110 protein-coding genes and 1 tRNA gene (2 of these 111 running past the window's edge) are annotated in these 112871 nt (G+C 74.9%); 54 read left to right on the top strand and 57 right to left on the bottom strand.

Annotated features, from left to right (window positions below; translation table 11 throughout):
- A protein-coding gene (locus tag BLU42_RS19015; RefSeq protein ID WP_091078193.1) for an ArsA family ATPase crosses the window boundary here: on the bottom strand, positions 1–129 show its start. It extends 834 nt beyond the left edge of the window; 129 of the gene's 963 nt are visible here — the first part of the coding sequence; the start codon lies at positions 127–129; its stop codon lies off the left edge, out of view.
- On the bottom strand, positions 126–782 hold the full coding sequence (npdG, locus tag BLU42_RS19020) for an NADPH-dependent F420 reductase (protein ID WP_231918308.1): 657 nt from the start codon (positions 780–782) through the stop codon (positions 126–128). Before npdG ends, BLU42_RS19015 begins: the two co-directional genes overlap by 4 nt.
- 129 nt (positions 783–911) lie before the next feature.
- On the opposite strand from npdG, the gene BLU42_RS19025 reads away from it, so the two are divergent.
- From BLU42_RS19025 to BLU42_RS19050, 6 genes are all read left to right on the top strand, one after another.
- Complete coding sequence (locus tag BLU42_RS19025) at positions 912–1070, top strand: DUF4177 domain-containing protein (protein ID WP_091078196.1); 159 nt, start codon at positions 912–914, stop codon at positions 1068–1070.
- 4 nt (positions 1071–1074) lie between these two features.
- Positions 1075–1587, top strand: a complete 513-nt coding sequence (locus BLU42_RS19030) for a RidA family protein (protein ID WP_091078200.1) — start codon at positions 1075–1077, stop codon at positions 1585–1587.
- Between the two features lie 11 nt (positions 1588–1598).
- Positions 1599–2306: an NUDIX hydrolase gene (locus tag BLU42_RS19035; protein ID WP_091078203.1), complete on the top strand. Its 708-nt coding sequence runs from the start codon at positions 1599–1601 to the stop codon at positions 2304–2306.
- 10 nt (positions 2307–2316) lie between these two features.
- Positions 2317–3144 carry an MBL fold metallo-hydrolase gene (locus BLU42_RS19040; protein ID WP_091078207.1) on the top strand — a complete coding sequence of 276 codons (828 nt, stop codon included), beginning with the start codon at positions 2317–2319 and terminating at the stop codon, positions 3142–3144.
- A 45-nt stretch (positions 3145–3189) separates the two neighbouring features.
- Positions 3190–4647, top strand: a complete 1458-nt coding sequence (locus tag BLU42_RS19045; RefSeq protein WP_091078210.1) for a S1C family serine protease — start codon at positions 3190–3192, stop codon at positions 4645–4647.
- Positions 4648–4828: 181 nt separating this feature from the next.
- On the top strand, positions 4829–5827 hold the full coding sequence (locus BLU42_RS19050; RefSeq protein WP_197680520.1) for an Rv2578c family radical SAM protein: 999 nt from the start codon (positions 4829–4831) through the stop codon (positions 5825–5827).
- A gap of 14 nt (positions 5828–5841) precedes the next feature.
- On the opposite strand, the gene BLU42_RS19055 is transcribed toward BLU42_RS19050, so the two are convergent.
- Positions 5842–6519 (bottom strand): Crp/Fnr family transcriptional regulator, encoded by a 678-nt coding sequence (locus tag BLU42_RS19055; protein WP_091078214.1) that lies wholly within the window; start codon positions 6517–6519, stop codon positions 5842–5844.
- 167 nt (positions 6520–6686) lie between these two features.
- Here BLU42_RS19055 and nth point away from each other — a divergent pair, with 167 nt between their 5' ends.
- From nth to BLU42_RS19080, 5 genes are all read left to right on the top strand, one after another.
- On the top strand, positions 6687–7388 hold the full coding sequence (gene nth / locus BLU42_RS19060; protein WP_091078217.1) for an endonuclease III: 702 nt from the start codon (positions 6687–6689) through the stop codon (positions 7386–7388).
- Positions 7385–8029: a TlpA family protein disulfide reductase gene (locus BLU42_RS19065; protein WP_091078221.1), complete on the top strand. Its 645-nt coding sequence runs from the start codon at positions 7385–7387 to the stop codon at positions 8027–8029. Before nth ends, BLU42_RS19065 begins: the two co-directional genes overlap by 4 nt.
- Positions 8026–8739, top strand: a complete 714-nt coding sequence (locus BLU42_RS19070; protein ID WP_231918312.1) for an NUDIX hydrolase — start codon at positions 8026–8028, stop codon at positions 8737–8739. Before BLU42_RS19065 ends, BLU42_RS19070 begins: the two co-directional genes overlap by 4 nt.
- Entirely contained in the window at positions 8729–9442 is a 714-nt protein-coding gene (locus tag BLU42_RS19075) for an HD domain-containing protein (RefSeq protein WP_091078225.1), read from the top strand. Before BLU42_RS19070 ends, BLU42_RS19075 begins: the two co-directional genes overlap by 11 nt.
- 67 nt (positions 9443–9509) lie before the next feature.
- Positions 9510–11258: an alpha-glucosidase gene (locus BLU42_RS19080; protein ID WP_091078228.1), complete on the top strand. Its 1749-nt coding sequence runs from the start codon at positions 9510–9512 to the stop codon at positions 11256–11258.
- An 85-nt stretch (positions 11259–11343) separates the two neighbouring features.
- Here the strand turns inward: BLU42_RS19080 and BLU42_RS19085 are convergent, their stop codons facing one another.
- The gene (locus BLU42_RS19085) at positions 11344–11781 is read right to left on the bottom strand and encodes a phage holin family protein (protein ID WP_091078231.1); all 438 of its coding nucleotides are present in this window, start codon (positions 11779–11781) and stop codon (positions 11344–11346) included.
- A gap of 88 nt (positions 11782–11869) precedes the next feature.
- Positions 11870–13249: an MFS transporter gene (locus BLU42_RS19090; protein WP_197680521.1), complete on the bottom strand. Its 1380-nt coding sequence runs from the start codon at positions 13247–13249 to the stop codon at positions 11870–11872.
- A gap of 71 nt (positions 13250–13320) precedes the next feature.
- Between BLU42_RS19090 and BLU42_RS21750 the strand changes: the two genes are divergently transcribed.
- Positions 13321–13557, top strand: coding sequence for a helix-turn-helix domain-containing protein (locus BLU42_RS21750; protein ID WP_407940229.1), 237 nt, complete (start codon positions 13321–13323; stop codon positions 13555–13557).
- Entirely contained in the window at positions 13554–13961 is a 408-nt protein-coding gene (locus BLU42_RS19100) for a VOC family protein (RefSeq protein ID WP_091078239.1), read from the top strand. Before BLU42_RS21750 ends, BLU42_RS19100 begins: the two co-directional genes overlap by 4 nt.
- Before the next feature lie 150 nt (positions 13962–14111).
- Here the strand turns inward: BLU42_RS19100 and acs are convergent, their stop codons facing one another.
- From acs to BLU42_RS19130, 6 genes are all read right to left on the bottom strand, one after another.
- The gene (gene acs, locus BLU42_RS19105) at positions 14112–16085 is read right to left on the bottom strand and encodes an acetate--CoA ligase (RefSeq protein ID WP_091078243.1); all 1974 of its coding nucleotides are present in this window, start codon (positions 16083–16085) and stop codon (positions 14112–14114) included.
- An 80-nt stretch (positions 16086–16165) separates the two neighbouring features.
- Complete coding sequence (locus tag BLU42_RS19110) at positions 16166–17173, bottom strand: LacI family DNA-binding transcriptional regulator (RefSeq protein WP_091078246.1); 1008 nt, start codon at positions 17171–17173, stop codon at positions 16166–16168.
- Between the two features lie 25 nt (positions 17174–17198).
- Positions 17199–18710: a GH1 family beta-glucosidase gene (locus BLU42_RS19115; RefSeq protein ID WP_091078250.1), complete on the bottom strand. Its 1512-nt coding sequence runs from the start codon at positions 18708–18710 to the stop codon at positions 17199–17201.
- Positions 18707–19600 (bottom strand): carbohydrate ABC transporter permease, encoded by an 894-nt coding sequence (locus BLU42_RS19120; RefSeq protein WP_091078253.1) that lies wholly within the window; start codon positions 19598–19600, stop codon positions 18707–18709. Before BLU42_RS19120 ends, BLU42_RS19115 begins: the two co-directional genes overlap by 4 nt.
- Positions 19597–20634, bottom strand: coding sequence for a carbohydrate ABC transporter permease (locus BLU42_RS19125; protein ID WP_091078255.1), 1038 nt, complete (start codon positions 20632–20634; stop codon positions 19597–19599). Before BLU42_RS19125 ends, BLU42_RS19120 begins: the two co-directional genes overlap by 4 nt.
- Before the next feature lie 108 nt (positions 20635–20742).
- The gene (locus BLU42_RS19130) at positions 20743–22083 is read right to left on the bottom strand and encodes an ABC transporter substrate-binding protein (RefSeq protein WP_197680522.1); all 1341 of its coding nucleotides are present in this window, start codon (positions 22081–22083) and stop codon (positions 20743–20745) included.
- Positions 22084–22221: 138 nt separating this feature from the next.
- Between BLU42_RS19130 and mgrA the strand changes: the two genes are divergently transcribed.
- Positions 22222–23292, top strand: coding sequence for an L-glyceraldehyde 3-phosphate reductase (gene mgrA, locus BLU42_RS19135; protein ID WP_269458001.1), 1071 nt, complete (start codon positions 22222–22224; stop codon positions 23290–23292).
- Positions 23293–23395: 103 nt separating this feature from the next.
- Entirely contained in the window at positions 23396–24406 is a 1011-nt protein-coding gene (locus tag BLU42_RS19140) for an NAD(P)-dependent oxidoreductase (protein ID WP_231918314.1), read from the top strand.
- Here the strand turns inward: BLU42_RS19140 and BLU42_RS19145 are convergent.
- Positions 24382–25482 (bottom strand): CDP-glycerol glycerophosphotransferase family protein, encoded by a 1101-nt coding sequence (locus BLU42_RS19145; RefSeq protein ID WP_091078261.1) that lies wholly within the window; start codon positions 25480–25482, stop codon positions 24382–24384. The genes BLU42_RS19140 and BLU42_RS19145 overlap by 25 nt on opposite strands.
- Positions 25483–25563: 81 nt before the next feature.
- A complete protein-coding gene (locus BLU42_RS19150; RefSeq protein ID WP_231918315.1) occupies positions 25564–26784 on the bottom strand; it encodes an MFS transporter in 1221 nt (406 codons plus the stop codon).
- A gap of 223 nt (positions 26785–27007) precedes the next feature.
- Between BLU42_RS19150 and BLU42_RS19155 the strand changes: the two genes are divergently transcribed.
- The 3 genes from BLU42_RS19155 (at position 27008) to BLU42_RS19165 (ending at position 29702) form a co-directional block, all read left to right on the top strand.
- The gene (locus tag BLU42_RS19155; protein WP_091078268.1) at positions 27008–27829 is read left to right on the top strand and encodes a sigma-70 family RNA polymerase sigma factor; all 822 of its coding nucleotides are present in this window, start codon (positions 27008–27010) and stop codon (positions 27827–27829) included.
- A gap of 64 nt (positions 27830–27893) precedes the next feature.
- Positions 27894–28847, top strand: a complete 954-nt coding sequence (locus BLU42_RS19160) for a glycosyltransferase (RefSeq protein ID WP_091078271.1) — start codon at positions 27894–27896, stop codon at positions 28845–28847.
- Between the two features lie 69 nt (positions 28848–28916).
- On the top strand, positions 28917–29702 hold the full coding sequence (locus BLU42_RS19165; RefSeq protein ID WP_091078275.1) for an MBL fold metallo-hydrolase: 786 nt from the start codon (positions 28917–28919) through the stop codon (positions 29700–29702).
- A 101-nt stretch (positions 29703–29803) separates the two neighbouring features.
- Here the strand turns inward: BLU42_RS19165 and BLU42_RS19170 are convergent, their stop codons facing one another.
- The 9 genes from BLU42_RS19170 to BLU42_RS19210 all read right to left on the bottom strand — a co-directional run bounded on the left by BLU42_RS19170 (position 29804) and on the right by BLU42_RS19210 (position 38604).
- Positions 29804–30568: an SDR family oxidoreductase gene (locus tag BLU42_RS19170; RefSeq protein WP_091078278.1), complete on the bottom strand. Its 765-nt coding sequence runs from the start codon at positions 30566–30568 to the stop codon at positions 29804–29806.
- A complete protein-coding gene (rfaE2, locus tag BLU42_RS19175) occupies positions 30565–32016 on the bottom strand; it encodes a D-glycero-beta-D-manno-heptose 1-phosphate adenylyltransferase (RefSeq protein WP_091078282.1) in 1452 nt (483 codons plus the stop codon). Before rfaE2 (BLU42_RS19175) ends, BLU42_RS19170 begins: the two co-directional genes overlap by 4 nt.
- Positions 32013–32669, bottom strand: a complete 657-nt coding sequence (locus BLU42_RS19180) for a D-sedoheptulose-7-phosphate isomerase (RefSeq protein WP_091078285.1) — start codon at positions 32667–32669, stop codon at positions 32013–32015. The genes rfaE2 (BLU42_RS19175) and BLU42_RS19180 overlap by 4 nt, the downstream gene beginning before the upstream one ends.
- Positions 32659–33741: a glycosyltransferase family 9 protein gene (locus tag BLU42_RS19185; RefSeq protein WP_091078287.1), complete on the bottom strand. Its 1083-nt coding sequence runs from the start codon at positions 33739–33741 to the stop codon at positions 32659–32661. The genes BLU42_RS19180 and BLU42_RS19185 overlap by 11 nt, the downstream gene beginning before the upstream one ends.
- Positions 33738–34301: an HAD-IIIA family hydrolase gene (locus BLU42_RS19190; protein ID WP_231918316.1), complete on the bottom strand. Its 564-nt coding sequence runs from the start codon at positions 34299–34301 to the stop codon at positions 33738–33740. The genes BLU42_RS19185 and BLU42_RS19190 overlap by 4 nt, the downstream gene beginning before the upstream one ends.
- Positions 34298–35530 carry a glycosyltransferase gene (locus tag BLU42_RS19195; protein ID WP_231918317.1) on the bottom strand — a complete coding sequence of 411 codons (1233 nt, stop codon included), beginning with the start codon at positions 35528–35530 and terminating at the stop codon, positions 34298–34300. Before BLU42_RS19195 ends, BLU42_RS19190 begins: the two co-directional genes overlap by 4 nt.
- A 226-nt stretch (positions 35531–35756) precedes the next feature.
- On the bottom strand, positions 35757–36500 hold the full coding sequence (locus tag BLU42_RS19200; protein WP_197680523.1) for a hypothetical protein: 744 nt from the start codon (positions 36498–36500) through the stop codon (positions 35757–35759).
- Positions 36501–36541: 41 nt separating this feature from the next.
- A complete protein-coding gene (locus BLU42_RS19205) occupies positions 36542–37510 on the bottom strand; it encodes a glycosyltransferase family 9 protein (protein ID WP_091078293.1) in 969 nt (322 codons plus the stop codon).
- Positions 37507–38604, bottom strand: a complete 1098-nt coding sequence (locus BLU42_RS19210) for a glycosyltransferase family 9 protein (RefSeq protein ID WP_197680524.1) — start codon at positions 38602–38604, stop codon at positions 37507–37509. Before BLU42_RS19210 ends, BLU42_RS19205 begins: the two co-directional genes overlap by 4 nt.
- 94 nt (positions 38605–38698) lie before the next feature.
- Here BLU42_RS19210 and BLU42_RS19215 point away from each other — a divergent pair, with 94 nt between their 5' ends.
- From BLU42_RS19215 to BLU42_RS19230, 4 genes are all read left to right on the top strand, one after another.
- A complete protein-coding gene (locus BLU42_RS19215; RefSeq protein ID WP_172825831.1) occupies positions 38699–39352 on the top strand; it encodes a DedA family protein in 654 nt (217 codons plus the stop codon).
- Between the two features lie 119 nt (positions 39353–39471).
- A complete protein-coding gene (locus tag BLU42_RS19220) occupies positions 39472–40308 on the top strand; it encodes an undecaprenyl-diphosphate phosphatase (RefSeq protein ID WP_091078301.1) in 837 nt (278 codons plus the stop codon).
- Positions 40309–40426: 118 nt separating this feature from the next.
- Positions 40427–41920, top strand: a complete 1494-nt coding sequence (gene rfaE2 / locus BLU42_RS19225; protein ID WP_091078304.1) for a D-glycero-beta-D-manno-heptose 1-phosphate adenylyltransferase — start codon at positions 40427–40429, stop codon at positions 41918–41920.
- A 34-nt stretch (positions 41921–41954) separates the two neighbouring features.
- Positions 41955–42149 carry a hypothetical protein gene (locus tag BLU42_RS19230; RefSeq protein WP_091078307.1) on the top strand — a complete coding sequence of 65 codons (195 nt, stop codon included), beginning with the start codon at positions 41955–41957 and terminating at the stop codon, positions 42147–42149.
- Positions 42150–42347: 198 nt separating this feature from the next.
- Here BLU42_RS19230 and BLU42_RS19235 read toward each other — a convergent pair whose 3' ends face one another.
- On the bottom strand, positions 42348–43463 hold the full coding sequence (locus BLU42_RS19235; RefSeq protein WP_091078310.1) for a baeRF2 domain-containing protein: 1116 nt from the start codon (positions 43461–43463) through the stop codon (positions 42348–42350).
- A 107-nt stretch (positions 43464–43570) separates the two neighbouring features.
- Here BLU42_RS19235 and BLU42_RS19240 point away from each other — a divergent pair, with 107 nt between their 5' ends.
- Positions 43571–45157, top strand: coding sequence for a RecQ family ATP-dependent DNA helicase (locus BLU42_RS19240; protein ID WP_197680525.1), 1587 nt, complete (start codon positions 43571–43573; stop codon positions 45155–45157).
- A gap of 191 nt (positions 45158–45348) precedes the next feature.
- Here BLU42_RS19240 and BLU42_RS19245 read toward each other — a convergent pair whose 3' ends face one another.
- Positions 45349–46782, bottom strand: coding sequence for an aldehyde dehydrogenase family protein (locus tag BLU42_RS19245; RefSeq protein WP_231918318.1), 1434 nt, complete (start codon positions 46780–46782; stop codon positions 45349–45351).
- A 292-nt stretch (positions 46783–47074) separates the two neighbouring features.
- On the bottom strand, positions 47075–47842 hold the full coding sequence (locus BLU42_RS19250) for a class I SAM-dependent methyltransferase (RefSeq protein WP_172825832.1): 768 nt from the start codon (positions 47840–47842) through the stop codon (positions 47075–47077).
- A gap of 491 nt (positions 47843–48333) precedes the next feature.
- Between BLU42_RS19250 and ssd the strand changes: the two genes are divergently transcribed.
- The 17 genes from ssd (at position 48334) to BLU42_RS19335 (ending at position 68306) form a co-directional block, all read left to right on the top strand.
- Entirely contained in the window at positions 48334–49365 is a 1032-nt protein-coding gene (ssd, locus tag BLU42_RS19255; RefSeq protein ID WP_157720094.1) for a septum site-determining protein Ssd, read from the top strand.
- Complete coding sequence (locus BLU42_RS19260; protein WP_197680526.1) at positions 49362–50513, top strand: TadA family conjugal transfer-associated ATPase; 1152 nt, start codon at positions 49362–49364, stop codon at positions 50511–50513. The genes ssd and BLU42_RS19260 overlap by 4 nt, the downstream gene beginning before the upstream one ends.
- Positions 50510–51352, top strand: a complete 843-nt coding sequence (locus BLU42_RS19265; protein ID WP_091078327.1) for a type II secretion system F family protein — start codon at positions 50510–50512, stop codon at positions 51350–51352. Before BLU42_RS19260 ends, BLU42_RS19265 begins: the two co-directional genes overlap by 4 nt.
- 1 nt (position 51353) lies before the next feature.
- On the top strand, positions 51354–52139 hold the full coding sequence (locus BLU42_RS19270; RefSeq protein WP_091078331.1) for a type II secretion system F family protein: 786 nt from the start codon (positions 51354–51356) through the stop codon (positions 52137–52139).
- A gap of 373 nt (positions 52140–52512) precedes the next feature.
- Positions 52513–52797 (top strand): DUF4244 domain-containing protein, encoded by a 285-nt coding sequence (locus BLU42_RS19275; protein ID WP_231918319.1) that lies wholly within the window; start codon positions 52513–52515, stop codon positions 52795–52797.
- A 71-nt stretch (positions 52798–52868) separates the two neighbouring features.
- Positions 52869–53195 carry a TadE family type IV pilus minor pilin gene (locus tag BLU42_RS19280; RefSeq protein ID WP_091078334.1) on the top strand — a complete coding sequence of 109 codons (327 nt, stop codon included), beginning with the start codon at positions 52869–52871 and terminating at the stop codon, positions 53193–53195.
- The gene (locus BLU42_RS19285; protein ID WP_197680527.1) at positions 53192–53602 is read left to right on the top strand and encodes an Rv3654c family TadE-like protein; all 411 of its coding nucleotides are present in this window, start codon (positions 53192–53194) and stop codon (positions 53600–53602) included. The genes BLU42_RS19280 and BLU42_RS19285 overlap by 4 nt, the downstream gene beginning before the upstream one ends.
- 187 nt (positions 53603–53789) lie before the next feature.
- Positions 53790–56141, top strand: coding sequence for a sodium-translocating pyrophosphatase (locus tag BLU42_RS19290; protein WP_091078338.1), 2352 nt, complete (start codon positions 53790–53792; stop codon positions 56139–56141).
- Positions 56142–56305: 164 nt separating this feature from the next.
- Positions 56306–57121 carry an AMP-binding protein gene (locus BLU42_RS19295; RefSeq protein WP_157720096.1) on the top strand — a complete coding sequence of 272 codons (816 nt, stop codon included), beginning with the start codon at positions 56306–56308 and terminating at the stop codon, positions 57119–57121.
- A complete protein-coding gene (locus tag BLU42_RS19300) occupies positions 57121–58713 on the top strand; it encodes a DUF7059 domain-containing protein (protein ID WP_091078345.1) in 1593 nt (530 codons plus the stop codon). Before BLU42_RS19295 ends, BLU42_RS19300 begins: the two co-directional genes overlap by 1 nt.
- Before the next feature lie 120 nt (positions 58714–58833).
- The gene (gene topA, locus BLU42_RS19305; RefSeq protein ID WP_231918323.1) at positions 58834–61689 is read left to right on the top strand and encodes a type I DNA topoisomerase; all 2856 of its coding nucleotides are present in this window, start codon (positions 58834–58836) and stop codon (positions 61687–61689) included.
- A gap of 89 nt (positions 61690–61778) precedes the next feature.
- Entirely contained in the window at positions 61779–63209 is a 1431-nt protein-coding gene (locus BLU42_RS19310; protein ID WP_157720097.1) for a CYTH domain-containing protein, read from the top strand.
- Positions 63206–63856 (top strand): dTMP kinase, encoded by a 651-nt coding sequence (gene tmk, locus BLU42_RS19315; protein WP_091078354.1) that lies wholly within the window; start codon positions 63206–63208, stop codon positions 63854–63856. The genes BLU42_RS19310 and tmk overlap by 4 nt, the downstream gene beginning before the upstream one ends.
- Complete coding sequence (locus tag BLU42_RS19320) at positions 63853–65025, top strand: DNA polymerase III subunit delta' (protein ID WP_091078358.1); 1173 nt, start codon at positions 63853–63855, stop codon at positions 65023–65025. The genes tmk and BLU42_RS19320 overlap by 4 nt, the downstream gene beginning before the upstream one ends.
- A gap of 57 nt (positions 65026–65082) precedes the next feature.
- On the top strand, positions 65083–65496 hold the full coding sequence (locus BLU42_RS19325; protein WP_157720098.1) for a BLUF domain-containing protein: 414 nt from the start codon (positions 65083–65085) through the stop codon (positions 65494–65496).
- 282 nt (positions 65497–65778) lie between these two features.
- Positions 65779–66666: a PSP1 domain-containing protein gene (locus tag BLU42_RS19330; RefSeq protein ID WP_091078365.1), complete on the top strand. Its 888-nt coding sequence runs from the start codon at positions 65779–65781 to the stop codon at positions 66664–66666.
- A gap of 227 nt (positions 66667–66893) precedes the next feature.
- Positions 66894–68306 (top strand): alpha/beta hydrolase, encoded by a 1413-nt coding sequence (locus BLU42_RS19335; protein WP_157720099.1) that lies wholly within the window; start codon positions 66894–66896, stop codon positions 68304–68306.
- Positions 68307–68325: 19 nt separating this feature from the next.
- On the opposite strand, the gene BLU42_RS19340 is transcribed toward BLU42_RS19335, so the two are convergent.
- Both BLU42_RS19340 and BLU42_RS19345 read right to left on the bottom strand, forming a co-directional pair.
- Positions 68326–68748, bottom strand: coding sequence for a DUF6992 family protein (locus BLU42_RS19340; RefSeq protein WP_157720100.1), 423 nt, complete (start codon positions 68746–68748; stop codon positions 68326–68328).
- Between the two features lie 58 nt (positions 68749–68806).
- A complete protein-coding gene (locus tag BLU42_RS19345) occupies positions 68807–69196 on the bottom strand; it encodes a hypothetical protein (protein WP_091078376.1) in 390 nt (129 codons plus the stop codon).
- A gap of 197 nt (positions 69197–69393) precedes the next feature.
- On the opposite strand from BLU42_RS19345, the gene BLU42_RS19350 reads away from it, so the two are divergent.
- Positions 69394–69466, top strand: a tRNA-Thr gene (locus BLU42_RS19350).
- 45 nt (positions 69467–69511) lie between these two features.
- Here BLU42_RS19350 and BLU42_RS19355 read toward each other — a convergent pair.
- Positions 69512–70066: a TetR/AcrR family transcriptional regulator gene (locus tag BLU42_RS19355; RefSeq protein WP_091078379.1), complete on the bottom strand. Its 555-nt coding sequence runs from the start codon at positions 70064–70066 to the stop codon at positions 69512–69514.
- 87 nt (positions 70067–70153) lie between these two features.
- Here BLU42_RS19355 and BLU42_RS19360 point away from each other — a divergent pair, with 87 nt between their 5' ends.
- On the top strand, positions 70154–71032 hold the full coding sequence (locus BLU42_RS19360) for an SDR family oxidoreductase (protein ID WP_091078382.1): 879 nt from the start codon (positions 70154–70156) through the stop codon (positions 71030–71032).
- A gap of 5 nt (positions 71033–71037) precedes the next feature.
- On the opposite strand, the gene BLU42_RS19365 is transcribed toward BLU42_RS19360, so the two are convergent.
- The gene (locus BLU42_RS19365) at positions 71038–71823 is read right to left on the bottom strand and encodes an SDR family oxidoreductase (protein ID WP_091078385.1); all 786 of its coding nucleotides are present in this window, start codon (positions 71821–71823) and stop codon (positions 71038–71040) included.
- A 53-nt stretch (positions 71824–71876) separates the two neighbouring features.
- Here BLU42_RS19365 and BLU42_RS19370 point away from each other — a divergent pair, with 53 nt between their 5' ends.
- Complete coding sequence (locus tag BLU42_RS19370) at positions 71877–72764, top strand: alpha/beta fold hydrolase (RefSeq protein WP_091078388.1); 888 nt, start codon at positions 71877–71879, stop codon at positions 72762–72764.
- Positions 72765–72779: 15 nt separating this feature from the next.
- Here the strand turns inward: BLU42_RS19370 and BLU42_RS19375 are convergent, their stop codons facing one another.
- Entirely contained in the window at positions 72780–73298 is a 519-nt protein-coding gene (locus tag BLU42_RS19375) for a DUF1990 family protein (protein ID WP_231918324.1), read from the bottom strand.
- On the bottom strand, positions 73295–73984 hold the full coding sequence (locus tag BLU42_RS19380) for a Mut7-C RNAse domain-containing protein (RefSeq protein ID WP_091078391.1): 690 nt from the start codon (positions 73982–73984) through the stop codon (positions 73295–73297). The genes BLU42_RS19375 and BLU42_RS19380 overlap by 4 nt, the downstream gene beginning before the upstream one ends.
- 312 nt (positions 73985–74296) lie before the next feature.
- Between BLU42_RS19380 and BLU42_RS19385 the strand changes: the two genes are divergently transcribed.
- Positions 74297–75343, top strand: a complete 1047-nt coding sequence (locus BLU42_RS19385; RefSeq protein WP_091078394.1) for a hypothetical protein — start codon at positions 74297–74299, stop codon at positions 75341–75343.
- Between the two features lie 1621 nt (positions 75344–76964).
- On the opposite strand, the gene BLU42_RS21755 is transcribed toward BLU42_RS19385, so the two are convergent.
- Positions 76965–77621: a TetR/AcrR family transcriptional regulator gene (locus tag BLU42_RS21755; RefSeq protein WP_197680528.1), complete on the bottom strand. Its 657-nt coding sequence runs from the start codon at positions 77619–77621 to the stop codon at positions 76965–76967.
- Positions 77622–77724: 103 nt separating this feature from the next.
- Between BLU42_RS21755 and BLU42_RS19400 the strand changes: the two genes are divergently transcribed.
- The 3 genes from BLU42_RS19400 to BLU42_RS19410 all read left to right on the top strand — a co-directional run bounded on the left by BLU42_RS19400 (position 77725) and on the right by BLU42_RS19410 (position 80628).
- A complete protein-coding gene (locus tag BLU42_RS19400; protein ID WP_091078400.1) occupies positions 77725–78882 on the top strand; it encodes a Gfo/Idh/MocA family protein in 1158 nt (385 codons plus the stop codon).
- 67 nt (positions 78883–78949) lie between these two features.
- Positions 78950–79750 carry a sugar phosphate isomerase/epimerase family protein gene (locus BLU42_RS19405; protein WP_091078404.1) on the top strand — a complete coding sequence of 267 codons (801 nt, stop codon included), beginning with the start codon at positions 78950–78952 and terminating at the stop codon, positions 79748–79750.
- A 317-nt stretch (positions 79751–80067) separates the two neighbouring features.
- Positions 80068–80628: a hypothetical protein gene (locus BLU42_RS19410; protein ID WP_157720101.1), complete on the top strand. Its 561-nt coding sequence runs from the start codon at positions 80068–80070 to the stop codon at positions 80626–80628.
- A gap of 144 nt (positions 80629–80772) precedes the next feature.
- Here BLU42_RS19410 and BLU42_RS19415 read toward each other — a convergent pair whose 3' ends face one another.
- The 9 genes from BLU42_RS19415 to BLU42_RS19455 form a co-directional block, all read right to left on the bottom strand.
- Entirely contained in the window at positions 80773–81885 is a 1113-nt protein-coding gene (locus tag BLU42_RS19415; protein ID WP_231918329.1) for an alcohol dehydrogenase catalytic domain-containing protein, read from the bottom strand.
- A gap of 134 nt (positions 81886–82019) precedes the next feature.
- A complete protein-coding gene (locus tag BLU42_RS19420; protein ID WP_091078410.1) occupies positions 82020–82496 on the bottom strand; it encodes a ribose-5-phosphate isomerase in 477 nt (158 codons plus the stop codon).
- Between the two features lie 57 nt (positions 82497–82553).
- Positions 82554–84284, bottom strand: coding sequence for a dihydroxyacetone kinase family protein (locus tag BLU42_RS19425; RefSeq protein WP_091078413.1), 1731 nt, complete (start codon positions 84282–84284; stop codon positions 82554–82556).
- Positions 84285–84403: 119 nt separating this feature from the next.
- Positions 84404–85405 (bottom strand): D-ribose ABC transporter substrate-binding protein, encoded by a 1002-nt coding sequence (locus BLU42_RS19430; protein WP_091078417.1) that lies wholly within the window; start codon positions 85403–85405, stop codon positions 84404–84406.
- Positions 85406–85502: 97 nt separating this feature from the next.
- Positions 85503–86624 carry an ABC transporter permease gene (locus BLU42_RS19435; protein WP_091078420.1) on the bottom strand — a complete coding sequence of 374 codons (1122 nt, stop codon included), beginning with the start codon at positions 86622–86624 and terminating at the stop codon, positions 85503–85505.
- Positions 86621–88267, bottom strand: coding sequence for a sugar ABC transporter ATP-binding protein (locus BLU42_RS19440; RefSeq protein WP_091078424.1), 1647 nt, complete (start codon positions 88265–88267; stop codon positions 86621–86623). The genes BLU42_RS19435 and BLU42_RS19440 overlap by 4 nt, the downstream gene beginning before the upstream one ends.
- Positions 88267–88947 (bottom strand): DUF2291 family protein, encoded by a 681-nt coding sequence (locus tag BLU42_RS19445; RefSeq protein WP_157720102.1) that lies wholly within the window; start codon positions 88945–88947, stop codon positions 88267–88269. The genes BLU42_RS19440 and BLU42_RS19445 overlap by 1 nt, the downstream gene beginning before the upstream one ends.
- Entirely contained in the window at positions 88947–89891 is a 945-nt protein-coding gene (locus tag BLU42_RS19450) for a triose-phosphate isomerase family protein (RefSeq protein ID WP_197680529.1), read from the bottom strand. The genes BLU42_RS19445 and BLU42_RS19450 overlap by 1 nt, the downstream gene beginning before the upstream one ends.
- Positions 89888–91012: an alcohol dehydrogenase catalytic domain-containing protein gene (locus tag BLU42_RS19455; RefSeq protein WP_231918340.1), complete on the bottom strand. Its 1125-nt coding sequence runs from the start codon at positions 91010–91012 to the stop codon at positions 89888–89890. Before BLU42_RS19455 ends, BLU42_RS19450 begins: the two co-directional genes overlap by 4 nt.
- A 172-nt stretch (positions 91013–91184) precedes the next feature.
- Here BLU42_RS19455 and BLU42_RS19460 point away from each other — a divergent pair, with 172 nt between their 5' ends.
- Entirely contained in the window at positions 91185–92183 is a 999-nt protein-coding gene (locus BLU42_RS19460) for a sugar-binding transcriptional regulator (protein WP_091078431.1), read from the top strand.
- Positions 92180–93715 (top strand): FGGY-family carbohydrate kinase, encoded by a 1536-nt coding sequence (locus tag BLU42_RS19465; RefSeq protein ID WP_197680530.1) that lies wholly within the window; start codon positions 92180–92182, stop codon positions 93713–93715. The genes BLU42_RS19460 and BLU42_RS19465 overlap by 4 nt, the downstream gene beginning before the upstream one ends.
- Positions 93716–93767: 52 nt before the next feature.
- Here the strand turns inward: BLU42_RS19465 and BLU42_RS19470 are convergent, their stop codons facing one another.
- The 8 genes from BLU42_RS19470 to BLU42_RS19505 all read right to left on the bottom strand — a co-directional run bounded on the left by BLU42_RS19470 (position 93768) and on the right by BLU42_RS19505 (position 100301).
- On the bottom strand, positions 93768–94445 hold the full coding sequence (locus tag BLU42_RS19470; protein WP_231918342.1) for a PadR family transcriptional regulator: 678 nt from the start codon (positions 94443–94445) through the stop codon (positions 93768–93770).
- Between the two features lie 121 nt (positions 94446–94566).
- Positions 94567–95997, bottom strand: a complete 1431-nt coding sequence (locus BLU42_RS19475; protein WP_197680531.1) for a glucose-6-phosphate dehydrogenase — start codon at positions 95995–95997, stop codon at positions 94567–94569.
- A 97-nt stretch (positions 95998–96094) separates the two neighbouring features.
- The gene (locus tag BLU42_RS20780; protein ID WP_157720103.1) at positions 96095–96589 is read right to left on the bottom strand and encodes a DUF1707 SHOCT-like domain-containing protein; all 495 of its coding nucleotides are present in this window, start codon (positions 96587–96589) and stop codon (positions 96095–96097) included.
- 121 nt (positions 96590–96710) lie between these two features.
- A complete protein-coding gene (locus BLU42_RS19485) occupies positions 96711–97193 on the bottom strand; it encodes a twin-arginine translocation pathway signal protein (RefSeq protein WP_091078438.1) in 483 nt (160 codons plus the stop codon).
- A gap of 20 nt (positions 97194–97213) precedes the next feature.
- Positions 97214–98269 (bottom strand): sulfate/molybdate ABC transporter ATP-binding protein, encoded by a 1056-nt coding sequence (locus BLU42_RS19490; protein ID WP_091078441.1) that lies wholly within the window; start codon positions 98267–98269, stop codon positions 97214–97216.
- 1 nt (position 98270) lies between these two features.
- Positions 98271–99053: an ABC transporter permease gene (locus BLU42_RS19495; protein ID WP_231918344.1), complete on the bottom strand. Its 783-nt coding sequence runs from the start codon at positions 99051–99053 to the stop codon at positions 98271–98273.
- A gap of 28 nt (positions 99054–99081) precedes the next feature.
- Positions 99082–99885, bottom strand: a complete 804-nt coding sequence (modA, locus tag BLU42_RS19500; protein WP_091078445.1) for a molybdate ABC transporter substrate-binding protein — start codon at positions 99883–99885, stop codon at positions 99082–99084.
- Positions 99885–100301: a TOBE domain-containing protein gene (locus BLU42_RS19505; protein ID WP_091078448.1), complete on the bottom strand. Its 417-nt coding sequence runs from the start codon at positions 100299–100301 to the stop codon at positions 99885–99887. Before BLU42_RS19505 ends, modA begins: the two co-directional genes overlap by 1 nt.
- A gap of 158 nt (positions 100302–100459) precedes the next feature.
- Between BLU42_RS19505 and BLU42_RS19510 the strand changes: the two genes are divergently transcribed.
- The gene (locus BLU42_RS19510; protein WP_091078452.1) at positions 100460–100840 is read left to right on the top strand and encodes a VOC family protein; all 381 of its coding nucleotides are present in this window, start codon (positions 100460–100462) and stop codon (positions 100838–100840) included.
- Here the strand turns inward: BLU42_RS19510 and BLU42_RS19515 are convergent.
- The gene (locus BLU42_RS19515) at positions 100782–101705 is read right to left on the bottom strand and encodes a DNA-formamidopyrimidine glycosylase family protein (RefSeq protein ID WP_091078455.1); all 924 of its coding nucleotides are present in this window, start codon (positions 101703–101705) and stop codon (positions 100782–100784) included. The two genes, BLU42_RS19510 and BLU42_RS19515, sit on opposite strands and share 59 nt — an antisense overlap.
- A gap of 36 nt (positions 101706–101741) precedes the next feature.
- On the opposite strand from BLU42_RS19515, the gene BLU42_RS19520 reads away from it, so the two are divergent.
- Positions 101742–103154 (top strand): glycoside hydrolase family 15 protein, encoded by a 1413-nt coding sequence (locus tag BLU42_RS19520; protein WP_091078458.1) that lies wholly within the window; start codon positions 101742–101744, stop codon positions 103152–103154.
- On the opposite strand, the gene BLU42_RS19525 is transcribed toward BLU42_RS19520, so the two are convergent.
- Entirely contained in the window at positions 103141–103455 is a 315-nt protein-coding gene (locus BLU42_RS19525; protein ID WP_091078461.1) for a hypothetical protein, read from the bottom strand. The two genes, BLU42_RS19520 and BLU42_RS19525, sit on opposite strands and share 14 nt — an antisense overlap.
- Before the next feature lie 45 nt (positions 103456–103500).
- On the opposite strand from BLU42_RS19525, the gene BLU42_RS19530 reads away from it, so the two are divergent.
- Both BLU42_RS19530 and BLU42_RS19535 read left to right on the top strand, forming a co-directional pair.
- Complete coding sequence (locus BLU42_RS19530) at positions 103501–103998, top strand: MarR family winged helix-turn-helix transcriptional regulator (RefSeq protein WP_091078465.1); 498 nt, start codon at positions 103501–103503, stop codon at positions 103996–103998.
- 107 nt (positions 103999–104105) lie between these two features.
- Positions 104106–104573 (top strand): SRPBCC family protein, encoded by a 468-nt coding sequence (locus BLU42_RS19535; protein ID WP_091078468.1) that lies wholly within the window; start codon positions 104106–104108, stop codon positions 104571–104573.
- Positions 104574–104665: 92 nt separating this feature from the next.
- On the opposite strand, the gene BLU42_RS19540 is transcribed toward BLU42_RS19535, so the two are convergent.
- Positions 104666–105253 (bottom strand): class I SAM-dependent methyltransferase, encoded by a 588-nt coding sequence (locus tag BLU42_RS19540; RefSeq protein ID WP_197680532.1) that lies wholly within the window; start codon positions 105251–105253, stop codon positions 104666–104668.
- Positions 105254–105305: 52 nt separating this feature from the next.
- Entirely contained in the window at positions 105306–106580 is a 1275-nt protein-coding gene (locus BLU42_RS19545) for an ROK family protein (RefSeq protein WP_091078475.1), read from the bottom strand.
- 436 nt (positions 106581–107016) lie between these two features.
- Here BLU42_RS19545 and BLU42_RS19550 point away from each other — a divergent pair, with 436 nt between their 5' ends.
- The gene (locus BLU42_RS19550; RefSeq protein WP_091078477.1) at positions 107017–107769 is read left to right on the top strand and encodes a class I SAM-dependent methyltransferase; all 753 of its coding nucleotides are present in this window, start codon (positions 107017–107019) and stop codon (positions 107767–107769) included.
- 254 nt (positions 107770–108023) lie between these two features.
- Here BLU42_RS19550 and phoA read toward each other — a convergent pair whose 3' ends face one another.
- From phoA to crtI, 4 genes are all read right to left on the bottom strand, one after another.
- A complete protein-coding gene (gene phoA, locus BLU42_RS19555; RefSeq protein WP_091078481.1) occupies positions 108024–109463 on the bottom strand; it encodes an alkaline phosphatase in 1440 nt (479 codons plus the stop codon).
- A 273-nt stretch (positions 109464–109736) separates the two neighbouring features.
- Positions 109737–110798 carry a DUF5914 domain-containing protein gene (locus BLU42_RS19560; protein WP_197680533.1) on the bottom strand — a complete coding sequence of 354 codons (1062 nt, stop codon included), beginning with the start codon at positions 110796–110798 and terminating at the stop codon, positions 109737–109739.
- The gene (locus tag BLU42_RS19565) at positions 110795–111757 is read right to left on the bottom strand and encodes a phytoene/squalene synthase family protein (RefSeq protein WP_231918346.1); all 963 of its coding nucleotides are present in this window, start codon (positions 111755–111757) and stop codon (positions 110795–110797) included. Before BLU42_RS19565 ends, BLU42_RS19560 begins: the two co-directional genes overlap by 4 nt.
- 59 nt (positions 111758–111816) lie before the next feature.
- A protein-coding gene (gene crtI, locus BLU42_RS19570) for a phytoene desaturase family protein (RefSeq protein ID WP_091078484.1) crosses the window boundary here: on the bottom strand, positions 111817–112871 show its 3' portion. 436 nt of this gene lie beyond the right edge of the window; only the last 1055 of its 1491 coding nucleotides appear in the window; its start codon lies off the right edge, out of view; its stop codon occupies positions 111817–111819.

The raw sequence follows: 112871 nt of genomic DNA on the forward strand, positions 1-112871 counted from the left end.
CTCGACCTCGCAGAGCAGCACCCGGCGCCCGCGGGTCGCGAGCGCGCAGGCCAGCCCTGCGGCGACCGTCGTCTTCCCCGTGCCGCCCTTGCCGCTGACGACGTGCAGCGTGTGGCGCGGCGCCGTCACGCCTCGTCCTGTGCGGGCAGGCCGGTGACCGCGATGCCCGCGTGGGTCTTGTAGCGCCGGTTGACCGCGATGAGGTTGGCGGTGAAGGCCTCGACCGTGCGCGCGAGGCGCAGCCGGCCGGCGTAGACGCCGCGGGCGCCGGGGATCGACTGCGCCAGCTCGATGACCCGGCCCACGACCTCGCGGTCCTCGCCGAGCACCAGGACGTCGCCCGGGATGTCGGTGACGTCCGGGTCGTCGAGCAGCACGGCGCTGACGTGGTGGAAGGCGGCGACGACGGTCGAGCCGGTCAGGATGCGCTGGGCCTCCTGGGCGGCGGACCCGTCGGCGACCTCGATCGGGAACGGTCCCTGCTTGTCGAAGCCGAGCGGGTTGACGCAGTCGACGACGACCTTGCCCTCCAGGGCGCCGGCCAGCGAGGTCAGCAGGTCGGCGTGGCCCTCGTGCGGCACGGCGACGACGACCACGTCGGCGTCGGTGGCGTCGGCGTTCGCGACGCCGGTGACCCGTCCCGCCCCGGCGAGGCCCGCGGCCGTCTCCTGGGCGCGGGCGGCGTCGCGGCTGCCGAGCAGGACCTCGTGGCCCGCCATGGCGAAGCGGCGGCCCAGACCGCGCCCCTGCGGGCCGGTCCCGCCGAGGATCCCGACCTTCACCGGCTCGTCCGGGCGTGCGAGCAGGCGCGGCGGGCGCGAGAGGTCATGGTCTTGATGGTAGCCAGCGGACGTATGCCGCCCGTCCGGGCGACGGGGCGGCCGGTCCACCCCGATCGCTAGGCTCCCGCCATGACCACGTGGGAGTACCTGACGGCGCCGTTGCTCGTGCACGCGACCCAGCAGATCCTGAACAACTTCGGGGCGGAGGGCTGGGAGCTCGTGCAGGTCGTCCCGGGCCCCAACCCCAACAGCCTGGTGGCGTACTTCAAGCGCCCCGTGACGGGCTGATCCCGTGACGAGTGACGCCGACCGGCCGGGCTCGCCGACCGCCAGGCTCGAGGCGCTCGGCCTGACCCTGCCGGCGGTCGCGCCGCCGGTGGCCGCGTACGTCCCGGCGGTCCGGATGGGCTCGACGGTCTGGACCAGCGGCCAGCTGCCCTTCGTCGAGGGCCGGCTGCCGGCGACCGGCGTGGTCGGTGACGGCCTGCGCTCCGCGGTCGACGCCGAGTCGGCGTACGGCTACGCCCGCACCGCGGCCCTCAACGCGCTGGCCGCGGTCGCCGAGCAGGCCGGCGGTCTCGACCAGGTCGTCCGGATCCTCAAGGTCGTCGTCTTCGTGGCGAGCGCCCCGGACTTCACCGGTCAGCCCGGCGTGGCCAACGGCGCGAGCGAGCTCTTCGGCGAGGTCTTCGGCAGCGCGCACGCGCGCAGCGCCGTCGGCGTCGTGGTGCTGCCGCTCGACTCGCCGGTCGAGGTCGAGGTCGTCGCCGAGGTCCGCACCAGCCCGGGCGTCGTCCCGGTCTGAGGACCCGCGCGGTGGGGTCGGTGCCGGCGAGGCGGTCGAGCGAGGTGCTCGACGGCTTCGCCCCGCCGGTGCCCGCGGCCGTCGCCGCGCGGGCCGAGGCGATGGCCGTCGGCAGGCGACCGGTGGAGCCGCGGCGCTCGGCCAGCGTCGTGCTGCTGCGCGACGGAGCTCGTCCGGGGATGGACCCGGCCCGCGGTGTCGAGGTCTACCTGATGCACCGGCACGAGCGGATGCCCTTCGCCCCCTCGGTCGCGGTCTTCCCCGGCGGGGGCGTCGACGCGGTCGACGTCTCGCCTTCTGCGGCGGCCGCGGACCCGGTGCTGGCCTGCGCGCTCCGCGAGACCGCGGAGGAGACGACCGTGCGGCTCGAGGCGGACGCCCTGGTGCCGTGGGCGCGCTGGGTCACGCCGGCGACCGAGCCCCGCCGCTACGACACGACCTTCTACCTCGCCGCGCTGCCCGGGGGCCAGGAGGCCCGCGACGTCTCGGGCGAGACGGTCCGCGCCGCCTGGACCCCGGTCCGGCAGGCCCTGGCCGACCGCGGGGCCGGCGACCTGGTGCTCATGCCGCCGACGTGGTCGATCCTGGCCGAGCTGACCGCCGCGCCGGACGTGGCGACGCTGCTGCGCGCGGGCGCGGGACGCCGGGTCGAGACGGTGCTGCCCCGGGTCGTGCCGCACGAGGGCGGGTGGCGGTTCGCGTACGAGGTGCTCGCATGACGGAGGTCCGATGAACACCCACCAGCGCGTCGAGCGGCTGGCGCCGGCGGTCGCCGGGGTGCTGGCGCCGAACCCGGGCCCGATGACCCTCGGCGGCACGAACACCTGGGTGCTCGGTCGCCCCGAGCCCGGCCCCGTCCTCGTCGTCGACCCCGGGCCCGACGACGAGGAGCACCTGCGCCGCGTGCTCGAGGTGGCCGGCGGGCGGGTGTCCGCGGTCCTCGTGACCCACCGGCACCTCGACCACGTGGCGGGCGCGGCGCGGTTCGCCGGGCTGGCGGGCTGCGGCGTCCGCGCCGTCGACCCGGCCTGGCGGGTCGGGGAGGACGGGCTGCCCGACGGCGCGGTGCTCGAGGTGTCGGGCGCCCGGGTCGAGGTGCTCGCCACGCCCGGTCACACCGACGACTCGGTGAGCCTGCTGCTCACCCACCAGGGGGAGGACGGCCCCGCCGGCCAGGGCGAGCAGGTCGACCTGCTGACCGGCGACACGGTGCTCGGCTTCGGCAGCACCGTCATCACGCACCCGGACGGCGACCTCGGTGCCTACCTGGCCTCGCTCGACCGCCTGCTCGACGTGGTCGCCACGCGGGCCGTCGCGCGCGTCCTGCCCGGGCACGGTCCGGTGGTCGCCGACCCTCGCGGGGTGCTGGAGGGCTACCGCCGGCACCGGCAGGAGCGCCTCGCCCAGGTCCGCGGGGCCGTGGCGGCCGGCGCGTCGAGCCCGGAGGACGTCGTGCGGGCGGTCTACCCCGAGGTGCTCGGGACGCCGCTCGAGCGCGCGGCGCTCCAGTCGGCCCGCGCCCAGCTCGACCACCTGGCCGCTCATCGCGAGCCCTAGGTCCACGCACAGCAAGCACACAGAAGCGGGGCGCACCGTAGTCGCATGACCTCGGAAGACCAGCGCGGCAGCGGCGACAGCAACCCCTCGGGCACCCCCTCCGGCTACGGCCGGTCCGAGGCGGACCAGCCCTGGTTCCCCTTCTCCTCGTCGGAGCAGGACAGCCAGGGCACGGGCGGCTACCCGCCGCCCGCGAATGGTGGCTGGGGCGGCTCGCACCCGTCGGGCTGGGACGCGCAGCAGCACGGCGCCCCGCAGGCCGCGGGTCAGCAGGGACCTCAGCAGGGCGGCCAGCGCTGGGGGAGCGCCGCGTACGGCGGCTACGGCACCACCCCGTCCTACGGGACCGGCGCGTACGGGGGCCAGCAGTACGGCGCCCAGGCCTACGCGCAGCCGGCCGCGACCACGGTGCTCGAGCGCCCGAAGCGCCGCCGCGGTGGCCTGATCGCCGCAGCCGCGCTGGCCGCGGTCGTCGGCGCCGGGGCGGGCATCGGCTCGTACGCGACGCTCGGCGGCTCGACCGGGGCGACCTCGCCGATCAGCGTGACCACGGTCCCGGCCGCCAACAGCCCGGTCCTCGACGGCACGGTGAGCGCCGCGGCGGCCAAGATCGACCCGTCGGTCGTGACCATCACGGTGCAGGCCGGCAGCAGCGGCGACATCGGCAGCGGCGTCGTGCTCGACACCGAGGGCCACATCCTCACCAACGACCACGTCGTCTCCGCGGCCGCCGGCTCGGGGCGCTCGAGCGTCACCGTCACCTTCCCCGACGGCCGTACGGCGCCCGCCACCGTGGTCGGCACCTCGGGGACGAACGACCTCGCGGTGATCAAGGTCGACGGCGTCTCGGACCTCAAGCCCGCGGTCTTCGCCAAGTCCGACTCGATCAAGGTCGGCCAGGCCGTGGTCGCCGCCGGCGCCCCCCTCGGGCTGGCGGAGTCCGTGACCAGCGGCATCGTCTCCAACACGGCGCGGCCGGTCCGTTCCGGCGACGACAACGACGCGGTCTACCTCGCCGTGCAGACCGACGCCGCGATCAACCCCGGCAACTCCGGCGGCCCGCTCGTCGACCTGAACGGCTCGGTGGTCGGCATCAACTCCTCCATCGCGAGCACGAGCTCCGGCTCGCAGGGCAGCCAGTCCGGCAACATCGGCATCGGCTTCGCCATCCCCTCCGACGTCGCCGTCCGCGTCGCCAGCGAGCTCATCGCCAACGGCAAGTCGGTGAACGCGGCCCTCGGGGTGACGGTCGGCGGTGCGGACAACGGCATCTCGACGGCCACCGGCGTCCCGCTGCAGAGCGTCACCGCGAACGGCGCGGCCGCGGCGGCCGGGCTGCGCGAGGGCGACACGGTCACCAAGGTCGACGACTTCCACACCACGACGCCGGACGGCCTCATCGCTGCGACCCGCTACTACGCGCCGGGCACGACGGTGACCGTCACCTACGTCCGCGACGGCGGCGCCCCGCAGACCGTGGACGTCAAGCTCGGCAGCGCCTAACTTCTGTCCTCGCTCCGCTCGGACGCGGCTCGCGCTCCGACCCGGCGCCTTCCTCCCTCCCTCGCAGGACGAGAAGCATGTCCTGCTCCTCCGGTCGTCCAGGCACCGGCGCGCGACCCGGCGGTGGTCATCGACCCCGTCGGGTCTGGCGTCCTATTCGAACGTGTGATCTGATAGTCGGGTGCGATGGGCTGGTCAGTCGGTGAGCGGGGTGGTCTCCGACCCCGACGCGCTGCCGGGCCTGGAGGAGATGCCCGGCCTGGTGCGCACCGTCCGGACGCCGGAGTTCGCCGGGGTCACGTTCCACGAGGTGATGGCCCGCTCGGCGCTCAACCACGTGCCGGCGAGCTCGGACAGCCCGTTCGACTGGACGGTCAACCCCTACAGGGGCTGTACGCACGCCTGCGTCTACTGCTTCGCCCGCAGGACGCACTCCTACCTCGACCTCGACACCGGCGTGGACTTCGACTCCGAGATCGTCGTCAAGGTCAACGTCGCCGAGGTCCTCGCCCGCGAGCTGGGGCGGCCCTCCTGGGGCCGCGAACCCGTCGCCCTCGGCACCAACACCGACCCCTACCAGCGGGCCGAGGGCCGCTACCGGCTGATGCCGGGGATCATCGAGGCGTTCGCGGGGTCGGGGACGCCGTTCTCGGTCCTGACCAAGGGCACCACGCTGCGCCGGGACCTGCCGCTGCTGGCCCGGGCGGGGGAGCGCGTGCCGGTGACGCTCGGCGTCTCCCTCGCCGTCCTCGACGAGGACCTCCACGCGACCCTCGAGCCGGGCACCCCGTCGCCGCGGGCGCGGCTCGAGCTGGTCCGCAGCATCCGCGCGGCCGGCCTGCCCTGCCAGGTGCTGGTCGCGCCCGTCCTGCCGCACCTGACGGACTCCGACGAGGACCTCGAGCGCGTGGTCGGCGCGGTCGCCGAGGCGGGCGCCACGTCGGCGTCGGTGATGGCGCTGCACCTGCGGCCCGGGGCCCGGGAGTGGTTCCTGCGCTGGCTCGGCCGCGAGCACCCCGAGCTGGCGGAGCCGTACGCGGAGCTCTACCGCGGCGGGTCCTACGTGCTCAAGTCGTACGCGTCCGACCTCGCCGAGCGCGTCCGGCCGGTGCTGCGGCGCCACGGCCTCGACCGGGCGACCGGCTGGCGCCGGCCCTCGCAGGTCCGCCGTACTGGTTGAACCTCCGCATGGGGCTAGCGCGCGCGGCGCTCCACGCGCTCGACGTCGAGCAGGGTGACCGAGCGCGGCTCGAGCCGGATCCAGCCGCGGGCGGCGAAGTCGGCCAGGGCTTTGTTCACCGTCTCCCGCGACGCCCCGACGAGCTGGGCCAGCTCCTCCTGGGTCAGGTCGTGGTGGACGTGCACGCCGTCGTCCTTGCGGTCGCCGAAACGGCGGGCGAGCTCGAGCAGCTGCTTGGCCACCCGCCCGGGCACGTCGGAGAAGACGAGGTCGGCGACGACGTCGTTCGCGCGGCGCAGCCGGGCGGCGAGCTGGCCGAGCAGGCTCCGTGCCACCTCGGGGTGGTCGCTGAGCCAGGCCATGAGCTCGTCGTGCTCGAGCACGCGGACCTCGGCGGCGGTCACGGCGGTCGCCGTGCTCGAGCGCGGGCCCGGGTCGAACACCGACAGCTCACCGAACATCTGGCCGGGGCCGAGCACGGCGAGCAGGTTCTCCCGGCCCGCCGAACCGCTGCGGCCGAGCTTGATCTTGCCGGCGACGACGACGTACAGCCGGTCCTCGGTCTCGCCCTCGCGGAAGAGGATCTGGCCCTTGGTCAGGCGCAGCGAGCCCATGGCCTGCTCGAGTGCCGCGGCGCTGGCCTCGTCGAGCTCCGCGAAGAGAGGAGCCTTGGTCAACACCTCGGGATCCACCGGCGCCCTCCTGTATCCCTCGTCACAGTGAACAACAACCTACCGTCGTCGCGCAGCATCGAGGAGGACGGGACCGCCCGAGGTCGGGCAGCCCCCTCACGTTAGCGGCGGATCCCCAGCCGAGGACGAGAGGTCGCAGGAACGGGACTCGGACGTAGGGTGGCGCGGTGAGCCCGAGCGACAGCCGGACCGCCCTGGTCCGCCGAGCCCGCGCCATCGACAGGACCCTCGCGGGCACCTATCCCGACGCGCACGTCGAGCTCGACTTCACCACGCCGCTCGAGCTGCTGGTGGCCACGATCCTGTCCGCGCAGAGCACGGACAAGCGGGTCAACACGATCACCCCGACGCTCTTCGCCCGCTATCCCGACGCGGCGGCGTACGCGGGCGCGGACCGCGCCGAGCTCGAGGTGCTGATCACCCCGACCGGGTTCTTCCGCGCCAAGACCGACACCCTGCTCAAGCTCGGCGCCCAGCTCGTGGAGCGCTTCGACGGCGAGGTGCCGACGACGCTGCGCGAGCTCGTGACCCTGCCGGGCGTCGGCCGCAAGACCGCGAACGTCGTGCTGGGCAACGCGTTCGGAGTCCCCGGCATCACCGTCGACACCCACTTCGGTCGGCTCTCGCGCCGCTTCGGCTGGACGAGCGACACCGACCCGGACCTCGTCGAGGCCCAGGTCGGCGCGCTCTTCCCCAAGAAGGACTGGGTCATGCTGTGCCACCACGTGATCTGGCACGGCCGCCGGCGCTGCCACGCCCGCAACCCCGCGTGCGGCGCGTGCCCGGTCGCGCGGCTCTGCCCCTCGTACGGGGAGGGCGAGACCGACCCGACCAAGGCCGCCAAGCTCGTCCGCGAGCCGCGCGGATGACGGCGCGGGCACGCGCGGCGGCGCTGGCGCTGCTCGCCGCGCTCGTGCTCGCCGGGTGCACCGAGACGCCGAGCGTGGTCCGCGGTCCCGCCGCGAGCGGCTCGGCCTCCGGCGGCGGGGCGGTGCAGGCCCCGGCCGACGCCGACCCGGCGCCGAACGTCGACCTGGCCACCGCCAAGCGCGCAGCCGGGATCCCGGACTGCCCGACGAGCGGGGCCGCGCCGGTCGAGGACGGGCTGCCCGAGGTCACCGTGGAGTGCCTGGGCGGCGGACGTCCCGTGACGCTCTCCGGGCTACGCGGCCCGATGCTGGTCAACGTCTGGGGGTCGTGGTGCGGCCCCTGCCGGGCGGAGGCCCCCTTCCTGGCGGAGGCCGGGCGCTCGAGCGCGGTCAGGGTCCTCGGCGTCGACTACCCCGACGTGCCCGAGGCCGCCGTGGAGTCCGCCGGTTCGGCCGGCTGGACCTATCCCCAGCTGTACGACGCCGACCTCGCCTTCCGCACCCGCCTCCAGGTGATGGCCCTGCCGCAGACCTTCTTCGTGCGCGAGGACGGCACGGTCGCCGGCCGGCACGCGGGCCCGTTCACCTCGTCGGCGCAGCTCGACGACCTGAGCCGTCAGTACCTGGGCGTCGCCCCGTGAGCGCCGCGTCGCAGACGGGCGCCGAGCCCGGGATGCCCGCCTGGGTCGCGCGCCTCCGCGACGAGCTGCACCGCGAGGACCGGACCTGGGTCGACGCCCTCCGGCCCGCGCAGGGTGCGCGCCAGTCCGCCGTCCTCGCGCTCTTCGGCGAGGGGCCGGCGGGGCCCGAGGTGCTGCTGGTCGAGCGCGCGCTGACCCTGCGCTCGCACCCCGGCCAGATCGCCTTCCCCGGCGGGGGTGCCGACCCCGAGGACGTCGACCTCACCGACACCGCGCTGCGGGAGGCGTACGAGGAGTGCGGCGTGCTGCGGGAGGGCGTCGAAGTGCTCGGCCTGCTGCCGCCCGCGCACGTGCGCGTGAGCGGCTTCGACGTGACGACGGTCGTGGCCTGGTGGCGCACGCCGCACGCGGCCGCCCCGGGCGACCCCGCCGAGGTCGCCTCCGTGCTGAGGGTGCCCGTCGCCGACCTCGTGGACCCGGCCCGCCGGGCCACCGCGGTGCACCCGCTGGGCTACCGCGGCCCGGCCTTCGCCGTGGCCGACCACCTCGTGTGGGGGCTGACCGCCCACCTGCTCGACGCCGTCCTCGACCTCGCCGGCTGGAGCCGGCCGTGGGACGCGGCGCGCGAGGTGGAGATCCCCGACCGCTACCTGAGCGACCGCCGGGCCACGAGCCTGGCCCGAGACGACGGAGGACCCGATGTCCACTGAATCCACCCCGACCCCGACGCGCGCCGACCGCACCCCGCGGCCGATCAGCGACGCCGACCGCGCGGAGCTGGAGGAGCGCTGGCACGCTGTGCTGCCGCACCAGGCCGAGCTCGGCCAGGCGCTCGTCGAGCGCTACCGCGAGCCGCACCGTCGCTACCACGACACCCGCCACCTGCTGGCGGTGCTGCGCCACGTCGACGCCTTCGCCGGCGACCAGGACCTCTTCCTCGTCCGGCTGGGCGCCTGGTTCCACGACGCCGTCTACGACGTCCCCGAGCGCGAGCTCACCAACGAGGAGTCTTCGGCGCGCCTCGCCCTGCGCGAGCTGAGCCGGGCCGGCTTCGAGCAGGAGGACCTGACGCAGGTCGCCCGGCTCGTACGCCTGACCGCCGACCACCTGCCCGGCACCCGCGACCCGGAGGGCGACCTGCTCTGCGACGCCGACCTGGCCGTGCTGGGCGGCACGCCGGAGGAGTACGCCGCGTACGTCGCCGACGTCCGTGAGGAGCACGCGGCCGTCGGCGACGAGGCGTTCTTCGCCGGCCGGCTCGCGGTGCTGACACCGCTGCTGGAGCGTGAGCTGTTCCGCACGGGCAAGGGCAAGCAGCTCGCCGGGCGGGCCCGGACGAACCTGCGCACCGAGGTCCTCGAGCTGTCCGAACGGCTCGGCGTGGAGCCGCCGAAGGCCGCGCGGGAGGCCTGAGCCGGGGGCTCCCCGGGGCCGGCGACGGGGTCGGCGGGCCGCCCGGGCGTCGTGGCAGGCTGGCCCCATGACGGCCTCGACGACACCGACGACCTCGACCGGGACCAGCGCAGGGACGGGGGTCGAGCGGGCCGAGGGCTGGTGGCGCGACGCCGTCGTCTACCAGATCTACCCCCGTAGCTTCGCCGACAGCAACGGCGACGGCACGGGCGACCTGCGCGGGATCATCGACCACCTCGACCACCTCTCCGAGCTCGGGGTCGACGTCGTGTGGCTCTCGCCGGTCTACGCCTCGCCGATGGACGACAACGGCTACGACATCTCCGACTACCAGCGGATCGACCCGCTGTTCGGCTCGCTCGAGGACATGGACGAGCTGCTGGAGCAGGCCCACGCCCGCGGCATCAAGATCGTCATGGACCTCGTGGTCAACCACACCAGCGACGAGCACGCCTGGTTCGAGGAGTCCCGCCGTCCCGGGTCGGCCAAGCGCGACTGGTACTGGTGGCGCCCTGCCCTCGAGGGCCACGAGCCCGGCACCCCCGGCGCGGAGCCGACGAACTGGTCGAGCTTCTTCTCACCCTCGGCCTGGCAGTACGACGAGGCCAGCGGCGAGTACTACCTGCACCTCTTCACCCGCAAGCAGCCCGACCTCAACTGGGAGAACCCGGAGGTCCGCCAGGCCGTCTACGCGATGATGCGCTGGTGGGTCGACCGCGGCGTCGACGGCTTCCGCATGGACGTCATCAACCTCATCTCCAAGCCGGTCGAGCTGCGCGACCTCGAGCCCGAGGCGGGGCACGCGTACGCCTTCCCCGGCGCGGAGGTGGCGCACGGGCCGCGGCTGCAGGAGTTCCTGCGCGAGATGAACGAGGCGGTCGGGCTGGACCGCCACCGCCTGCTCACCGTGGGGGAGATGCCCGGCTCGACGATCGAGGACGCCCGCGCCATCACCGACCCGGGCGCCGGGATGCTGAACATGGTCTTCACCTTCGAGCACATGAACGTCGACGTCGGCCCCAGCGGCAACAAGTTCGACCCGGTGCCGCTCGACCTCGTCGCGCTCAAGCGCAACCTCGAGAGCTGGCAGGTCGGCCTCGCCGACGTCGGCTGGAACTCGCTCTACTGGGACAACCACGACCAGCCGCGCGCGGTGTCGCGGTTCGGCGACGACTCGCCCGAGCACCGCGTGGCCTCGGCCAAGACGCTGGCCAGCGTCCTGCACGCGCACCGCGGGACGCCGTACGTCTACCAGGGCGACGAGCTGGGGATGACGAACACGCAGTTCGTCGACATCTCCTCCTACGCCGACGTGGAGTCGCTGAACTACCACGCGCAGGCGACCTCGCTGGGCGTCGCGGCGGAGGAGATCATGGCGGGCCTCGCCGTGCGCAGCCGCGACAACGCGCGCACGCCGATGCAGTGGGACGACACGCACCAGGCCGGCTTCACCCAGGGCGTGCCGTGGCTCTCGGTCAACCCGAACTACGTCGTGGTCAACGCTCGTGCGGAGCGGCAGGACCCGGCCTCGGTGTTCCACCACGTGCGGCGGCTGATCGAGCTGCGCCACGAGCAGCCGGTGCTGGCCGAGGGGCGTTTCGAGCTGCTGCTCGGCGACGACCCGCAGCTCTGGGTCGTGCGCCGGACGCTGGGCGAGCAGACGCTGCTGCTCGTCGCGAACTGCTCCTCGGCTCCGGCGACGGTGGCGGAGGGTTCGCTGCCGGCGCTCGACGCCGCTCAGCTGCTGCTGGCGACGCACGGCGACCGCCGTGGCGCCGAGCTCGCGCCGTGGGAGTCGCGGATGTTCCTGGTCTGAGCCAGGCGCCAGACGACGAAGGGGCCCCACGCGCAGCGGCGCGCGGGTCCCCTTCGTGCGTGCTGGACGCCCAGGGGCGATCGCCCTACTTGCGGGCGATCGCCTTGGTGCCGTCCTTGCTGCCCTTGATCGCGGCGAGGGTCTGCTGCGCCGACGTCTTGATCGCGTCGACGGTCTCCTTCGCCTGCTTGATCGAGCGCTGCGGCGGCTTGACCTTCTTGATCATCGTGTAGCCGACCGCGCCCAGCAGGCCCGCGAGGAGCAGGAGCGCGCCGCCGACGATGAGGAACGAGGCCCACTCGGGCAGCCCGAGGCGCACGAGGACGTAGACCACGCAGAAGTAGAGGATGAAGACGGCCGAGACCCCGAAGAAGGCCGCGCCCGCGAGCAGACCGGCCCCGATGCCCCCCGCCTTGGCCGCCGGTGCGAGCTCCGTCTTCGCCAGCTGGACCTCGTCGCGCACCAGCTCCTTGACGTCGCCACTGATGGCGCGGACGATGTCGCCCACTCCCTGATCAGCCATGCTGCTCCCTTCGTCGGTCGCGAGCCTAGTGGTTGGGCCGGGTCCCTCACGGACGCGCCCGCCCGAGTCGTGTCCCGGGCGCCCGCGGCTAAGGGTCGACGACGACGGCGGGTGCCGCCGGGCGGGTGCGGGCGAGGAGCAGCAGCCCGCCGACGACCACGGCGACGACGGCCGTGGCCCAGCCGAGGGCCCGCCAGCTCGCCTCCGTGGTGAAGCCCGCGGCCGCGAACGAGCCGCCGACCTGCGCGGCGATGCCGAGCACCTCGGCGACCGGCTGCACGCGGCCGCGCTCGGAGGGGCGGTAGGACGAGGCGATCATCGCGCTGCCGCCGGAGTAGGCGAGGTTCCAGCCCACGCCGACCGCGAACATCGCGGTGAGGTAGAGCGGGAGCGCCGCCCCGCCGGCCGCGGCGAGGCCCGCGAGCAGGATGACCGCGCAGCCCAGCGCGGCGACGCGGCGCTCGCCGAGCCGCCCGATGACGCGGGGCACGAGGAAGCCGGGCGCGAACATCCCGACCAGGTGCAGCTGGATGGCCAGCGCCGCCTGCCCGGGCGTGCGGCCCGCCGAGAGCCCGAGGATCGGGCCGGCGGTCATCAGCGCGAGCATCGTCAGCGCCGCGGCCACGGCGGACGCGACGCCGAGCAGCAGCACCGGCTGGCGCCAGAGCACGGCGTACGGGCGTGGGGGCTGGGTCGGCACGGCGGCCGGCCCGGTCGTGGCCGAGGACGCGGGGAGCCAGAGGCGGGTGTTCCAGAGCGCGGCGCCGAGGCCGAGGGCGGCGACCAGGAGGTAGGAGGCGACGTACGGCGTCGCGGTCACGTCGCGCACACCGGTCGCGGCGAAGGGGCCGACGAGCGCCGCGACGAGGCCGCCGGCGAGGACCGTGCTCACCGCGCGGGCCCGGGCGTCGGGGTTCGCGTCGGCGGCCAGGTAGCGGTAGTAGCCGGCGGTCGCGTTCGACGCCCCCACGACCGCGGTGCCGAGGCAGAAGAGCGCGAACGAGCCGTGGGCGATGGCCACCGCCGAGACGGTGCCGCCGAGCGCCGCCACCAGCCCCGAGGCGACGAACGTCGCCCGGTGGCCGAAGCGCCCGATGCAGCGCGACGCCACGAACGTGGTCAGGCCCGCGGCCATGAACAGCAGGCTGAAGGGGAGCGTGGCGAGGGCGGGCGTGGGGGCCGTCGTGGCGCCGACGATGCCGGTCAGCGTGAGGTCCACGCTGGAGGCCGCGACGAAGAAGGCCTGCGCGACCGCGAGGTGCCGGACGACGTGCGGTGCTCGGGTCACCGGTGCAGCCTGCCCTGCCGCGCGAGGCGCGGCCAGCGATAATCCTCCGGTGAGCCGGGCGGTCGAGGAGCGCAACCGGGCGATGCTGCGGGCGCGGGACGCGATGGACGCCGCGTACGGGCGCGAGCTCGACGTCGCCGAGCTGGCCCGGATCGCCTGCTGCTCGCCGAGCCACTTCATCCGGACCAACGCCCGCGACGTTCGGGGAGACGCCGCACCGCTACCTCCAGCGGCGCCGGGTCGAGCGCGCGATGCACCTGCTCCGGACCACGTCCATGCCGGTGACCGAGGTGTGCTGGGCGGTCGGCTTCTCGAGCCTGGGGACGTTCACGCGCACGTTCGTGCGGGTGGTCGGCGAGACCCCGACCGCGTGCCGCAGGCGGGGTCCGCTGCCGCCGGTGCCGTCGTGCTTCGCCATGGCCTGGCTCAGACCGAGCAGTTTCGCCAGATGCGGACCGCGCAGCGGCTGGATAGCGTCGCCGCCATGATCACCTCGCTGGCCATCACCTCCCTCTACGTCCTCGACCAGGACGAGGCCGTCGACTTCTACGTCGGCACGCTCGGCCTCGAGGTCGCGAACGACCTCGACCTCGGCTTCATGCGCTGGCTGACCGTGAAGGTCCCGGGCGAGTCGCGCGAGATCCTGCTCGAGCGCCCGGGTGCCCCGGCCATGGACGACACGACCGCCGGGCAGGTGCGCGAGCTCGTCGCCAAGGGCGCCAGCGCCGGCACGCTGTTCTTCCAGACCGACGACGTCCAGGGCCTGTGGGACTCCTTGAAGGCCAAGGGCGTCGACCTGCCGGAGGAACCGGTGGACCGCGGCTACGGCCGCGACTTCGGCTTCCGCGACCCCTTCGGCAACCACGTCCGCGTCTCCCAGCCGCCGCGCTGACGGGCTCCCGCCGGTTTTCTCACCGGCATCGCGGTCGAGGGCCTCCAGGAGGGCCTTCTCCGCGCACTGCGGTAAGAAAACCGGCGGGAGCGTCGACCTAGGCCGTGTCTCTCAGCCGCGCCAGCACCCGTCGGAATGGAGAGACACGACCTAGTCCTCCGAGGAGGTCGTGGCCAGGTTGCCCTTGATGAGGTCCATGACCGTCGAGTCGGTGAGCGTCGTGACGTCGCCGAGCTCGCGGTTCTCCGCCACGTCGCGGAGCAGGCGCCGCATGATCTTGCCCGAGCGGGTCTTGGGCAGCTCGTCGACGACCATGATCTGCCGCGGCCTGGCGATTGCGCCGATGTCCTTGGCCACGTGGCGGCGCAGCTCGTCGACCACGTCCGGCCCGCCGTCGCCGGCCTCGCTGCGCAGGATGACGAAGGCGACGATCGCCTGGCCCGTCGTCTCGTCGGACGCCCCGACGACCGCCGCCTCGGCGACCTTGGGGTGGCTGACCAGGGACGACTCGATCTCGGTGGTCGACATCCGGTGGCCGGAGACGTTCATGACGTCGTCCACGCGGCCGAGCAGCCAGATGTCGCCGTCGGCGTCGAGCTTGGCCCCGTCGCCGGCGAAGTAGACGCCGGGGAAACGGGACCAGTAGGTGTCGACGTAGCGCTGCTGGTCGCCCCAGATCCCGCGCAGCATCGCCGGCCACGGCCGGTCGATCACGAGGTACCCGGCCGCGTCGTCGCTGACCGGCTGGCCCTCGTCGTTGACGACCTTGACGCTCACGCCGGGGACCGCGCGCATGGCCGCGCCCGGCTTGCCCTCGGCGACGCCCGGCATCGGCGAGATCATGTGCATGCCCGTCTCGGTCTGCCACCACGTGTCGACGACCGGCGTGCGGTCGTGGCCGATGTGCTCGCGGTACCAGACGTACGCCTCGGGGTTGATCGGCTCGCCGACCGAGCCCAGCAGCCGCAGGCTCGACAGGTCGGCCTTGGCCGGGATCTCGGCGCCCCACTTCATGAACGTGCGGATGGCCGTCGGTGCGCAGTAGAGGATCGTCACGCCGTACTTGTCGACGACGTCCCACCAGCGCCCCTGGTGCGGGGTGTCGGGCGTCCCCTCGTACATGACGCTCGTCGTGCCGTTGGCCAGCGGGCCGTAGACGAGGTAGGAGTGCCCGGTCACCCAGCCGATGTCGGCCGCGGTCCAGAAGACGTCGGTCTCGGGCTTGAGGTCGAAGGTCGCCCAGTGCGTGTACGCGACGCCGGTGAGGTAGCCGCCGGTGGTGTGGAAGATGCCCTTGGGCTGACCGGTGCTGCCGCTCGTGTACATGATGTAGAGCGGGTGCTCGGCCTCGAACGCCTCGTACGCGTGCTCGGTCGGCTGGCGGTCCACGAGGTCGTGCCACCACACGTCGCGGCCCTCGGTCATGGCCGTCTCCTGCTCGGTGCGGCGCACCACCAGCACGCTGCGCACCTCGGGGCAGCGCTCCAGCGCCTCGTCGACGGCCGGCTTGAGCGCCGACGCCTTGCCCTTGCGGTAACCGCCGTCGGCGGTGATCACCACCTCGACGCCGCAGTCGAGGATGCGCGTCGCGAGCGCGTCGGAGGAGAAGCCGCCGAACACGACCGTGTGCGGTGCGCCGATCCGTGCGCAGGCGAGCATCGCCACCGCGGCCTCGGGGATCATCGGCATGTAGATGGCGACCCGGTCGCCGGCCTTCACGCCCAGCTCGACGAGGGCGTTCGCGGCCTGGCAGACCTGCGCGGTCAGCTCGGCGTAGGTGATGGTGCGGGTGTCACCCGGCTCGCCCTCGAAGTGGAACGCGACCCGCTCGCCCAGGCCGGCCTCGACGTGGCGGTCGAGGCAGTTGTACGCGGCGTTGAGCCGCCCGTCGGCGAACCAGCGCGCGAACGGGGCGTCGCTCCAGTCGAGCGTCTGCGTCGGCTCGGTCTCCCAGGACAGCCGCCGGGCCTGCTCGGCCCAGAAGGCGACGTCGTCGGCGGCGGCAGCCTCGAAGGTCGCCTCGGTGACGTTGGCGTGCTCCGCCAGCCCCGGGGGCGGCGGGAAGCGCCGCTCCTCGGCCGACAGGCTCTCCAGCCCCTGGCCCTGCCCTGCCGCGTCCGCCACTTCAGGCCTCCTCGCCTCGCTCGTCCGTCGCGGTCACCCTACGACCGGCGCCGCGGCGGGGTTCGCGGTGGCCGGGTGTCCTAGGCCGAGCCGCGGTCGACGACCACGGTGGGCATGATCGTCACCCGCTCGACCTCGCGCCCCTCGACCAGGTCGATGAGCACGTCGGCCATCCGGCGCCCGACCTCGAGGGTCGGCTGGCGGACCGTGGTGAGCGGCGGCGTCGCGTTCTGCGCGAAGTAGTCGTCGTCCACGGTGACCACGCCGAGGTCGCGGGGGACCTCGAGACCGTGCTCACGCAGCACGCCGAGCGCGCCGGACGCCAGCTGGGCGCTCGCCGCGAAGAGCCCGTCGAAGGGCTCGCCCCGCGCGAGCAGCCGGCGCGCGGCCTCCGCGCCGCTGGCGGGGGAGAAGTCGGCGCGCTCGACCAGGTCGTCGGCCAGCCCCGCCTCCGCGAGCGCCCGGCGCCACCCCTCGAGCCGGTCCACGCCGGCGGCCATGTCGGCCGGGCCCGCGACGGTGGCGATGCGGCGACGGCCGGCCTCGACGAGCCGCCGCGTGACCTGCGCGGCGGCGACGACGTTGTCCACGTCGACGTAGCAGGGCAGCTCGCCCTCCTGGCTCATCGGACGCCCGCCGAAGACCAGTGGCAGCCGCCCCGCGAGGTGGGAGTACGAGCGGTCGTCCTCGTGGTGGGACAGCACGAGGGCACCGTCGACGCTGCCCGCGCGGAGGTAGCGGCGGACCTTGTCCTCGCTCCCGGCCGCGATGAGCAGCGCGAGGGTGAAGTCGGTCTCCGAGACCCGTGTCGCCGCGCCCTGGATGACCGAGGCGAAGTAGGGGTCGGTGAAGAAGGTCGCCGTGTTCTCCGGGATGACCAGGGCGAGGGTCTGCGTACGCCGGCTGACCAGCGTGCGGGCTGCCCGGTTGGGCGTGTAGCCGAGCTGCTCGATGGCCGCGGACACCGCCGCGATCGCCTCGGGCGTCACGCTCGGCGAGTCGTTGATGACCCGCGAGACCGTCGACTTGGAGACCCCGGCCGCCGCGGCGACCATCTTGAGCGTGGGGGTGTCGGACGCGGCGATCATCTGCGCCCCGTGGCTCTCACACCCCTCATGCTAGGGCTACCCCGACCGACGGCCCCGCGTCCGCGTGACGGTGGTCGGCGCTCCGGGCCGCGGACACGAGGGCGGCGTAGCCCCGCCCGCTGTCCTTGACCGTGCGCACCTGGGTGGCGTGGTCGACGTGCACGATCCCGAACCGCTTGGCGTAGCCCCAGGCCCACTCGAAGTTGTCGAGCAGCGACCACGCGAAGAAGCCGCGCACGTCGGCGCCCTGGGCGACCGCGTCGGCGACGGCCGCCACGTGGGCCGCGACGAAGGCCGTGCGCTCCACGTCGTGCACCCGGCCGTCGGCGGTGACGACGTCGGCGTACGCGGCCCCGTTCTCGGTCACGTGCAGGGCCAGTCCGGGGTGCTCGGTGGCGAGCCGCACCAGCAGGCGCGTGAGCCCGGCCGGGTTGACCTCCCAGCCCATCTCGGTCAACGGCAGGTCGCGCGTCACCGAGCCGACGTGCTCGCTCCCGACGAACGGCGAGCGCGTCGGCTTCTCCGTCGGCCGCAGCCCGCCGGGCCCGCTCTGCGGGTGACCGGTGACGCAGTCGTCGTGGTAGTGGTTCACGCCGAGGAAGTCGAGCGGCTGCGCGATCGTCTCGAGGTCGCCGGGGAGGACCACCTCCTCCAGCCCGAGCCCGGCCACGTCGGCCAGGAAGTCCTCGGGGTAGCGCCCGTGCAGCACGGGGTCGAGGAACGCGCGGTTCCAGAGGGCGTCGACGCGGCGGGCCGCGTCGACGTCGACCGGGTCGTCCGGGTCGGCGGGGACCGCGGTCGTGAGGTTGAGGCTGATCCCGACCTGCAGGTCCGGCTGCCCGGCCCTGAGCTCGCGCAGCCGCAGCGACGCGAGCCCGTGGGCGAGGTGCTGGTGGTGCAGCGCGGCCAGCGCCGCCGCCGGGTCCTGGCGGCCCGGCGCGTGCTCGCCCGAGGCGTGGCCGATGAACGCCGAGCAGAAGGGTTCGTTGAACGTCGTCCAGCGGCGTACGCGGTCGCCGAGGACCGAGTGCACGTCCTCGACGTAGCGGACGAAGCGCTCGGCGGTCTCGCGGGCGGTCCAGCCGCCCCGCTCCTCGAGGGCCTGGGGCAGGTCCCAGTGGTAGAGCGTCAGGAACGGCACCACGTCGCGGGCCAGCAGCTCGTCGACGAGGCGGTCGTAGAAGGCGAGGCCGGCGTCGTTGCGGTACCGGTCGCCGGGGCGCACCCGCGCCCAGCTGACCGAGAACCGGTACGCGTTCAGCCCCAGCTCGCCGAGCAGCGCGATGTCGGCGGGCATCCGGGCGAGGTGCTCGACGCCGCGCTCCGGGGTGTCGCCGTCGGCGACGTTGCCCGGGACGCGGGCGAAGGCGTCCCACACCGAGTCCTCGCGGCCGTCGGTGTGCACGGCGCCCTCGATCTGGCCGGCCGAGGTCGCGGCTCCCCAGAGGAAGCCGGAGGGCCAGGCGGTGGCGGCGACCGTCCGGAGCGCCGGGGCCGGGACGACCGCCGCGTCGGTGGGCAGCAGGACGGCGCTCATCCCTTCACCGCCCCGGTCATGATCCCGCTGATGAGCTGCTTGCCGGCCACGACGAAGAGGACCAGCAGGGGGAGCGTGGCCAGCACGGCGCCGGTGAGCACCACCGGGTAGTCGACGTAGCGGGCCGACTGCAGCTGGCTCAGCGCCACCTGCAGGGTCGGGTTCTGCGGGACGACGAGCAGCGGCCACAGGTAGTCGGTCCACGCGGTCATGAAGGTGAACAGCCCGAGCACCGCGAGCGCCGGCCGCGCCGCGGGCAGGCCCACGTGCAGGAAGCAGCCGAACGTCGACGCCCCGTCCACGCGCGCCGCCTCGACGAGCTCGTCGGGGACGACGCTGACCAGGTACTGGCGCATGAAGAAGACGCCGAACGCGGTGACCAGCGTCGGCACGACGACCGCACCGAGGTGCCCGGTCCAGCCGAACGTCCGCATCAGCAGGAACAGCGGGATGATGCCGAGCTGCGTCGGCACCGCGAGGGTCGCCACGACGAAGACCATCAGCCCGCCCTGGCCGCGGAAGCGCAGCTTGGCGAAGGCGAAGCCCGCCAGCGAGGAGAAGGTCAGCACCGAGACGGTGATGATGCCGCTCACCAGCAGGCTGTTGGCCATCGCCCGCCAGAACTCGACGGTGTCGAAGACCTGGGCCGCGTTGGTCCAGAACTGGCCGCCGGGCAGCAGCGGGGGATAGGTCGAGCTGAGCGTCTCGGAGCCGTTTGACCCGACGACGAAGGACCACCACAGCGGGTACGCCGTGCCGAGGAACCAGGCCAGCAGCAGACCGTAGGTGAGGAAGCCCGGGCGGTAGCCGCCCAGCCGTCCGCGCCGACGGGTCTCCACCGCTTCGGCGGGCTGCACCGCGATCGCCGTGGGCGCGCTCGCGGCGCTCATCGGGCGACCTCCGAGCCCGTGACGCTCCCTGAGCCTGTCGAAGGGCGCTTCTTCCTGGGGGCGTCCCCCGAGGCGATCTTGCGCGAGATCGCGAAGTTCAGCAGGCCGATCGCGACGACCACGACGAACAGCAGCCAGGCCACCGCCGCGGCCTTGCCGAAGTCCCCGCGGTTGAAGGCGAGGTCCCACAGGTAGAGCACGGTGGTCTGGTACTGCCGGAAGGCGCCGCCCGGTGTGGCGCTGGTGGCGTCGAAGAGCTTGGGCTCGGTGAACACCTGCAGCCCGCCGATGGTCGCGGTGATCACCACGAAGATGATCGTCGGCCGGATGCTCGGGATGGTGATCGAGAAGAAGCGGCGGGTCGCGCCGGAGCCGTCCAGGGCGGCCGACTCGTACAGGTCCCGCGGCACGGCCTGCATCGCCGCGAGCAGGATCAGCGCGTTGTAGCCGGTCCAGCGCCAGTTGATCATGGTCGCGATCGCGAGGTGGCTGGCGAGGCGGCTCTGCTTCCACTGCACGGGGTCGATGCCGACCGCGCCGAGCAGGTTGTTGATCAGCCCGTACGTCTCGCCGAAGAGGCTGGAGAAGATCAGCGCGACGGCCACGGGCGTGACGACGTAGGGCAGCAGCACGCTCATCCGCCAGAAGGTGCTGCCGCGCAGCTGCTGGTCGAGCAGCGCCGCGAGGACGAGTGCGATCGCGACCTGCGGCACCGCGGAGAGCACGAAGATGCTCAAGGTGTTGCGCATCGAGTTCCAGAAGAGGGGGTCGACGAGCTCGGCGCGGAAGTTGGCCAGGCCGATCCAGTCGCCGGGCCCGCCGAGCAGGTCCCAGTCGTTGAGCGAGACGACGAACGTGTAGACGAGCGGGAAGAGCCCGACCAGCCCGAAGAGGACGAAGAAGGGCGCGACGTAGAGGTAGGGCGACCAGCGGACGTCGGCGCGGCTGAGGCGCTGGCGGGTCGTGAGCCGGGGGCGTACGGGCCGGCCCGGTCGGGACGCGCGGCCCGGTGGCAGCGCGGTGGTGGCGGTCATGGGTGCTCCTCGGCTCAGGGCGCGAGCGGGTTCGGGAAGGGAGGGGAGGGGGTGTCCCCGGGCCGCCGGCGAGAACCGGCGGCCGAGGACCCCCTCAGGGACGGCGGATCAGCTCTCGACGACCTGGCCGAGGGTCTTGATCGCGTTGTCCCAGGCCTGACCCGCGGGCACGCCCTTGTCGATCTCCTTGACCGCCGGTCCGAAGACCTGCGACTGGATCACCGAGTCCTGCGGGCCCTTGTGCTGCGCGGTGACGCCCTGGGCACGCTTGCCGAGGATGGTGCCGACGGGAGCGTCGTTGAAGAAGGTCGACAGCTCGTTGGTGCCGGTCACGCCGGGGTCGGTCTGCGCCTGGACGCCGCTCGGGAAGGTCCCCGCCGCCTGGAAGGCCGCGGCCTGCTGCGCGGGCTGGGTCAGCCAGTCGGCCAGCGCGGCCGCCTCGGCCGGGTGCTTGCTGGTCTTGGGCACGGTAAGGAACGAGCCGCCCCAGTTGGCCGCGCCGCCGGGGAACACGTCGGCGAAGTCCCAGCCGGTCTTGGCGTCGCCGCCGCCGGAGGTCACCTGGCCCTTGACCACGCCCAGCATCCAGCCGGGGCAGACGAAGGTCGCGAAGCTGCCGTCGGTGAAGGCCTTGCCCTTGCCCCAGTCCCACTGCGTCTGGTTGGCCGACAGGCCCTGCGACGCGGCCGTGCCGAGCTGGTCCCACAGGCCGCGGAGCGCGGCGTTGCCGTCGATGTTCAGCTTGTCGTCGGCGGTGTAGTAGCCGACCGGCTGCTGGTTGACCATGGCGTTCCAGACGAAGCCGCTCTGGTCGTAGAACGCCTTGCCGGTCTTGTCGTGGTACTGCTTGCCGACCTCGAAGAAGTTCGCCCAGCTGGCCTGGTCGCCGCCGAACAGCTCGGCCACGTCCTCCCGGTCCGACGGCAGGCCCGCCGCCTTGAACAGCGAGCGGTTGTAGCAGAGGCCCTCGGGGCCGATGTCGGTCCCGTAGCCGATCACCCGGCCCTCGGGGTCGGTGCCCTGCGCCAGCTTCCACGGGACCCAGCGGTCCTTGATGGCGTCGGCGCCCTGCTCGCGCAGGTCGGTGAACGAGCTCGACACCTTCATGACCTGGCCGAGCCAGCCCTCCTCGACGGCCTGCACGTCCGGGAGCCCGCTGCCGGCGGCCTGCTTGGTCTTCCAGTCGACGAGGGCGTTGTCGCCTGTGTCGATGTTCGTCGGCTTGATGGTGACGTCCGGGTGCGTGGCCTCGTACTGCGCGTAGAGCTTGTCGAAGCCCATGGTCCCGAAGGTGGTGACCGTGAGCTCGACCTTCTCGCCGCTCGCGGCCGAGCCGGACCCGCCCCCGGCCTCGGTGCCCGAGCCCCCGCAGCCCGTCAGGGCCAGGGCGAGCGTGGTGACTCCGGCGGCCAGCGCCGCCAGCCTGTGGTGCCTCGTCCTCATCGACATCTCTGCACTCCTTCATGGCTTCCCGGGCCGGCGCCCGATTCTGGGACCGTTCCCATGGGAACGTTCCCAGGACAGTAGGGGTCTTCCTGAGGAGGTGTCAAGAGAGCTCGGGGATCCGTCTTTGGTTGACTGGGGCGCGTGATTCCCGAGCCCTACCGCGCCGCCGCGGACCGCTACTCCGTCCAGCCCTACCGCCGTACGGGCGTGAGCGGGCTCCACCTGCCCGCCGTCTCCCTCGGCTTCTGGCACAACTTCGGCGACGACAAGCCGATCGAGACCCAGCGCGCGATCATGCGCCGCGCCTTCGACCTGGGCGTCAACCACTTCGACCTGGCGAACAACTACGGCCCGCCGTACGGCTCGGCCGAGACCAATGCCGGGCGCATCCTCACCGAGGACTTCAAGCCCTACCGCGACGAGCTCGTCATCTCGTCCAAGGCGGGCTGGGACATGTGGCCGGGCCCGTACGGCGACCTCGGCTCGCGCAAGTACCTCACCGCGAGCCTCGACCAGTCGCTGAAGCGGCTGAACCTCGACTACGTCGACGTCTTCTACCACCACCGTCCCGACCCCGGCACGCCGCTGGAGGAGACGATGGGCGCGCTCGACGCGGCCGTCCGTGCGGGCAAGGCGCTGTACGTCGGCGTCTCGTCCTACTCCCCGGAGCGCACCCTCGCCGCCGCCAAGATCCTGCGCGAGCTCGGCACCCCGATGCTCATCCACCAGCCGTCGTACTCGATGTTCAACCGCTGGATCGAGGGCGGCCTGCTCGACGCGCTCGACGAGGTCGGCGCCGGCTGCATCGCCTTCACCGCCCTGGCGCAGGGCCTGCTCACCAACCGCTACCTGAACGGCATCCCCGCCGACTCGCGGGCGGCACAGGGCAAGTCGCTCGAGGCCGAGACGATCACGCCGGAGGTCATCGAGCGCGTCAAGGGCCTGAACGACATCGCCGGCGAGCGCGGGCAGACGCTGGCGCAGATGGCGCTGGCGTGGGTGCTGCGCGACTCCCGCGTCACCAGCACGCTGATCGGCGCGAGCAGCGTCCAGCAGCTCGAGGACAACGTCGCGGCGACGAAGAACCTCGCGTTCAGCGACGAGGAGCTCAAGCGGATCGACGAGCTCGCCGTCGAGTCGGGCGTGGACCTGTGGGCCAACGCCCGCGACTCGGAGCAGTCGGAGTCGGCGGGCGACGCCTTCCACGCCTGATCCCTGACCGCCGAGAGGTAGGTTGCCGCCCCCTGCACGGGCAGATCGGCGCCGCAACCTACCGCTCGGCGGGAGGACGGTGAGGGTCCGGGAGGATGAGCCCGTGAAACCCGTCGTCGTCCTCGTCCCGCAGCCGCAGCCCGTCGAGCGGATCTTCCGTCCCGAGACCCTGGCCCGGCTCCGGGAGCGCTTCACCGTCGTCGAGCCCGAGGCTGGGGACGCCGCGGCGCTCGACGCCGCGCTGCCCGACGCCTGGGCGGTCGTCGGCCAGCCGGACCTGCCGACGGAGCGCCTGGACCGGGCGCCCGGCCTGCGGGCCGTGATCAACGTCGAGGGGAACTTCTACCCCAACGTCGACTACCCGACCGCCTTCACCCGCAGCATCCGCGTCCTGGGGTGCGGGCCCGCGTACGCCCAGGCCGTCGCCGAGCACGCGCTCGGCCTGGCGCTCGACCTGGCCCGGGGGATCAGCCGCGAGGACCGCGCCTTCCGCGAGGGGCGCGAGCGCTACCTGGGCGAGGGCAACGCCGACGCCGTGCTGCTGCGCCACGCCGACGTCGGGCTCGTCGGCTACGGCAACCTGGGCCGCGCGCTGCGGCCGCTGCTGGCCCCCTTCGCGCCGACGCTGCGCGTCTACGACCCGTGGCTGCCCGACGCCGTGCTGCGCGAGGCCGACGCGACGCCGGCCGGTCTGGACGAGGTCCTGAGCCGCAGCCGCTTCGTCTTCGTGCTGGCCACGGTCACCGGCGACAGCGAGCACCTGCTCGGCGCCCGCGAGCTCGACCTGCTGCCCGAGGGCGCCCGCCTGGTCCTGGTGAGCCGCGCCGCCGTCACCGACTACGACGCGCTGGCCGAGCGGCTGGCCGCGGGTCGCTTCCTCGCCGCGAGCGACGTCTGGCCGACCGAGCCCATGGCTGCCGACTCACCATTCCGTTCGCTGGAGGGCGTCGTGCTGTCGGCGCACCGGGCCGGCGGCATCCCGGCGGCCTTCCTCGAGATCGGCGACATGGTCGTCGACGACCTCGAGCTGATGGCCGGGGGCCTGGCCCCCGTACGGCTGCAGCAGGCCGCGCCCGAGCTGGTCGCGCGCTACCGGAACCGTCCGGCCGGCTGAGCGTCGGGCAGGATCCGCTCGAGGAGCTGGTCGAGGACGCGGTCGGTGGCGTGGCCGTCGTCCAGGCCGCACCAGCGGCGGCGGAACGCGGCGTAGCGGGCCGCGTCCTCCGCCGACGTCGCCGGCAGCGCGAGCAGCTTCTGCGCCAGCACCTCGGGGTCGAGGACGAGCTCGCCGGGACCCTCGGTGTCGAGGTCGAAGGTGAAGCCGCGCAACTGGTCGCGGTAGTGCTCGAGGTCGTACGGGTGCAGCATCAGCGGCTTGCCCGTGACCGCGAAGTCGAACATGGCCGAGGAGTAGTCGGTAACCATCGCGTCCGCGGCGAGGTACAGGTCGGCGATGTCGGGGTTGTCCGAGACGTCGACGAGGCCGGCGAGGCCGGTCCGGACCGGGCGGCGGTAGAGGTAGTAGTGCTGGCGCAGCAGGACCGTGTGCCCGGGACCCAGCCGGCGGACGAGCAGCTCCAGGTCCAGGCCGTCGGGGGCGTCGGCCTCGTCCACGGTGTCGTCGCGGTACGTCGGGGCGTAGAGCACCGCGGTGACGTCGTCGGCGATGCCCAGCTCCTTGCGCAGGGCCCCGCGGCGCCGCGCCGCGTCGGGCGCACGGAGCACGTCGTTGCGGGGGTAGCCGGACTCCATGACGGGACCGGTGTAGCCGAAGGCCTCGCGCAGCAGCACGGTGGCGGCCGGGCTCTGGCTGACCAGCGCGTCCCAGCGGTCGATGTCCTCGTCGAGCTCCCGCATCATCTCCTCGGGCGGGATGCTCGCGGCGGCGCGGTGGATCTGCTTCAGCGGTGTGCCGTGCCAGGTCTGGAGGTAGAACGCGCCCGCCGGCTTCTCCCAGCGGTCGAGCTGGATGTGGGTGTTGCTGATCAGCACGTCGGCGGTCTCGAGCGCGGCGACGGCTGCGGCGCTTCCGATGGGGACCGTGGTGACGTCGGCCGGGAAGCCGCCGACGAAGCGTTCGTCCTGCAGCCAGACGTGCTCGGCCTCGACCCCACGGGCGAGGAGACCCTGGTGGAGGGCGCGGGGGCTGTCCGCGTAGCGCCCGTTGAACGCGTTGTAGAGGATCCTCACCGATGAAGTGTGCAGGACCGCCCAAGGGGTGTGGTGCGCGCGACCGGACCCTCCACCGAGGCGGCGGCGCGGGCCCGCCGCTCAGCGCTCGTCGGAGCCCGGCAGCGGCCTGACCGTCCCGGCGATGGCGACCGCCATCGCCAGCAGCACGGCCACCGCGGTGAGGGCGCGGAGCACGCCCACGTGCTCCCCGAGGAACCCGATCAGCGGCGGTCCGCCGAGGAAGGCCAGGTAGCCCACCGAGGCGATGACGCTCACCCGGGACGCCGCGTACCGGGGGTCGTCGGCCCCGGCGCTCATCCCGACCGGGAAGCCGAGGGACAGGCCCGCGCCCCACAGCACGGCACCGGCGAAGGCGAGCGCCGGGTGACCGCCGAAGACGAACAGCAGCAGGCCGGCGACGCTCGCCGCCGCCATGACGCGGCACACGACCACGCGTCCGTACCGGTCGAGCAGGTCGGGACCGAACCAGCGCCCGGCGGTCATGGCGGCCAGGAAGGTCGCGAAGCCGAGGATCCCGACCACCCGTGAGGTGCCGTAGCCGTCGATCAGCGCCACGCTCGTCCAGTCGTTGCCGGTGCCCTCCGCGAAGGCGAAGGCGAGCACGAAGAGGCCGACCAGCAGCGTGCGCGGCTCCCGCCACGCGGCGAGGGCGCTGCGGCGCGCGGGCCCGGGCTCGTCGGGGTGCGCCTCCTCGCTGTCGGGGACGAAGCCGCGGACCAGGAACGGCACGGCGGCCGCGACGACCACACCGACGGCGACCAGGTGGGCGGTCACGCCCACGCCGAGCGCGACGAGCGCCGCACCGCTGAGCGCGCCGGCGACCGTGCCGACGCTGAAGCCGGCGTGGAACCGCGGCATGATCGCCCGGCCCACCCGGCGCTCGACGACGGCGCCCTGGACGTTCATGGCCACGTCCCACGCGCCCTGGCCGAAGCCGAAGAGGAACAGGCCGACGACGACCGGCGCCACCCCGCCGAGGTAGCCCAGCCCGATGACGACGAGGGCGACGGCGTCCACGAGGGCCATGACCTGGACGGTCCGTCGCGATCCGAACCGGGCCACGAACGGCCCGGCCAGGGGGAGCGAGATGACCGAGCCGGCCGCGATGGCCAGCAGCACCAGGCCGAGCTCGGCGGAGGAGAGCCCGAGACGGTCGCGCACCTGCGGGATCTCGGAGGCCCAGCTGGCGAAGGCGAAGCCGGTGGCGATGAAGGCCGCGTACGTGGCCCGCACCCCGACGCTCGTGGCGTCGGACCGGCTCGAGACGGGGGAGCCGGAGGGGACGGTGGGCGCGGGCACGGCAGCACTCTGCCCTGCGCCACCGACAGGAACGGGACCGTTCCGCCGCCGAGCCCGGTGCGTCCCGCCCCGAGATGCTGAGTCTGGCCATCATTCCTGAGGTTGTCCTGAGATAGGCCTCCCCACCCCTAGGGGTGGTGGACCCGGACCCGACGCCCGTGCTTGTCTGGGGACGTGGCCAGCAGCGCGCCACGTCCGTCTCGACACGAACGGAAGTGCGCTGATGCCTCTCGTCACTCTCACCCCCGCCGCCCCGGCCGACGCCGGGCTCGTGCTGCGGGCACCAGACTCCGACCGTCGCGCCGAGCTCGCTGCGCAGACCCTGGCGCTGTTCCGTCAGGCCCGGGTCGCCGACCCCGCGACGCGCCGCGTCCTCGTCGAGGAGATCGTGACGTCCCACCTCTGGCTCGCCGACGCGGTCGCCCGCCGCTTCCGCGACCGGGGCGAGGAGTCCGACGACCTCCGCCAGATCGCCCGGGCCGGGCTCGTCGAGGCCTGCGGCCGCTTCGACCCCGACCAGGGGCCGTTCACGGCCTTCGCCTTCCCCACGGTCACCGGGCTGGTCAAGCGCCACTTCCGGGACCACGGCTGGAGCATCCGGCCGCCGCGCCCGACCCAGGAGCTGTCGGCCGAGATGTGGCGCTGCTGGCCCGAGATCGCCCAGGACGTCGGGGGCGAGCCGTCGGAGCGGCAGCTGGCCGCGTCGCTCGGCGCCTCCCTCGACGAGGTGCGCCGGGCCCGCAGCGCGAGCCAGGCGTACACCTGCAGCTCCCTGGACGCCCTCGCCCAGGACCGCTCCTCCGACGACCCCGAGGGCGACCGCAGCGAGGCCCGCGTCCTGGTCGCCTCGGTCTGGTCCGAGCTCACCGAGGCCGAGCACGCGCTGCTGCGGATGCGCTTCTACGACGAGCGCTCGCAGAGCGACATCGCCGCCGAGCTCGGGACCAACCAGATGCAGGTGTCGCGGCTGCTGGCCCGCCTCATGACCAAGCTGCGCCGCCTCATCGGCTCCCTCGACGAGACCGGGGCCCGCGCCGCCGCGTGACTCTCGCGGCACCCCGACGGACGCCGCCGCAGGGGCCGGGCGAGGACCCGTACGCTCCCCGCTCGTGAGGATCCTGCTGTCGGACGTGCACGGGGGCTACACGGACGCGTTCGTCGCCGGTGCGCACGACTACGAGTTCCTGCCCGCGGTCGACGGGCGCGGAGGCCTGTCGCGGCTCGGGGACGCCGTCCCGCCGCGGGCGCGCGAGGTCGAGGCGGACGTGCTGCGCGACGACCCGCCGGACGTGGTGGTGCTGCAGCGGCCCGAGGACGCCGCGACCGTCGAGGAGCAGACCGGGCTGCGGCCCGGGCGGGACGTCCCGGCGCTGTTCCTGGAGCACAACACGCCCAAGGAGTCGGTGCCGAACACCCGCCACCCGGCCGCCGACGGCGACCTCCTCGTCGTCCACGTCACCCACCTCAACGCCCTGCTCTGGGACTGCGGCACGGCCCCGACGACGGTGGTCGAGCACGGCCTGGCCGACCCGGGGCTGCGCTACGACGGTTCGCTGCCGCACCTGGCCTTCGTGGTCAACGAGCCCGTACGCCGCTGGCGCGTCACCGGCACCGACCTCCTCACCCGCTTCGCCCCCGCGCCGGTCGACGCCTTCGGCATCGACGCCGACCTGCTGCCCGCGGCGCTGGACGACCAGCCCGGGGTGGCGTACGCCGGCAACGTCAAGCCGCCGCAGCTGCGGGACGCGCTCGTGCAGCGCCGGGCGTACCTGCACCTGAACCGCTGGACCTCGCTCGGGCTGTCGCTCATCGAGTCGATGCTGCTCGGGCTGCCCGTGGTCGTGCTCGAGACGACCGTGGCGGCGCGGACCGTGCCGCCGGCCGCCGGGGCGATCTCACCCGACCCGGCCGAGCTCGTCACCGCCGCCCGCCGGCTCCTGGCCGACCCCGACGCGGCGCGGGCCGCGGGCCTCGTCGCCCGCGAGGCCGCGCTGGAGCGGCACGGGCTGGACCGCTTCCTGGCCGACTGGGACCGGGTGCTGGCCGACGTCGCCTCGCGCTGAGCCCCAGCAGGTCAGGAGGTCGGGGAGGTCGAGGGGTTGAGCGGCGCGCACCCGGGGTAGGGGGCTGGCGTGCCGCGCACCGCGAACGACCCCGACGCCGCGACGAGGACCGTCCGGGACGTGGTTCCCGGCGTCCACCTCGTCACCCACGGCCACACGAACTGCTACGTCGTCGAGGACGCCGCCGGCAGCGGCGTCACGCTCGTCGACGCCGCCTTCCCCGCGACCTGGGCGCTGGTGCGCGAGTGCCTCGCCGACGTCGGCCGGAGCGCCTCCGACGTGAAGGCCCTGGTGATCACGCACGGCCACTTCGACCACGTCGGCTTCGCCAGCCGGCTGCAGCGCTCGTGCGGGGTGGAGGTCTGGGCGCACGCCGGGGACGCGCACATCCTGCGCCACCCCTACCGCTACCGGCCCGAGCGGCCGCGGGCGCTCTACCCGCTCACCCACCCGCGGGCGCTGCCCGTGCTGGGGTCCATGGTCGCGGCCGGCGCGCTGCGGGTGCCGGGGCTCGAGCCCGACCACCTGGTCGAGGGCCGGACGGTGCTCGACCTGCCGGGGCGGCCCGAGCTGGTGCCCACGCCGGGGCACACCGACGGCGAGGTCGTCGTGCACCTGCCCGACCACGGGGCCGTGCTGACCGGCGACGCGCTGGTCACGCTCGACATCTACACGGGCCGTCGCGGTCCCCGCGTCGTCGCCCGCGGGGCCACGAACGACGCGGCGACCGCCCTCGACTCCCTGGGCGCCGTCGCCGAGCTCGACGTCGGCGCCGTGCTCACCGGCCACGGCCAGCCCTGGCTGCAGGGCAGCGTCGTGGCCGTCGACCTCGCCCGGGCCGCGGGAGTGGCCTGAGGACTGCACTTCCTAGCGCCAGGCGGCAGTGGGCCCTCAGCCCCACGCTCAGTCAGGACCGGCAGGCCCGACTGGCGCTAGAAAGTGCAGCGGGTGGCCGATCAGGGCCAGGAGGTCTCGACCGAGCTGGCCACGACGAGCTCGCGCACCTCGCAGCCGGCCGGCTGCGACAGGGCGAAGACGACCGCCGCGGCGGTGTCCTCGGGGCGGTTCAGGACCGCGTCGGCGCCCGGCTTGTACTGCGCGTCGCGGTCGTCGAAGAAGTGCGTGTGCATGCCGCCGGGGATCAGCAGCGTGACGCCGATCTGGCCGGCGGTCTCTGCGGCCAGCGAGCGGGTGAAGCCGACCACGCCGAACTTCGACGCGCAGTACGCGGTCGCGTCGCCCACGGCCTTGATCCCCAGCGTCGAGGCGACGGTGACGATGCGGCCGTGGCTGGCCTTGAGGTAGGGCAGCGCGGCGCGGGCGACGGCCGCGGTGCCGAAGAGGTTCACCATGACGATCTTCTCCCAGGAGGGGCCGTCGATCCCGTCGAGCGGCGCCGGGAAGTCGATGCCCGCGGCGGTGAGGACGCCGTCGAGGCGGCCGCCGTTCGCCTCGACGACGTCGCGGACGGCCTGCTCGGCCGCGCGCGGGTCGGACAGGTCGACCTCGGCGTACGCCCCCTCGGGCAGGTCGGCCGACGGCCGGGCGAGGTCGAGGACGAGCGGGGTGCCGCCGGCCGCGAGCACGGCCTGGACCGTCGCGGCGCCGAGGCCCGAGGACCCGCCCGTGATCAGGACGGTGCCGAGGCCGGTGCGGCCGGTGGCCGAGGTGTCGGTGCTCGTCTCGGTGCTGGTCTGAGGGGGCGTCGTGGTCGACGTCATGGGGTCTCCTTCGTGGGGTGGTCGTGCGGGGTCGTCGCACGCGAGGCGTGGACGAGGCGGGTGGTCGAGTAGCCGTCGACGACGGGGAGCAGCACGACCCGTCCGCCCGCCGCCTCGACGACGGCGGCCTCGGGGATCGGCTGGTCGGTGTAGTCGCTGCCCTTGACCCAGACGTCGGGTCGCAGGCGGGCGAGCACCTCGGCCGGGGTGTCCTCGTCGAAGACGACGACCCCGTCGACGCTGGCCAGCGCGGACAGCACGCGGGCGCGGTCGTCCTGGGAGACCAGCGGGCGGTCCGGGCCCTTGGCCCGGGCGACGGAGGCGTCGGAGTTCAGGCAGACGACCAGCGCGTCGCCGAGGGCCCGGGCGGCCGTGAGCAGGCTGACGTGGCCGCGGTGCAGCAGGTCGAAGCAGCCGCCGGTCGCGACCACCGTGCCGCCGGCGGCCCGCACCTGCTCGACGGTGGCGAACGGGTCGGCCGGCTCCGGCCGGTCGCTCGAGGTGGCGTAAGGGACCTCGGTCGAGACGGCGGTCGCCGCCCCGGCGCGGACGAAGGCCGTGGCCCGCCCGACCGCGGTGCGGACGCTCTCGTACGGCGCCTGGCCCTCGAGCAGGGCGACGGCCGCGGCGGTGGCGAAGGCGTCGCCCGCTCCGCAGGTGTCCAGCCGGCCGGCGTGCGGGGTACGCCCGGCGGCGTCGCGCGGCTCGGCCTCGGAGCCGGGCTCGTCGAGCGGCACGTGGGTCTCGGTGTCGCCCTGCACCAGCAGCGCGCCCTGCGCGCCGAGGGTGACGGCGATCGCCCCGGCCTGCCAGAGCCGGCCGAGCACGCGCCCCTGGTCGGCGGTGCCGTCGACCCCGCCCAGGGCGCGGGCCTCGCTGAGGTTGGGCGTGACGAGCGCGCAGCCCGGGACCGGGGCGGAGCCGCGCGGGTGCGGGTCCCACACCACGGGGACGTCGCGGGCGCGGAGGGCCAGGTGCTCGCGCAGGTCGTCGAGCCCGGTCACCCCGCGGCCGTAGTCGGCCACGAGCACGGCGCCGGCCCGGTCGAGGGCGTCGAGCGCGGCCTGCGGCACCGGGGCGTCGAGCGCGCGGCCGCGGCCCACGTCGAGGCGGGTCACCGGCACACCGTTGGCCAGCACGCGGGTCTTGCGGCTCGTGCCCCCCGTCAGCGGCAGGGCGACGACCTCGACGAGCCCGGCCAGCATCGCCCGGAGGCGGTCGGCCGACTCGTCGACGCCGACGGCGGTGACGAGCACGACCTCGTGGCCCGAGCGGGCGGCCAGCAGCGCGGCGAGCCCGGCACCGCCGGGGCGCTGCCACTCGCGCGCGACGTCGACCACGGGCACCGGGGCGTCCGGCGCCAGCCGCTCGGAGCTGCCCTCCAGGTCGACGTCGAGGAGGGTGTCGCCGACCACCACCAGGGGGCGGCGCTCCTGCGGCGCGCTCACGCCGCGGTCGGGGGCTGGACGCCCAGGCCGTGGTCGAGCGCGACGCACAGCGCGTGCACCAGGCTCAGGTGGATCTCCTGCACGGTCGCGGTCGTGGGGGCGTCGACGGCCACCGCGTCGTCGGCGAGCGAGGCGAGCGGGTTCGGGCCGGGACCGGTCAGCGCCCAGACCGTGACGCCGGCCTCGAGCGCGGCCTTGGCCGCGGCGACGACGTTGGGGCTCGTGCCGCTGGTCGAGAAGGCCACGAGGACGTCGCCGGGGCGGCCCCAGGCGGTGACCTGGCGGGCGTACACCTCGTCGAAGCCGTAGTCGTTGGCGATCGCGGTGTGGGCGGCGGAGTCGGCGCAGAGCGCGACGGCCGGCAGCGGGCGCCGGTCGTGACGGAAGCGGCCGACGAGCTCGCCGGTCAGGTGCTGGGCCTCGGCGGCGCTGCCGCCGTTGCCGCAGGCGATCAGGTGCGCGCCGGCCTCGTAGCGCCGCGCCAGCTCGGCGCCCCAGGCGCTGACCGTCCCGGCGTAGGCGCCGGCACGACCGGCGGCCTCGGCCAGCGCGGCCAGGTGCTCGGCGACGAGCCCGACGCTGCCGGCGGGGGAGAGGTCGCCGACGACCTCCTCCGGGGCGGTGTCGAGCGGGGTGGTGGTGTCAAGAGACATGGTCGACCTCGCGGGGACGGGCCGGCGCGGGAGTGCCGGCGGGTGGGGTGCGGCGGAGCGACGCCACGGCGGCGACGACGGAGGCGGGCGAGACGGCGTCGAGGCAGGGGTGCCCGGCGACCGGGCAGTGGCGGGCACGGGTCAGGCGGCAGGGCGCCGACTGGTCGCCGAGCAGGACGACGGGCACGCCGTACGGCGCCCAGCGCTCGGGCGGCACGACGGGGGCGAAGAGCGACACGACGGGCGTGCCGACGGCGGCGGCGAGGTGCGCGGGACCGGTGTTCGGGGCGACCACGACCTCGGCGCCCCCGAGCACGGCCGCCAGCCCGGCGAGGTCCACGGCGCCGGTCAGGTCGAGGGCGAGCCCGCCCGCGACGAAGCCGGTCAGCGTCGACTCCGCCGGCGACCCGGTGACGACGACGCGGTGGCCGGCCTCGACCAGCGCGGCGACGGTCGCGCGGCTCTGCTCCGCGCCCGGGCGGCGCGCCGGGGCGTCGGCGCCCGGGTGGTAGACGAGGTAGTCACCCTCACCCACCAGCGATCCGACGTCGGGCAGCGGCCCGCGCACGGCGAGGGTGGCCGGCCCGTCCAGGGTGAAGCCGGCAGCGCGGGCCAGCGACAGCGCCCGCTCGCTCTCCGGCACGTCGGCGGGCTCGACGGGCATCTGGTGGCGCAGGTCGAGCAGCGAACCCGGGTAGTCCTCGCTGATGGCGCCCAGCCAGCCCACGCCGGCGAGACGGAGCAGCAGGGCCAGCGGCAGCGGCGACTGGTGGAAGGAGGTCAGGATCAGCCCGGCGTCGACGCCGGCCTCGCGGACCTCGCGGACGAGCGTGTCGACCGCCGCCGCGTCCAGGGCGCCGGGGTCGGGCACGACCCAGGGGGCGGCGTACTCGATGACGTCGTCGACCCCCGGCAGCAGCCGCGCGACCGCACCCCGGCCGCGACCCACGAGCATGGTGACGCGCTCGGCCGACGCGGCCACGGCGCGCACCGCCGGTCCGGCCAGGAGGATGTCGCCGACGCTGTCGAGGCGGGCGACGAGCACGTGGCCGTGCGGGGCTGGGGCTCTCACGCGTGGACCTCGGGGACCGCGAGGGCGAGGGCCACGGCGGCGCGCAGGTCGGGGGCGACCATCGCGTGCTCGCGGGCGTGCTCGACCTCCTCCGCCCGGGTGACGGGCGTGGGGACGAGGACCGCGCGGGCCCCGGCGGCGAGCGCGGCACCGACGTCGGCCCCGATGTCGCCGATCACGACGCAGCCGCGCGGGTCGACGCCGAGGGCCGCGGCGGCGGCGAGGACCATCCCGGGCGCCGGCTTGCGGCAGCCGCACCCGTCCTCGGGCCCGTGGGGGCAGACCTGCCAGGTGCCGAACGGCCCGAGCAGCTCCTCGACCCGGGCGTTCACGGCGTCGAGCTCGGCGGGGGTGATCAGGCCGCGGGCGAGACCGGACTGGTTGCTGACCACGCCGGTCGGGACATAGCGGGCCCGCAGCGCGTCGAGCACCTCGCGGGCGCCGTCGACGGGCGCGACCAGGGCCGGGTCGCGGTTGTAGGGCACGTCGTGCACGAGCGTGCCGTCACGGTCGAAGAGGACCGCCTGCGCACCTCGGAGCTGTCCGGCGAGCGGCCTCACGCCGGTCCCAGCACGGGCAGGCGCCCGGCTCCGAGCGTGGCCGCGGGTGCGGACCCCAGCGCCGCGACCGCCCGGTCGTAGACCTCGGCCGTCGCCGCGGCCACCACGTCCCACGAGTAGAGCGAGCGTGCCCTGACGACACCCGCCCGCCCGTACGCGGCCCGGCGCTGCGGGTCGGCCAGCAGGCCGCCCAGGGCCGCGGCCAGCGCCGCCGGGTCCTGCGGCGGGACCAGCAGGCCGGTCTCGCCGTCGGCCACGCTGTCGAGCATCCCGCCGACGGCCGAGGCGACGACGGGCACGCCGCAGGCCATGGCCTCCAGCGGCACCAGGCCGAAGGGCTCGTACCAGGGGGAGCAGACGACGACGTCGGCGGTGCAGAGCAGCGCGGGCATCAGGAAGTGCCCGACCTGCCCGGCGAACTGCACCCGGTCGGCCACCCCGAGCTCCGCGGCGAGCGCCTCGAGGCGGAGCCGCTCGACCTCGACGCCGTCGGTGGCGTGGCCGCCGGCGATGACGAGCTCGACGCCCGGCAGGTCGACCAGGGCCTCGACGATCGTGGCGTAGCCCTTGCGCGGGACGAGGCGCCCGACGCTGACGATGCGGTGCGGCTGGCGCCGCGGCGGGTGGTCCAGCGGGGCGGCGCCGGTGGTGAAGTGACGCACGTCCACGCCGCAGGGCACGACGTCGACGCGGTCCAGGTCGACCCCCATCGCCGCGAGCTCGGCGACCTCGTCGCGGCAGGTCGCGACGACGCCGGTCGCGCGGCGAGCCACCGTGAGCTCGACGTCCAGGCGGTCCGCGGGACTGGTGTCCGCCGCGCCCTGGTGGCGGCGCTTGACCGAGCCGAGGGCGTGGAAGGTGACGAAGGTGGCGATCCCGAGACCGCGGGCGGCGCGCGTGGCCGCCCAGCCCGACATCCAGAAGTGCGCGTGCACGACGTCGGGGCGGAGGACCTCGAGGTGGGTGCGCAGGGCGGTGGCGAAGGCCGGCATCAGCGGCCAGAGGTCGTCCTTGGGCAGCACCTGCGCCGGTCCGGCGTCGAGGTGGACGACGTCGTACGCGTCGTCGGTGCGGACGGTCGCGGGCAGCCCGGGGTCGTCGCGGCGGGTGTAGACGACCACCTCGTGGCCGAGCCGGGTCAGGCCGCTGGCGAGCTCGGCGACGTGGACGTTCTGCCCGCCCGCGTCGACCGCGCCGATCGCCGCCAACGGGGAGGCGTGCTCGGACACCAGAGCGATCCGCAACACCATCTCCCCTCGACCGACCTGTGGACCTTCCCTTCGTGCTACCCCTGCTCCTCGCTCCGAAACAGCAGGCCGTGTGACGGTCCTGTGACGTGCGCCGCCCCCACCGCCGACCAAGGGTGACTTCGGGAGGTCGTGGGCCCAGTTCATCAGAGAACGGCGCCAGCGGTCCTGACGCCGCCGTCCGGACGCTGCGCCGGGCGCCCGCGCCTCAGCCGCCGAACGAGCCGACCGCTCGGGCGATGACGAGCAGCGTGGTCAGCAGGGCGGCGGTGGCCTGCAGCCCCATCAGCGCCTTGGCGCGCGTGCTCAACGGCATCGTGTCGGTCGGGCTGAACGCGCTGGAGTTGGTCAGCGAGAGGTAGAGGTAGTCCACGAAGGTCGGCACCCAGCCGCTCTCGCCGCTGGCGCTGGCCCTGACCTCCTCGACGTCGTCGCCGATCTCGTCCTGGCTGAAGCGCCAGTCCGCGGGCGGCAGCTGGTCGCGCCGCAGCCGGCGCCGGGCGACCGGTCCGCCGCGGTCCAGCTCCCAGTAGAGGAGCGCGAAGCCGACCACGTTCGTCAGCCAGACCTGCATCGCCCCCAGCAGCAGCGAGCCCCCCGAGGTGTCGGGCCGGGTGAGGCTCGCGACGAGCATCCCGAGCGCGACCAGGTTGGTGGCGATCACGGTGCCGGCGAGCAGGACCGAGGCGGCCCGGGAGACCCGGGTCCGGCGGACGAGCCGGCGCGGGTTCGTGAGCACCAGCGCCACCAGCAGCACCAGCTCGACGACGGCGATGACGTAGCGGGGCGCGAACAGCAGGTCCTCGGGCAGCAGCGCGTACGCGACGACCGCGACCAGCACCGCGCCGGTGGGCACGAGCCGGTTCTCCCCCTGGCCGGCCCGCCGGTGACGCAGCTCGGCGTCCAGCGGGTCCTCCCGTGCGGAGCCCTGCTCCTCCGAACCCTGCGCCATGGCCCGAGTGTCGCAGCGGGCCGACCCCGGGGGCGGGACGGTCAGCCGCGGCGGTGCGCGTCCAGCAGCCGGCGCGCGGCCGCCAGCACGTCGTCGACCCCCACCGCGAGCAGCGCCGGGTCGGGGACGTCGGAGAAGGCGTCGCCGGTGCGGACGCGCGCGTCGGTCAGCACGACGTGCGGACCGCCCGGCGGGGGTCCCCACCGCTCGGGCGGCGCGGGGCCGAAGAGCACGACCGACGGCGTCGCGTACGCGGTGGCCAGGTGCGCGGCGCCGGTGTCGACGCTGACCAGCAGGGCGGCGTCCGCGACGAGCGCGGAGAGCGCGCCGAGGTCGGTGCGACCCGCGAGGTTCGCGGCCCCGGGCAGCCCCGCCCGCTCCGCGACCAGCGTGGCCCGGTCGCGCTCCGCGGTCGAGCCCGTGAGCACGACCGGGTGGTCGGCGGCGAGGGTGCGGACGACCGCGGCGAAGCGCTCCGCCGGCCACGACCGCGAGCCGTACGCGGCGCCGACGTGCACCACGACCGCCCCCGGGGCCGGGCTGGAGACCGAGGGGCGGGTGATCGCGACCTCGGCGGGGTCGCCGGCGATGCCGTGGTGGGCCAGCACCGCGACCCAGCGCTCCCGCTCGAGCACGAGGTCGGTCCAGTCCGGCCCGTCCCACCCGGGTGCGGCGTGCCCGATCCGCTCGTGCGGGCGGAGGTCGTCGAGCAGCGCGTGGCTCTGCGGACCCAGGCCGTGCAGGTTCACGGCGAGGTCGACGGGGCCGGCCCAGGGGAGCGGCGCGTCCAGTCCGGTGACCGGGAGCAGCGCGTCGACCGCGCCGGTGAGCTCCGCGACCGGGCGCAGCCACTCGGGCGCGGCCAGCACCACGCGGTGCCCCGGCCGGGCGCGGCGCAGGGCCCGGAGTGCGGGCACCGCCACGAGCAGGTCGCCGAGGCCGAGCGCCCGCAGCACCAGCGCGACCGGCCGGTCGTCCGCCGCGCCGACGGCGTCCGAGGCGGTGCTCACCCGGGGACCGGCGGGGTCTCGAGGACGTCGAGGACGTCGGCCAGCACCGGGGCGACCTGGACGTCGACGGTCCAGGACTCCTCCTCGTGGGCGCAGCGCAGCTCGTCGCCGGAGGCGAGCGGCGCCCCGCAGCGCGGGCAGTGCACCGTCCACGCGGGGTGGATCCGATGCCGGCGCCGCCCGACCGGTGCGGCGTTGATCGTGTTCGGGCCCCAGAAGACGCCGACGGTCGCGGTCCCGACGGCCATGGCCACGTGGCGCGGGCCGGAGTCGTTCGCGAGCACCACGTCGCTGTCCTCGAGCAGGTCGACCAGCGCGCCGAGCGGCATCCGGTCGGCCACCGAGGTGACGAGCGGGCTGGCGGCCGTCGCCACGATCTGCTCCGCCGCGGGCAGGTCGCTCGCGTCGCCCACCACGACGACCTCGACGCCCCGCTCCGCCAGGGCCTTCGCCACCGCCGCGAACCGGCTCGACGGCCACCGGCGCCGCGGGTCGGTGGCGCCGGGGTGCACGACCAGGCGCGGGCGCACGCCGGGACGGGGGCGGCGGTTGGCCCGGCCGCGCAGGCGCGCTTCCAGCTGCACGGCCGGCGCCCCGGCCAGCGCGGCGACCTCGAGCCAGCGCTGGGTCTCGTGCTGGTGGTAGCGGTAGGGCACCACGCGCTCGAGCGCCGGCGCACCCGGCGCGGCGGTGCCGATCGTGTGCCGGGCCCCGAGCCGCAGCAGGAACGGGTTGGAGTTGCCGCCGCCGCCGTGGGCCTGGACAGCCAGGTCGTACGCCTGCGCCCGCGCCCGGGCGCAGAAGGCCTCGGTCGCCGCGGCGTCGACCTCGAGGCCGGGGCCGGTCTCGCGGACGCCGGGGTGCACGGGCAGCACCTCGACCGCGGTGAAGGGCGCGGGCCGGTCGCCGAGCAGGGCGACGTGCGAGGGCATCCCGAGCAGGGTGACCTCGGCCCCGGGGTACGCGGCCAGCAGCGACTCGACCGCCGGCAGGACGAACATCAGGTCGCCGATCCCGCGCCCGCGGAGCACGGCGATGCGGCGGACGTCGTCGAAGCGCGGTCCGAGGTCGCCGACGAGCACGGGCGAGGGCACGGTCGGTCATGCTAGGCCTGCTGCGGCACCCGGACCGCGTCTGCGACGTTGTGCTCTGCGACGTCCGCCCGGGCGCGCGGACGTGAGGAGTGCGGTGACCCAGGTCGTCGACCTGCTCCTCCGGCTGCCGGTGTGGCTGGTCCTGCTGGCGGCGTTCGCGCTGCCCGCCGTCGAGGCCTCCGCCTTCGTCGGGCTCGTGGTGCCGGGGGAGACGGCGGTGTTCGTCGCCGGCGTCGTGGCCCACGGGGGCCGCCTCGACCTGGCCGCGGTGATCGCGGCGGCCGCGGCCGGGGCCGTCCTCGGCGACCAGGTCGGCTTCCGCCTCGGGCGTCGCTTCGGCCCGGGGCTGGTGGGCCGGCTCCCGGCGCGCCTGCAGGACCGGGCGGGGCGGGTGACGACGCTCGTCGCGCGGCGCGGGCCGTGGGCGGTCCTGCTCGGCCGCTGGACCGCGCTGCTCCGCGCGCTCGTGCCCGGCGTCGCCGGGGCGAGCGGCATGGGGACCCGACCCTTCACCGTGACCAACGTCGTCGGCGGCACCACCTGGGCCGCCGTGGTCGCGGCGCTCGGCTTCGGGGCCGGGGCGGCGTACGCGTCGGTGCTCCGGCGGGTCGACCACGCCAGCGAGGTCGCGCTGGGGGGCGTGGTCGTGCTCGTGGTCGTGGGCGTGCTCGTGCGGCGGGTCCTGCGGCGGCGCCGGCCGGGTGCGGGCGGCCCGGAGGAGCCGGCGGAGGCCGCGACCGAGGTGTGACCTAGGCCTCCCTCCCCGGTCTCCCACGGCGCGCGGGAGGCGGACCGTGGTCCGGAGTCCCGCGAGGCACGCCGTCAGGAGGCGGTCGGCCACGCCCGTGACCCCTAGGCTTTCGCCCCGTGAACTTCTGGGAAGCCCTGGTCCTCGGCGTGGTCGAGGGCATCACCGAGTTCCTGCCCGTGTCGAGCACCGGGCACCTGACGATCGTCGAGAAGCTCTTCGGGCTGAGCATCGACGACCGGGGCGTCACCGCCTTCACCGCCGTCATCCAGGTCGGCGCGATCATCGCCTCGATCGTCTACTTCCGTGCCGACATCGTCCGGCTCGCCGGGGCGTGGTTCCGGGGGCTCGCGAACGCCGAGGCCCGCGAGCACCGCGACTGGAAGATGGCCTGGCTCGTGATCGCCGGGTCGGTCCCGATCGGGATCGTCGGCCTGCTGTTCAGCGACCTCATCACCGGGCCGCTGCGGAGCCTGTGGTTCGTGGTCGGCGGCCTCGTGGTGTGGAGCGTCGTCATGGTCCTCGCCGAGCGGCTGAGCCGGCAGGACCGCAGCGAGAAGGACCTGACCCTCGTCGACGCCCTCGTCGTCGGCGTCGTCCAGTGCCTCGCCCTCGTGCCCGGCGTCTCGCGCTCCGGCTCGACGATCAGCGCCGGCCTGCTGCGCAACCTCGACCGCGTCTCCGCCACCCGGTTGGCCTTCTTCCTGGCCATCCCCGCCCTCACGGCGGCCGGGATCTACGAGGCCGTCGGCAGCGCGGACGACATCGCCACGTCGGTCGGCTGGGCCCCGACTCTCGTCGCCACCGTCGTCAGCTTCGTCGTCGGGTTCGCCTCCATCGCGTGGCTGCTGCGGATCGTGGCGAAGTTCCCGATCACCGTCTTCGTCGGCTACCGCCTCGTGCTCGCCGCGGTCATCGCCGTCCTCCTGCTGACGGGCGTCGTCTCCGCCCGCTGAGCCGGGCCGGCCTCGGCCACGGTCGAGCGCGGCGCACGGAGCCGTGCGCCGCCGGCAGTGAGCCGCCGCCGGGAACACAGAAGACATAGGTCGAGCCCGGACGGGGTAAGGAGGCGCCATGCGTACGACTGGGTGGGAGGACGGCGGCCCCGAGCGGCTGCTCGGGCCGGAGCTGCCGTTGGTGCTGCGGGACCAGGCACCGCGGGTGACGGTGGTCGGCGACCCGATCCTCGACGGGTGGTGGCGCGGCCGCACGGAGCGGATGTCGCGCGAGGCCCCCGCCCCGGTGGTCGAGGTCTTCGAGCGCAAGCACGTCCCCGGCGGCGCCGCGAACACGGCCGTGAACCTCGCCGCGCTCGGCGCCCGGGTCAGCATGGTCGGGGTCGCCGGCGACGACGAGGCCGGCCGGATGCTGCACAGCCTGCTCGAGGCGGCCGGGGTCGACGTGACCGGGCTGCTGCTCGACCCGGCGGTGCGCACGACGACCAAGGTGCGCATCGTCGGCGGCGAGCAGATCCTGCTGCGCGTCGACGAGGGCGTGGACGAGGCGCCGCCGGAGCACGTGCGCGACGCCGCGGCCCGGGCTGCCGAGGGGATCCTGCGCCGCAGCGACGCCGTCGTGGTGTGCGACTACGGCTCCGGCCCGTCACCCGCGCTGGTCGAGGTCCTGCAGGCCGAGCGCCCGCCGCTCCTCGTGGTCGACGCGCACGACCCGGCGCCCTGGGCGGTGGTGGCCCCGGACCTGGTGACGCCCAACGCGCGCGAGGCCTTCGGCCTGCTCGACCGCACGCCGCCGCTGGCCGCCCGGGTGGAGGCCGTGCACGCCGCCGCGCCCGCGCTCCTCGACCGCACCGGCGCCGCCCAGGTCGTCGTCACCCTCGACGCCGAGGGCGCGGTCCTGCTCGACCGGACCGGGGTGGTGCACCGCACGACGGCGCGTCCCGTCCTCGACAAGCAGGCCGCCGGCGCGGGGGACACGTTCGTCGCCGCGCTGACGCTGGCTCGGGCCGGCGGGGTGGAGCTGCCCGCCGCCCTTGAGCTCGCCCAGGCCGCGGCGGACGTCGTCGTGCACCGCTCGGGGACCTCGGTCTGCACCGCCGACGACCTCGCCGAGCATCTCGGGCGCACCTCCGAGCGGGTCCTGCCCGCCGCCGAGCTCGCGCTGCGCATCAAGGCCGAGCGCGACGCCGGCCGCCGGGTCGTGCTGACCAACGGCTGCTTCGACGTCCTGCATCGCGGCCACACGACCTCGCTCGCCCAGGCGGCGCGCCTCGGCGACCTGCTCGTCGTGGCCGTGAACAGCGACGACTCCGTACGCCGCCTCAAGGGCCCGCAGCGTCCGATCAACACCGAGGCCGACCGGGCCGGGGTGCTCGCGGCGCTCAGCTGTGTCGACTACGTGACGGTCTTCGAGACCGACACGCCGATCCCGCTGATCGAGCTGCTGCGCCCCGACGTCTACGCCAAGGGCGGCGACTACACGCCCGAGATGATGGCGGAGACGCCGGTGGTCCGCGCGTACGGCGGAGAGGTGCGCATCCTCGACTTCGTGCCCGCCCGCTCGACGACCGACGTGGTCACGCGGATCCAGAGCATGGTGCCGCCGGCCTGACGGGCCGGCGGGCCGGCGGGCGCACGATGGGGAGATGAGCTCCTCGCGCAGACCCGCCCTCGTCGTGCCCGCCCTCGTGGGCCACACCGTCGTTACCGCCCTGGTGTGGCGCGACCTCGCACACCGTCCGGACGCACGCGTGCGCGGCGGCAAGAACCTGTGGCGCACGCTGTCGGCGCTCAACACCGGCGGCGCGCTGGCCTACCTGCTCGTCGGCCGGCGCCGCTGACCCCGGGACCCGCGTGGAGCGGGCCCCGGGCGAGGGTGAGGTCGTGTCTCTCGGTTCCGGCGGGCGCTGGCGAGGCCCCGGCATCCCGACCGGCTGCGCCGTGCTCGCTCGGCGCAGCCCGCTGCGCTCTCGCTCGCCCGGCTTGCCGGGCCGGGCGCGGATGCCTCGCCAGCACCTGCCTGAGTCGAGAGACACGACCTAGCGCGAGGCCGAGGGGGCCTCGGGCTCCGAGGTGTTGTCCCAGCGCAGCACCGCGGCGACGGGCTGGCCGTCGAGCGTCCCGCGGTGGGCGACCCGCACGTCGGCGTCGGTGAGCGCGGCCAGCGCCACGAGCACCTGGTCGGCGGGCAGCGCGTCGAGGGTGGTGACGGCACCGATCGAGAGGCCGGGCTGGTCGGCGGGGGTCACGCTCGTGCCGGCAGCCTCGGCCGGGTCGATCAGCAGGGTGTCGACCTGGCCGCGGACCAGCGCCTCGAGCACCTCGTCGACCCCCGACGCGGCGCGCGAGCTCTTGCCCTGGGCCCGCTCGCCGAGACGCTGCTTGAGCTCCTCGAGCACGTGCAGCCCGGCGGTGACCGCCTGGCCGCGCAGGGCCTCGGTCACCTCCTCGGCGAAGGCCGCGTCGCCGCCGTCGGCGTTGCGGCGCCCGCCCTGGAGCTCGACGACCTCGGCGTCGAGGTGCGACAGCTTCTGACGCAGCTCGCTCACCGCGTCGGGCTCGCCGCCGACCAGGACGAGGGAGGGGCCGCTGCGCACCTGGCGCTCGACCTCGGCCGCCACGGCGTCCGCGCTGCGCTTCCACTCCTCCTCGACCGAGCCCTCGCGGTTGTCGTCACCGGTCTTGTGGAGGAAGTTCGGGTCGCCCCCGGTCTCCTCCGCGCTGCGCTCCGGGCGCGCGGCCGCGTCGGCGTAGGTCTCGACGCTGCCGCCCTCGTGGTCGACACGGGCCAGCACGAACGGCGTCACCAGTGTCGCGTCGGCCAGCCACGGACCGAGGTCGGGCAGCGAGCCCCACGACGTCGACGGCTGCGGGCGACGGCCGCGGACCAGGGCCTGGAAGCCGACGCCGCGCTCGCTCGCCACGACGACCCGGGCGACCTCGCCGCCCTCGGAGGTGCTGGCCCCGAGCGCGGCCTGCAGGGCCTCCGCGACGGCGGCCGGGGCACCGGCGGCCACGAGGTCGTCGTGGGCGGCGCGGGCGGTCAGCGCGACGGCGTCGTCGCCGGCCTCGGCGACCCGGCTGACGTCGGCGTACGCGGTGGCGAAGGGACCGGGGTCGTTCGTGAGCAGCTGGGAGACGTCGGAGAGCTTCATCCTCGCGACGCTACCCGCGGCAGCGGGGACCGGACGGGGACCTCGGGTGCGGGATGAGCCGGCCCGGGCCGGGGTAACGCCGCAGGGTGCCCAGTGGAGGAGGACAGGTGACCGACCGGATCTCGGAGGCGGCGCGCACGGTGTTCGGCCGCGAGCGGCTGCGTGCCGGCCAGCGCGAGGCCGTCGAGGCGCTGCTGGCCGGACGCGACGCGCTGCTCGTGCAACCGACCGGGGCCGGCAAGTCGCTGGCCTACCAGCTCGCGGCCGTGCTGATCGACGGCCCGACGCTCGTCGTCTCGCCGCTGCTCGCCCTGCAGCAGGACCAGACCGAGCACCTGGAGGCGTACGGGGGGCGGACGCGGGCGCGCCGGATCTCCTCGGCGGAGACGCCGAAGCAGCGCGAGGAGGCGCTCGAGGCGGCGGCGCGCGGCGAGGTGGAGTTCCTCTTCCTGGCCCCCGAGCAGCTGGCGAACGAGGCCGTGCACGCCGCGGTGTCGGCGCTGCGGCCGAGCCTGGTCGCCGTCGACGAGGCGCACTGCGTGTCGTCGTGGGGCCACGACTTCCGCCCCGACTACCTGCGCCTCGGCGAGCTGCTCGAGGGGATGGGTGCGCGCACGATCGCGATGACGGCGACGGCCTCGCTCCCGGTGCGCACCGACATCGTCGAGCGGCTGCACCTGCAGGACGTCTCCATCACCGTCGGTGGCGCGGCGCGCGAGAACATCGACCTGTCCGTCGAGCGCTGCCTCGACGAGCGCGACCAGGAGCAGCGCGTCGTCGCCGCGGTCGCGGGGCGCGAGGGGTCCGGGATCGTCTACGTGTCGACGCGCAAGGGGGCCGAGCGCTACGCCGCCCTCGTCGAGGAGGCCGGACGGAGCACCACCTGCTACCACGCGGGCCTGGCCAAGAAGGCGCGCGAGGAGGCGCAGGCGGCGTTCATGGCCTCCGAGGTCGACGTCGTCGTCGCGACCTCGGCCTTCGGCATGGGCATCGACAAGCCTGACGTGCGCTGGGTCGTCCACGCCAACATCCCCGAGTCGCCCGACGAGTACTACCAGCAGGTGGGCCGGGCGGGCCGCGACGGCGAGCCGTCGACCGGCACGCTGTTCTTCCGGCCCGAGGACCTCGCGCTGCGCCGCTTCCAGACCGTCGCGGTCCCCAAGCCGTCGGAGGTGAAGCGCGTCTTCGCCGCCCTGGCGACCCTGCCCGACGCGGGCCCGGCCGAGCAGGCCGAGGCCGCCGGGGTCAGCGCGCGCAAGCTCGCGAGGATCGCCAACCTGATCGTGGAGGCCGGCGCGGAGGGCGAGACCGTCGGGGTCGACGAGGTGCGGGCCCGGGCCGAGGGCTACCAGACGCTGCAGCGATCGCGCGTCGACATGATGCGCGGCTACGCCGAGACGCGGCGGTGCCGGCGCCAGTTCCTGCTGGCCTACCTCGGCGAGTCCGACACCCCGCGCTGCGAACGGTGCGACACGTGCCGCTCGGGAGCCGCGGCGGCCGAGGAGGAGCAGGCCGCGGCGGCGGCGCCGTCACCGTTCGAGCCGGAGCAGCGCGTCCGGCACGGGTCCTTCGGCGAGGGGATAGTCATCAGCATCGAGGGCGACGAGCTGACCGTGCTGTTCGACGAGGTCGGCTACAAGCTGATGTCGGTGCCGACCGTCGTCGAGCACGACCTGCTGGACGTGCTGGCCTGAGCCGGGGGTGCGTGCCGGGCCGCGGCTAGGGCCTGCCGGCTGCGTCTGGCTCGGGTCCGGCCCGGGCGACCACTGGTCACTTGTGGTCGCCCAGCAGGCTGCGAGCGGCCCCCTGCTGACCAGTGGTCGACCAGCGGGGAGAAGGGGAGGCACCCTTGCGCCGGCGTCGTCGGCGCGAGGGATGGTCCGGCTCAGCCCGCCGTACGGAGCACCGGACGGCCGATGTGGACGACCTTGCGGGTGGTCATCTCGTCGAGCAGCTCGGGCCCGTAGCCGAAGCCCTGCCCGCTCGCGCCACGCGGTTCGGCGGCACCGCCGGGCGCCCCTCCGAAGACGGCGTTGACCTTGACCGTCCCCACGGGAAGCCGGCGGATCGCCTCGGTCGTGTGCTCGAGCGAGCCGGTGAGGACCGTCGCGGCCAGGCCGTAGCGGGACGCGACCGCGCGGTCGAGGCCCTCGGTGAAGCTCGCCACGACCTGGACGGGCGCGACGGGCCCGAAGGTCTCCTCGCGCATCAGGTCGCTGTCGCCTCCGACGTCGACGACGACCGTGGCGGGGTAGTGCGCGCCGGCGCCCTCCGGGACCTCGCCGCCCGCGAGGACCCGCGCACCCTGCGCCTGCGCGGCGGCCACCTGGCGGTGGACCTCGGCCCGCATCCGGGTGTCGACCATCGGGGCCATGCCGTCGGCGTTGCGCGAGCCGGCCTCGAGGACCAGCGCAGCGACGAACTCCTCGGCGACGTCGGCGTGGACGTAGATGCGCTCGACCGACGTGCAGATCTGGCCGCTGTTCGCGTACGCGCCGAGGGCGGCCTGCGCGGCGGCCCAGGTCGGGTCGACGTCGGCATCGACGACGAGGGCGTCGTTGCCGCCGTTCTCGAGCACGAGGTGGGCGCCGGTTCGCAGCGCCTCCTCGGCGATCGCCCGCCCGGTCGCGGTCGAGCCGACGTGGGCCACCACGTCGACGCCGGCCGAGGCGACGAGCGCCGCACCCGTACGGCCGTCGCCGGTGAGCGTGGTCAGGACGCCCTCAGGCAGCGGTGCCGACCAGATCTCGCCGAGCAGCGCGCCGACGTGCGGGCAGCGCTCGCTGGGCTTGTGCACGACCGTGTTGCCGGTGACCAGGGCGGCCCCGACGAGGCCGGCGGAGACCGCGACCGGGTCGTTCCAGGGCGTGATCGCGGCGACGACGCCACGCGGCTCGGGGCGGGTGTAGTCGACGGCCACGTCGGCGCCGCGCAGGCTGTGGGTCCGGTGCAGCGGGCCGAGCTCGGCGTACTGGCGCAGCGTGCCGACCGCGGCGTCCACCCCGCCGCGGGCGTCGCCCGCGGGCTTGCCGGTCTCGCGGGTGTTGAGCTCGGCTACCTCGTCGGCCCGCGCGGCCAGCGCGTCGGCCAGCGCGTGCAGCAGCGCGCCGCGGGCGGCCGGCGCGGTCGCGGCCCAGCCCTCGGCCGCCTGCCGCGCGGCCTGCACGGCCGCGGCCACGTCGGCCTCGTCGGCGCTGTGCACGGTCCCGACGGGCGTGCCGTCCTGCGGGTCGACGATGGTGATCGCGCGCGAGCCGTCGGCGTCAGGGGTCTCCTGGCGCGGGGTGCCGGTCGCGGTGGGCTGGTCGATCAGGGTCACGGGCTGGTGCCTCCGTCGGTGAGCTGGGTGCGGCGTCGCGCACCGGGTGCGGACGCTCCCGCGCTGTTACCCGAGCGGGCGTCTCCGCACACCGGCGGGCGCGCCGCGGGCGATGTTTCGTGTGTGAACAGACTGCCGCAGGGTAAGGAGGAGGCATGCCAGGCCCGTCGGGACTGGCGCGGAGGGCGACGACGCCCAGCACCGGGGTGCCGACTCGGTCTCGGGCGCGTCGCCCTTCGCTGCACGGCTGCCGCACCTCGCAGGGCCCCGCGCGAGCTCCTGGAGGTCCTCGTCAGACCGCGATCGTGAGCCCTGGGTCGTCGTCGATCGCGAGCCCCGCGTGGTCCACGACCGCTCGCCAGCAGGTGGTGCGGAACGGCAGCAGCAACGGTTCGGGAGCACGGGCGGACGAGTCGTAGAGCCCGCCCACCTCGGCCAGGACCGCCTCGCGCTCGGCGGGGGGCAGCGCGGCGACCGCGCTGCGCCGCGCGGCCATGGACACCAGGCCCGCGCGGGTCGTCGGCACCCAGGTGCGGAAGTCGCGCCGCTCGAGGTCGGTGAAGTAGGGGCTCGCGGCCAGGTCGGCGACCGACGCGTCGCCGTACGCGCCCTGCATGGCCGAGGGGTCGACCCGCTGCAGGATGCCCATCAGCCGGCGCACCCAGGGGACCGTGTCGTCACGGGTCTGGTAGAGCACGGCCAGGTGGCCACCGGGGCGCAGCACCCGCGCGATCTCGGTCGCGGCGAGGCCGGGGGCGAAGCGGTGCAGCGTCTGGGACGCGGTGACCACGTCGAAGTGGCACGACAGGTAGGGCATCGACTCGACCTGGCCCGCGACGTGCAGCCGCGTGCCGAGCCGACCGGGCAGGGTGGCCACCCGCTCGGGGTCGTGGTCGAGGCAGAAGACCTCGTGGCCGGCCTCCACGAGCGCCGCCGCGAAGCCCCCGCGGCCCGAGCCCAGGTCCAGCACGCGCGCGGGGTGCTCACCGACCATCCAGTCGACGGTCGCGGGCTGCACGGCACCGGGCCGGCGTGCGCCGGGGACGGGGGCGGCGGGCATGGCGAACAACCTAGTCGCGCGCAGCGGCGGGAAGGGTCCACCGCGTCGGCGTGCCCGATGTCCTCGGCGCGGGTCGGCGGTGCCGGTCGTCCTGCCGGTCGTGCCCGCGCTCCCGGGAGGTGGGGTGGTCCGGCGCCGTGTGACCAAGGCGTGCGCGTCGTACGTCGGCCCCGGTCCAGCCGGGGACGCGACTCCCATCGCGATGGGTGATCGCCGCGTGGGTGCGCGACGCCGGACCCAGATCCTCGGGTCGTCTCCGGCCCGGATCTTCTACGTCCTGTGTACCTCCTCCAGCGCCTGCTGTGAAGTGGCTCACACGAATCTTCAGGTTCGGGTGTGCCACCCGTCCACAGGTCCCGCTCGACGAGGAGGCCGTCCTCCACAGCCGCGCCGCGCACCGGCACGCGGGTCGCCCGCGTACGGAGGCTCTCGACGTGCCCCGCCCCTCGACCCCTCCCTCCCGCCCAGCCGCACCGGACGGTTCCGTCCTGGTGCTGACCACCGACCCGCTGCTCGCCCGGCACGTGCTGTCGGTCGTCGCGGCCGTCGGGCGCGCCGCGCGGGAGCCGGCGTCGGACGACGAGCTGCGGCGGGCGTGGCGCTCGGCCGGCGCCGTGCTGGTGGGCGCCGACAGCGCCGCCCGGGTCGCCGACCTCGTGCTGCCGCCGCGCACGGAGGTGTGGGTCGTCGGGCGCGACGACGAGCAGGCGGCCACCGCCGCATGGTCGAGCCGCCTGCGGGCCGCCGTGACGACCCTGCCCGACGGGGCACCCGACCTCGCCGCCGCGCTGGCCGGCCCGGGCCCCGGATCCGGCCGGGCCGAGGTCGTGGCGCTCGTCGGGGGCTCGGGCGGCGTCGGGGCCTCGACCCTGGCGGCCGGCCTGGCCGTGACGGCCGCGAGGGACGGGCGCCGGGTGCTGCTCCTCGACACCGACGTCCTCGGCGGCGGCCTGGACGTGCTGCTGGGGGCCGAGCACCTCGCGGGGTGGCGCTGGAGCCGGTTCGCGGCCGCCCGCGGCCACCTGGGCGACCTCGGCGGCCAGCTGCCGCGCTGCGACGGCGTCGACGTGCTCGCGGTCGACCGCGCCGCCCACGACGGCGCGGTGCTGCAGGCCGACCAGCTCGCGGCGGTGCTGGGCTCGGCCCTGGCCAGCCACGACCTCGTCGTCGTCGACCTGCCGCGCACGACCGGCCCCGCCCACGACGAGGTGCTGCGGCGCGCCGGCACGGTGCTGCTGCTCGTGCGCGCCGACGTGCGGGGCGTGGCGGGGGCGGAGGCGTGCCGCCGGGAGCTGGCGCCGCGCTGCCGCGACCTGCGGGTCGTCGTGCGGACGGGGCGCGGCCTCCGGCTGGACCCCGGGCTCGTCGCCGACGCGCTCGACCTGACCCTCGCCGGCGTGCTGGAGGAGGAGGCGGGGCTCCCGGTCGCGGCGGAGCGCGGTGACCCGCCCGGCCACGCGCCACGCTCGGCCCTGGGCCGGCTCTGCGCCGGCTTGCTGCACGCCCGGGAGGCGGTCGCGTGAGCACCGTGGAGGACCTCGAGCCGATCCGCTCCCGGCTCGCCCGGCTGCGCCGCGCGCACACTCCGGCCGACGTCGCCGAGGCGATGCGGGCCGAGGGCCGGGTCGTGAGTGACGCCGCCCTCGTCGACACGCTCGAGCAGCTGCACCGGCACAGCGTCGGTGCCGGGCCGCTCGAGGTGCTCCTTGCCGAGCCCGGCGTCACCGACGTGGTCGTCAACGGCGCGGAGCAGGTGTTCGTCGACCGCGGCCACGGCCTGGAGCGCACCTCGGTGCGCTTCTCCTCCGAGGCCGAGGTGCGCCGCCTCGCGCAGCGCCTGGCCGCCTCCGTCGGCCGCCGGCTGGACGACGCGGTGCCCTTCGTCGACGCCCGGCTCGCCGACGGCAGCCGGGTCCACGCCGTGCTCGGCACGCTCGCCGACCCGGGCACCTGCATCAGCCTCCGCGTGCCGGCCCGCCGGTCCTTCTCCCTGGCCGACTGCGTGCGGTCGGGCTCGCTGACCCCGGGTGCGGCCGAGCTGCTCGCGCGCGTCGTGGAGTCGCGGCTCGCCTTCCTCGTGAGCGGAGGGACGGGCAGCGGCAAGACGACGCTGCTCGCCGCGCTGCTGGCGCTCGTGCCGCCGCACGAGCGGATCGTCGTCGTGGAGGACTCCCGCGAGCTCGCGCCGGCCCACCCGCACGTCGTCCGGATGGAGGGGCGCCCGGCCAACTCCGAGCTGGCCGGGGCGGTCACCCTCACCGACCTCGTCCGCCAGTCGCTGCGGATGCGGCCCGACCGCCTGGTGGTCGGCGAGGTGCGCGGTCCCGAGATCGCCGACCTCCTGACCGCGATGAACACCGGTCACGAGGGCGGCTGCGGGACGGTGCACGCGAACTCCTCCGCCGACGTGCCGGCCCGGCTCGAGGCGCTCGCCGCCCTCGGCGGCCTCCCGCGGCTCGCCGTCCACGCGCAGATCGCCTCGGCGCTGCACGCCTCCGTCCACATCACGCGGGACGGGCAGGGGCGCCGGCGGGTCAGCGAGATCTCGGTCTTCACCCGGGACCCGGCGACCGGCATCACGCGGACCGAGCAGGCGGTGGCCTTCGACGCCGACGGGACGACGCGCCTGGGACCGGGCGGGCCCCGCCTCGAGCGGATGCTCGAACGGTGAGCGGCAGCCTCGCGGCCGTCTTGCCGCTGCTCACCCTCGTCCTGGCCATGGTGACGGTGCTGCTCGCCGTGCCGCCGGCCCCGCAGGGCGTGGCCAGTGCCCGGTTGAGCTCGCGGGCGGTCGACCCGGTCGGGCCGGCCCCGCGCCGCCGGTCCGCCCCGGCGCTGGCCGTCGCGACGTCCGTCGTCGTGGTGGCGACCGGGACCTTCGCCGGCGGGGCGCGGGGCGCCGTCCTGGCCGCCGCCCTCGTGGTCGCGGCCGGGACGGTCACCCGGGTGGCTCTCGCGCACGCGGCCGACGGGCGTGCCCGGCGTGCGCAGGCCGACGTCGCCCGGGCCTGCGGGGTCCTGGCCTCCTACGTCCGCGTCGGCCAGGTGCCCGCCGACGCGCTCGTCCTGGTGGCCCGGGACACCCCGGTGCTGGCCGAGGCGGCGGCGGTGCAGCAGATCGGCGGCGACGTCCCCGACGCCCTGCACGCCCGCGCCGCCCGGCCCGGCCACGGCGGTCTGAGCGACCTCGCCCGCGCCTGGCGGGTCTCCTCCTCGACGGGCGCGCCGATGGCCCCCGCCCTCGAGGAGGTCGCGGCCGGGCTGGCGTCGGACGAGTCGCTGCGGTCGGTCGTGTCGGCCGAGCTCTCGGCACCGCGCTCGACCGGCAAGGTCATGGCCGTGCTGCCCCTGGTCGGCATCGGGCTCGGCTACCTGCTCGGTGGTCGTCCCCTGGACTGGCTGGTCGCCGGACCGCTCGGCTGGGCCTGCCTGCTGCTCGGGCTGCTCCTGGCCGCGGGGGGCGTGCTCTGGATCGAGCGGCTCGCCCGTGCGGCCGCGGCGGGGACCTGACGTGGTCCCCGACCTGGCGGCCGCGTCGCCGTGGGCGTACGCCGCCGCCGTGTCGACCGGGCTGTGCGTGCTCGCCCTCCTGCCGCCGCGGCGTCGCCTGCATGCCCCCGACGACGGTCTGATCGACCGGCGTCCGCGCCGGACCTGGTGGCAGGGACGGGCGGACGCGGTCCCCGTCCGGCGGCGCCTGGTGCCGGGCGCGGCGCTCGGCCTGGTGCTCGCCGTGCTCGCCGCCCGCCTCGGCGTGCCCGGCTGGCTGGCCCCGGTGCTCGCGACCCTCGTCGCCCTGGCGGCGGTCGTGCTGCTCGGGCGGGTGGAGCCGGCGGCCGCACGTCGCCGGCGCCAGGGCCTGGTGCTCCAGACGCCCCAGGCCCTCGAGCTGATGGCGTCCTGCCTCGCCGCCGGGCTGCCCGTGCGGGGTGCGTGCGCCGTCGTGGCCGACGCCTTCGACGGGCCGGTCGCGGAGGACCTCGGCCGCGTCCGCGCCGCCACCGACCTCGGCGTCGCCGACGCCGACGCGTGGCTGGCGCTCGCCGACCACGCCCAGCTCGGCCCGGCGGCGGCCGACCTGGCGCGCTCGGTCGAGTCCGGGACGCTGCTCGTGACCACGCTGCGTCACCACGCGGTCCAGGCCCGCGAGCGCCGGCAGGCCGCGCTCCAGGTCGTCGCCCGCAGCGTCGGCGTACGCAGCGTCATGCCGTTGATGACGTGCTTCATCCCCGCCTTCCTGCTCCTGGGCGTGGTGCCGACCGTGGCGTCGGCGCTGTCGCGCGCGCTGTCCCTCTGAGCCGGTCCGGGCGCCCCGAGGGCTCGCGCCAGGCGCGCCGGCCCGGCCTGCGCGCGCCGGCCGACGGCCTGCGCCTCTCCGTCGTCGTCACGCCGAGCCGGGTGCAGGGCTGCGCCCTGCAGCGCGAGCCGGAGGGGGCCGGCGTGTCTCGGCGTCTCCTCGCCGCCCTTCCTCCGCCGCGCCGCCGTCCACGGGAGCCCCGGGGCTCGTGCGGTCCCTGCCGGTTGTCCACACCGGCGCTCGCCGCCGGCCGCACCCGTGCACAGCCGGCCCAGGGACCGGCTCGTCCGCGACGTCGGTGAGAACACTCCCGGTGCGTCCGCGCGGGCGCGACACCCCCGGTGAGGGGGTGGGAGACCTGAGGAGGTCCGAGATGGAGCAGGTGCAGGACGCGGGCACGGCGGAGGGGACGTGCGCGGCGATGGTCGAGGAAGCCGGGGAGGTGCGCTGGGCGCCGAGCGTGCCGCTGCCGGGCCGGGCCGGGCGGCACGCCCGTGGTGAGCGCGGGATGGTGAGCGCGGAGTGGGCGGTCGGCATCGTCGCGGCCGTCGCGATCGCGGGGGTGCTGCTCGCGGTGGTGACGACCGGGGCGGTGAAGGCCGCGCTCCTGGGCATCGTGCTGAAGGTGCTGAGCACCTTCCTCAAGTTCGCCCACTGAGCGTGGGGCGTCGCGCGGGTGCCGGGCCGCAGCGGCCCGGCACGCCGGTGCGGCGCCGGGGGGAGCGGGGGATGGTGACGGCCGAGCTGGCCGTCGCCACCCTCGCGGCCCTGGTGCTGCTCGGGATGATGCTCTGGGGGATCTTCCTGGTCGTCGTCGAGCTGCGCTGCGTCGACACGGCCTCGGCCGTGGCGCGCCAGGAGGCCCGCGGGGACGCCCGGGGTGTGCGGATGGCGCGCGCCGCGGCCCCACCCGGCGCGAGCGTGACCACGAGCACCCGGGCCGGCGTCGTCACCGTCGTCGTGCGGGTCCGTGCCCGGCCGCTGGTCCAGGGCATGCCGTCGGTGCCGCTCTCGGCGCGGGCGCGGGTGGCCGAGGAGCCGGGAGGCGACTGGTGAGCGGGCCCCGTGGCGCCGTTCGCGACGTCGTCCGCGGGACGGTTCGTGGCGCTGCCGACGAGCGGGGGAGCGGCACGCTCCTGGTCGTGGGCCTCATGGCCGTCGTCGGGGTGGTGGCCGTGGTCGCCACCGTCGCGGCGGCCTACCTGGTCGCCGGGCACCAGGCCCGTGGCGCGGCCGACCTCGCGGCCCTGAGCGGGGCGGCCGCCTTCGCGGAAGGGCGGGCGCCCTGCCCGGCCGCGACCCGGCTGGCGCGGGCGAACGGGGCCCGGGTCACGAGCTGCGACCAGGTCGGCGACGACGTCGACTACGTGGTCAGCGTGGCGGTCGTCGTCGAGGTCGGCGTGCGGGTCCCGGGCCTGCCACGGACGCTGCCCGGACGGGCGCACGCCGGTCCCGTGCGCTGAGCCGGGGTGCGCCCGGACCGGGCGGCGGGAGCGGCGTGCGCCGCCCCGCCTGCTGCGGCACCGAACCAGTGCGTCCTGTGGTTACACTCCTCGCGTCTGAACCCGAGGACCTGTGCCACAGGCTGGCCATCGCCGCCACCGCGACGTGCGCCCGTGTCCCCCGTCAATGCTCGTAGGAGGACCCCCGATGCCCGTGACGACGCTGTCCGGCGGCAACCTGACGCTGGTCGCCATCGTCGGAGTGATCGCGATCGTGGCCCTGCTCATGGCGTACGTCTTCCGGCGCGAGGTCCTCGCCGCCGGTGACGGCACCGTGAACATGCAGAACATCGCCCAGGCCGTGCAGGAGGGCGCCAGCGCGTTCCTCAGCCGGCAGTTCCGCACCCTGGGGATCTTCGCCGTCGTCGCCTTCCTCCTGCTCCTGGCGCTGCCCGCCCACACCGACGAGGCCGGGGCCCACTGGGGCCTGCGCATCGCGCGGTCCATCGCCTTCCTGGCCGGTGCGGTCTTCTCCGGCCTGATCGGCTACCTCGGCATGTGGCTGGCCACCCGGGCCAACCTCCGGGTCGCCGCGGCCGCCCGCGTGGGCGCCGAGGGCCGCAGCCCGGCGATGAAGATCGCCTTCCGCACCGGCGCGCACGTGGGCATGGCCACCGTCGGCCTCGGCCTGCTCGGCGCCGCGCTCGTCGTCTTCCTCTTCCAGGGCGACGCCCCGGTGATCCTCGAGGGCTTCGGCTTCGGCGCGGCCATGCTCGCCATGTTCATGCGCGTGGGCGGCGGCATCTTCACCAAGGCCGCCGACGTGGGTGCGGACCTGGTCGGCAAGGTCGAGCAGGGCATCCCCGAGGACGACCCCCGCAACGCCGCGACCATCGCCGACAACGTCGGCGACAACGTGGGCGACTGCGCCGGCATGGCCGCTGACCTCTTCGAGTCCTACGCGGTGACCCTGGTCGCCTCGCTCATCCTCGGCAAGGCCGCCTTCGGCGAGGCCGGCCTGGTCTTCCCGCTGATCATCCCGGCCATCGGCGTCATCACCGCGATGATCGGCATCTTCCTCACCAAGCCCCGCGACGGCGAGAACGGCCTGACGACGATCAACCGGGCCTTCTACCTCTCGGCCGGCATCAGCGCCGTCCTGAGCGTGATCGCCAGCCTCGTCTACCTGCCGGCGACCTTCGCCGAGCTCGGCGTCGACAACAGCGCCCCGGTCGGCAGCCCGCGCCTCGTCGCGATCATCTCGGTGATCATCGGCATCGTCCTGGCGGCCGCCATCCTCAGGCTGACGGGCTACTACACCGGCACCGAGGACAAGCCGGTCAAGACCGTCGGCCGCACCGCGCTGACCGGCGCCGCGACCGTCGTGCTGTCGGGCATCTCGCTCGGCCTCGAGTCGGCGGTCTACACCGCGCTCGTCATCGGCGCCGCCGTCTACGGCGCGTTCCTCGTGGGCGGTTCCGGCGTGGTCGGGCTCTTCGCCATCGCGCTCGCCGGCTGCGGGCTGCTGACCACGGTCGGCGTCATCGTGGCCATGGACACCTTCGGCCCGGTCTCCGACAACGCGCAGGGCATCGCCGAGATGTCGGGCGACGTGCACGGCGAGGGCGCGCAGATCCTCACCGAGCTCGACGCGGTCGGCAACACCACCAAGGCCATCACCAAGGGCATCGCGATCGCCACGGCCGTCCTCGCGGCGACCGCGCTCTTCGGCTCCTACACCGACTCCATCCGCGGCGTGCTCCTCGAGCGCTACCAGAGCTTCGTCGACGAGTCCGTGGTCTTCTCCCCGCAGACCCTCGTGGGCCTGATCATCGGCGCGGCGGTCGTCTTCCTCTTCTCCGGCCTGGCCATCAACGCGGTCAGCCGCGCGGCCGGCGCCGTGGTCTACGAGGTGCGCCGCCAGTTCCGCGAGATCCCCGGGATCATGGAGGGCACCGGCAAGCCCGAGTACGGCCGCGTCGTCGACATCGTCACGCGCGACTCGCAGCGCGAGCTGGCCACGCCCGGCCTGCTGGCCATCTGCGCGCCGATCGCCGTCGGCTTCGGCCTCGGCGCCCCGGCGCTCGCCGGCTACCTCGCCGGCGCCATCGCCTGTGGCACCCTGATGGCCGTCTTCCTGGCCAACTCCGGTGGCGCCTGGGACAACGCGAAGAAGCTCGTCGAGGACGGCAACCACGGCGGCAAGGGCTCCGCGGCGCACGAGGCGACGATCATCGGCGACACCGTCGGCGACCCGTTCAAGGACACCGCCGGCCCGGCCATCAACCCGCTGATCAAGGTGATGAACCTCGTCGCCCTGCTCATCGCCCCGGCCGTCGTCGCGATGTCGCCGCTCAGCAGCTCCCCGAGCGCGGTCCGCTTCCTCATCGCCCTCGCGGCCGTCGCCGTCATCGTCGTCATGCTCGTCATCAGCGCCCGTCGCGGCGACTCGGGCATGCACGACGACGGCTCCTCCTCGGGTACGCCGGCGGTCGGCACCGGCACCCAGGAGCAGGCCCAGACCGGCGTCACCGCGCCGGTGCAGGACCACCAGCACTGAGCCCCACCCGCACCACCCCGAAGGGGCCGCTCCGTCGGAGCGGTCCCTTCGTGCTTCACCGGCCCGGCAGACTTCCCGTCGGCCGACCCACCGGCCGACCGACGACCGAGACCGTGACCGACCGCCCGGTCCAGCCGCACGCACCCGACCCGAGGAGCCCTCTCGTGACCCCGAGCGACCCGGCCGCCGACCGCGGCCCCGCGACCGACTGGTTCACCCGGCCCTCGGCGACGTCGACCGGCTCCCTGAACCTTGCGTACAACGCCCTCGACCGCCACGTCGTGCGCGGCCGGGCCGACGAGCCCGCGCTGCTGCACCCCTTCGCCGCGGCCGGCCGGCGCTCCTCCTACTCCTACGCCGAGCTGCTCGAGCGGGTCGCGCAGCTGGGCGGGGCGTTCCGCGAGCTCGGCGTGCGCCCCGGCCGGCAGGTCGTGCTCGCCCTGCCGCTGGTGCCCGAGCTGGTCATCGGCCTGCTCGCCTGCGCCCGGGTCGGCGCGGTCGCCGTCCCCGTCCTCGACGACGCACCCGGAGCCGTACGCCGGCTGGGGTCCGACCCGGCGCTCGACCGGCCGGCGGTCGTCCTCGTCGACGCGCCCCGCAGGGCGGCGGTCCAGAGCGTCCTCCTCGCCGCGGGCCGCACGCCCGACCACCAGGTCGTGCTGCGCCCCGAGCCCGGGACCATGGACGCCACGATCGGCGACTTCGACATGGCCGTCGTCATGAAGCCGGGGTCGTTCGAGCCGGCGTGGGCCGAGGACCTGCCGGCGGAGACGGGCCTGCTCGTGCGGCTTGGCGAGGGCGACGCCGACCCGGCCCGGACCTACGACCACCGCTGGACCGTCGACCTGACCGCCCGGGCGGCACGAGCCGGCTGGGCCCCCGGGAGCTTCGTCGCCCCCGCCGACGACCCGACCGACGCCTCGCCGTACGGCGCCCTGCTCGGGCCGCTGCTGGTCGGCGCGACCGTCGAGCTGCGCTGATGGCCTCCGACGCGAACGCCCCCGCCGGCCTGCGGCCCGGCGCGGACGACCGGCTGCTCACGCGCGAGCAGTGCGCCGAGCTGACCGAGACCTTCACCGCGCACCGCTACGAGGTCGACGCCGTCGTCGACGCCGTGGGGGAGCGGGCCCACGCCGCCCTCGGCCGCAACGCGACCGTCCCGTCGCGACTCGCCCTCGCCGGGCGCGACGACCCGCTCGCCACGCTGACCCGGCTCTGGCTGCTGCAGGACACGGTGCCGCGCCGCGACCTCGACCGCGCGCTGCCCGGTCTCGTCCCGGTGCTCGTGGGCGCTGGCGTCCTCGCCGCCGACGACACCTCCGCGCGGGCGCTCGTCGACCTGCGCCCCTACTCCTCCGACGACTCCGGCACGGGCCACGACGCCTGGATCGCCTCCGACCTCACGCCCGGCCTCGACACCCGGGTCACCCCGATGCGGCCCGACTTCGTCCTCGGGGTGTCGTCGGCCTCCTCGACGCTGGCGCAGCTGACCGTGCGCCGGCCGGTCGGGCGGGCGCTCGACCTCGGCACCGGCTGCGGCGTGCAGAGCCTGCACCTCGCCCACCACGCCCGCGAGGTCGTCGCCACCGACCTCAACCCGCGCGCGCTGACCCTCGCCCGGCTGACGGCCGACCTCAACGGCCTCGACGTCGACCTGCGCCACGGCGACCTGTACGCGCCCGTGGCCGGCGAGCGCTTCGACCTGGTCGTGACCAACCCGCCGTACGTGCTGTCGCCGCCGACCGGCGAGCGCCTCACCTACCGCGAGGGGACCCGCACGTCCGACGGGCTGGTCGAGGCCGTGGTCCGCCAGGGCGTCGACCACCTCGCCGACGGCGGCCTGCTCCAGGTGCTGGCCAACTGGGCGCACGTGCGTGGTCAGGACTGGCGCGACCGGGTCTCGGGCTGGGTGCCCGACGAGGTGGACCTGCACGTCGTCGAGCGGGAGGTCCTCGACCCGTACGCCTACGTCGAGCTCTGGCTGGCCGACGCGGGGCTCACCGGCGCGCCGGACTACGCCGAGCGCTACGCCGCCTGGTGCGCCTACTTCGACGACCTCGGGATCGAGGGCGTGGGGATGGGCTGGGTCGTCGCGCGTCGGCACGGCGGGTCGGAACCGCACCGGACGCTGGAGAGCTGGCCGTACGCGGTGGAGCAGCCGGTCGCCCCGGCGCTCGCCCGCGAGCTCGACGTCGTCGGACGCTGGCGCGGGCGCAGCGCCGACGAGGTCCTCGGCACCGCCTGGCGCCTCGCGCCCGACGTCGTCGAGGAGACGACGGGAGCGCCCGGGGCGGCCGACCCGTCCTCGATCGTGCTGCGCCAGCAGCGGGGGCTGCGCCGCGCCGTCGCGCTCGACACCGCGGAGGCCGGCGTGCTGGGGGCCTGCGACGGGGACCTGTCGCTGCGCACCCTGGTCGACACCGTCGCCGGGCTGCTCGACGTGGACGCGGGGGCGCTGGCCACCGAGCTCGTCGCCCGCGTCCGGGTCCTCGCGGTGGACGGAGTGCTCGAGGAGGCCGGCCCGCCGGCGGGAGCCCCGGCAGGAGGGGCGGCGCCGCTGTCGGCCCGGTGAGGCAGGATCGCGGCGAGGAATGGTCGTCGCGCGCGGATCGTTGCGGCCGGCAGGGGTAGACAGGGCCGTAGAGTGTGCCCGCCCACGCCCGAGGGGCGCGAGCACCAGATGGAGGAACAGGTGGCCAAGGCTGCAGCAGGTCGGCCGAAGACCGGCGGAGGCGGGCGGAGCCTCGTCATCGTCGAGTCGCCGACCAAGGTCGCGAGCATCGCGAGCTACCTCGGCGACGGCTACATCGTCGAGTCCAGCCGCGGTCACGTGCGCGACCTGCCCACCGGTGCCGCCGAGGTCCCCGCCAAGTACAAGGGTGAGAAGTGGGCCCGCACCGGCGTCGACGTCGAGCACGACTTCGAGCCGCTCTACGTGGTCAACCCCGACAAGAAGTCGACGATGCGCTCCCTCAAGGACGCGCTGGCCCAGGTCGACCAGCTCCTGCTGGCGACCGACGACGACCGCGAGGGCGAGGCCATCGCCTGGCACCTGCTGCAGGAGCTCAAGCCCAAGGTCCCGGCCCGGCGGATGGTGTTCCGCGAGATCACCCCCAAGGCCATCGCCGAGGCCGTCGCCAACCCGCGCGACCTCGACACCGACCTGGTGGACGCGCAGGAGACCCGTCGGATCCTCGACCGCCTCTACGGCTACGAGGTCTCCCCGGTGCTGTGGAAGAAGGTCATGCCCCGGCTCTCGGCCGGGCGCGTGCAGTCGGTCGCCACCCGCCTCGTGGTCGAGCGCGAGCGCGAGCGGATCGCCTTCCGCACCGCCTCCTACTGGGACCTCGACGCCGTGCTCGACGCCGGTGCCGAGGCCGAGCCCCCGCACTTCCCCGCCCGCCTGACGCGGGTCGGTGAGCGCCGCGTCGCGCAGGGCCGCGACTTCGACAGCCACGGCCAGCTCGTGAACCGGCCGAACGAGGTGCTGGTGCACCTCGACGAGGCCCAGACCCGGGCGCTCGCGGCCTCGCTGGAGACCGCGCCGTTCCGGGTGGCCGGGGTCGACTCCAAGCCCTACACGCGCAAGCCGTACGCGCCCTTCCGCACGACGACGCTGCAGCAGGAGGCCGGCCGCAAGCTCGGCTTCACCGCGCAGCGCACGATGTCGGTCGCGCAGGACCTCTACGAGGGCGGCTTCATCACCTACATGCGTACGGACTCCTCCGTGCTGTCCGACACGGCGATCAACGCGGCACGGGCGCAGGTGACGCAGCTGTTCGGCAGCGACTACCTGCCGAGCGCCCCGCGCGTCTACGCCTCCAAGGTCAAGAACGCCCAGGAGGCGCACGAGGCGGTCCGCCCGGCGGGCGACACCTTCCGCACCCCGGCGCAGACCGGCCTGCGCGGCGACCAGTTCCGTCTCTACGAGCTGATCTGGATGCGCACCATCGCCTCGCAGATGAAGGACGCCGAGGGCTTCTCCACCACCGTCCGCATCGAGGCGACCCCGGCCGACGGCGAGCGCTGCACCTTCGTGGCGTCGGGCCGCACGATCACCTTCCACGGCTTCCTCAAGGCCTACGTCGAGTCCACCGACGAGCCCGGCGGCAGCGGCGACGACGCGCAGGCGCGCCTGCCGCAGCTGCGCGAGGACCAGGAGCTGCGCGCGGAGTCGCTGACCCCTGCCGGCCACGAGACCCGGCCGCCGGCCCGCTACACCGAACCGTCGCTGGTCGCGAAGCTCGAGGAGCTCGAGATCGGGCGTCCCTCGACGTACGCCTCGATCATCCGCACGATCACCAGCCGCGACTACGTGTTCAAGAAGGGCTCGGCGCTCGTCCCGACGTGGCTGGCGTTCGCGGTCACGCGGCTGCTGGAGGAGCACTTCCCGGGGCTGGTGGACTACAAGTTCACCGCGCAGATGGAGGACACCCTCGACGAGATCGCGAGCGGCAACGCCGAGCGCGTCGCGGTGCTCACCGACTTCTACTTCGGCGCCGGCGGCAAGCCCGCGCCGGTCGACGCGAGCGGACCGGACGCACCAGCCGCGCCCGCCGCGCCGGTCGAGGTGCCCAGCGGCCACGAGGGCCTGCAGCGCCTCGTCTCCGAGCTGGGGGACATCGACGCCCGACGGCTGTCGACCTTCCCGATCGGCGACCTCGGCTCCGACGTCGTCGTCCGGGTCGGGCGCTACGGCACCTACGTCGAGGACTCCGAGGGCCGCCGCGCCAACGTCGACGACGAGCTGCCGCCCGACGAGCTCACCCTCGAGCTGGCGACCGAGCTGCTCAGCAAGCCGATGGGCGAGGAGCGCGAGCTCGGCACCGACCCCGAGACCCACCGCACGGTGGTGGCCAAGCAGGGCCGCTTCGGGCCGTACGTGACCGAGGTCCTCGAGGAGGGCGCGCCCAAGAACGCGAAGCCGCGCACCGGCTCGCTGTTCGCCTCGATGAGCGTCGACACCGTGACCCTCGAGGACGCGCTCAAGCTCATGAGCCTGCCGCGCGTGGTCGGCGTGGGTGCCGACGGCGAGGAGATCACCGCGCAGAACGGCCGCTACGGCCCGTACCTGAAGAAGGGCACGGACTCGCGCTCGCTGACCAGCGAGGACGAGATCTTCGACATCACCCTCGAGCAGGCCGAGGCGATCTACGCCCAGCCCAAGCAGCGCGGGCGGGCCGCGGCCAAGCCGCCGCTGGCCGAGCTGGGCCCCGACCCGGTGTCGGGCAGGCCGATGGTGGTCAAGGACGGGCGCTTCGGCGCGTACGTCACCGACGGCGAGGTCAACGCGACCCTGCGCCGCGACGACGAGGTGGCGACGCTGACCGCGGAGCGCGCGGCCGAGCTGCTCGCGGAGAAGCGGGCCAAGGGTCCGGCGCCGAAGAAGACCACGCGTCGGGCGCCGGCGAAGAAGACCGCGACCAAGTCGGCGGCCAAGACCACGACGGCCAAGAAGGCCGCCGCCAAGAAGGCGCCGGCCGCGAAGTCCGCTGCCGCCAAGACGGCGGCCAAGCCCCGCGCGGCGGCGTCCTCCTCGCCCTCCTGATGGCGAAGGGCTCCACGAGGAAGGGCGGTCCCGGCACGGCCGGGCCTCTCAAGGCGGGCAAGCTGGGTAAGGCGGGCAAGGCCGGCAAAGTGGGCAAGGCCCGCACGCCGGGCGGCCCGGAGGTACGTCTCCTCGTCGAGGACACGCCGGAACCGTCACGGCCCGGACGCCCTCCGGGCCAACGGCTCTACGACGTGCCCTTCAGCTCGCCGGAGCCGCGGCTGGTCAACCGCGAGGTCGGGCTGCACAACGTCGTCGCACGGGCGGGGCACAACGCCGCGTACACGATCGACGTCACCCTCCTCGACGCGCCCGACCACCGCCTCAGCCGCTCCGGCGTGCTGCTGGCGCACCGGGTGCTGGACGGGCGGGGGGAGTGGTTCCTCACCGCGCCCGACTGGCGGCCGCTGCTGCCGAAGGACCACGTCGAGCCGATGGGCGACGCCGACCTGCCCGAGGAGCTGACCTCGCTCATCCGGCCGCTGCGGCGCCGGGCGACGCTCGGCCCGGTCGCGGCGCTGAACTGCGACCGCCGCGAGTTCGCGCTGCGCGACGACGCCGGCTCGACCCTCGCCCTGCTCCGCGACGACAAGGTGACGGTGCGCCGCGGCGGCCTCACCACCGCCCGCTACCGCGAGGTCACCGTGACGCCGGTCGGGCCCGGGCTCACCGCCGACCAGCGCGCCTCGGTCGAGCGGGCCTTCCGCCTCGTCGGCGCCAACCGCGTCCCGCGCTTCCCGCGCCTCGTCACCCGGCTCGGCGCGCCGGCGACCGGACCGTCCGACATCCCCGACGAGCAGGCGCTCGACCCGGCGATGCCCTTCCGCGCCTTCGTCGCGGCCGCGGTGGGCAACCGGCTGCGCGAGATCGTGCGCTGCGACCTGGCCCTGCGCCACGGCGACGACGACGCCCTCGTCCGCCTGACGGCGGAGGCGGCGGCGCTGCGCCGAGAGCTCGCCGGTCTGGCGCCGGCCCTCGAGGGGCCCTGGGAGGAGGACCTGCGCGACGACCTCGACTGGCTCGTGGCGGCCGGGGTCAGCCCGGGCGTGCTGCGGTCCGAGCGCTACCTCTCCGTGCTCGAGCGGCTCGTCTCGGCCGCCCGCTCGCCCCAGCTGGTCGTCGACGGCGGCGAGCCGACGGCCGCGCTGCTGGCCGGGCTGCTGCAGGCGGAGACGAAGCGTCTGCGCGAGGTCGCCGACCCGCTGCGCACCGACTCCGGCGACGCCGCCTGGCGCCAGGTCGGCGGCGTGGTCGCCCGCCTGCGCGGGCTCGCCACCGCCTCGTCGGTCGTGCTGCCGGAGGAGTCGGCCGCCGCGCTCGCGCTGCTCCGCAAGCCCGCGCGGCTGCTCGAGGCCGTCCGCCTGGGCGACGTGCCCGCGCCGCCCGCCGTCGCCGGGCTCTCCCCGGCCGACGCCTTCGCCGCGGGCCGCGAGTACGAGCGCACCCGGCAGCGCGACCGCCGGGCGCGCCAGGACTTCGTCGAGCGCTGGGCGAAGACGGTCCGGAGGCGGAGCGCGTGAGCGGCGCGGGCACCCGGGGCGCGTTCGTCGTCTTCGAGGGCGGCGACGGGGTCGGCAAGTCGACCCAGGTCGAGCTGCTCGTGCGCCGCCTCGAGGGCGCGGGCCACGAGGTCGTCCGGACGCTGGAGCCGGGCGGGACGCGCCTCGGCGCGGTGCTGCGCGGACTGCTCCTGCACGGCGACGGGGGCGAGGTGGGTCCGCGGACCGAGGCCCTGCTGTACGCGGCCGACAAGGCCGAGCACCTCCACCAGGTCGTCTCGCCCGCGCTGGAGCGCGGCGCCGTCGTCGTCTGCGACCGCTACGTCGACTCGATGGTCGCCTACCAGGGCGCGGGGCGCGTCCTCGACGGCGACGAGGTCGAGCGGGTGGCGCGCTGGGCGACCGGTGACCTGCGTCCCGACCTCACCGTGCTGCTCGACCTCGACCCGGAGGCCGGCCTCGAGACGTTGACCGACCCCGACCGGCTGGAGTCGGCCGGGCTGGACTTCCACCGCCGCGCCCGCGCCTCCTTCCTGGCCCTCGCCGGGCGTGACCCGGGCCGCTACCTCGTGCTGCCCGCCCGCCGGTCCCGCGACGAGCTGGCCGAGGCCGTCGGCGTACGCGTGGAGCGGCTCCTGTCGGAGGGCCCTGCCAAGGTGTCCTCGTGAGCACCGCCGCCCCCGAGAAGACCGTGTGGGACGACCTCGTGGGGCAGGACGCCGCGGTCGAGGTGCTGCGCCGTGCGGCGCGCGGCGAGGACCACGCCATGACCCACGCCTGGCTCGTGGTCGGGCCGCCGGGGTCGGGCCGGTCGAACGCCGCGCGCGCCTTCGCCGCCGCGCTGCAGTGCGAGCGTCCCGGCGGCGTCGAGGCGGGCTGCGGGAGGTGCGGCGGGTGCCGTACGGCGCTGAGCGGCGCCCACCCTGACGTCACCCTCGTGCGCACCGAGCAGCTCTCCATCGGCGTCGACGAGGTCCGCGACCTCGTGCGCCGGGCCGCCATGAGCCCGACCCTGCGGCACCGGCAGGTGATCGTCGTCGAGGACGCGGACCGGGTCACCGAGCGCGGTGCCGACGCGCTGCTCAAGAGCGTGGAGGAGCCGGCCCCCGGGACGGTCTGGATCCTCTGCGCGCCGACGCCCGACGACGTCGTGATCACCATCCGCTCCCGCTGCCGGCTGCTCTCGCTGGCCACGCCGACCACCGACGCGGTCGCCCGCCTGCTGGTGAGCCGCGACGGGGTGGAGCCCGCGCTGGCCGCCGAGGCGGCGCGGGCCGCGCAGGGCCACGTGGGGCGGGCCCGGGTGCTCGCCCGCGACGAGGGCGCGCGCGAACGGCGCCGCGAGATCTTGATGATCCCCTTCGGCCTGACGAGCCTGTCGGCCTGCCTGACCGCCGCCGCCCGCCTGGTCGAGATGTGCTCCGCGGAGTCCACGGCGGCGACGGAGACGGTCGACGCCCGCGAGCGTGCGGCGCTGGAGGAGGCGCTGGGCTTCGGGACGCGGGGCGCCCGGCCCCGCCAGGCGGCGGCCGCGGTCAAGGAGCTCGACGAGCAGCAGCGGGCCAGGGCCAAGCGCTTCCAGCGTGACGCCATCGACCGGGCGCTGACCGAGCTCACCACCTTCTACCGCGACCTGCTCAGCCTGCAGACGCGCTCGGGGGCGGCCCTGGTCAACGAGGCGCTGGCCACCCGGCTCACCAAGCTGGCGCAGCGCTCCACCCCGGAGGCCACGCTGCGCCGCATCGACGCCCTGCTCGCGTGCCGCACCGCGCTCGAGGGCAACGTCGCGCCGCTCCTGGCGCTGGAGTCGACGATGATCGCGCTCGTCGAGCCCTGAGCACCGGGACGCTCCAGGGGCTCCCCGCGCAGGGTCGGAACGTCTACTGTGCTGCCCGTGCTCTTCTCGTTGGTGTACACGAGCCGGGCCGTCGCGCCGATGACGCGTGACGACCTCAGGGGACTGCTGCACCAGGCCCGGACCCACAACACGTCGGCACGCCTGACCGGCATCCTGCTGTACCGCAACCAGACCTTCGTGCAGCTGCTCGAGGGCCAGCGCAACCGCGTGGAGCCGCTGTACGAGGCGATCCGGCGCGACCCCCGCCACCACGAGGTGACCACGGTCTCCACCCACGAGCAGCTGGACCGGCAGTTCCCCGACTGGAGCATGGCCTTCGACAACCTCGACGAGGAACCGGTGGGCCTCCCGGGGTACAGCGACCTGCTCCAGGCGCCGCGGAGCAGCCCGTCGAGCGCCGAGGCCGGCCTCGTGCGTGAGCTCCTCGAGCTCTTCGACCGCGGACGCTGACCCTGGTCCCGCGAGGCGCTCGCGCAACTCCGAGGTTCGGCCGAGCCGGAGCCTCTCAGACCTGTGGTGTGACTGAGTTCACCGCCCCGAAACGCGACGGAGGCAGCGAACCGGCTCCCTGCTGCAAGCGCTTGCGGCACGATGGGCGCAGACGTTTCTGGCGCGGGTGGGCACCTGCCCCCCAGTTCGCCCACCCGAGGAAGCCCGGCAGACCCGCATCTGCCGGGCTTCCGTGCACGTGGGACGTGCCCGGCCTTCGCCCGCCCTCGTACGCTGGCGCCCATGTCCCGCGTGATGGCGGTGTCGTTCGAGCGCTACGGACGCCTGCACTACCTCGACCCCGGCGAGCAGAGCTATGCCGTCGGGGACCGCGTGCTGGTGCCCACCGAGTCCGGCCCCGAGGTCGCGGAGTGCGTGTGGGCGCCGGAGTGGGTCGACCCGGGCGACGCGCGCGGGTTCGTCGGCCTGCCGGTCTGCGCGGGCCTGGCCGCCGACGCCGACCTGGAGCGCGACGCGGAGCACCGCCGCCGCCGCGCCGAGGCCAAGCTGGTCGCCCGGCGGCTGATCAAGCGTCACGGGCTGGCGATGAAGATCGTCGGCATCGACTACCTCGACCCCGCGACGGCGCCCGAGCAGCTCGTGGTCGTCTACTTCACCGCACCGCACCGCGTCGACTTCCGCAACCTGGTCGGCGAGCTCGCGCGCAGCCTCGACTCCCGCGTCGACCTGCGCCAGGTCGGGTCGCGCGACGCCGCCCGGCTGACGGGCGGCATCGGCAGCTGCGGGCGGGACCTGTGCTGCGCGACGTTCCTCAAGGACTTCGAGCCGGTGACCCTGCGGATGGCCAAGGCGCAGGACCTGCCGCCGAACCCGCTCAAGATCTCCGGGGCCTGCGGTCGCCTGCTCTGCTGCCTCAAGTACGAGCACCCCCTCTACGCCGACTTCGCGCGCGACGTCCCGGGCGTGGGCTCCCGCGTCGAGGTCGACGGGGAGGAGGGCACCGTCGTCGCCCACCAGGTGCCCGCCGACGCGGTCCTCGTACGGATGAAGGACAGCGGGGCGGTGAGCAGGTGCAGCGCGGCGAGCGTCTGCGGCTCGCGCCAGGCGTACGAGGGCCGCGGCTCCGGCCGGTCGAAGGGCGCACGCCGCACGGGCGACCCGGGCGCGTGAGGTCGGAGCACACCGCCCGACGGGGCCGGCCGACCGCTTCGGCGGTCCTGGTCCTCGGCGTGCTGGTGGTCGTGGCCGTCCTGCTCGCGGGGTGCGGCGTGCTGCCGGTCCCGACACGGTCCCCGGCGTCCCCGGACACCGGGTCCTCGGCCCCCTCGGCACCCTCCGCCTCGACCGCGCCCTCGTCGGTCGCCCCGACCCCGGCGGACGGCCGTCCGCTCGAACCGGTGCCCGCGGTCGTCCCGCCCGGCGTCACCGACCCGCCCGCCGGCTCCGGCCCGGCCCGCTACACCGGGCAGCGGCTCGACTGGCAGCCCTGCTCGCAGCGCGCCGAGTGCGCCTCCGTCTCCGCCCCGCTCGACTGGTCGGCGCCCGACGGGCGCGCCCTGACCCTCGTCGTCGGCCGCATCCGGGCCACAGCGTCGCCCCGGCTCGGGACGCTGTTCATCAACCCCGGCGGGCCGGGCGGCTCGGGGCTCTCGCTGCTCGGCGGCTTCCCGACCCAGGGGCTCGAGCACTACGACGTGGCGAGCTGGGACCCGCGCGGCGTCGGCCGGTCCACCCCGGTCCGCTGCTCGGGCGGCGCCGACCTCGACCGGCTCTTCTCCCTCGACGTCTCGCCCGACGACGACGCGGAGGCCTCGGTCCTGAACACCGCCGCCCGCGACCTCGGCCGCTCCTGCCTGGCCGGCTCGGGGGCGCTGCTCGAGCACATCTCCACCGCCGACACCGTGCGCGACCTCGACCTGCTCCGGGGCCTGGTCGGCGACGAGCGGCTGCACTACCTCGGCTTCTCCTACGGCACGCAGATCGGGGCGCAGTACGCGGACACGTTCCCCGCGCGGACCGGTCCGATGGTGCTCGACGGGGCCGTGGACCTGGACGACGCGTCGAAGGTCAGCCAGATCCAGGGCTTCGAGCGGGCCCTCGGCCACTTCGCCACCTGGTGCGCGGACCAACGCTGCGGCCTGGGCGACGACCGCGCCGCCGTCCTCGACACCGTCAAGCGGCTCCTCACCCGTCTCGACGCGTCCCCGCTGCCCGGGAGCGGCGACCGGGTGCTCACCCAGCAGCTGGGGCTGTCCGGCGTGCTCACCCCGCTCTACGACGGCACGAGCGGCTGGCCGCGTCTCGCCGAGGCGCTCGGGCAGGCGGTCCGTGGCCAGGGCGCCGGCCTGCTCGCCCTCGCCGACCGCGGCAACGAGCGCGACCGAGACGGGAGCTACGGCTCCATCGCCACCGCGTTCCCCGCGATCCGCTGCCTCGACAGCCAGGCGACGAGCGTCGCCGACGCCGACCGCAAGGCCCGCGCGCTCGTGTCGGCGGCGCCGGTGCTCGGACCCTTCAGCGGGCCCGACGTCTTCTGCCCGCTCTGGCCCGTGGCCCCCGCGCCCGAGGCCCGGAACCTGCACCGCGTGGGCGACCGGCCCGTCCTCGTCGTGGGCACGACCGGCGACCCGGCGACGCCGTACGAGTACGCGGTCGCCATGGCCCGCCGGCTCGACTCGGCCGTGCTGCTGACCAACGAGGGGGAGGGCCACACCGGCTACGGCTCCAGCGCGTGCGTGCAGCGGGTCGTGCAGGCCTACCTGAACGAGGGGCGGGTGCCCGCTTCAGGCGCCCGGTGCACCGCAGGCTGATCCGCGCGGCCGACGGCGCTCAGCCGCGCAGCGCCTGCACCGTGTCGTGCACGCACAGGAAGGCGCCCTGCACCGCGATCCCCGCACCGGCCCCGGCCCGGGCGGGGGCGTCCGGGCTCGCGCGCCAGAGCCAGGCGCCGCCCGCGACGTACGCCGCGTCGGCCGCCGCGTTGACCAGCAGCACCCGACGCAGCGTCCGCCGCTCCCGCGCGAGCACCGCCGGGGCGTACGGGTTGCCGGAACGTCGCATCCGCCGCCGCCGCAGCGCCCCGGCCACCACGACCACGCCGACGTCGACCGCGGCCCAGCCGACCTGCTGGCGCCCGAAGGCGCGCCACCAGGGGTCCGTGCGCACCGCGAGCGGGAGGCCGACCGCGGTGCTGAGCGCGCTCCACGCCACGGTCGCCCGGGCCAGCGAGACCTGTCGTCGCCAGGGATCCATCACGGCATCACAGCACGACCGGGCGACGGGGTCCGGGCGGGCGGTGCGCGGAGCCCGGTCAGGTCGGCTCGGTCGTGCCGCCCCCGCTGCCCGCGGAACCGTCTGTCGAGGGCTGGGCGCCGGGCGCCTGGCCCTGGGGCGCCGTCGCGTCCGGCGGGGCGCCGAGCGCACCGCGCCCGCCCGGCGCACCGCTGCCGTCCGGACCGGTCTGGCCCGTCCGGTCGGCCTGGCTCGTCACGACCGACGTGGGGGCGGCGGTCGAGACGACGGCGTAGGTGACCCCGCTGCCCGCGAGCACGCCGGCGGCGGCGAGCGTCGCGCCGTACGCCCAGCGGCGCCCGCGCAGCGTGAAGCCCTGCCGTGCCGGGGCGGCAGCGGCGTCGCTGCTGGGGGAGGTCGGGTTCGCGGCCTGCTCGGCGGCGGTCGTCGGGGTGGTCCGGTCGTCCACGGGGTGCTCCTCGGTCGTCGTCGGTGGTCAGCCGGTGCGGCTGCTGGTCACGACGATCCGGGGCGGCCCTGTGCGGGCGCTGCGGCGGCGCTGTCGCGCGCCTGATGATCACGAGGGGGTGGGCGTCCCGCCCGCGGCTTCCGCTTCGACGCGACCGCGTCTGGACGCTATTGTTGGTCCCCGCGCCTCGCGCGCGTGCCGCCTTAGCTCAGTTGGTAGAGCGACGCTCTCGTAAAGCGTAGGTCGTCGGTTCGAATCCGACAGGTGGCTCCCCGGCCCCGGTCGTCGACCGCGCGTGCCAGACCCGACCTCGACTCAGACGCTCGCCGCACCCACGGCCGCGTACGTCTCGTCGAAGACCTCGCCCATCGGGCGGTCCTCCTCCAGCCAGCGGCCGAAGCCCACGCGGAACACCAGCACGCCGACCTCGGCGGCGAGGGTCGCGGCCGGTTCGGCGACGCCACGCCCGCGCAGGGCGCCGGCCAGGGCGTCGGTCAGCGTCGCCATCTTCATGAGCTCGCGCTCCAGGAGCACCGGGTTGCCCGCCACCACGGCCTGGCGCCGACCCGCGTGGGCCCGCCGGTCGTCGAAGAACGACGCGCTCGCGGCCAGGCCGGCCCGCACCGCCTCCGAGGGCGTCGCGTCGGCCGGGGCCTCGGCGACGGCCTGGCTCATCACCTCGGCCAGCACGGTCGAGCCGCTGAACAGCACCTCGCGCTTGTCGGCGAAGTGGCGGAAGAAGGTGCGCTCGGTCAGCCCGGCCACGGCGGCGATGTCGGCGACGGTCGTGGCCTCGTAGCCGCGCTCCTCGAACAGCTCGAGCCCGGCCCGCTCCAGGCGCGTCCGCGCGTCCGGCTGCCAGCGACCCATGCGCCGATCCTACTGACGGCAGTCACTGACATGGCGGTGCTACGGTGGCGGCACCACCACGTCAGTCACTGACATCAAGGAGAGACCATGCACGTCTTCGTCACCGGCGCGACCGGCTTCATCGGCTCGGCCGTCGTCCCCGAGCTGCTCGCCGCCGGCCACACGGTCACCGGCCTGGCGCGCTCGGACACCTCTGCCGCCCGGCTCGAGGAGGCCGGTGCGGCGGTGATCCGCGGCGACCTCGCCGACCTCGACGCCCTGCGCCGTGGCGCGACCGGTGCGGACGGGACCATCCACCTCGGCTTCGTCCACGACTTCGCGAACTTCGCCGCCGCCGGCGTCACCGACGCCACGGCCATCACCGCCATGGCCGATTCGCTGGAGGGCACCGGCAAGGCCCTCGTCACGGCGTCCGGCACGCTCGGGCTGCCGGCCGGCCGCGTCGTCACCGAGCGCGACGTGCCGGCGCAGCCCTACCGCGCGACCGCCCTGGCGCACGCGGACCGCGGCGTCCGGGCGGTCGAGCTCCGGCTGGCGCCGAGCGTGCACGGCCCGGGCGACGGCGGCTTCGTCCCTGCGTTGATCGGCATCGCGCGCGAGCGCGGCACGTCGGCGTACGTCGGGGACGGCTCGGGCACCTGGCCGGCGGTCCACCGCCTCGACGCCGCCCGGCTCTTCCGGCTTGCGGTCGAGTCGGCGCCGGCCGGGTCGGTGCTGCACGGCGCGGCCGAGGAGGGCATCGCGACGCGGGCGATCGCCGAGACCATCGCGCGGCATCTGGGCGTAGGTGTCACCGCGGTGGAGCCGGGGGAGGCGGCCCAGCAGCACTTCGGCTGGATGGGCCCGTTCTTCTCCATGGACGTCCGGGCCTCGCACGCCCTCACCACCGAGCTGCTCGGCTGGGAACCGACGCACCCGGGCCTGCTCGCCGACCTCGACGAGGGTTCGTACTTCGGTGGGCGCTGAGCCGCTCAGACGACGACGGTCATGCCGCCGTCGACGAAGATCGTCTGCCCCTGGACGAAGTCGGAGGCGGGGGAGGCGAGCCAGACGGTGGGGCCGACGAGGTCGGCGGTCGTGCCCCACCGGGCGGCCGGGGTGCGGCCGACGACCCAGGCCGTGAACTGTTCGTCGTCGACGAGGGCCTGCGTCATCTCCGTCGCGAGGTAGCCGGGGGCGAGCGCGTTCACCTGCAGCCCGGCGCCGGCCCACTCCGCGGCCATCGCCCGGGTGAGGTTGCGCAGGCCGCCCTTGGCCGCGGTGTAGGGCGCGATGCCGGGCCGGGCGAGGTCGGACTGGACTGACGCGATGTTGACGATCTTGCCCCGGCCGCGGCTGATCATGCCCCGGGCGACCGCGCGGCCGACGAGGAACGCCGCGGTGAGGTCGGTGTCGATCACCCGTCGCCAGTCGGCCACGTCGAGGTCGACGAGCGGGACGCGGTGCTGCACCCCGGCGTTGTTGACCAGCACGCCGATCGCGCCCACGCCCGTCTCCACCTCGGCGACGGCGGCGTCGACCGCGGCGGCGTCGGTGACGTCGAAGGCGTACGCGCGCACGCGGTCCTCTCCGAAGCGGTCCGCGAGCTCGGCGCGGGTCCGCTCCAGCCGCACGGTGTCGCGGCCGTTGAGGACGACGGTCGCGCCGGCCCCCGCGAGGCCCTCGGCCAGCGCCCGCCCGATGCCCCGGCTCGAGCCGGTCACCAGCGCGGTCGTGCCGGTGAGGTCGAACAGGGCGGCGACGCTGGGCTCGGGCACCCGCCCATCCCACCACCCGCCTCAGGTCGCGGTGCGGGCCGTACGCTCCGCCCGTGCCCACGCTGACCACCGAGGTCCTCGAGCTCGCCTACACCGAGGCCGGCCCGGCCGACGGGGCCCCGGTCCTGCTCCTGCACGGCTGGCCCGACGCCGCCCGGGGCTGGACCCCGGTCGCGGCACGCCTGGCCGACGCCGGCCACCGGGTGCTGCTGCCCGAGTGGCGGGGCACCGGCGGCACGCGGTTCCGCTCGGCCGGGACCGTCCGCGACGCGACCGCGTACGCCCTGGCCGCCGACGTGCTCGACCTGGCCGACGGGCTGGGGCTCGAGCGGTTCGCGGTGGTCGGCCACGACTGGGGCGCCCGGGTCGCCTACGTGCTCGCCGCGCTGGTGCCGGAGCGGCTGAGCAGCATCGCCGGGCTGGCGCTGGCCTACCAGCCGCGCGGGGAGTTCCGCTTTCCCTCGTGGGCGCAGGCGCAGAACTTCTGGTACCAGTGGCTGATGTACGTCGACGCGGGCGCGCAGGCCGTGCGCGCGGACCCGGTCGGCTTCGCTCGGCGGCAGTGGGAGACGTGGAGCCCGCCGGGCTGGTGGGACGAGGCCGAGCTGGAGGCGACGGCGGAGGTCGCGTTCCGGCACCCGGACTGGCCCGCCACCACGCTGAACGGCTACCGCTCACGCTTCCTCGCCGACGAGCCCGTCGACCCTCGGTACGACGACCTGCGCCGCCGCGTCGCGGCGGTCGACCACCTCGGCGTCCCGACGCTGATGATCCAGGGCGGCGCGGACGCCTGCGACCCGCCGTCGGAGTCGGAGGGGCTGGAGGGCTGCTTCGACGCGTACCGGCGGGTGGTGCTCGACGGCGTCGGCCACTTCCCCCAGCGCGAGGCCCCCGAGGCGGTGGCCGACCTGGTGCTCGCCCACCTGGCCGCGCACCCGTGACGGGCGGGCGTCCGCTCAGCGCGGCTGGGTGAGGGCGTCCAGGTAGCGGTCCGTCATCGTGCGCTGCAGGCCGCGCCCGACCGGACCGGCCAGCCGGGTGAACCACCGCCCGGGCCGCGAGAAGGCCCGGACCCTCGCCTCCACGGCACCGTCCTCGCGCAGCGCGACCTCGAAGCGCTCCTCGCCGAGCTCGGGGTGCCCGGCGAGCGTCCCGTACGCGAAGCCGACGCGGTCCTGCTCGCTCGTGACCACCACGACCTCGACGGGGGCGCGGACCAGCAGCGGCCCGACGCCGAGGCCGAGGACGGCCCGGACGCCGAGCGCCACCTCGCGCTCCGCGTCCACCCGGATGCCGGCCCGGCGCTGCACCTGCCAGGTCAGCACCCGCGCGGCGGCCACGTCGAACCAGTCGCGGCCCTGCCCGACCACGCGCGTCACGTCGAGGTGGTGGTAGCCGTCCGGCAGCGCGCCACCGGTCGAGCCGACCTCGGCGTAGGACAGGGGCAGCCCCGCCAGGTCCCGCGCCCCGCTCACGCCTGCTCCCCGACGGCGAGGGCGACGACGCGCGCGAGGCGCTCGGTGTGGGCGCCGGGCCAGTAGACGCGGCCGCAGCCCGGGCACCGGGCGAAGGTGTCCTGCGAGCGGAGCGTCCCCGGCTCGAGCAGGTGTGCGACCTCGGCCTTGGTCGCGTCGACGAGGACCCCGTTGCAGGCGGTGCAGCGCGACCACGGGCGCAGGGCCGGGCGGAAGCGGTCGAGCACGTCGGTCAGCTGGTCGTCGGGGTCGGAGCCCCGCACGTACGCCCCGGCCCACAACGCGCGCCGCTTGAGCAGCCCGCGATCCTGGGTCAGCAGGACCCGGCGCTCCGCATTGGCCAGCTCGACCAGGGCGGGGTCGCCCGCCTCCTCGGGCCACGCGGTGTCGAGGCCGAGCAGCCGCAGCCGGCGCGCAAGCGCGCCGAGGTGGACGTCGAGCACGAAGCCGCCGAGCCAGCCGTCGGGCCGTTGGGGTCGCGCGACGGGGGAGACGTGGACCTCCTCGGAGCCCTCGGCCCGCGTCACCGCGCCGACCTCGGTCAGCGGGACGCCCGCCGCCTCGACGACGTGGCCGAGCGAGGACGTGCCGTCCCAGGCCACCTCGGCCCGCGGACGCCGCCGCGCCGCCGGCAGGAGCACCCACAGCCCGGGGTCGACCACGAGGGTGAGTCGGTCGCTGGTCACCCCTCCATCCTGCGTGCCCGGCCGGCGTGCGGTGGCGACGGCGGCACGGCGCAGGGCTCGCTGAGAATGTTCTGAATCCCGTAGAGATCTCCGGCGGCTCGTCCGGCCCGGTGGTTGAGTTCCGGCATCGACACGTCAGGCCTCGGGGGCCAGGGGTGGCGGCGCAGGGAAGGGTCCCGAGACGCCGCTGGTGCTCGTGCGCGCCGCTGGGCGCTGCGGGCCGGACTGGTCCTGGCCGCGGGTGCGGCGGGTCTGGCGGTCACCGCGGGCTCCGCGTCGGCCGACACCGGCCTCGGCGGCACGCTCGACCAGGTGTCGAGCACCGTGAAGAAGGTCACCGGCGGTTCGTCGCACGCCTCCTCCGCACCGAAGCACTCATCGGGCTCGAAGGCCTCCGCGCCTCGCCCGGCCACGCACTCCTCGCCGCGGGCGTCGGTCCGCACCGTCGTCAAGCCGGTCGCCCGCACCGTCCACCGCGCCGCGAAGCCCGTGATCCGGGTGGAGCGGGCGCACTCCACGCCCGCCGTGAAGCCGGTGCCGGCGAGGACGAGCCCGGCCAAGACCGTCGTGACGAAGGCGACCAAGGCGACCAAGGCGACCAAGCAGACGACCCGGAGGGCGTCGGCGCCCGCCGTACGCCTCGACCGCGCGGCGAGCACCGTGGCCTCCGACCTCCTGCGCGCGAGCGTGCGGCCCGCCGCCGTGGCCGCGCAGGTCGGTCCGGCCAGGGTGTCGACGACGGTCCTCGCCGACGTCACCGCCGCCGTGCTGCCCTCCTCGCTCGACCTGACCTCGGTGCTGCCGCGTCTGGACGTGGCCGTGGACGTGCCGGTCGTCGACCTCGGCCGTGTGACGCTGCCGGTCGTCGCGGTCGAGGTGGGGCTGCCGCCGGTCCTCGCTCCCGTCGACCTGCCCGTGCCGTCCGCCCTGCCGGCCGTGCCGGCACCGACCTCCGCGTCGGCCACCGCTCCCGACCTCGCGTCGACCGCGACCGCGGTCCGGCCGTCCGGCTCGTCCGCGACGAGCAGCCCGACCCCGGCCGGCCTGGTCGGCCCCCGGGTCCTGAGCCCCGCCGCCGACGGCGTCACCGCGTCCCGCAGCGGCGGCACCGCGGTCCGTCCCGTGGCGGCTGCCGCGGACGCCGGCCTCTCGCTGCTCACCGGGCTCGGCGCCGCCGGCGCCGGTCTGGGCGCGGCTCCCGGCGGCTCGGCGAGCACCGCCGGCCTCGGCCTCGCGCTGCTCGCCCTCCTCGCGGTCGCCGGCCCGGCCGGCCTGACCGCCCTCCGCCCGTCCCCCGTCCCCGGGCGCCACGGGCACACGTCGCGGCTGCTGCGCCAGCCCGGCTTCGCTCCTGACTGAGCTCTCTCCCTGCACCCAGGTGCCCACCCCGCCCCCGGGCGGTGCGTCGGCACGGCGTCCCTTGCGCGCCGGTCCCTGGGCCCCACCCGCCTCCTGGTCGAGGTGCGGGCCCGTCCCCTGAACCCGTAGAGAGAAGCAACCCCCATGAACCCATGGCTCACCCGCCTGCTCGCCGGAGCAGCCTGCACCGTCGGGGCCCTCGCCCTGACCACCGGTGCCGCCCAGGCCGACGACCACGGTCTCGACCTCGGCGTCGTCAAGGTCTCCACTCACACCGACCACAAGAGCTCGTCCACCACGAGCTCCGCATCGACGTCGACGTCGGCCCACCGCTCGGGCGGGCTGAAGGTGTCCCTGCGCACGCCGGTCAAGGTCCGTGCGGACGTCGACCTCACGCCCCGGCGTACGGCGGTCCGCGTCGACGCCGGTACGCACCGGTCCAGCAGCACGACCCGCCCCAACCGGTCGACGGCGCACGTCGGCGCCCGCGCCACCGTCGGGCAGAGCCAGCACGCGACGAGCACCCTGACGGCCCGGGCGAAGGCGGCCGAGGTGAAGGCCGATCGGGCTGCGGCGCGCTGGTCGTCCGCGCCGACGTGCGGCTGCTGGACGAGCTTCTCCCCGCTGCCCGCATCCTCGCCGACGCGAGCGTGGTGGACCTGCCGGTGCAGGCGTGCGTGCTGGTCAACGCGGACGGCTGCTCCGAGGGCTCGGCCGGCTCGGCCGGCTCCGGCACCTCCGTCGGTGGTTCTGCTGGTGGTCCCACCGACGGCTCGACGGGCGCCTCCACGGGCGGCGCGGGCACGCTGATCAGCTCCGTCGTGACCGCGACCGCGGACGACGTCCCCGTGGTCGGCGACCTCGACGCGTGCGTCCTGGTGGACGCGACCGGCTGCACCACCCACGGCGGCACGGGCTCGGACGGCTCGGGCACGAACGGGTCGGCCTCGAACGGGTCGGGCTCCGGCTCGGATGACGCCGCGGCCGTCGTGACCGCGATCGCCGAGGCCACCGCCGACCTGCCGGTCGTCGGCGACGTCGACGCCTGCGTCCTCGTGAACGCGGCGGCCTGCGGGGGCGTCACGGACGGCACCGGCACGACGCCGGTGCTGCCGGTGCTGCTGCCCCCGGTCGTCGGCCAGGTCGACACCGACCTCCCGCTCGTCGGCGGCGTGGACGCCTGCGTCCTGGTGAACGCCCTCGGCTGCGCCGACGGGACCGACGGGACCGGCAGCGGGACCCCGACCGGCCCGGTCGTCCCCGTGGTGCCGGTCGTCGTCGGGACCGTCGACGGCACCGTCCCCGGCGTCGGCTCGGTCGACGCCTGCGTCCTGGTGAACGCGCTCGGCTGCAACACCGGCACGTCGACCACGCCCACCACGCCGACCACCCCCGGTGACGGCGACGGCAACGGCGGTGACAACGGCAACGGCGCCGGCAACGGGTCGGACGTCCGCCGCGGTGCGGACGACACGCTGCTCCTGTCCGGGCCGCGTGGCTCGGCCGGCTCGGGGCAGGGGAGCGACCACCTGGCGCAGACCGGGGCGGCCGCCGGCCTCACCGGGCTCGCGGGGGCCGCGCTGCTCCTGCTGCTGGCCGGTCTGACCCTCCTGCGCCGCGCTCAGGCCGCCCAGCGCGCGAGCGTCACCTCGAGGAGGTGCTCGAAGAGCTCGAGCAGGTCGACGCGCGGGTCGAGGAGCCACTGCAGCTCGATGCCGTCCATCGCCGCGACGAAGAGCCGGGCCTCGTGCTCGGCCCGCTCCGCGCTCATCGCGCCCACCTCGCCGTCCTCGACCGCCTCGAGCAGGTGCCCGGCGTGCTCGCCGACCACGGTCGCGTACCGCTCCTGCACGAAGGCCCGGGCCGGGTGGTCCGGGCTGGTGGCCTCCGCGGACAGGGTGAGGAAGAGCTCGATGAGCCCGGGGTGGACGGCGTTGTACGCCATCGCCTCGCGCATGCTGCGGATCCAGGCCAGGCCGCGCAGCCCGTCGAGGCCGGCGGGCCGGCTGGCGCGTCCCCACTCGGAGAGGACGGCGGCGAGCAGGCCCTCCTTCGTGCCGAAGTACTGCACGAGCGAGGCGGAGGAGACCCCGACGCGCTCGGCGATCGTCCGCAGCGAGCCGCCGTGGTAGCCGCGCTCGGCGAAGACCTGGGTCGCGGCCCGCACGATGGCGGAGCGCCGCTCGAGGCCCTTGCGGTAGGGCCCTCGGCCGGAGCGGGGCGCGACCAGGTCGGCGTCCGGGACCGGTCCCGTCGTCTCTCTCGGCCCCGTCTGCACCGCCCACCTCCTCGGACCCGCGCCGGCCGAAAAGTTAGCACTTGGTTAGCATTCGGACGAAGCGGCGGCCGGGACGGCCGTGCACCTGCGGACGAGGAGAACGATGGCTTCCAGCGGTCCCGTCGGCGTCGGGTTCATCGGCACCGGCATGATCAGCAGCACCTACCTGGAGAACCTCGGCCGGTTCCCCGACCTGCGGGTGGTCGTGCTCGGCGACCTCAACCCCGAGGTGGCGCGGGCCCAGGCCGAGCGGTTCGGGGTCCCCGCCTGGGGCAGCCCCAACGACGTGCTCTCGCACCCCGACGTCGAGCTGGTCGTCAACCTGACACTGCCCGCCTTCCACGCCGAGGTGTCCTCCCGCGCGGTCGCCGCCGGCAAGCACGTCTGGTCGGAGAAGCCGATCAGCACCGACCGCGAGAGCGGGCGCGAGCTGCTGGCCCGCGCCGCGGAGGCCGGCCTGCTCGTCGGCTGCGCCCCCGACACGGTCCTCGGCCCGGGCGTCCAGTCGGCCCGGCGCGCCATCGCCCGCGGCGACATCGGCGAGCCGTTGTCGGCCCAGACCGTCATGCAGTACATCGGGCCGGACATCTTCCACCCGAACCCCGACTTCTACTACGCCCCCGGCGGCGGCCCGCTCTTCGACATGGGCCCCTACTACCTGACGACGCTCGTGCAGGTCTTCGGCTCGGTCAAGAACGTCGCCGCGTTCGGCTCCACCGGCCGTACGGAGCGCTCGGTCCAGGTCGGTCCGCGGCGCGGCGAGACCTACCCGGTGCAGGTTCCGACGCTCGTCTCCGCGATCGCCTCGTACGTCGACGGCGGCGTCAGCCAGAGCCTGTTCAGCTTCGACTCCCCGCTCAAGCGGCAGGGCGTCGTCGAGGTCACCGGCACCGAGGGGACCCTCGTGATCCCCGACCCGAACCGCTTCACCGGTGAGGTCCGGATCGCGCGCGGCCCGGTCCTCGGCGACGCGCGCACGCCCGAGGAGGTCCGGGCCGTCAACCAGGGCCCGCAGACCTGGGAGGACGTCCCCGTCACCGGCGCGTACGCCGAGCGCGGCCTCGGCGTCCTCGACCTGGCGCGCGCCGCGCGCACGGGCGGGCGCCCGCTCGCCTCCGGCGACCTCGCCTACCACGTGCTCGACACCATGGTCGCGATCGACGACTCGGTCCGCGACGGGCAGGTGGTCGAGGTCGAGAGCCGCGTCGAGCGGGTGCCGCTCGTCGACGAGGCGTTCGACCCGTTCGCCGCCACCCTCTAGCAGCAGCCCGGTCCGACCCGGACCGAGCCCGGCCCACCCCTCGCAGCGACGCAGAAGGAGCACGCCCATGCCCACGCCCGAGATCTCGGCCCAGCTCTACTCGATCCACGACGAGCTCGACGCCGACCTGGACGGTTCGCTGGCCCGTCTCGCCGAAACCGGCCTGACCACGGTCGAGGCCTTCGACTTCGTCCGCCGGGCCGACGCGCTCAAGGCGTCCTTCGACAAGCACGGGCTGCACTCGCCGACCGCGCACGCGGTGCTCGTCGAGAAGACGGCGAACACCCCCGACGGCCTGCTCACCCGGCCGCCGGCGGAGGAGGTCTTCGCCGCGGCGAAGGTCCTCGGGGTCGAGACCGTCATCGACCCGCACGTGCGGGCGGCCAAGTGGCAGACCCGAGAGGACGTGGAGCGCACCGCCGCCCGGCTCAACGAGGTCGCGGTCCAGGCGGCCGAGCAGGGCCTCCGCGTCGGCTACCACAACCACGACCACGAGCTCTCGTCGCTGATCGACGGCACCGCGGCGCTCGAGGTCTTCGCCGGCCTGCTCGACGACTCCGTGCTCCTCGAGGTCGACCTCTACTGGGCGACCGCGGGCGGCGTCGACCCCGCCGGCCTCCTGCAGCGCCTCGGCGACCGGGTGGTCGCCGTGCACGTCAAGGACGGGCCCATGCGCCCGGGGATCACGTCTCGGCAGCTGCCGAAGGACCAGGCGGTCGCCGGCACCGGGGACGTCCCGCTGGCCGACGCCCTGTGCGCGGCGACCTCCGCGCGCTACGCCGTGCTGGAGTTCGACCACTACGAGGGCGACACCTTCGAGGCCATCGCCCAGAGCCACGCGTGGCTGAAGGCCCAGCTCGGGGGCTGACGCCGGCGTACGAGACCAGCGTCGGGCCCGTGCGGCCGGTCGGGCCCGGCGTGCTCCACCGCCGTACGCGTCGGGCGGCACGCTCGCGGACGGCCCGCCACCTCGTACGAGCACCGCGGCTCCCTCACGCCCCGCTTCGGCACGGCACGGCACGGCACCGGACTCACACCCGTCCGGACCTCACGCACCACGTCGTCAGGAACCTGTGCGCGCACAGGTTCCCGCACCTGGGTGGCCGCACTCCGCGTCGACGGAGGTGGGCGCTGGGGCCGGTCGCCTACGCTGACCGCCGTGACGACGGTGGTGGTGGGGTGCTGATGGTGACCAGGTTCGGGCTGCTCGCGGCGGGTGCCGCGGTGCTCGTGGCGTCGGCCTGCTCGTCGAGCCCGACCACGCCGGCGCCGTCGCCCGCCCCGTCGAGCGAGACGTCGTCCGCAGCGCCCACCGCACCGGCCGGCGCGTGCCCCGACGGCGCGTACCGCGTCACCGCGCTGGAGGGCCGCGGCAGCGCGTCCGCCCTGGGCAAGGGCAGCGGCGGCGACATCGACGCCTCGTTCTCCGACGGCGACTTCACCATCAGCTCCGACGGCGCCGACCCGGTCAAGGTCGACCTCGGCCCGGTCAACGCCGACATGCGCTTCAACGGCAAGATCACCGGCACGTACGAGGGCGACTCAGATGCGCTGAGGCTCACCACCACGAGCGCCGACGGCGAGGTGACGGTTAAGGGCTTCGGCTTCACCCGCTCCCGCTCCGCGAGCGCGCTCTCCGGACAGCTCCTCGGCCAGGGCGTGACCGCCCAGGTCGTCTGCGACGACGCCGCGGGCACCGCCGTCGTGACCCTGCCCAACGCCGCCCTCACGCTCACGCGCGCCTGACGGCCTCCGCCTCCGTACCCACCCCGGACTCGCTCCCGGGACTCGCCCTCGCGTTCGCTCGATCTTGCGTCGTTCGCGCGTGTTGCAACACGCGCGAACACCACAAGATCGAGCGAACACTCTCGAGTGTGAGAGTGGACAGAGTCAGGGGATCAGGCTGACCTTGATCGACTCCTTGCCGCTCCCCACGAGGTCGAGGCCGCGCTGGAAGTCCGCGAGCGGCAGCTGGTGGGTGCAGATGTCGTCGAGGGGGAGCGCGCCGGACTCGATCAGGCGGATCGCGGCGCCCCAGGTGTGCGGGCCGAGGTGGGCTCCGAGGACGTTCAGCTCCTTGTCGTCGCTGATGATCGTCCAGTCGACGCTGGCCTCGGCGCCGAAGACGCTGTACTCGACGTAGCGGCCCATCTTGCGCAGCAGGTTGAGGCCCTGGCCGACGGCCGACGGGTGCCCGCTGCCCTCGAGGTAGACGTCGGCGCCCCAGCCGCCGGTGAGCTCCAGGACGCGGGCGACGACGTCCTCCGAGGCGATGTTGATCGTGATGTCCGCGCCGGTGGCCCGCGCGATGCCGAGCTTGGTGTCGTCCATGTCGAGGCCGACGACGAGCTTGGGGTTCTTGGCCCTGGCGCCGGCGATCATGCCCAGCCCGATCGGCCCGCAGCCGGCGACGACGACCACGTCGTCGAAGGTCAGCTGCGCCCGCTCGACGGCGTGCAGCGCGCAGGAGAGGGGCTCGGCGAAGGCGGCGTGGGCCGGCGGCAGGTCCTTGCTGACCCGGTGGACCAGCGAGCCCGCCGGGAAGATCATGTACGGCGCCATCGCGCCCGGGGTCGCGTGCCGGAAGCCGAAGATGTCGTGCGTCGCGCACATGTGGTACGCACCGTCGAGGCAGTAGCGGCACGTCCAGTCCGGCACGATCTGCTCCGCGACGACCCGGTCTCCCGCTCCCACGCCCCACTTCGAGGAGGCGGCGGCGTCGAGCTCGACGATGGTGCCGACGAACTCGTGGCCCGGGATGACGGGCGTCTCGACGTACGCGGTCCGCTGCTCGTCGCCCCAGAACTTGACCGCGCCGTGGTAGCACTTCAGGTCGCTGGCGCAGATGCCGACGGCCTCGACCTTGACCAGGGCCTCGCCCGGTCTGGGCTTCGGGACGGGCACCTCCTCGAGCCGGTAGTCCTCGGGGCCGTGGCAGACGACGGCCTGCATCGTCTCGGGGAGCGGGGCGCCGGTCTGGGTGGGCGCGGTCTCGGACGTCATCGACGGACCTTCCTGCTGGGTGCACGCCGCAGGTCGGACCTCGGCGTGGGGACGGAGCCCCACGCTAACCACCGGGCCGGCGCCGGCCCCGGGTGGATGTCCCGGCGCCGGCGGTCCGCCCGGTGCGACCGACGTCAGTCGGTGAGGCTGTCCTCGTAGTCGACGATCTCGTCGACGTTGGCCTTGGAGTGGCTGGTCGGGTCGAAGGCGTAGCCGAGCCACTCCTTCGCCAGGCGCCGCGCGAGCTGGAGCCCGATGACCCGCTCGCCCATGGTCAGGATCTGGCAGTCGTTGGACAGGATCGAGCGCTCGACGCTGAACGAGTCGTGGGCGACCGTGGCGCGGATGCCCTTGACCTTGTTCGCCGAGATGGCGACGCCGATGCCGGTGCCGCAGACGAGGATCGCGCGGTCGGCCTCGCCGTTGGCGATCTTGGTCGCCGCGGCGATGGCGACGGAGGGGTAGGTGCCGGCCGTGGGGTCGGACTCGTTCACCCCCAGGTCCTCGACGCTGGCCACGCGCGGGTCCTCGCGGGCGTCGGCCAGCAGCGCGTCCTTGTAGTGGTAGCCGGCGCTGTCGCCGCCGAGCAGCAGACGGATGCCCTCGGGCATGGGATCGACCTTCTTTCCTGGGCTTCCTGGGGGGATGTCTTCGAGCGTACGAGGGGCTCAGGCGCCCGGACCGGCCAGCACCTCGCCGACCGCCGTGACGATGAGGCCGAGCGAGACGGCGCCCGGGTCGGGCGTGCCGACGCTGCGTTCGGCGAGCGGGCGCGCGCGGCCGATCCTCGGCGTCAGCGACGCGGTCTCCTGCGCCGCGTCGGTCGCGGCCCGCGCGGCGTCGCCCCACGCGTCGGCGAGCGGGCGGCCCGCGTCGACGCCCTGGCGCAGCGCCTCGACGAACGGGAAGAGCGCGTCGAGCATCGTCTTGTCGCCCAGGCTCGCCTTGCTGAACTCCTGCAGCCGCTCGGCGGAGGTCGTGACGGCGGCCGCGAGCCGCGGGCCGTCGACGGCGTCGTCGTTGCCGAGCTCGGTGCCCATCTGGGAGAGCAGCAGGCCCCACAGGATGCCGCTCGTGCCTCCGGCCTTGTCGCCGAACGCCGCCCCGGCCGCCGCGAGCACGGTCTGCGCCCCGCCGCCGGCCCCGGCCGCACGGTCCGCAGCCTCGGTCGCGGCGAGCGCGCCGCGGCTCATCCCGATGCCGTGGTCGCCGTCCCCGGCGACGGAGTCGAGCCGTCCGAGCTCCTCCTTGTGCTCCTCGACGCTCGCGCTGAGCGCGGCGACGGCACGCTGGGCGACGCGCCCGGCCGTGCGCGACTCCTCGCTCGCCTCGGGCACGGCGTCGTCCTCGCCCGCCGCCCTCACCTCGCGGCGCTCGGTGAAGCGGTTGTTCGCCACGGCGGCGCCGCGGCGGAAGGCGGGGGTGTCGGCCGGGGCGGTCCAGTAGGTCTCGAGCTCGTCGTCCAGCCAGGTCACCGACAGCGAGCAGCCGGCCATGTCGAGGCTGGTGACCAGCTCGCCGACCTCGGGCTGCACGAGGGTCACGCCGGCCTCGACGAGGAGGCGGTGCACGGGGCCGAAGAGCGCGAAGAGCTCCTCGTACTTGGTCGCGCCGAGGCCGTTGAGCAGGACGGCCGCGCGCCCGTCGGCGTCGGCGGGCCGCTCGGCCAGGACGGTCTCGACCAGCTTGGCGGCGAGCGCGGGGGCGGGCATCCAGTCGTCGGAGGTGATGCCGGGCTCGCCGTGGATGCCGAGGCCGAAGTCCATCCGGCCGGGCTCGACGTGGAACAGCGGCTCGTCGGCACCCGGCATGGTGCAGCCGTCGAAGGCCACGCCGAAGGAGAAGGTGCGGGCGTTGGCGAGGCGCATGACCCGCTCGACCCCGTCGAGGTCGAGGCCGGCCTCGGCCGCGGCGCCGGCGACCTTGTAGACGGTGAACGTCCCGGCGATGCCGCGCCGCTCGCCGACCTTGTCGGCCCCGGCGGAGGCGATGTCGTCGGTGACGTAGACGATCCGGGTGTCGATGCCCTCGGCGACCAGACGGTCGGCGGCGACCTTGAAGTTGAGGCGGTCCCCGGCGTAGTTGCCGAAGCCCATGACCACGCCCGCACCGCCGTCGGCGGCGCGGCACACCCGGTAGACCTGCTCGGCCGACGGGGAGGCGAAGAGGTCGCCGAGCACGGCGCCGTCGGCGAAGCCGGTGCCGACGACCCCGCTGTAGGAGGGGTAGTGGCCCGAGCCGCCGCCGAAGACGGTGCTGACCTTGCCCTCGAGCGGCCCACCGGCGCGGACGAAGCCGGACGCCTCGGGCACCCGCTGCACGTGGCCGGGGTAGGCGGCGGCGAAGCCGACCAGGACGTCGTCCTTGAAGGTGGCCGGGTCGTCGTAGACGTGGGTCATGAGGGCTCCTGCGGATCGGCGACGGTGCGCGTACGGGGGCTGCTGGTGCGGACGCTATCGGGTGCGACCCGCACCGGCCGGAGGAGTGCCCCCGACCGGTGCGGACGTCGCTCCGGGGACTAGCTGCTGAGCTGGAAGTTGTTCACCTGGTCGGCGTTGTCCTTGTTGATCAGCGTGCAGTCGAGCGCCTGCTTCTCGTCCGGGACACCGGTGTTGCCGGTCTTGATCGCGCTGTCGAGCTCGGTGATCGCCTTGTTGGTGCCCTCGACGATGGGCTGGAGGACGGTCGCGACCATCTCGCCCTTCTTGACCGCGTCGACCGCGTCCTGGTTGCCGTCGAAGCCGAGCACCTTGACCTGGTCGAGCTTGCCCTTCTCCTTGAGCGCGTTGATCGCGCCGAGCGCCATCTCGTCGTTGCCGGCCACGACGCCCTTGACGTCGGGGTTCTTGCTCAGGAGGGACTCCATCTTCTCCTGGCCCGTCTGGCGGTCCCAGTTGGCGATCTCCTTGCCGACCAGCTTGAGGTCGGGGTACTGCGAGATGACCGACTTGTAGCCGTCGGAGCGCACCTGGGCGTTGTTGTCGCTCGGCTTGCCGAACAGCTCGACGTAGGTGCCCTTGTAGTCCATCGCCTCGGCCCAGGCCTCGGCGCCGAGGTTCGCGCCCTGCGCGTTGTTCGACACGATCTGCGCCTTGGCCAGACCGGCCTTGGAGATCTCGGCGTTGATCAGGACGACCGGGATCTTCGCGTCCACGGCCTTCTGGACGGCCGCCACGCTCTCGTCGGCACCGGCCGGGTCGAGCAGGATGCCGGCGACCTTGTCGTTGATGGCGGTCTCGATCAGCTGGTTCTGCGTCTCGGGGTCGTTGTTGTTGGCGTTGACCGTGGACTTGTAGCCGAGCTTCTCCACCGCGGCCTTGGCGGTGTCGGCCTCGGCCTTCCAGTACGGGTTGCTCGGGTCGACGGTGATGATGGCGATCGTCCCGCCGGCGGCGCCGCCGCCGGAGGAGGCCGCGCCGGAGGCGGCCGGCTGGGCGTCGCCGCCCCCGCCGCAGGCGGCGAGGGAGAGGAGGAGGGCGGCGCCGGCGAGGAGCGGGCGGCTCTTGCGGAGGCTGAACATCGGTGTTCCTTTCGGTGGTGCTGGTGGGTGGTGCGTGCGGGTGGTGCTGGTGGGTGGTGCAGTCGGGCGCGGCGCGGGGGAACCGGCGCCCGGACGGTCAGGCAGCGGTGGTCGCCCCGCCCTGCCGGGCCGCGGCGACGGCGCGGCGGGCGTTGCGGCGCCGGCCGATGATCTGCTGGATCTGGTCCACCGCGACGGCGAGGATGATCACGGCTCCGGTGATCACCTTCTGCCAGAAGGGGGAGACGCCGACGATGACCAGCCCGTTGGCGAGGAAGCCGATCACGAAGGCGCCGATGATCGTGCCGCGCACGGTGCCGCGCCCGCCCGAGAGCGCCGCGCCGCCGATGACGACGGCGGCGATCGCGTTCAGCTCGTAGTAGGTGCCGAGGTCGGCGGTCGAGGAGCTGATGTTGGCCATCTGCAGGATGCCGACGACGCCGGCGCACAGCCCGGACAGGACGTAGATGCGGGTCTGCACGCGCTTGACCGGGACGCCGGAGAGCTGGGCGGCGCGCTCGTTGCTGCCGGTCGCGTACAGCCAGCGGCCGAACGGCGTGCGGGTCAGCACGATGGAGAAGACCACCGCGAACAGGATCATCACCCAGGCGGAGATCGGGAGCCCGAGCGGCCGGCTGGCGAAGACGGTGAAGAAGCCGGTGTTGTTCAGGTACGGCTGGCCGCTGAGCTCGTTGGTGATGTTCTGGCCGTTCAGCAGCACCTCCGTGAGGCCGCGGGCGACGTAGAGCATGCCGAGCGTGGTGATGAACGGCGCGAGGTTGAGCCGCGCCACCAGCAACCCGTTGACCCAGCCGACGAGCATCCCCACCGCGACGGAGAGCACGACGATCACCCACACCTGCGGGAACATGATCGCCTCCGTCAGCGGGAGGTTCAGCCCGCGGAAGAGGTTGCCCGCGACCGCGGCGGTGAGGCCCACGGTGGAGCCGACCGAGAGGTCGATGCCGCCGTTGAGGATGACCATCAGCATCCCGAGCGCCACGATCGCGTTGAAGGCGACCTGCTTGGTGATCGTGGTCAGGTTGCCCGCGGTCAGGTAGTTGTCGCTCAGCGCCGCGAAGATCGCGATGATGATCAGCAGGGCGATGAGCGCACGGCCCTCGACGAGGACGGAGTTCCAGTTGAAGCGGCGCCGGCCCGGCGTGGCGCCGGCCGGACCGGTGGCGGGCGGGGCGGGGGCGGTGGTGGTGGCGGTCATGACGCTCCGTTCCGGTCGGTCTCGGCGTGGGTGGCGGCCGGGACGTGGTCCTCGGTCCGGGGGTGGTGGGGTGCGGCCTCGTCGGTCGTCTCCTGCTCGCCGGAGGCGGCCATGACCTCGTCACGCGTGCACGTGCGGGGGTCGAGCTCGCGGACGAGGCGGCCACGGCTCATGACGACGAGCCGGTGCGACGCGGTCAGCGCCTCGCCCACCTCGGAGGTGACGTAGAGGACGGCGAGGCCCTTGCGTGCCTCGCGGAACAGCAGGGAGAAGATCTCGCCCTTGGCGCCGACGTCGATGCCGCGCGTGGGCTCGTCCAGCAGCAGCACCTTCGGCCGGGTCAGCAGCATCTTGCCGATGACGACCTTCTGCTGGTTGCCGCCGGACAGGGAGGTGATCAGGGCGCCGGGGCCGGCGGTCTTGACCTTGACGTCGGCGATCTCCTGCTCGACGTCGGCCCGCTCCACCCGGCGCGAGATGAACGTCCGGCGCACCATCGACAGCAGGCTGGGCAGCGACAGGTTCGCCCCGACGCTCATCATCTGCACGAGGCCGTCGCGCTGCCGGTCCTCCGGCACCAGCCCGAGGCCGAGGGCGATCCGCTCGCGGACCGAGCGGGTGCCGAGGTCCGTCTGCCCGAGCAGGACCCGCCCGCCCGAGATCGGGTCGCGGCCGGCGATCGCCTCCATGAGCTCCGTACGACCGGCGCCCATCAGCCCGTAGAGGCAGACGATCTCGCCGGCGCGCACGTCGAGCGACACGTCGTTCACCACGACCCGGCCCGTGTCGGGCTCGGCCACGGTGACGCCCTGGATCGAGAGGGCCACGTCGCCGAACTCGCGGGGCTCGTCGCGGAAGTCGTAGTCGGCCTCGCGCCCGACCATCTGGCGCACGACCCAGGGCAGGTCGATGTCCGCCGCCTCGGCGGTGGCGACGAGGTCGCCGTCGCGGAAGACCACCGCGTGGTCGGCGATCTCGATCGCCTCCTCCAGGTGGTGGGAGATGTAGACGATCGCCACGCCCTGGCTGGTGAGCTCGCGGATGACCTTGAAGAGCACCTCGACCTCGGCCGCGCTGAGCGCCGACGTCGGCTCGTCCATGATCAGGATGCGGGTGTCGGTCTGCAGCGCCCGCGCGATCTCCACGATCTGCTGCTGGCCGACGCGCAGGTCCTGCACCAGCGTCGTGGGCCGGATCGGCTCCTCGAGGCGGTCCATGAGCCCGCGCGTGATCTCGGCCTCGCGGGCGTAGTCGATGCCGCCGAGGCGCGTGCGCAGCTCGCGGCCGATGAAGACGTTGTCGCGCACGCTGAGGTTGGCGCAGAGGTTCAGCTCCTGGTGGATGATCGAGATCCCCCGGTCCACCGCGTCGCTCGTCGAGGCCAGGGTCACGGGCTCGCCGTCGAGCTCGAGCCGGCCGCCGGTCGGCTGCTCGACGCCGGACAGGATCTTCATCAGCGTCGACTTGCCGGCGCCGTTCTCGCCGAAGAGGACGGTGACCTTGCCGCGGCGGACCTCGAAGTTGACGCCCTTGAGGGCCCGCGTGACGCCGTAGGTCTTGCTGATGTCGATGGCCCGCAGGACGACCTCGTCGTCGGCGCGCCCGGCCACCGCGGTCGCGCCACGGCTCTCGGTCCCCGCCATCAGGCGGCCTTGACGCTGAGCGGCTGGACGTTGACCGGCTTGGCCCGCGGCACCCCGGAGGCGCCGGTGGTCGTCACCGCGACGACGCCGACGACCTCGACCTCCTTGCCCTCGAGGCTCGCGGGGTCGTTGACCGAGGACTCCAGGTCGGCGAGGACGAGTTTCTTCATCTCGTCGGCCACGTACTGGTACTGCGTCTGGCTCGGGGCGTCGGCGAACTTGAAGCCCATCGCGTCGCGCAGCGGGCTGCCGTTCACCGCCGTCGTCAGGGGCACGAGCACCGGGGTCTGGCTGGGCACGCCGTCCACCTGCAGCCGCAGCGAGGCGTCGGTGGCCGAGACGACCTTGGCGGTGGTCCGCACCGGGAAGACGTAGGAGTTCTCGCCCGGCGAGACCGCCTTGTACGTGTCCGCGGCGCTCTTCGGGTCCTCCTGGAGAGCGGGGACGACCTTGCCGAGGTCCGACGCCTCGCCGGGCAGCTCGGACTGCGCGCGGGAGTAGAGGTCCTCCGCCGTCGCGGCCGGGTCGAACGGCTTGGGGGCGATCGAGGCGAGCTCGGTCGGGGTCAGGAACTTGGTGCACAGCACCATCGCGACGACGAGGACGACCAGCGCGAGCGCCAGCACGAGACGTCGGGGCGAGAAGCGGCGGGGGAGGGCGGGTGCCTGGGCCGAGGCCATCATCGGCTCCTTCGGGTGGGCGTGGGTGCGAGGAGGTGGTCGGAGGTGACGTCCGCGGTCACGGGGCGGGCCTCCGAGGGGCGGGCGGGGTGGGCGGTCGTACGCCTCGCGGCGACGTCGCCGCAGGTCCGCAGCAGGGCGGCGAGCCCGTCCGCGGTCCACGCGGCCCGTCCCACGAAGAGGCCGTCGAGGTCGTCGAGGTCCAGGAGGGCCCCGGCGTTGGCGGCGGTGACGCTGCCGCCGTAGAGGAGGCCCCGCAGCCCGACGCCGGGAGCCAGCTCGTCGACCACGCTGCGGACGCGGTCGAGCACGCCGACGATGTGGCCGGGGGCCGCGGCGCGGCCGCTGTCACCGATCGCCCAGACGGGCTCGTAGGTGACGAGCACCCGCGCGAGGTCGTGGGGCGCGACCCCGGAGAGGGCCGTGCGGACCTGCTCGCCGACGTGCGCGGCGGCTCGGCCGGACGCCCGCACCGACCAGGGCTCGCCCACGCAGACCAGCGGCACGAGGTGCTGGTCGAGCGCGGCGGTGACCTTGGCCGCGACGACCTGGTCGGTCTCGCCGAACTGCGCCCTCCGGTCGGAGTGGCCGATCTCGACGATCTCGGCGCCGGCGTCGCGCAGCTGGCGCATCGACACCTCGCCGGTGACCGGCCCGTCCTGCGCCCAGTGGCCGTTCTGCGCGCCGACGCGCAGGACGGAGCCGTCGGGGCGGGCGTCGAGCACGGCGTGCAGCGCGGTGAGGGGCGGGAGGACGAAGAGCTCGACCCCGTCGGGGACCGGCTCGCGGTGGAGGTCGGACACGTACGCCCGGGCCTCCGCCAGCGTCTTGGTCATCTTCCAGCTCGTGCCGAGCCAGAGGTGACGACCCGCGCCCTCCGGAGCCGGACCGGGCGAACCGGCCGGGCTGGGGAGGTCGGCGGCCCGCAGGAGCGGGACGGTCACGGGATCAGCGAGACCTTGATCGACTCCTTGCCGCTGGCCACGAGGTCGAGGCCCTTCTGGAAGTCCGCGAGCGGCAGCTGGTGCGTGCAGATGTCGTCCATCGGCAGGGCGCCGGACTCGATCATGCGGATGGCGGCCGGCCAGCAGTGCGGGCCGAGGTGCGCGCCGCGGACGTCGAGCTCCTTGTCGTCGCTGATGATCGACCAGTCGACGGTGACGTCGCTGCCGAAGACGCTGTACTCGACGTAGCGGCCGAGCTTGCGCAGCAGATTCAGGCCCTGGCCGACCGCCGAGGGGTGACCGGCGCTCTCGATGTAGACGTCGGCGCCCCAGCCGTCGGTCAGCTCCTTCACCCGCGCGACGGCGTCCTCGCGGGCGATGTTGATCGTGACGTCGGCGCCGGTGCGGCGGGCGATGTCGAGCTTGGCGTCGTCCATGTCGAGGGCGACGACGAGCCGCGGGTTCTTGGCCCTGGAGCCGGCGATCATGCCGAGACCGATCGGGCCGCAGCCGGCGACGACGACGACGTCGTCGAAGGTGAGCTCGGCCCGCTCGACGCCGTGCAGCGCGCACGACAGCGGCTCGGCGAAGGCGGCGTGCGCCGGCGGCAGGTCGGCGTCCACCTTGTGCACGAGCGAGTCGGTCGTGAGGACCATGTAGGAGGCCATGGCGCCGGGGGTCGCGCGCTTGAAGCCGTACATGTCGTGGCGCGCGCACATGTGGTACGCGCCGAGCAGGCAGTAGCGGCAGGTCCAGTCGGGGACGATCTGCTCGGCCACCACGCGGTCGCCGACCGCGATGCCCCAGTGGGCGGCGGCCTCGTCGTCGAGCTCGACGACCCGGCCGACGAACTCGTGGCCCGGGATGACCTCGGTCTCGGCCCAGGCCGGACGGTTCTCGTCGCCCCAGAACTTGGCCGCGCCGTGGTAGCACTTCAGGTCGCTCGCGCAGATGCCCACCGCCTCGACGGCGAGCAGGACCTGGCCCGCGCCGCGCGTCGGGACCGGGACCTCCTCGAGCCGGTAGTCCTCGGGGCCGTGGCAGACGACGGCCTGCATCGTGGCGGGGACCTGCTCGGTGCTGCGGGGGGACGCGCTGGCGGCGCTGGTGTCGTCGACCATCGACGAGCCTCTCTGCTCGGGACCGGGGGAGCGTGCAGGCCTGTTCCGACCCGGCCGCTCCGCTGCGGGCGTCACGCTAGCGCTCGGCTGCACACCTGTCCAGCACGAATGTTCATTCAACTTCGGACGCTGCACCGCTGTTCAGCAGCGGGTGGCTGCGATACTCCCTGACGTGGCGGCACCCCGACCGGAGACGGCGACGGGCTACCGGGTCGGCGGTGCGGACGGCAGCCGCTTCGACCCGGCGGTCCTCTACGCCGCCGCGAAGCTCTACTACCTCGAGGACGCGACGCAGGCCGACGTGGCCGCGCAGCTCGGCACCAGCCGGGCGACCGTCTCCCGGCTGCTGTCGGAGGCCCGCCGGCAGGGGATCGTCAAGATCCAGGTCTTCGCCCCCGACACCACGGGCGGCGACGACCTCGCCGGCCGGCTGGCCGCCGCCCTGGGGCTCGCCTCGGTCGAGCTCTCGGCCGCCGTGCCCCCCGCCCCGGCGGGCACGGGCGACGTGATGGGCAGCGTCCTCGCGCCCGCCGTCGGACGGGTGCTCGCCGGCGTCGGGCTCGCGCCCGGCGACATCCTGCTGGTCTCCTCGGGCCGCACGGTCTACGAGGTCTCGCGCTTCGAGCTGCCCCGGCTGCCCGGCGTCGTCGTCGCGCCCACCGTGGGCGGGACCGACCAGCCGGAGGCCTGGTACCAGACGAACGAGATCACCCGGCTGGTCGCCGAGCGCATCGGCGGCCGGGCGATGTACCTCTTCGCCCCGGCGCTGCCGGGCCCCGAGCTCTACCAGACGCTCCAGCACGACCCGAGCATCCAGCGCGTGCTGCACCTGTGGCCCCACGCCCGCTGCGTGCTGACCGGGGTGGGTGCGCCGCCGCTGCTGCGCGCGCAGGCACCGCAGTTCATCGACACCTCCTCGGCCGCTCTCGTGGAGGCGGTGGGCGACATCTGCTCGCGCTTCTTCTCCCGCTCCGGCGAGCCGGTGACCTTCCCGGGCAGCGAGCGCCTGATCGCGCTCGACCTCGAGACGCTCAAGCAGGTGCCGGTCGTCGTGGCCGTCGCCTCCGGCGCGGACAAGGTCGCCCCCGTGGTCGCCGGGGCCCGGGCCGGCTTCTTCGACCACCTGGTGACCGACCCCCAGACGGCGCGGCTGATCCTGGACCGGGCGTGAGCGCGGGGCCCTCGGGGCGGAGCGGCGGACCACTCCTGGTCGGCATCGACATGGGCACGGCCAGCAGCAAGGGCGTGCTCGTCACCACCGACGGGGTCGTGCTCGCCACGGCCGTCCGGGAGCGGCCGCACTCGATGAGCCTGCCCCGCCCGACCTGGGCCGAGGTCGACGCCGAGGCGGTCTGGTGGGCCGACGTCGTCTCGATCAGCGCCGAGCTGGTCGCGGCCGCGGGCGGTGCGCCGCTGGCCGCGGTCTGCGTGAGCGGCGTCGGCCCGTGCCTGGTGCTGTGCGACGCCGACGACCGGCCGGTCCGACCGGCGGTGCTCTACGGCATCGACATGCGCGCCCAGGCCGAGATCGAGGAGCTCACCGACGAGCTCGGTGCTGAACAGATTCTCACCCGGTGCGGCAAGGCCCTCACCAGCCAGGCCGTGGGCCCCAAGCTGGTCTGGGTCTCCCGGCACGAGCCGGAGCGGTTCGCCCGGGCCCGGCGGTGGTTCGGGTCGAGCTCGTGGGTCGTGCGGCGGCTCTGCGGCGCGTACGTGCTCGACCACCAGACCGCGAGCCAGTGCGACCCGCTCTACGACGTGCACGCCTTCGACTGGGCGCAGCCCTGGGCCGACCGGGTGCTGGAGCACCTGGAGAAGCCGCGGCTCGTGTGGCCGTCCGAGGTCGTCGGGACGGTGACGGCCGCCGCGTCGGTGCAGACCGGGCTGCCGGTCGGCACGCCGGTCTGCGCGGGGACGGTCGACGCCTGGGCCGAGTCCTTCGGGGCGGGCGTGCGCTCGCCGGGGGACACGATGCTCATGTACGGCTCGACGATGTTCCTGGTGCAGGCGCAGCGGCGACCGCTCGCGCACCCGGTGCTGTGGAGCACGGCCGGGGTCGACCCCGGGTCCTGGACGCTGGCCGCCGGGACCGCGACGGCGGGGCTGCTGACCGCGTGGGTGCGCGAGCTGGTCGGCGCGGCCGACTTCGCCACCCTCGCCCGGGAGGCGGCCGCGGTGCCGGCCGGCTCGGGCGGCCTGCTCGTGCTGCCGTACTTCGCCGGCGAGCGGTCGCCGGTCTTCGACCCGCGGGCGCGCGGCGTCGTCGCCGGGCTCACGCTCAGCCACACCCGGGGCCACCTCTACCGCGCGGTCTACGAGGGGGTCGCGTACGGCGTCCGCCAGGTCACCGAGCTGCTGGCGCAGGCGGGCGCGCCGGTCGGGAGGCTGGTAGCCGTCGGCGGGGGGACGCGGACCGGGCTGTGGCCGCAGGTCGTCAGCGACGTCACCGGGCTGACGCAGGTGGTGCCGCGCGAGACGATCGGCGCCAGCTACGGCGACGCGCTGCTCGCCGCGATCGGCGCGGGGCTGGTCCCGCCGGAGACCGACTGGAGCCGGCCGGCGGCCACCGTCGAGCCCGACGTCGGCGTGCGGCCGGTCTACGACGAGCTCTACGGGCACTTCCTCGGGCTCTACCCGGCGACGGTCCCGGTGGTCCACCCGCTCGCGCGCCTCCAGGAGCGCCAGGCCGGGTCCGTGGGCTGAGGGACGGGCGGCCGGGCCCGGTCGGTCGCCCGACCGGGCCCACGCCCCCGGCTCACTCGGCGAGGATGCCGTACAGCTCGCGGCGGAGCTGGTCGACCTTGTCCTTGGCGCGGGCCTGCTGCTCGGCGCTGGCGCCGTGGAACTGCTGCAGGCTGCCCATGAGCTTGCGCGCCGCGTCGCGCAGGTCGCTGCCGGCCCCGCCCTCGCGGGCGTTGTCGAGCGCGGCGTCGATGGACTCACGGTGCTCGGTCACGTGGGCCGAGCCCTCCTCGGTCAGGGAGTACGCGCCGCGGGGGCCGTCCTCCTTGGTCACGAGGCCCTCGTCGACGAGCTGGGCGAGCGTCGGGTAGACCGAGCCGGGGCTCGGCTTCCAGGCGCCGTCGGTCTTCTCGGCGATGGCCTTGATCAGGCCGTAGCCGTTGGACGGGCCCTCGGCCAGGAGGCCGAGGATCGCGCTGCGGACGTCGCCGCGGCGGGCGCGGGGACCGCCGGGGCCGAAGCCGCGGCCGGGACCGAAGCCCCGGTGGCCGCCGCCGAAGCCGCGGCCCGGACCGAAGCCGGGGCCGAAGCCCGGCCCGCCCTCGGCGCCGGCCTCGCGACCGGGTCCGAAGCCGGGACCGAAGCCGCGGCCGGGTCCGAAGCCCTCGCCCGCGGCCGCCATGGCGGCCATCCGTCGGAAGGCCTTCGGGGGGACGAATCCCTGCGGGGGTGCGTTGAAGTGGTGTCGCACGGTGGTGCTCCTCTGAGTTGTCGGCGCGACCTCCGTGATCGCGTCACCGATATATCGCCGACAGTCTAGAAGATATTCCGAGTGTTCTACAAGACCCTGCACCGAGGCCGGGTCCGCGGGGCTAGAGGGGCCAGCCCGCCGGGCCCTGGGTGCCGGCGGCGTACTCCTCCATGGGCGTCTCGTCGGCGGCCCACGCCCCGAGCACCGAGTCGACGATGCGCCAGCACTCCACGGCGGTGTCCCCGCGGACCGCGAGCAGCGGGTCGCCGTCGAGCACGCCCGCCAGCACCTCCCCGTACGCGGGCAGCCGCCCGGGGTGGAGGTCGGTGTCGAGCGTGACGTGGTCGAGCCCCAGCGGGTCGTCCTCGCCGTTGACGTTGAGGTCGAGCGCCATCGCGTCGGGGCCCATCGAGAGCCGGAGGCGGTCCGGCTCGCACTCCCCGGTCAGGCCGGTCGGCAGGTGGGGGACGGGCTTGAAGGTCACCACGACCTCCTTGCGCAGCGCGCCGACCGCCTTGCCCGAGCGCAGCCGGAAGGGCACGCCCGCCCAGCGCCAGCTGTCGATCTCGAGGGTGACCTCGGCGAGCGTCTCGGTCCCGCGCGCCGGGTCGACGCCGGGCTCGGCCACGTAGTCGGGCACGGTGCGGTCGTCGATGGTCCCCGTCGTGTAGCGGGCCCGGCGCGAGGCCTTGGCGGGGTCGTCGCCCCAGGCCCGGCAGGCGCGCAGCACCGCGGCCTTGGCCTCGCGCAGGTCGAAGGCCGACACCTCGCCAATCGGGTCCATGGCCACGAGGGCCATCACCTGCAGCAGGTGGCTCTGGATCATGTCGACCAGGGCGCCGGCGCGGTCGTAGTAGCCGGCGCGGCCCTCGAGCGTCAGCTGCTCGTCGAAGACGATGTCGACGCTGGCCACGTGCTCGGCGTTCCAGACCGGCTCGAAGATGCGGTTGGCGAAGCGGACGCCGAGCAGGTTCAGCACGGTGGAGCGGCCGAGGAAGTGGTCGACCCGGAAGATGCGCTCCTCGGGCACGAGGACGGCGAGGGTGGCGTTCAGCGCGCGGGCGCTGGCCGCGTCGGTGCCGAAGGGCTTCTCCAGCACGAGGACGGTGCCCTCGGGCAGGTCGACCTCGCGCAGCGCCTCGCAGGCCCGCGCGGTCACCGCGGGCGGCAGCGCGAAGTACAGCGCCGGGGCCGGCTCGCCCGCCGCGACGAGAGCGGCGAGGTCCTCGGCCCTGGTGACGTCGGCGCGGTGGTAGGACGTGGTCGCCAGCAGCGCGTCGACGGTCTCCCGCGACACCCCGCCCGAGGTCAGCGAACCCTCCAGCCGGTCTCGCCAGGTCTGCTCGTCCCAGTCCTCCGCGCCGGCACCGACCAGCACCAGGTCGCGGCGCTGCGGCTCCACGTCGAGCAGCTTGCCGAGCGCCGGCATCAGCAGCCGGTTGGCCAGGTCCCCGCTGGCGCCGAGGAGCACGAGCCTGCGGATCGGGGTCGAGGGCAGCGGGGCCCCGTCGACCGAGAGGTCCTGGTCCGGGGTGGCGGTCGAGATGCTCAAGGCGGGCTCCGAGGGTCGACGGTGCAGCCCGCGGGCCACGGGTGCACGCTCACGCTAGGGCCAGCGGTGCTCCGCGGCGGGTGACCCCCGCCGGGCGTCAGCGGCGGCGCAGCGTCGAGCGGGCCAGGGTCGTGACGCAGCCGCCTGCGACCGCGGTGGCCGTGCCGCCGACCAGCGCGGCGACGAACAGCGCCGGGCTGTACGCGCCCAGCACCAGCAGCATCCCGCCCGCCAGCAGCAGGCTGAGCACCACGACGGTGGCCAGGACCGGGGCGAGGTCGCTGCCGGGGCGTGCCTCCGGGCGGGCAGCCGGAGCGGCTTCGGGTTCGGCCGCGGGCGTGCGCCGCGGGCCGAGGTCGGCGAACAGCGCGCGCAGGTCGTCGCGGGAGCGCGCGGCCATGGCCCGGGCGAGGCGGTCGTCGAGCTCGGCGGGGTCGAGGCGCCCGGCGGCGAAGTGCTCGGCGAGCGCGTCGCAGGCGGTCGCCCGCTCGAGGTCCCCGACGCGGAGGGCGGGCGCGGGCTCGACCGCGCGCAGCGGGGTCACGGGGCGGCCGGACGAGGGGCGGCCGGGGTACGGCGTGAGGTGGTCCACGCCGCGAGCCTCGTCCCCGCCGCCCGGTCCCGGGAAGGGCTCGCGGGCGTGCGGGGACGGGGGTCGGAGCAGGCCGAGACCCCGGTCGTACGCGACCGGGCCGCGGGTCGTCCCGCGGAGGTCAGAGCGCCCGGAGCGTCGCGGGCGCGAGGCCGATGCGGTAGCGCACGGCGGTGAAGGGCCAGTCCCCGAGGAGCCAGTCGCCCACCACCTGGGTGAGCGGGCCGTCCAGCTCGGCGCGGTCCGCCCGCACCCACGAGAGGACCCGCACGGCGAGCGGCTCACGCGTCGGCTTGAGATAGACGCAGCCGACCAGGGTGCCCTCGAGGTGGTCGAGGACCGCGTACGCGAGGTCGACGCGGCGGGCCGAGCGGTCCGCGTGGCTCACCAGGTCGGCGAGGTTCTCCTCCAGGGTCATCCCGGCCGCGGGCGGCCAGTGCCCGCCGAAGCCCTCGGCGATCCCGGGCGTCGCCCGGACGTGCTCGATGCTCGAGGTCCAGGCGGCGTGGTCGGCCTCGTTGTGCTGCGGACCGAGGAGCTCCAGCCGGAGGCCGCGGGCGCGGTGGACGGCCGGGACCTCGAAGCCGGCCGGGACGATCGTCATCGTCGGAGCCTAGGCTCGCGTCAGAGCGCGTACACCGTCACGGCGGTGGCCTTGACCGCGAGGAAGACGTCGCGGCCGGGGTAGAGGTCGAGCTCGCCGACGGACGCCGGCGTGACGCTGGCGGTGATCGGCTCGCCCGACGTCGTCACCGTGCTGACGCGCACCGCGTCGCCGGCCGGCACGAGCTCGCCGACCCGCGCCGGCAGGACCGTGCGTGGGCTGCCGTGCGGTGCGTCGACGAAGACCGAGACGGCGTTCGGGGCGAACACGGCGGCCGCGGCGGTCCCCGGGGTGAGGCCCGAGGTGCCGGCGCCGACGTGCAGGCCGGCCGGGGTGGTGACGCCGACCGGGTCGACCGTGCCGAGCACCAGGTTGAGCCCGGCGAGGCGGGCGGCGAAGGTCGTGCGCGGGTGGCGCAGCACCTCGGCCGTGGGCCCGGCCTCCACGACCCGGCCGCCCTCGAGGACGACGACCCGGTCGCTCAGCAGCAGGGCGTCGAGCAGGTCGTGGGTGACCAGCACGCTCGTGCGCCCGACCAGCACCTGCCGCAGCACCCGGCGCACGAGCGGGGCCAGGGTCACGTCGAGGGCGGCGAGCGGCTCGTCGAGGAGCAGCAGCCGCGGGTCGGTGGCCACCGCGCGGGCCACGGCCACGCGCTGGGCCTGCCCGCCGGAGAGCTGGGCGGGCCGGCGGGGCGCCAGGTCCTCGGCCTCGACGTCGGCCAGGCAGCGCCGCGCAAGCTGCTCGGCCTCGCGCCGCCCGACCCCCGCCGCCCGCGGGCCGAAGGCCACGTTGGCGAGGACGTCCAGGTGCGGGAAGAGCAGCGGGTCCTGGGCGAGCAGGCCGACGCGGCGCCGGTGCGGCGGCGGCCAGTGCCCGGAGCCGAGGTCGAAGAGCGGCTCCCCGTCGAGCTCGGCGTGTCCGGAGTCGGGTCGCAGCGTCCCGGCCAGCACGGCGAGCAGGGTGGACTTGCCGGCGCCGTTCGGGCCGAGAACGGCGAGCCGCTCGTCCTCGCCGACCTCGAGGGTGACGTCGAGGCCGCGGGCGGCGACCTGCGCGGACAGGTGGAGACCCACGTCAGAGCACCCGCTGCCCGGGGCGTCCGGCGGCGAGGCCGACGACGGCGACCGCGACGGCGACGAGGACGAGGGAGAGCGCCACGGCCGTGCCGGCGTCGGTCTCGCGCTGGAGGTAGATCTCGAGCGGCAGCGTGCGGGTGACGCCCTGCAGGCTCCCGGCGAAGGTGAGCGTCGCCCCGAACTCGCCGAGCGAGCGGGCGAAGGCGAGCACCGAGCCGGAGACCAGCCCGGGCAGCACGAGCGGCAGCGTGACGCGGCGCAGCACGAGTGTCGGGCGCCCGCCGAGCGTGGCGGCCACGGTCTCGTAGCGCTGCCCGACCGCCCGGAGCGTGCCCTCGAGGCTGACCACGAGGACGGGCAGGGAGACGAACGCCTGGGCGAGCACGACCGCGGTGGTCGAGAAGGCGACCTGCACGCCGAGGACCTCGAGCGTGCGGCCCAGCAGCCCCCGCCGCCCGAACGTGTAGAGCAGCGCGATGCCGCCGACGACCGGCGGCAGGACGAGCGGCAGCAGCATCAGCGAGCGGACCGCGCGCTGCCCGGGGAAGGACGTGCGGGCGAGCACGAGCGCCATCGGCACCCCCAGCACGAGGCAGAGCACGGTCGACGCGAGGGAGGTGCGCAGGCTGAGCCCGAGCGCGTCGAGCGACGCCGGGCTGGTGACCAGCGACCCGAAACGCGACCAGTCGACCCGCGTGCCCATCGCCACGAGGGGCAGCACGACGAAGAGCGCCCCGAGGGCGGCGGGGGCGTACACCCAGCGGGGGAGGGTGCTCCTCACCCGGCGAGCGTACGGAACGGGTGCCGGCTCACGGCTGGGCGAAGCCGGCGTCGGCGAGGACCTGCCGGCCCTCGGAGCCGGTGACCAGCGCCACGAACTGCCCGGCGAGCTCCGACTGCCGGCTGGCCGCCAGCGTCGCGATCGGGTACGTGTTCACGGCCTCCTTCGACTCCTCGAAGGGGATGCCGAGGACCTTGTCGCCCGCGCCCTTGACGTCGGTGACGTAGACCAGGCCGGCGTCGGCCTCTCCGGAGGTGACCTTGCCGAGCACGTCGGTGACGGCGTTCTCCTCGCTGACGGGCTTGATGTCGGTCCCCGTCGCGGTCTCGACCTTCTGCGCGGCGGCGCCGCAGGGCACCTGGGGCGCGCACACGACGACCTTCACCCCCGACCTCGTCAGGTCCGCGAACGACGCGATCTTCGCCGGGTTGTCCGGCGGGACCGCGATCTCGAGGGTGTTGGTGGCGAAGTTCGTCGGACTCCCGGCGATCAGGCCGTCGGCGGCCGCCTTCGCCATGTTGTTGGTGTCCGCGGACGCGAAGACGTCGGCGGGCGCGCCCTGCTGGAGCTGCGTCACCAGGTCGGAGGACCCGGCGAAGCTGAAGGTGACCTTCGTGCCCGGGTGCGCCGCCTCGAAGCGCTGCCCGATCGTGGTGAACGTCGACTTCAGGGACGCGGCGGCGAACACGGTCAGCGTCTGGTCGGACGCCGAGGAGGCCGGTGCTGCAGCGGGGCTGGACGCGCCGGCCTCACCGGTCGAGCTCCCGCAGGCGGCGAGCAGCAGGGTCGCGGTGGCCGCCGCGGCGGCGGCGGTCAGCGTCGTACGGGTCATCAGCTCTCCTGCGGCTTGCGGTCGGAGGGGGTCTCGACGATCACGGTGGTGGCCTTCACGACGGCGACGGCGACGGAACCGGGCTCCAGGCCCAGCTCGCCGACGGCCTCGCTGCTCATCAGCGACACGACGCGGAAGGGGCCGCACTGCAGCTCGACCTGGGCCATCACCGTGTCGGTGATGACCTCGGTGACGAGGCCGACGAAGCGGTTGCGGGCGGAGCGGTCGACCCGCGAGGGGTCGGCCACGGGGTTGGCGTGCTCGCGCGCGAACTCGGCGAGGGCGCGTCCGTCGACCACCTTGCGGTTGCTCGCGTCGGTCTCCACCGGCAGCGTCCCGGCCTCGATCCAGCGGCGGACGGTGTCGTCGCTGACGCTCAGGAACTGCGCGGCGTCACGAATCCTGATCTTCGGCACACGGAGCAGCGTACGTGAGCAGGTGCGGGCCTGCCGACCGCGTTGATCCGCACGAGCGGAAACGTCCGCTCGGTCCGCGTGCGGCCCCCCGATGAGCCGGGGGTGTTGACGTGGTCCCATCCGCTTGACGCAGGTCCCCACGACGACGGAGGACGACCATGATCACCGGCTCGAACGCGTTCCACGGCTTCTCGGTGGACGACATCCCGACCGCCCGCGCCTTCTACGCCGACACCCTCGGGCTGGAGGTGACCGAGGAGAACGGGATGCTCTGGCTGCACCTCGCCCAGGGCACCCGCACGCTGCTCTACCCGAAGGCCGACCACGTGCCGGCGACGTACACGGTCCTGAACTTCGGCGTCCCGGACGTGGACGCCGCGGTCGACGAGCTCGTCGGGCGCGGGGTGCGCTTCGAGCGCTACCCGGGCGTGGAGGACCCCAAGGGCATCCAGCGCGGGTGGGGCCCGACGATCGCGTGGTTCACCGACCCCGCCGGGAACGTCCTCTCGGTGATCGAGGACGCGTCGAGCCGGCGGTGAGCGGCCGGTCCCAGGCCACGGCGGCGACGACGGGTCCACTCCGGTCCGGGTCGGGACCCGGACCGGGCTGGCAGGTCGGGCACCACCACGTGCGACGGCGCTCGGCGTCGCCGGGCACCTCGTCGACGACCTGGACCACGGTGCCGCAGCGCAGGCACGCCTTGCCCGCCCGGCCCGCGACCCAGTGCGAGCGACCGTCGCGGGTGTCGCCCGTCGTCACCTGGTAGGCGCCGGGCACGAGGGCCGAGTGGCGCAGGCACCGCCGCGAGAGGGCCACGAGCGCCGGCACGTCGAGCTCGCCGACCGGGGTCCACGGGCTCGTGCCGCGCAGGAAGCACAGCTCGTTGACCCACAGGTTGCCGAGCCCGGCGAGATTGCGCTGGTCGAGCAGCGCGGCCGCGACGGGACGCCCGGGCGCCGACTCGAGGCGGCGGACGGCCTCGGGCGCGTCCCAGTCCTCGCGCAGCGGGTCCGGGCCGAGGTGGCCGATCGCGTCGGCCTCGCGGGAGGTGGGCAGCACCTCCACGACCGGCAGGTCGAGGCCGTACGCCGTCGAGCCGCTGTCGAGCTCCAGCAGCACCCGCACCGCGTCCATGAGCCGGGTCGGCAGCCGCTTGCCCGGCCCCACCACCGTCCAGCTGCCCGTCATCTTGAGGTGCGTGTGCAACGTCAGCGCCTCGTTCTCCCGGCTGCGCAGCCGGGTGAGCTGGTGCTTGCCGTGCGTGACGATCTCGGTGATCGCGGCGCCGGCCAGGTCGAGCGTGGCGAGGGCGGGCACGCGCAGCTCGGCGCGCGCGACCTGCCGCCCGACGAGCGCGGGACGCAGCTTGCGCGCGAGCACGTAGATGCTGTCTCCCTCGGGCACGTCCCCAGTGTCCCCGGAGCGCACTAGCCTCAGCACGTGACGGTCGCGGCGGTGCTCCCGGGCGCGGCCCCGGTGCGTCTCGCGCCCGGGCCGGCGCTGCTGCGCCGGCTGCCGAGGCCGCTGACGCTCGGCCTGTGCCTCGCCCTGCTGCTCACGGCCGGCGGTGTGGTCCTCGCCCGGGTCGCCCCGCAGGACGCCGACGTGGCGCTGTTCAGCGGGACGGTCGGGGTGGGCGCGGACGGCGCGCTGGTGCAGGTCGCGGGCGTCGACGGGACGGCCGGCGCCGCGGTGGTGCCCGGTACGCGGGTGCTCGAGGGTCCGGGCAGCGCCCAGGGTGTGGCCGACGAGCAGGCCTGGCTCGACGCCGGGACCGTGCCCGTCGTCCCCGGGCTGGGCGCCGACGCCGACCTCGTCCGCGGTGCGCTGCTCGACCTGCACGCGCTGACGCAGACCCACGGGGTGCCCGTCGCCGGCTGGACCGGGGCGTGGCGCTACGTCTGGCCGCGCGACGCCGCCTTCGCCGCCGTCGCCTTCGCCCGCACCGGCCACCTCGACGACGCGGAGCGGGTGCTCGACTTCCTCGGCCGCGTGCAGCCGGCCTCCGGCGTCTTCCAGGCGCGCTACCTGCCCGACGGCAGCGGCGTGCCCGACGACCGCGGCGCTCAGCTCGACGGCGTCGGCTGGGCGCTGTGGGCGACCGCGGGGGTCGCCGAGGTGCTGCCGCCGGGGCAGCGGGCGGCGTTCGTCGCCCGGCACCGCGCGCTCGTCGACCGCTCCACGGAGGCGGCGCTGTCCGCGACGGCCGGGTCGAGCGGGTTGCCGCCCGCCTCGCCGGACTACTGGGAGGTGCCCGAGCGGCGCACGACCCTGGCCACGGCGGCGGTGCTGCGGGCCGGCCTCGAGGCGTCCGCCCGGCTCGCGACGTGGTCGGGCGACGCGACCGGCGCCGACCGCGCGAGCACGGGGGAGCAGCGCCTCGGTGACGCGATCACCCGCGACTTCGCCGGGCGGGGCTACCCGCGCCGGCTGGGGGGACGGGCCGGCAGCGTCGACCTCGGCGTCGCCTTCCTGCTGCCGCCCTTCTCCGCGAGCCGCGACGAGACGGCGTACGCACGGTTCGAGCAGGCGCCCCCGCTCCTCGCGCGCCCGGCCGGCGGCCTCGCCCCGGGCGGCTCGTGGAAGCGCGACGGCATCAGCTGGACCCCGACGACCGCGACCTGGGCGCTCGTGGCCGCGGCCAGCGGCGACCCCGACCAGGCGCTCGAGCGGCTGCGGTGGCTCGCCGAGCACCGCACGGCGGAGGGTTCGCTGCCGGAGAAGGTGCTGGCCGACGGGCGGCCCGCGGCCGTCGCGCCGCTGGCCTGGACCGCCGCCGCCGTCGTCCTGGCGGCGGACGAGCTGGCCCGCGGGCCGGTGGGGAGCTCGACGGCGGAGGTCAGCGGGCGCTGACGATGCCCCAGACGAGCAGCAGGACGAGGGCGGCGACGCCGGCCACGGCCAGCAGCACGACGACGTCGGGGCCGCCCTTGTCGTCCGTCGGCTTCTTGACCACCGGCGGGAGCCCGCGGCGGGCGCGGTGCAGGTCGCGCCGACGCTCGTAGTCGTGCTCCACGGCCTTGCGGGGGTCGCGGTGGCCGTCCAGCTGGGCGGGGCCGGCGACGTACAGCAGGTTGAACACGACCAGCGTCCGGAAGCGGTACCAGAGCCCGAAGCGGTCCTCGGCCGGGATGTCGTCCTGGGTGCGTGCCATAACAGTTAGGGTACGAACTGTTGGCGTCCGCGTAAAGTTCGGCGGGTGGCGGCAGCAGAGCAGCGGACCGGGGTCGAGGCCGACCCGCTGGCCCTCGAGCGACAGGTGTGCTTCGCGCTGGCCGTGGCCGCGCGCAGCGTGATCGGGGTCTACCGGCCGATCCTCGAGCGGCTGGGCCTGACGCACCCGCAGTACCTGGTGATGCTCGCCCTCTGGGAGGACTCGCCGCTCTCGGCCACCGAGATCGGACGGCTGCTGCAGCTCGACCTGCCCACCCTCTCGCCGCTGCTCAAACGGCTGGAGGCCCTCGGGCTCGTCGACCGCCGCCGCAACCCCGACGACGAGCGCAGCCTGCGGGTGACGCTGACCGAGCAGGGACTCGCGCTGCGCGAGGAGGCGCTCGCGGTCCCGGGGGCGGTGATGGAGCAGCTCGAGATCACCGAGGAGGACGCCGTCGCCCTGCACGCGGCGCTCGTCCCCCTGATCGGGAAGAGTCGGGCCGCGCTCGCCCACCGGACGGGCGCTGAGCGACCCACCGGCTGAGAATCGGCTGTCACCCGAGCCCCTGGATCGTTCACCGGGAAGGGCCTGGGTAACAGTGGTGTGACGCCGCGCAGACCCCGTGCGGCACCGCACGTCAGGAGGAAGCCATGAGCACCGTCACCAGCAGTGTCGAGGTCGACGTCCCCGTCAGCACGGCCTACAACCAGTGGACCCAGTTCGAGTCGTTCCCGCAGTTCATGGACGGGGTGGAGTCGATCACCCAGGGCACCGACACGGCCAACCACTGGAAGGTGAAGGTCGGCGGCGTCGAGCGCGAGTTCGACACCCAGATCACCGAGCAGACCCCCGACCAGGTCATCGCCTGGCGCTCGACCGGCGGTGACACCGGCGGCCACTCCGGCCGCGTCGTCTTCACCTCGCTCGGCGCCGACCGCACCAAGGTCGACGTGGAGCTCGGCTGGGAGCCCGAGGGCATCGTCGAGAAGGCCGGCGCCGCGCTCGGCTTCGACCAGCGCCAGGTCGACAAGTCCACGCGTGACTTCAAGACCTTCATCGAGTCGCGCGGTGCCGCCACGGGCGAGTGGCGCGGCGACGTCAGCGGCGGCACGGCCTGAGTCGCACCCGCAGCACGACCGACGCCCCGGACCCCTCGAGGTCCGGGGCGTCAGTGCGTCCGGGCGTCCTCGGTCCCGCGGGCGGGAGCCGCTCAGCGGGCCCGGCGGGCGACGAGCGCGCCCAGCGGGTGCGAGCCGGCCTCGTGGCGCCGGTGGTCCTCGACGACGTCGAGGCCGGCCGCCGCCAGGGGACCGCTGAGCGCGTCGACCGACCAGAAGTACGCGGTGGTGACCGCGTGGTCGAAGGGCTCGCCGGGCGGGCCGGCGAAGTAGCCGAGCAGCAGGCTCCCGCCCGGCGCCAGCACCCGGCCGAGCTCGGCGAGCGCGGCGGGCAGCCGGGCCGGCTCGAGGTGGATGGTGGAGTACCAGGCGAGGACGCCGCCGACCGCGCCGTCGCGCAGCGGCAACGCCTCGAGCGACGCGCGGGCGAGGAGCAGCCCGGGCTGCGTGGCCCGGGCGTGGTCGAGGAAGGCGGTCGACACGTCCGCGCCGAGCACCGTCCGGTCGCCGTCGCGCAGCAGGCCGCCCCAGGTGCCGGGTCCGCAGCCCGCGTCCAGCAGGGCCCCGGTGGTCGTGCCGCGCCAGCGGGCGACGAGGGCGTGGTCGACCTCGGCCAGGTCGGCGAGGTCGCCGAACCGCGCCACGTACTCCTCGGCACGCGCGTCGTACGCGCGACCCACCGCCTCGCTCAGCCGGGGATGCTCCCACCCGCGCCGGGCGGGGCCGCGCTCCTCAGCGCAGCGGCGTGGTGAGCCCCAGCGGGTCGTAGAGGCAGGCGTCGCGGGCGGCCAGCACGGCCCCGGCCGCGACGGGCGGCTCGGCCTCGTCGGTGACGAGGATGCGGGTGTCGGCGTACGGGCCCTCGTGCACGCGGGCCCGCAGCTGGCGGTCGAGCGCCGGCAGCAGGAAGGGGGCCAGCCGACCGAGGTAGCCGCCGAGGACGACCGCGTGCGGGTTCACCGAGCCCACGACGTCGTCGACCGCGCGGCCGAGGGCGGACCCGGCCTTCTCGAGGGCCTCGACCACCCGGGTGTCACCCGCGTTGGCCGCGTCCACGAGCAGCGACAGGGCCGCGTCGGGGTCGGTGACGACGAGCTCGGCCGCGGCCTCCTCGTCGTGGAGCCCGGCCTGGACCAGCAGCTCCTGGACGCGGATCACCGAGTTGAGGCAGCCGTGACGCCCGCACCAGCACCGGGTGCCGTCGAGCTGCACGTGGAGGTGGGCCAGGTCGCCCGCGCCGCCGCCGGCGCCGCGGAAGATCTCGCCGTTCACGACGAGGGCGCTGCCGACCTCGCTGACGCCGCCGAAGTACGCGGCCACCGTGGACGACGCGTCGCTCAGCAGGCTGCGGGCGGCGAAGAGGCCGGCGAGGTGGAAGTCGGAGGAGAGCCCGACGCTGACGTCGGGCAGCCCGGCGTCGGCCAGCGCGGAGCGCACGGCCTTGCCGACGCCCACCCCGTCCCAGCCGAGGGCGCGCGAGGAGACCGACTGGCCGTCGGTGGCGACGTAGCCCGGGACGGCGATCTCGACGGCGACGAGCTGCTGACCCTCGGGCACGTTCGGGAGCTGCGCGACGATGACGTCGGCCAGCACGGCCGCGCCGTCGTGGTGCTCGGCGAAGACCGCCTCGGCGGTCTCCTGCCACAGATCGGTGCCGCCGACGGTGGCGCCGCGGACGTGGACGCGCTCGACCTCGACGTGCACGCCCATGACGCACCACGGCTCGCCGTCGAGGGCGATCGGGCGGGTGGGCCGGCCGGCACCGGGACGGCGGATCGGGTCGAGCTCGGCGACGAGGCGGCGGGCCCGGAGGTCGCCCACCAGGTCGGTCATCGTGGACACGCCCAGCCCGCACCCGCGGGCGGTGTCGTGCCGGCTGCTGGCACCGTGGTCGCGGAGGAACCGGAGGATCGCGGTGAGGTTGCTCTGCCGCAGCTCCCCCGAGCCGCCGCCGCGCGAGAGGCCGTCCTTGAACCCCGTCGCCTCGGCCATACGTATCCCTGCCATGAGATTGAACTTTAACCGTTGAAACAGAAACGGACGGCTGTTGGGAAACCCTGTGTGAATCTTGACGGAACCCGAACCTGGCAACGCTTTTCTCCCGTCAGCCCGGTCGGTCGTGCGCGAGACGTCTCGCGCACCGGAACCCCTGGTCACAGCCCGATAACGACAAATCCACGCCTGGTCTGAGAGCCCACGGTCCTGATGCTCGGCCTCCTCTCAGACTGTCTCACGTCCGCGACCCGCGGCGTGCGGAGCGGTGCGGGAGCCCGCACGGGACGACCCGCACCCGCCCGCACCGCCCGCACCCACCGACCCATCGCGTCGACCCCGGCCGGCCGGCGGCCCCCGATCCTCGTCGCCGGCCGTGCCGTTCGGTCCCCGCCACTAGGGTTCTCGTGCGCCGGCGCCGGACCGGCCCTGCAGCAGGGAGCCCGCCCCCGTGACCGTCCTCGGTTCCGACCTCGACACCGCCGACGTGCCCGACGCCTTCACCGAGGCCGCGTCACGCTACGACCGGATGGTGTCGCTGAACCCGGGCTACCACCGCCACCTGCGCTCCGCCGCGGACGCGCTGCTGGAGACCCTCGACACGCACCGGCCCCTGCGCCTGGTCGACCTGGGCTGCGGCTCCGGCGCCTCCACCCGCGCGCTGCTCGCCGTCGCCCGGCGCCTGCGGGCCACGGTGCGCGTGACCGGGGTGGACGCCTCGGCCGGGATGCTCGAGCAGGCCCGGGCGAAGCGCTGGCCCGAGGGCGTCGACTTCCGCGAGGGCCTGGCCCAGGACCTCGGGGTGCACCGGGCCGCCTGGGGCCTCGAGGCCCCGGTGGACGGCGTCCTGGCCGCGTACCTCTTCCGCAACGTCGCCGAGCGCGACGAGGCGCTGGCCGACGTCGCCGACCTCGTCGCCGACGGCGGGACGCTCGTCGTGCAGGAGTACTCGGTCGCCGGCTCGCCCGTCGCCACGGCGATCTGGACCGTGGTGTCGTGGGCCGTCGTCATCCCGCTGAGCTGGATCACCTCCCGCCAGACCCGGCTCTACCGCTACCTGTGGCGCAGCGTGCTCGAGTTCGACTCCGTGCAGACCTTCGTCGACCGGTTGTACGCGGCCGGCTTCGTCGACGTCGAGGTCCGGACGGTCCCGGGCTGGCAGCAGGGCATCCTCCACACGTTCCGCGCGCGGAAGCCTGCGTGACCTCGTCCCGCCCCTGCACCTCCTGAAGGGCCCGTTCGACCCCTGACCCGGTCCGAGGGCCTGGTCCACGCCCCCGAGCCTGTCGAAGGGCCCCGGAGTGGTCGGTGCTCCTCCGTACCGTCAGGGTGCGTGGACGCGCTTGGCGGCCCGGTGCAGGCGGGACGCAGAAGGCCCCGGAGGACCGGCACCCGGTACGGCTCGGGGCCGGCCTCTCCGAGGCCTGTCGTCAGCTCAGGGGGCGTACCCCCGGTCGGTCAGCCCTTCGCGGGCGTCTTGAGGCCCAGCGCGCGGGCGATGGTGAAGTGCAGGTCGGTCTGGTCGGTCAGGCCGACGACGTTCGCGGCCTGCGGGCCGTAGCCGGCGATGCGCACCTGGGTGCCGGTGTGCTCCTGGCTGCCACCCTCGGGCGCGGTGCCGTAGCTCAGCGTCATCGGGGCCTGGTCGGCGGTCTCCAGGGTGACGGTGAGGCCCGGCGTGCTCGTGCCGGTCTCGACGATCTGGCTCGTGTGGCCGTGGTCGGCCGTCACGAACACGCTCGTGTTGCCGTCGCGCTTGGCGAAGTCGAGGGCGACCTTGACCGCCTGGTCGAAGGCGACGGTCTCACCGATCTGGCCGCAGGCGTTCGCGGCGTGGTCCTGCTTGTCGATGCTCGCGCCCTCGACCTGGAGGAAGAAGCCCTTCTTGTTCTTCAGCAGGTCGATCGACTTCTGCGTCATCGCGGCGAGCTGCGGCTGGGTGGCCGGCAGGTCCGGGTTCGGGGTGCAGCGCACCGCGTCCTTCGTCGCGCCGTCCTTGGTCGCAGCCGGCCCGGCCCACTGCACGGGGAGGTTGCCCGAGGCGAAGAGGCCGAGGACCGGCTTCTTCTGGTCGGCCTTCTTGATCGCGGCCAGCTCGGCGTCGGTGCGCACGACCTGGTAGCCGCGCACCTGGGCCTGCTGCGCCAGCGTCAGGTCCTTGAAGCGACCGGCGGTGGCCGTCTCGGCGAAGGTCTTCTCACCGCCGCCCATGGTGATGTCGGCGCGCGTCTTCAGCAGCTGCTCGGTGATCGAGCCGGCGCCGCCGTTCTCGAGGGCGTTGGTCGGGCAGGTCTTGGTGGTGGCGACGGGGCCGTAGCAGGAGCGGGCCGTCACGTGCGCGCCCTCGACGGCGGGCGTCGCGTCCTGGATCTCGGAGGTGGTGATGTTGCCCGTCTTGAGGCCGCGCTTCTTGGCGAGCTCGAGCAGGGAGACCTGCCGCTCACCCTTCACGTCGACGGAGATGGCGCCGTTGTAGGTCTTGGTGCCGGTCGCCCAGCCGCTCCCGCTGGCCGCGGAGTCGGTGACGTAGTCGGGCCGCCCGGTCTCCTGGTCCAGCGAGAACGTCGTGTACTGCCCCGTCAGCGGGAGCCCGTCGATGCCGGGGAAGCGGCCGTCGGCGCCGAACTGGTAGTTGCGCGCCGAGGTGATCTCGGAGTCGCCCATGCCGTCGCCGATCAGCAGGATCACGTTCTTGGCCTTGCCGCCCTCGACGGCGTTGCGCACCTTCTTCGTCTGGTCGCCGTCCAGGCGGGTGGCACCGCCGTGCGTGGCGAGCTGGGCCGGCGACGTCACGGCGGGACCGGCGACGGCGACGCCGGCGGTGAAGGCGAGGCCGGTGGTGGCCAGGCCCACGACGAGCGCGCGTGCGCCCGGCCGCGGGAGGGAGAGCTTGGGCATGAGGTGCCCCTTCGTCTGGACGCTCCTGCCCCGTGCAGGAGACGCATAGCGATCTGATCCACCGGCGCAGAACGCGAGGTGAACGCCGGGTGAACCCCCGGGCCCGATCGGCGCAACACTGAGAGCGCGCTGTCACGCGCCTGTGGTGACGCTGTCGATCACCGGGACCGGCCGACCCGGCGCGGGTGATCTTGGGCAGACTCAGATCAACAGGGTTGTCCACAGCCTGAGGACGAGACGCACGTCACCGATCCGGAGACCGGCGGGGAGCGGTCAGCCCGGGAACTCGCCCCGGCTGCGGAGCTCGTAGCGCCGCTCGGCGTAGTCGCGGTCGTCCACCCAGAGCTGGCGCGCGGTGCGCTTGATCATGGGGATGAGCAGGGGGGCGGCGAGGTTGGCGATCTTGAAGCCCTTGCGGTCGCTGTACGCGATCGTCGCCTCCGTGATCATGGTCAGCGGCCGGCCCTCGGCGTCGACCCCGAGCGGGGTCGCGTGCGTCTCCACGACGCTGCCGGCGCCCTCGCCGTCGGTGATCGTCATCACGATCGTGCGCGGGTCGGGGCAGGTGAACTCCGCGCGCACCGGCACGCCGAAGGTCTTGTTGATCCGGAACGTCACGTCCACGACGAGGCACGCGGGCGTGCTGGCGGCGTCGTCGACGACGAGGTGGCTGAAGGCGTACGGGTGGAACCACGCGCCGTGCCACGGGTCGAGGCGGTTGGCGATCACGTCCTGCGGCTCGCAGACCGCCGGCTCGGAGATCACCGCGGCCACCGAGCCGTCGGCCGGCGGCCGGACCGGCAGCGTCGGCCGGTCGGTCGCGGCCTCGCCCTCGGTCGGCAGCCCGACCCAGATGAGGACGCCGTCGTCGTGGGTGCGGTACGGGCTCCAGGTGCGGTCGCCCTCGCGGGTGAGCGCGAGGCCGTGCCAGCGGCAGTACATCGTCCCGTCGATCACCGGGCAGCGGTCCATCAGGGCGCCGAGGTGCGGGCAGGAGCCCGGTCCGGCGACCAGTCCGCCGTGCTCGTCGCGCCAGAAGACGACCTCGCGGCCGGCGATCGTGCGCGTGACCGACTCCGTGCGCCCGACGTCGGCGCTGACGCCGGCGACGAACCAGCCGCCGCCGTTCTGCGTCTGGGAGAGGTCGAGGGACGCCCCGATGCGCGAGGGCCGGGCGAGGCGCCAGGTCTCGCTCATCTTGTCCTCGCGCGGCTGCGGGACCCGCTCGAGCGGGACGCGGGGCGGCGTGCGGCCGGCCACGGGCACGGCGGGCGGCGACGGCGGCGTACGGCGGGAGCGGGTCGGCTGGGCGGCGCGCTCGGCCTCGATCGTCACGAGAGCTCCTGGACGGGGAGGGTGGTGCGGAGGGACCGGGGCGGCCCGGCGACCAGCACCCGGCCGGTGGTCAGCGCCTTGCGCCAGGTGGGCACGCGCACGCGCTCGGTGAAGACGTCGTAGCCGGCGCGCTCGATGCGGTCGAGGATGCGGGCGTAGAGGACGCGGGCGGCCCCGACGCAGCGCGCCGAGCGCGGCGGCAGCAGCGCGATGCCGGCGTCGGCGTGGGCGTACAGCTCGCGGTTGCGCGCGATCTCGAAGGCGAGGCAGGCCCGCCACTCGGGCGTGACCTCGCGCCCGCGCGGACCGTGCAGGTCCACACCGAAGCGCCGCAGGTCCTCCTGCGGGACGTAGACCCGGCCGCGGTCGAGGTCCTCGTCGACGTCGCGGAGGAAGTTCGTCAGCTGGAAGGCGAAGCCGAGCGAGCGCGCCGGGTCCTTCGCGGCGGGCGAGGTCGGCTGGAGGACGGGCAGCATCATCTCGCCGATGACGGCGGCCGAGCCCTCCATGTAGCCGCAGAGGTCCTCCCACGTCTCGTACGAGGTCGTCGTGAGGTCCATCGCCATCGCCGCGAAGAAGCGGTCGAAGCACTCCGGGTCGATCGCGCAGACCCGCACGCTGTGCACGATGGCGGCCAGCACCGGGTCGTCGCTCCCGCCCGCGGCGAGCGCGTCGCGGAACGACTGCGCGAAGGCCTCGAGCCGGGCGGCCGTCTCCGGGTAGCCCTCGACGGGCACCGGACGGCGCGAGGCGGGGTCGGGCCCCTCCTCCTGCGGCAGGTCGACGATGTCGTCGGCCAGCCGGCACAGCGCGTAGACCGCGAAGACGTGGCGGCGCCGCTCCTTGGGCAGCAGGGCCGCACCCCAGTAGTAGGTCGTGCCGTGGCGCTTGGTCAGCCGGGCGCACTCGGCGTAGCCCTGCGCCAGCTTGGCCGCCTCGGCCGTGCCGTCGACCGGCACGGCCAGGGTCGGCGGACCTACGGGCGGACCGGCCGGGGAACCGGTGGGCACTGCCGCGCTCAACGCGTGGGGCCCGGCAGGTAGTCGGACACCCGCTTCGCCGCGAGCTTGCCCGAGATCAGGACCATCGGGACCCCGACGCCGGGGACCGTGCCGGAACCGGCGAAGAACATCCCCGGGAGGCGCTTCTCGACGTTCGGCGGGCGGAACGGACCGGTCTGGGGGAAGGTGTGGGCCAGCGCGAAGGGGGTGCCCGCGGCCATGCCCTGCTCCTTCCAGTCCAGCGGCGTCAGCAGCTCCTCGACGACCACGTCGTCGGGGTAGCCGTTCGCGCCGAGGAAGCCGTGGAGACGGTCGCGCATCCGCGGCCCCTCCTGGCGCCAGTCGATGCGCCCGGTGTCGAGGTTGGGGACCGGCTCGAGGACGTAGAGCGACGAGCAGCCCTCGGGAGCCTGGTCGGGCGCGTCGAGGGAGTGCACCGAGACCAGCCGCGACGGGTCGGGCATCAGCGTGCCGCGCTCGAGCAGGGCGTCGAAGGACTCGTCCCACTGCTCGCCGAAGTGGATGTTGTGGTGCGCGGCCTCGGGCTGCGGCATGCCCTTGACGCCGACGTGCCAGACCACGGCGGAGGGGGAGTAGTCGCCCTTGCCCGGGCGGGCGGCGCGCGGCGGGCGCAGGTCGGGCAGCAGCTGCTCGTACGCGACGGGGGTGTCGAGGGTGCAGACGACGGCGTCGGCGCGGAGGGCCTCGCCGCCGGCCAGCCGGACCCCGGCGACGCGGCCGCTGGGGGAGCGCAGGACCGACTCGACGGACGCGTCGTAGCGCAGGTTCGCGCCGGCCTTCTCCGCGGCGGCGGCGAGGGCCTGCGGCACCGCGTGCATGCCGCCCTCGGGGAAGTAGATCCCCTCGATGCTGTCCATGTACGTGATCACGGCGTAGATCGCGAGCGCCTTCTCGGGCGCCAGGCCGGCGTACATGGCCTGGAAGCTGAAGAGCTTGACCAGGCGCGGGTCGTGGAAGAAGGAGCGGACCGCGTCACCCAGCTTCCGGAACGCGCCCAGGCGCACGAGCTGCGCGGCGGCCCGCGGGCTGCGGAGCAGGTCGAGCGGGGAGT

The organism is Microlunatus sagamiharensis, assembly GCF_900105785.1.
GTDB lineage: Bacteria > Actinomycetota > Actinomycetes > Propionibacteriales > Propionibacteriaceae > Microlunatus > Microlunatus sagamiharensis.

What these genes read in the sequence shown, in the direction of transcription:
- BLU42_RS19360 (WP_091078382.1), top strand. Translation starts at nt 70,154, where the DNA reads ATGCACGTCTTCGTCACCGGCGCGACCGGCTTCATCGGCTCGGCCGTC.
- BLU42_RS19400 (WP_091078400.1), top strand. Translation starts at nt 77,725, where the DNA reads ATGGCTTCCAGCGGTCCCGTCGGCGTCGGGTTCATCGGCACCGGCATG.
- BLU42_RS19230 (WP_091078307.1), top strand. Translation starts at nt 41,955, where the DNA reads ATGAGCTCCTCGCGCAGACCCGCCCTCGTCGTGCCCGCCCTCGTGGGC.
- BLU42_RS19510 (WP_091078452.1), top strand. Translation starts at nt 100,460, where the DNA reads ATGATCACCGGCTCGAACGCGTTCCACGGCTTCTCGGTGGACGACATC.
- BLU42_RS19130 (WP_197680522.1), bottom strand. Translation starts at nt 22,083, where the DNA reads ATGTCGATGAGGACGAGGCACCACAGGCTGGCGGCGCTGGCCGCCGGA.
- BLU42_RS19430 (WP_091078417.1), bottom strand. Translation starts at nt 85,405, where the DNA reads ATGTTCAGCCTCCGCAAGAGCCGCCCGCTCCTCGCCGGCGCCGCCCTC.
- BLU42_RS19025 (WP_091078196.1), top strand. Translation starts at nt 912, where the DNA reads ATGACCACGTGGGAGTACCTGACGGCGCCGTTGCTCGTGCACGCGACC.
- BLU42_RS19235 (WP_091078310.1), bottom strand. Translation starts at nt 43,463, where the DNA reads ATGAAGCTCTCCGACGTCTCCCAGCTGCTCACGAACGACCCCGGTCCC.
- BLU42_RS19545 (WP_091078475.1), bottom strand. Translation starts at nt 106,580, where the DNA reads ATGGCAGGGATACGTATGGCCGAGGCGACGGGGTTCAAGGACGGCCTC.
- BLU42_RS19300 (WP_091078345.1), top strand. Translation starts at nt 57,121, where the DNA reads ATGGCCTCCGACGCGAACGCCCCCGCCGGCCTGCGGCCCGGCGCGGAC.
- BLU42_RS19425 (WP_091078413.1), bottom strand. Translation starts at nt 84,284, where the DNA reads ATGACCCACGTCTACGACGACCCGGCCACCTTCAAGGACGACGTCCTG.
- BLU42_RS19080 (WP_091078228.1), top strand. Translation starts at nt 9,510, where the DNA reads ATGACGGCCTCGACGACACCGACGACCTCGACCGGGACCAGCGCAGGG.
- BLU42_RS19485 (WP_091078438.1), bottom strand. Translation starts at nt 97,193, where the DNA reads ATGACGATCGTCCCGGCCGGCTTCGAGGTCCCGGCCGTCCACCGCGCC.
- BLU42_RS19120 (WP_091078253.1), bottom strand. Translation starts at nt 19,600, where the DNA reads ATGAGCGCCGCGAGCGCGCCCACGGCGATCGCGGTGCAGCCCGCCGAA.
- BLU42_RS19100 (WP_091078239.1), top strand. Translation starts at nt 13,554, where the DNA reads ATGATCACCTCGCTGGCCATCACCTCCCTCTACGTCCTCGACCAGGAC.
- BLU42_RS19155 (WP_091078268.1), top strand. Translation starts at nt 27,008, where the DNA reads ATGCCTCTCGTCACTCTCACCCCCGCCGCCCCGGCCGACGCCGGGCTC.
- BLU42_RS19115 (WP_091078250.1), bottom strand. Translation starts at nt 18,710, where the DNA reads ATGAGCGCCGTCCTGCTGCCCACCGACGCGGCGGTCGTCCCGGCCCCG.
- BLU42_RS19355 (WP_091078379.1), bottom strand. Translation starts at nt 70,066, where the DNA reads ATGGGTCGCTGGCAGCCGGACGCGCGGACGCGCCTGGAGCGGGCCGGG.
- BLU42_RS19045 (WP_091078210.1), top strand. Translation starts at nt 3,190, where the DNA reads ATGACCTCGGAAGACCAGCGCGGCAGCGGCGACAGCAACCCCTCGGGC.
- BLU42_RS19250 (WP_172825832.1), bottom strand. Translation starts at nt 47,842, where the DNA reads ATGCCCGCCGCCCCCGTCCCCGGCGCACGCCGGCCCGGTGCCGTGCAG.
- BLU42_RS19535 (WP_091078468.1), top strand. Translation starts at nt 104,106, where the DNA reads ATGAGCACCGTCACCAGCAGTGTCGAGGTCGACGTCCCCGTCAGCACG.
- BLU42_RS19275 (WP_231918319.1), top strand. Translation starts at nt 52,513, where the DNA reads ATGGAGCAGGTGCAGGACGCGGGCACGGCGGAGGGGACGTGCGCGGCG.
- BLU42_RS19180 (WP_091078285.1), bottom strand. Translation starts at nt 32,669, where the DNA reads ATGTCTCTTGACACCACCACCCCGCTCGACACCGCCCCGGAGGAGGTC.
- BLU42_RS19065 (WP_091078221.1), top strand. Translation starts at nt 7,385, where the DNA reads ATGACGGCGCGGGCACGCGCGGCGGCGCTGGCGCTGCTCGCCGCGCTC.
- BLU42_RS19280 (WP_091078334.1), top strand. Translation starts at nt 52,869, where the DNA reads ATGGTGACGGCCGAGCTGGCCGTCGCCACCCTCGCGGCCCTGGTGCTG.
- BLU42_RS19290 (WP_091078338.1), top strand. Translation starts at nt 53,790, where the DNA reads ATGCCCGTGACGACGCTGTCCGGCGGCAACCTGACGCTGGTCGCCATC.
- BLU42_RS19405 (WP_091078404.1), top strand. Translation starts at nt 78,950, where the DNA reads ATGCCCACGCCCGAGATCTCGGCCCAGCTCTACTCGATCCACGACGAG.
- BLU42_RS19445 (WP_157720102.1), bottom strand. Translation starts at nt 88,947, where the DNA reads ATGGCCTCGGCCCAGGCACCCGCCCTCCCCCGCCGCTTCTCGCCCCGA.
- BLU42_RS19075 (WP_091078225.1), top strand. Translation starts at nt 8,729, where the DNA reads ATGTCCACTGAATCCACCCCGACCCCGACGCGCGCCGACCGCACCCCG.
- BLU42_RS19455 (WP_231918340.1), bottom strand. Translation starts at nt 91,012, where the DNA reads ATGGTCGACGACACCAGCGCCGCCAGCGCGTCCCCCCGCAGCACCGAG.
- rfaE2 (WP_091078304.1), top strand. Translation starts at nt 40,427, where the DNA reads ATGCGTACGACTGGGTGGGAGGACGGCGGCCCCGAGCGGCTGCTCGGG.
- BLU42_RS19085 (WP_091078231.1), bottom strand. Translation starts at nt 11,781, where the DNA reads ATGGCTGATCAGGGAGTGGGCGACATCGTCCGCGCCATCAGTGGCGAC.
- BLU42_RS19440 (WP_091078424.1), bottom strand. Translation starts at nt 88,267, where the DNA reads ATGGCGGGGACCGAGAGCCGTGGCGCGACCGCGGTGGCCGGGCGCGCC.
- BLU42_RS19110 (WP_091078246.1), bottom strand. Translation starts at nt 17,173, where the DNA reads ATGATCGCCGCGTCCGACACCCCCACGCTCAAGATGGTCGCCGCGGCG.
- BLU42_RS19340 (WP_157720100.1), bottom strand. Translation starts at nt 68,748, where the DNA reads ATGGATCCCTGGCGACGACAGGTCTCGCTGGCCCGGGCGACCGTGGCG.
- BLU42_RS19420 (WP_091078410.1), bottom strand. Translation starts at nt 82,496, where the DNA reads ATGCCCGAGGGCATCCGTCTGCTGCTCGGCGGCGACAGCGCCGGCTAC.
- BLU42_RS19170 (WP_091078278.1), bottom strand. Translation starts at nt 30,568, where the DNA reads ATGACGTCGACCACGACGCCCCCTCAGACCAGCACCGAGACGAGCACC.
- BLU42_RS19415 (WP_231918329.1), bottom strand. Translation starts at nt 81,885, where the DNA reads ATGACGTCCGAGACCGCGCCCACCCAGACCGGCGCCCCGCTCCCCGAG.
- BLU42_RS19330 (WP_091078365.1), top strand. Translation starts at nt 65,779, where the DNA reads ATGTCCCGCGTGATGGCGGTGTCGTTCGAGCGCTACGGACGCCTGCAC.
- BLU42_RS19090 (WP_197680521.1), bottom strand. Translation starts at nt 13,249, where the DNA reads ATGAAGTGGCTCGGCGAGCAGCAGGCGATCCGGGCCAGCTCGGCGACG.
- BLU42_RS19040 (WP_091078207.1), top strand. Translation starts at nt 2,317, where the DNA reads ATGAACACCCACCAGCGCGTCGAGCGGCTGGCGCCGGCGGTCGCCGGG.
- BLU42_RS21750 (WP_407940229.1), top strand. Translation starts at nt 13,321, where the DNA reads ATGCACCTGCTCCGGACCACGTCCATGCCGGTGACCGAGGTGTGCTGG.
- modA (WP_091078445.1), bottom strand. Translation starts at nt 99,885, where the DNA reads ATGACCCGTACGACGCTGACCGCCGCCGCCGCGGCGGCCACCGCGACC.
- phoA (WP_091078481.1), bottom strand. Translation starts at nt 109,463, where the DNA reads ATGCCCAAGCTCTCCCTCCCGCGGCCGGGCGCACGCGCGCTCGTCGTG.
- BLU42_RS19525 (WP_091078461.1), bottom strand. Translation starts at nt 103,455, where the DNA reads ATGGCACGCACCCAGGACGACATCCCGGCCGAGGACCGCTTCGGGCTC.
- BLU42_RS19200 (WP_197680523.1), bottom strand. Translation starts at nt 36,500, where the DNA reads ATGGCGCAGGGTTCGGAGGAGCAGGGCTCCGCACGGGAGGACCCGCTG.
- BLU42_RS19410 (WP_157720101.1), top strand. Translation starts at nt 80,068, where the DNA reads ATGGTGACCAGGTTCGGGCTGCTCGCGGCGGGTGCCGCGGTGCTCGTG.
- BLU42_RS19125 (WP_091078255.1), bottom strand. Translation starts at nt 20,634, where the DNA reads ATGACCGCCACCACCGCGCTGCCACCGGGCCGCGCGTCCCGACCGGGC.
- BLU42_RS19435 (WP_091078420.1), bottom strand. Translation starts at nt 86,624, where the DNA reads ATGACCGCCACCACCACCGCCCCCGCCCCGCCCGCCACCGGTCCGGCC.